Source organism: Noviherbaspirillum sp. L7-7A, assembly GCF_019052805.1.
Classification (GTDB): domain Bacteria; phylum Pseudomonadota; class Gammaproteobacteria; order Burkholderiales; family Burkholderiaceae_D; genus Noviherbaspirillum_A.
This window is the reverse complement of the sequence record NZ_JAHQRJ010000001.1, coordinates 1717617-1831525: the sequence shown is the minus strand read 5'-3', so window position 1 is coordinate 1831525 and position 113909 is coordinate 1717617. Positions and strand designations below refer to the sequence as shown.

Here is a 113909-nt window from a genome sequence, read left to right as displayed (position 1 = left end):
GGGCCGGAACCGAGGATCAGGACATGAGCGTGTTTGGGAGTGGACATGGCGATATATGAGATGGAAAGAAAACAGGAGTGGCAAGACTGGCAATGCCAACAAAGGAAAGCTGCGGCGCAGCGGTCCAGTCGTATATCATGCCGGTCGGGCCGAATTCAACCAGTGCGGATTTCGTACAGTGTTGCAGCCTGAAAATGGTTAAGATTATAGACCAAGCCTTCCTCCAGTCCGGCTTGATCCCCAGGAACATTCCAAGAAGCAACGCCACGCCGCTTGTTGCACGCCTCCGATTTATGACAAGAACGAGCCAAACCTATACCCGCGACACCAGTCCGCAGCCGCAGTTGCCCAGCCGTCTGGTGCGCCTGCTGTCGGAAGCGAAGTGGCTGGTGCTGACGGTGCTGACCACTTACCTGGTGCTGATCCTGCTGACCTATGCCAAGGCCGATCCGGGCTGGTCGCATGCCAGCATGGTGCCCCGGCTGCATAACTGGGGCGGTCGCATCGGCGCCTATATCGCCGACCTGGCGCTGTTCATTTTCGGCCTGTCGGCCTGGTGGTTCTGCGTGCTGCTGTTCAAGGCAGTCTGGATCGGCTACCGCCGTCTGGCCGACGGCGGCATCGAGGAGCCGGAAGCCATCTATCGGCAGGAAAAGATCATCCGCGCGATCGGTTTCGTGATGATGCTGGCCGGCAGCGTCGGCCTTGAAAATGTGCGCATGTACAGCCTGAAAGTCGCGTTGCCGCGGGCGCCGGGCGGCGTGCTGGGCGCCCTGATCGGCGGCAGCGCCCAGAATGCGCTCGGCTTCACCGGCGCCACGCTGCTGCTGGTGCTGCTGTTCGGCCTGGGCTTTTCGCTGTTCTTCCAGGTGTCCTGGCTGACGCTGGCCGAGCGTATCGGCGGCTTGCTGGAAAATTCGGTGATGTCGGTGCAGAAACTGTATGCGGCCCATGTCGACCGCAAGCTGGGCCAGGTCGCCGCCGTCAAGCGCGACGTGGCGGTGGTGCAGGAACGCGCCAAGATCGTGGAGGCGCCGCCGGTGCGCATCGAGCCGCAGATCGTTACCGTGCCCAAGGCGGAACGCGTGGTCCACAAGGAACGTCAGGCCAGCCTGTTCGGCGTCGACAATCGCGACACCAACCTGCCGCCGCTGTCGCTGCTGGACGATGCGCCGCCGGCGCAGGAAACGGTGAGCGTCGAAACCCTGGAATTCACCAGCCGCCTGATCGAGAAGAAGCTGTCGGACTTCGGCGTCGATGTGAAGGTGGTGGCGGCCTATCCGGGTCCGGTGATTACCCGCTACGAGATCGAACCCGCCACCGGCGTCAAGGGCAGCCAGATCGTCAACCTGGCGCGCGACCTGGCGCGGGCGCTGTCGCTGACCTCGATCCGCGTGGTGGAAACCATACCCGGCAAGAACTACATGGGCCTGGAGCTGCCGAATCCGAAACGGCAGATCGTGCGCCTGACCGAGATCCTGGGCTCCAAGGTCTATAACGACGGCGTCTCCAGCCTGACGGTGGCGCTGGGCAAGGATATCGCCGGCCATCCGGTCGTCGCCGACCTGGCCAAGATGCCGCACCTGCTGGTGGCCGGCACCACCGGCTCGGGCAAGTCGGTTGGCATCAATGCAACCATCCTGTCGCTGCTCTACAAGGCCGACCCCAAGCAGGTGCGGCTGATCCTGATCGATCCCAAGATGCTGGAACTGTCGATCTATGAAGGCATTCCGCATCTGCTGGCGCCGGTGGTGACCGACATGAAGCAGGCCGGCCATGCGCTGAATTGGGCCGTCAATGAAATGGAGCGCCGCTACAAGCTGATGTCCAAGCTGGGCGTGCGCAACCTGGCCGGCTACAACCAGAAGATCGCCGATGCCGAAAAGAGCGAGCAGAAGATACCGAATCCGTTCTCCCTGACGCCGGATGCGCCGGAGCCGCTGGAGAAGCTGCCCACCATCGTCATCATCATCGACGAACTGGCCGACCTGATGATGGTGGTTGGCAAGAAGATCGAGGAACTGATCGCCCGCATTGCGCAGAAGGCGCGCGCCGCCGGCATCCACCTGATCCTGGCAACCCAGCGGCCATCGGTGGACGTGATCACCGGCCTGATCAAGGCCAATATCCCGACCCGCATCGCGTTCCAGGTCAGCAGCAAGATCGACTCCCGCACCATCCTTGACCAGATGGGCGCGGAGGCCTTGCTGGGCATGGGCGACATGCTCTACATGCCGCCCGGCACCGGCCTGCCAGTGCGTGTGCACGGCGCCTTCGTCTCCGATGAGGAAGTGCATCGGGTGGTCGACCACCTGAAGGAGCAGGGCGAGCCGAACTACATCGAAGGCATCCTGGAAGGCGGCGTTGCCGACGAAGGCGGCGAAGCCGGCGCGGTGGCGGGCGAGGGCGGCGGCGAAAGCGATGCGCTCTACGACCAGGCAGTTCAGGTGGTTCTGAAGAACCGCCGGGCATCGATCTCGCTTGTGCAACGGCACTTACGAATTGGTTACAATCGCGCTGCCCGCCTGCTGGAACAAATGGAACAGAGCGGCGTCGTATCCAGCATGCAATCCAACGGCAACCGCGACATCCTGGTCCCGGCCGGCAATACTGCAGAATAGGACAGCACTTGACCTTCAAAGCCCGAATCAAACCCTTGCTCGCCCTGGCGCTGGCTCTGCCGGCGCTGGCGCAGGCCGCCGCGCTGGACCAGTTCAGGTCCTTTGTGAGCAGCACCAGGACAGCGCGCGGTGAATTCACCCAGCGCCTGGTGAAGAACGATGGCGGCGCCACCAAGGTGTCCAACACCTCCACCGGCACCTTCGAGTTTTCCCGTCCGGGCAAATTCATCTGGATCTACAAGAAGCCGTACGAGCAGCAGTTGCAGGCCGACGGCGAAAAGCTCTTCATCTACGACAAGGACCTGAACCAGGTCACCGTGCGCAAGCTCGGCAATGCGCTCGGCTCGTCGCCGGCGGCCATCCTGTTTGGCAGCAATGACCTGGAAAAGAACTTCACGCTCAAGGATGCCGGCGAACGCGACGGCATGGAATGGCTGCAGGCCATCCCCAAGGCCAAGGACACCACCTTCGACCAGATCGGCATCGGCCTGCGTGACGGCGTGCCGGTAGCGATGGAACTGCGCGACTCCTTCGGCCAGGTGTCGCTGCTGAGCTTCACCCGGTTCGAGAAGAATCCGTCGCTGCCGGACAGCCAGTTCCGCTTCACGCCGCCAAAAGGCGCGGACGTGTTCGAGCAGTGAACCGTTCCGGCATCTCAGGCAGCGCGCCATGACCGACCTGTTCAGCACCGCGCCGCGCCAGCCGCTGGCCGAGGCGCTGCGGCCGCGTAGCCTGGATGAGGTGGTGGGCCAGCGCCATCTGCTGGGCGAGGGCAAGCCGCTGCGGCTGGCCTTCGAGTCCGGCAAGGTGCATTCGATGATCCTGTGGGGGCCGCCGGGCGTGGGCAAGACCACGCTGGCGCGGCTGATGGCCGATGCCTTCAACAGCGAGTTCATCGCCCTGTCGGCGGTGTTTTCCGGCGTCAAGGACATCCGCGCGGCGATGGAGCAGGCGCAGCAGAACCTTGACCAGCATGGCCGCCATACCATCCTGTTCGTCGATGAAATCCATCGCTTCAACAAGTCGCAGCAGGACGCGCTGCTGCCTTTCGTCGAATCCGGCCTGGTGACCTTCATCGGTGCCACGACGGAAAACCCCAGCTTCGAAGTCAACTCGGCGCTGCTGTCGCGCGCCCAGGTCTATGTGCTCAAGTCCCTGACCGACGAGGAGATGCAGCAGTTGCTGCAGCGGGCGCAGGCCAGCGGCCTGGTCGACCTGGCGTTCGAGGAAGTCGCCGTCGACGCACTGGCCGGTTATGCGGATGGCGACGCCCGCCGCTTCCTCAACCTGCTGGAGCAGGCCGAGGTGGCCGCGCATACGCAAGGCGTGCGCAAGATCGATGCCGCCTTCGTCGAGAATGCGATGACGCTCAATGCGCGTCGCTTCGACAAGGGCGGCGACAATTTCTACGATCAGATTTCGGCGCTGCACAAGTCGGTACGCGGCTCGCATCCCGATGCGGCGCTGTACTGGTTCTGCCGCATGCTCGATGGCGGCGCCGACCCGCGCTATCTGGCGCGCCGCATCGTGCGCATGGCCTGGGAAGACATCGGCCTGGCCGACCCGCGTGCCATGCAGGTGGCCAACGACGCCGCAGCAACCTATGAACGGCTGGGCTCGCCGGAAGGCGAGCTGGCGCTGGGCCAGGCCGTGATCTATCTCGCCATCGCCGCCAAGAGCAATGCCGGCTACAACGCCTTCAACCAGGCCATGGCCTTCGTGAAGAAGGACAAGTCGAGGGAAGTGCCGGTGCACCTGCGCAATGCGCCGACCAAGCTGATGAAGGAACTCGGCTACGGCCATGCCTACCGCTATGCGCATGACGAGCCGAATGCCTACGCCGCCGGCGAGACCTATCTGCCGGAAGGCATGGAGGAGCCCGGCTGGTATAAGCCGGTGCCGCGCGGTATGGAAGCCAGGATCGCCGACAAGCTGGCCTGGCTGCGCCAGCTGGACAAGGACGCGGGCAAGACGGAGTGACGCATGGCCTGGGTCGACCCGTTCCACGCAGAGCGTCGTTCCCGGCATCCCAATGCGGTTCACTGAGGCGCAGGCCTGCCTGCCGGGACAGCCTCGTTGCTACCCTTGCTACAATGACGCCTTTCGAAACAGCCAGCCGTCCGTCATGATAGACATCCAACTCCTACGCAAAGATATCGCCGCCGTCGCCGAGCGCCTGGCAGCGCGCAAGTTCCAGCTTGATGTAGCCGCCTTCAACGCGCTGGAATCCGAGCGCAAGCAGATCCAGACCCGCACCGAGGAACTGCAGGGCCGTCGCAACAGCCTGTCCAAGCAGATCGGCATATTGAAAGGCAAGGGCGAGGATGCGTCCGTGGTCATGGCCGAAGTGTCCGGCATAGGCGACGAACTGAAGGCATCCGCCACCCGGCTCGATGAAGTACAGGCTGCGCTGAGCCAGTTCCTGGAAGCCGTGCCCAATTTGCCGCATCCGTCCGTTCCGCTGGGGGCTGACGAATCGGGCAATGTCGAAGTAAGAAAAGTGGGTCAGCCTCCTGTCTTCGAATTCGAAGTCAAGGATCATGTGGACATCGGTGCCCGCTTGGGCCTGGACTTCGATACCGCGGCCAAGCTGAGCGGCTCGCGTTTTGCCGTGATGAAGGGCGGCATCGCCCGTCTGCACCGTGCCCTGGCCCAGTTCATGCTGGACACCCATGTGGAGGAGCACGGCTATACCGAGTGCTACACACCCTACATCGTCAATGCCGATTCCTTGCGCGGCACCGGTCAGTTGCCCAAGTTCGAAGCCGACCTGTTCGCGGCCAGGAAGGGCGGCCAGGAAGGCGAGGGCGAGGCCCTGTATCTGATACCGACTGCAGAGGTGCCGCTGACCAATATGGTCAGGGACGAGATAGTGGCGCGCGACAGCCTGCCGATCCGCCTTACCGCGCATAGCCCATGCTTCCGCTCGGAAGCCGGCGCCTATGGCCGGGATACCCGGGGCCTGATCCGTCAGCATCAGTTCGACAAGGTGGAAATGGTGCAGATCGTCGAGCCTGAGCGTTCCTACGACGCTCTGGAAGAGATGCTGGGCCATGCCGAGAACATCCTGAAGAAGCTGGATTTGCCGTATCGCGTCATTACGCTTTGCACCGGCGACATGGGCTTCGGGGCCGCGAAAACCTATGACATCGAAGTCTGGGTGCCGGCGCAGGGAACGTACAGGGAAATTTCCTCGGTATCCAACTGCGAGGCATTCCAGGCGCGTCGCATGCAGGCAAGATTCAGGAATGCCCAAGGCAAGCCCGAATTGCTGCACACCCTGAACGGTTCCGGTCTGGCAGTGGGACGCACTCTGGTTGCATTGCTGGAGAATAGGCAGCAGGCCGACGGCAGCGTGCTGATCCCGGCGGTGCTGCAATCCTATATGGGCGGTCTGGAAAGACTGGTGCCGGCAGCCTGAACCGTTTTGAAATAAAGCGCATTTTCCCTATTCCAATTCTCGAAAACCCTCTGCTATAATTCAGCGCCTTGCGGGACTGCGGTGCCGCAAGGAATCAGACCAGGAAAGGTGGCAGAGTGGTCGAATGCGCTGGACTCGAAATCCAGTGTACAGTTATGCTGTACCGTGGGTTCGAATCCCACCCTTTCCGCCAAGATACAAATGTCGTTAAGAATCAATGACCTAGCCAATAGGAAATGGTTCTTAACCACACACATTTACCACACACATTCCACCCTCACATCTGAGGCAGTCTTTCAAAAATCCTTGAGAGCCTGGATGTTCTTGCATTCTTCGGAATAAGCTCCTGGAGCAGCAAAAGAGTCTCTATGTTCGCGGCAGAATTAAACTCTGCAGCATCAGTTAGAAACTGTCTCCCATCACTTAGATGCTGTTTCAGATTGCCGAACCGCATAGATTCTGCAGCGAGTTGTTTAGTGGTTAGTGCATCAAGGTTTTGTGCTGTCATTCCAGCTAGCGGTTCGACCAGGAAGCGCGACAGCCGATAATGAATTATTGAAGACTGTCTAAGAGCATTTCCGCCCCGAATTACTGCAATCGTTCTCAAGTCGGCTTTGCCGGCAGGCAATCCCAGCTCTTCCCTGAGTCGCTTACTTGCATCATCCTCGACCTGAATCCGACCATCCACCTTCATGCATGATTGGAACGCACGGTCTAGTACTGCGTCCTTCTTGATCTCTGCACGAATGCGCTCAATCTTTGAGCTAGCAATTCTTACATCTGCAGTTACTCTTTCCGCTTCGGCTAAGAGACTCTCTCGGTCTGCCAATATCTGAGTGAGGCGGTCTTTCTTCGAGGCGGCATCCTCAGCGCGTCGATACACCGCGATTATCTCTTTAAAAGAGACTTTGAAGTCACGGCTTCCGCAGTCTTTCCCGCAGTTTGTCTCTTGACCGTCCTTGGTTCTGATGACGAAGCCGTGCCAGTGCCAGTTATTACAACCGTTCAGTCCACACTGTAGTTTTTCCTTCTCTGATAATTCGTACTTACCAACGATCCGATCTAACTCTTCCGTATTACAGCGCAGCGCAGCTTGGTAATTGGGACGCGTCTGAAACTGTTCAGCCGATTTAAACGCGATGGGGGTAATGTCTTTCGAGAAGGATGTATTCATTAAGTGATAAGTGAGTTGTGACATTCACATTATATTTCCTCATCGCATCAAACTGTGTTTCCATACAGTAAACACAAGTCATTTTTCTGTATTTGTTGGTTATTTTGTCTCTTCATAACAACGAATTGCGGTTATTACAAATAATTTCATTGCAAAAATGTGAAAGCCCACCTCGCATATAAGGCGCAGGCTTTTCCCCGTGCCACCCGCAGTACCTCCCAAGATCCACTCCAGGCCCTACCGTCTTTCCTGTAACATTAGCAATAATTCTTTATAGAAAGACGAGCAATGGTACGGTTTATACTTCGGTTCTATGCTTTGGTAGGACTTGCATTGCTTTTAGCGGGCTGTGGGGGTAGTTCTCAAAATGATCCGCTATCCCTCTATGACAGCACGACTTTGATAGTCAAGGGTGTCCGTTACGAGCGTCCTTCTGGAATCTACGAATGCGGCTCTTTGCCGGTAGAAGCGATATGCACTCCCGCCGACCCAAGGCCGAGCTATGAGGCCAGAGTGATCCTAGTGGGGCTGAACAGTGCTGATGAAAAAGAAGTAACTAATGCGTTGTTAGCGTACGGCCTTTCGGTCAGGGATCGTCTTGATCTGCGTGCTGTAGGTGACTTACCTGCGCTCACATATCTGACGGTTGCAGTACCTGTGTTTTTTGAAGAACAGTGGGCAGAAGCCTTTCGTAAGGAGTCACTAACTTTCGGAGCATGGACCAATAATTTTGGCTACCTCACCTAAAGGGGACTACCGGCCCTGTTGTGTTTGTTAGAGTCCAGATGCAAAGCTGTGATTTGACTATGTTAAAATACAGTTAAAAGTCAATTTTAAAATCATTTAACTTTCTCTAATTGTAATGAAAAAACAAATGCTTTGGTCGGCAGTGGCTATATTTTGCTTGGTCGTTCTTATTCCCTTAGTTGTGCTGTTTGCCTATGCCACTTTAAGTTTGGCTATATAGTTTTTTTTGTAAGCGCATTGACACGCTCCCAATAGAAATTATTACAGCAACTACAGCGCAGAAGTACATGTAATACAAGTACCTGTAGTCAGAAGCTGGTGTAATAATGAAATGCGGGATAACGAAAGCCCAAGCGCTTATTTGTAACGTCAAATAAAATGCTTTGAGCGAAGGCAATAGAAATCTCCAGAAAATTAGAGTGAGCAATAAGGTCAGGCAATAGATCCAAGGGTAGTAAAATTGGGGAAGGCTACTTTCCGTGAATTTTAATGCATCAGAAAAAGCGTTAGCCTTGAAAACGAATGGAATGCTCGTATCTACAATCTTAGCTTGTGCGACCCAAGCAGGGGTTTTTTCTCCAATTCTAAGAAGTGACGCAAATACCTTTGTCCTATGCTTAATATAGGTAAGAGGGTGTGCTTTAATTGCGGCTATCCATTTTTCTTTAAGGTCATCAGCGTCCTGCGCATTAGTCGTTCGCAAATCTCCCGCCGCTGTATTGTAGAAAAGTAGATTATTCGATCCTATATAATAGTAATCAGCTAGCGGTTTGTTGAGTGGCTTAATTTTATTGTTGATATAGTCTGGCAGAAGGTTGGTCTTAGTCGCAACCGAAATGGCTAGTAAATCATAGCTTTGCGTGTATTGCATACCATAAGCGCGTGTAATATTCTTTTGGGGCACTGCTACACTTGCAAGACTTACTACTCCAATTGTCACGCATAACGTAACTCCGAGCTTTTTTAATTTGCTCCAAATAGGCTGTTCTGCATGTATCCAATAAAGGATAACAAAAGGAATGGCTGTGATGCCGTTGGTCTTGACGCCATAAGCTAAGGTTAATGCGAGAAAAAAGAATGCGCGCTCAAGCCAAGATGGTGTTTTTTTCAAACTATCAATGCGAAGTGCATTGGAAAAGCAAAGTACTAACAGCACTGCAAATACAACATCTTTCCAGATTTGCCCTAAAGGGAAAAGAAGTCCTGGAATAAATCCTGCAAGTAAAAAAAGAACGGCAGTGCGGCCTATTATCCGCCTAGTCGCGAAATATAGAATTAATAGGGACGTCCAGTATGTCGCGACATTTTGGATCAAAAATAACGCTGGTCCCTCATATATCTTGTTTAATAAAGACCACCACCATGCCATCAGAACAGGCTGCCAATCACTATAGTGATTATGTCTAGCCTCGTAGTACTGGACAGCAGAGTCAACGCTCATCCACCCAGGGTAAAATGCATATATTGAAGCTGTGAAGCCCAGGATGAAAATCCCAACTGCAATCGCTGTAAAATATTTTTGAGTATCGTTGTTATACGGAAATCGCAATGTTGATGTCTTAAACATAAATGTGGTACTTAATTAAAAAGCAGTAATGGCAATAGCAGCAGTAGATCTCAGAACTAGTGGGCCGTAACGATATTTATTTTATGATACTCAGCTAGCTATGGCCGGGAATTGCCTTGAATCACGACAAGTGGTTGGTCGGGGCGATAGATTGTTGCCTGTAAAAATGAAGGGATATTTGGATAAAGACGTCTCTGCTCTAACCATATTCCTGCACAAGCATTAAGTTCAATCATTTTGGTTCTTAGCTTTTCTGGGGAGGAATATTCGTAAATGCCTCTACCAAATAGCAAATTAGAGTAACCTCGCACATCAAAGTTAGTGGCAAGAATGCTGCAAGACAAATCAACAGTAGCAGCAACTTTATCTTTTAAGATCCGATTCACATTATCATGTTCACGCCAGTCGGCATAAAACAAATTATGTGCATAATAAGTTTTAAAATTTTGACTGAAAGCGATGATTATCAGTCCGACAAATATTGTTGCTAGCAGCCTATTGCCTTGCATAGTCATACGAGCAAGAAGCGAAGAAACAACAATTGCAAGTGGAACGGCGAACTTGAGACGATCAAATGAGAACTCTATTGAATGTTGCAGCAATAAGATGTTTTCTAGGAGTGGGGCACACGCCGCGAGGATGATAAAAGAACTCGTAGTACGATGTTGTTCGTCTACTTTTTGCTGAATAGGGTAAAAGTATGAGCTCCATACAAGCATTGCGAGAACAACTGGAATGAGGGCCCCATAGGAAACATTGTAGCCTTGTATCAAATAACTAAAGCTTGCTCCCGCCGTTCTGACGTTTCGGTCACCAAACCTTGCAAGAAGAGAAGTGAACGCTTCATTGATGCCCAAAGCCAAAAAAAGGTGAGTCATAATCAATATTATTGCAGCCGCAGTCGAACCTGCAATTGCAATGATTAAGATTCGGCGTGCTCTGGATGGCAAAGATAACCATCTTGAAGCTATAAGTAGGCAAATAATTGCGTTTCCAATTAAGCCACTCCACTCTGTGTACGCAGTTAGAAAAGAAATAAAAGATAAAAATCCTATGCGTACACCTAGGGGCGTCTTGTCTATTGACTTTCCTAAAACATTAAGTAATGCAATAAGTTGGGCAATCAGAAATAACTGCTGTAGAGAGTGGCTCCAATAAACGATGCCAAAGGAGGCAAGTCCCTCTCGAGAAAAAATTAAACATCCAACTCCTATAGCAGAACAGAAGATTGCTTGAGCCTGCTTAGCCCCGTTTATCAACAACAATCTAACGATCAAGTGGTAAAGTAAAAAAGCGCTTGCCAGTCCTAATAAGCAGTTAAATGCAATTAGCCCCTTAATTGTTGGCTCCAAATGCAAAATCTTAAAAAAGACAAACGGAGCAATAAAGCCTAAGGGTGGAAATGAAGTGTAGACAAAGTTTCCATTCGACATGGGGAGTGCGGCACCCCATGGAATAAATTTATCGTACTTATTTGCCTGTGTGACGATAGGAAGAAGCTTGCTATCGCTAAGCGGTTGTGTACTAAGTGCATGAACCGTCAATAATGCGTGGTAGGTAGCTTCAAGGTTTTGCAACCCAGTCGTATGTTTGAAGTCAGGTAGGCGAATAAATACCGAAAGCGCGAATGCTGTAAGAATTATCAAATAGCCAAAGGTGTTGTTGCTGATTCGATATTTTCGGGAATGTTTGGAGCCGCTCTTGTGGACTACTGATGTCGCGCGATTTTGTGTCATGAAGAACGCTAAAGATTGTCTTCCGAGATTTTACCGCCCAGAGACGCAAACCGTAGTTTTTATCTAGTTTGGTGAGGGCATTTACCTTGCGACCACAGCGGCAAGGTCTAGGGGAAGACGAGCATTTGATAGGCAAAGAAACATTAAAAAGATTTTTCGGAAACATCCCAGAGGGCACCTCGTGTATAGGGCGTGGGACTTCTCTATGGGCCGCCAGGCTACTTCGAAAAGATCTGGGAGCATACTCAGCGTATTCGGCTGGCTTCCATTGCATAACGTAGTCGCAGGAGCTTCAAGCTGTCCTCTAGCATCTCTATTTGTACACGGAATAGCCCATGTCTAGTCCTAGCGGTATCTATGGGAATACTCGCTAGTATTTCTGACATGACCCGGATACGTTCTTCCAAGATAGCTATGTCGCGTGCAAGCCTATAGACGTTTAGTTGATAAACCAATGTCCCAGCCATATCCCTCTCCGCATAACCTAGGTATTGGGAATGCAACGTGCTGGTATGGTTCCGGCTGCGCAGCTACGGATCGACAAGAGCACCGCTGAAGGGCCAATAGATCATCGAATACTGGTTTTTCGTACAGTATTTCGTCTACAATCCCGCTGCGGTGTGCTTGCTAAGGCACTGAAAGGGTTGGGATCACGGTACGACGCACCTCTGCCGCCAACCGTAATAAGACCGGGATTAGCTCCGGTCTCCGCGCTTTTAGATGATAAAAAGAAAATACTTTTAAGTTTGATGGTCAGCATCATGTATGCAACACCAGCAACAACTTTCTTTAAGTTTCCTTGGTGACACACTTGTGCTAATGTTTCAACTTCGAAACTTTTGGTCCTTTGAGGATCTATATGTATTTTCTTAATAGCCACAATAGAGACCATAAAAAACTTTACGGTCCAGATGCCTTCTACGATTTAGATAGCCACGGACACCAAGCGAAATTGGCGACAGACCTTCTGGCGGGCGACACCTGTGCGGTCATTAGCTATAACGGCAAAAATCGAAATGTTGTGCAGATATCTTGGTACAAGTTCTTACAAGAGCGATCTGCTTACGACGAAAAGGGCATGATTTGCAGAGTATTTGATGGAGTTCTACAGAGAAGTGAATCACTTCTCAAAACCGATGCTGCAAAAGATCCCAAGTTTGCACGGTTCTTCAATGTCAAAGGGCACTTCAAGCAATTTTCGGTAATGGCCTAGCAACGCTAGCGAAACTCAAGAACATCAATAAGTGGGAAATGATTTTTCTCCAAAATCTGAGACCTCACCCCGAGGTAAGGGGCTTGGCATTCCCCCCGGTAGGGTCCTCTGGCCTACCTGGGGACGATTCGGAGGACCTCTAATGTACCGTCACCTCTAACGCATACACCCGGCGAACCTCCAGAAGGTGCAAGGTGTCTTCCAAAGTAGTGAGTTGCTGACGTATTACTCTGCGCTGTTCTACAGGCCCATCGTTTATCCTTAGCGAAGCAAGCTCTTTCTTTAGCCAACGGATGTGCCTTGCTGTTACCTCAATGTTTGATTCAATCCCATCAAGCATATCTTCTTGAATTGTTCGTTTAGCCATAACTCCTCCGATAAGAGGTGGCTCCCTGCCGTTTGGAAGACACTAAATGAGAATCGTTCCCACCCTTATCAAGGCAGTCTAAATCAATTTCTTCAATGCTTTTTGGGTATACCTCAAGGGAACTAGTGAACTCATCAATAGAACTGGTTCTATATAGTTCTTTACACGACCCAAAACGAACTGATACATTGCGAACTATCCAAAACGAACTGGAAGTTCCCAATGTTAGTCCGTGCATACCTCAGAGCATCAACCAAGGAACAAGACGCAAGCAGAGCCAAGGAGGATCTCCAAGCATTCGCTGGTGACCGTGGATTGAGGATTGCAGGCTTCTACCCTGAGAATGAATCTGGAGCCTCCCTAAAGCGTCCAGAGCTGTTCCGTCTGCTCTCAGATAGCCAACCTGGGGACATCCTCCTAATAGAGCAGGTAGACCGCCTATCCCGTTTAAATGCTGAGGACTGGCTCAAGCTCAAGACTGAACTCCAGGCCCGTAGAGTCCGCGTGGTGGCTCTGGATCTCCCTACCTCATGGATGCTGGCTACTAACAGCGATGAGACCACAGCGAGGATGCTGGAGGCTCTCAACGGGATGATGCTGGACATGCTTGCAGCAATAGCCCGTAAGGACTACACCGACCGTCGCAGGAGGCAACAGCAGGGTATTGAGAAGCTCAAGGCTGAAGGAGGCTACAAGGGGCGGAAAGAGGACGTTGAGCGTAATGAAGCAATCATGAGGATGCTCTCTAACGGAGATAGCTGGAGCCATATTGTCTCTGCGACTGGATGCAGCCGCTCAACTCTGTCAAGGCTGGCTCTAAGACTCAAGAACAACAGCAAGTGAAAATATATTTTTCCATACGGGAATCGAAAGTTCCTCATGGAAATCAAATAGTTAAAGTTTTCTCTACTGGAACAGTTGAAAACATGAAACAGTCATGCCTTTTCAGCAAGTAAAGCTTCTGTTAACTTGTTTCCTGTCTTCAACGACAACAACAATAAACTTTCCAGGAGCAGTTAGCGTGAACATCAAGTTTGGCAAGACCTTTGAATTCGATACCTCCCACGGCACCTTCCTGAAGCTGGGAAAATTCCATATCCACCTAACCCAGTCACACCTCTTCGACTGGAAGCCCGTGGTTCAGCGAGACCCCAAGAGAAGCTCTTGGGATGTCTGGTTTCTGAACCGACAGGCAGTGGTGGACTGGGCCTGAGGTTCTATCCACGCACTATAGAAGAACACAGCCGACTGATTGCTCATGGCAGCCGCTGGTTTCTATAGACGTACTATAGAAAGAGCAGCGATTGACTCCTGCACTATAGAAGATAGCAGCCAACAGTTTGAAAGTCGCACTATAGAAGAAAGAGCCGCAACTGACCGCTACTGGCAGTTGTGGTTTTATCCCTGCACTATAGAAGAAGGCACCGAGTTTTGACCTACGCACTATAGATGAGATAAGCAAAGGCCCGAGCTTGACCCATGCACTATAGAAAAAACTGCCGCTTTCCCATCATGCCACTATAGAAGAGATGGCCGAAATTTGAACCAGACACTATAGAAGAACAGCAGCCAAGACATGTTGTTGCACTATAGAAGAAGACAGCCAAAGTTTATTCCACCCACTATAGAAGAACAGCGTCGATGGCATGTAGACGCACTATAGGAGAACAGCAGCCACACCATGTTCCCATACTATAAAAGAACACCGCCGACTGACCGCTTCTGGCAGTCTGCAAGATCAGAAGACGTACTATAGAAGAAGGCCAATTTTTGACCTACGTATTATAGAAGGACATGAGCCGACACAGACCGCCACTGGCTGATGTGGACCATGTTCCTGCACTATAGAAGACAAGAGCCGAACCCGGACGATCCCCGACATCCCACTGTGGATGCTCCTAGCGGATCTGAAGGCTAGGCTCTGAGAGATGCCTTGCTTGAATACCGCTAATGGATTCAATGCCAAGCTTCTCTCCAAGATTCAAGACGCACCATCCCCCGACTTGCCAGATCACTGGCCGGGAGATGAATGCAGGTTCAACCGGGGACTGTGTTTGAGGGTCACAGTCAGTTAGTCCCGGACCACTCATTGATGCCGACAAAGCTCCAATGACTGGAGGGTTTTACTCAAAGATTTCTACAGATTTCTAGAGGAATCCTTGGACTTACTCTGAGTGTTAGTAATCATTGAATAATAACCAATGAGAGTAATACTCAGAGATAAACCTTAAGACATCTTGTAGACCTCCCACTAATCCCCCTAGTGTTGTCTACAACAATCCTAAGGTTCTCTCTTGAGAGACACTCATTCCTATCTACCTGGGTGAGTGTCTCCCATCTCATTGTCGGTCCCTGAGTCATCTATAGATAGCCCTCACTTCCCCGCATACGAAGAAGCCAATCACTTGGCCCATATCGCTAGCAGCTAGGGAGAGTCTGAGGGGGTTTAGGTCTTCCGTATCTTCAATATCGAGCCTACCTAGAGATGTCCTCAGGGATGCGACAAAGTTTGTCTATGAGCCTTTGATGCTCTGTCGTTTTACTTTCATTAACCACAATCCCCAGGAATCCCCATGAGCCGACTCATAGTAGCTGCGGAAGAATTTCCCCAGCTCGTCCCCCGGACTGTCATTCGTCGTCGTCGAGGCCAAACCTTTCAAGTCAAGGTATCGGAAAGCATCCTCCGTCAGTACGAATCCACCAAGCAGCGCCTCTGCATGGTCACAGCGACGAATCCCAGTCAGTCCATAGTCGTCCGCAGGGCCTTGGATCTGTACCTGAGGCAGGTCTCTAGGCTCAGTGATGAGCAAGTCAAGGAAGAGGTACAGCACCTCATGAAGCACCGAGAGTGAACCCTAGAGGTTCTCTTTTTTTATCCAACATTCACCACATACCAACATGAACGATGAAACTCCCTTTGCATCCCTGCTGATTCCTCCGCTGGGCCAAGTGCAGGTCCCTCCCACAATCCGTACTGAGGATGCTCCCCAAGTCATCTTCTTGTCGGAGGAAGCAAAGAACGTGAAATTCAAGCTAGATCCGACTGCTCTCCGCATGGTGGTCTATCCCTGCGGACGTATCGACAGTGAGTATTGAGAATGGAGGCCCTCAAGCTCTCCTGGCTGGACTCTAGCCTGTGGTCGGACCTGTTCCGGGATGCTGGCATACGGTCTCCCGCTCACTCCCTCCCATGCACTCCGAGAGACATGCGCAAGTACCTCCACAAGGTAGACATCACAGCAGCTCAAGCCTGTGAGTATCTGGGATTCAGGAGCCTCAGTGAGTACCAGGAAGCCAATCCGCGAGTCCCTCTCTTTGCTTTCCTGGGGATGATGCTGGAGGCAAAGCGTGGAGGCATGCTTCAGGAATCCACAGAAAGTCATTACGCCCCTGCGTGGAATTGCACAGGAACTGCGATCAGCATGCAGTCCATGCCAGCGTAGCTCCTCGCTATTTCTAACGCTTTTGAGCACAAGAATTACCGACTTAGATACTCAAGTATTGTAACCATGAATAACAAAGAGATAGCCACGTTGAGGGACATGGCAAGGGAATATCACACCCTGCCTTACTCCTTCAGAGATGTCTTCGCAGGTCGCGTGGACAGCCGCATAGACCGCCATGAGTACTTGATGCGGTCCCTTCCTCCTCTCCCTGGGGAGCCATGTACTGAAATAATGGATGAATGAATAATGTGTGAACCAGCGAGTATTACCTTAGCGATCACCGCAGCGAGTGCAGCGGCAGGAGTCGCCCAGCAGAGTGCTCAAGCCTCAGCTCAGAACAAGTACAACGCCAAACAGCGTGAGAACTCGATCATTGCGAGGAATCAGAACCTTAGCCAGATTGAAGTACAGAAGCAGCAGGTATCCCAGCAGGCAGGAGAGAAGACCTTTCAGAACGATCTAGCGGCACAGAAGGCACTCTCCACAGCCAAGGTATCGGCTGGTGAGAATGGTGTCTCAGGGTTGTCTGTGGACTCCCTGCTAGGCGAGATTGAAGCCTCCCAGATGCGCTACAACACCTCTGTGGGAGCGAACCTGACTGATAACGTCAATGCGCTCAATATGCAGCGAGAGAACGTCCAGACCTCCGCAGTGAATCAGGTGAGCCAGCTTAAGACTCCTCAGGCTCCTGACTACCTTGGAGCTGCTCTGAAGATCGGCGGGGCCTACAGCACCTACCAGAAGGCCAAGCAATGAGACCCAAGCTCTCCAGAGGTGAGAAGGAACTGACCGCAGCATTCCGCCGATGGATGGGTAACCCAACCAATCCTTATGCGCTCAGGGATCTTGTCGAACAGATGGTGGAGCTTGAGCTACAGGCTCGTCTAAAGAACCTCTCCAGGCAATCCCCAGATGCTCCCGCTACCTGACTCCACGACCTTGGAGTCTGTGCTGACCATCGGACAGGTAACCATGAGTGTCCAAGGCTTTTGTCGGTATGGGATGGTGCAGCAAGTAGGCTCCCGGTTCTTCCAAGTCTCCACCAGGCCGACCCTCATCAATGATCCTGTCCCCATCAAGCCTAATCCCTTCTCTTTGAGAGAACTGGAGAGGCGAGGCTACAAAGTACTTCCCGGCAGGACAGCAGCCCAAGACCTCGTGATGGTCGCTCCTGGCGCTTACTGCTCAATTTCCAATGCGATCCACCATGGATTGCTCACCAAGTAGAAAGAACAACAATGTCCAATTACCACAGCTATTCCACCTATGTGGCTCCTGAAGAGTCCCAGGAGACCTCCCAAACCGGCCCTCTGATCCGTGATACCGGCTCCACCTCCTCTGTCTCCTTCCGGGATGGCGCGATGCGCTATGAAGATTCCCAGAAGGTCCATAGCATCAACAGCACCGATCTGAGTCCCTACGTCGAAGGCGACTGGAGGGCAGGCGCTAAGAAGCCTAATGGATTCCCCGCTCAGACCATCACCGAGGACACCATAGTTTCCCTGGCTGGCGCTGAGGGCCAAGTAAAGAGCTTTGTGATCGCTGGTCTGCTCAAGGAGACGGCTAACGGCTATGAACTGGCTGATGCTATCGAGGATGCACCTCAGGTCCAAGAGGATCTCTCAGACACTCCGGGCATGCCCCAGGAAATTGTGACGGGCATGGATGCAGCTATGGAAGTCTTTGACGACAAGACCCTAGAAGCTGGAGTCTCCCTAGGTATTTCCCACCTCACTGGCGATGTTGACTTCGGTGCAGTAGTCCGAAAGCTGGCTATGGGTTCCGGTAAAGACCCCAGCGATGTTCAGCAGCGTGCTCAGTTTATCTTGGGAGCCTATCAAGCTCAGGCCGACAGCTACCTAGCAAAGCTGGGTATCGGCAAAGAGGATCTCAGCGATTTCTATGAGTACAGCCGGAATCGCAAGAGTGACATGAGAGCAGCTCTGGAGCAGCAGATCCGCCAAAACAACCTGTCAGGCTGGAAGCCACTGGTAAGTAAGTTTATGAACAGCACCGCACCGAGTCTCCAGACCCTCCAGGCTAATGGCTTTGAAACCAAGACCGTAGACAAGGTAGATCAGGTCCGTATCCATGGAATGTGGATGACCCTCAAGGCAGCAGCTAAGGCTGGCTACGTCTAACAATCAAGGAAAAATCATGGCAACCGTCGCACCAAATACCGAAGTAGTAGCAGCAAGCATTGATACCATTGTGGTCATCAACGGAGTACGAAACACCATCAAGCAATTTGTCATAGCTGGCGCTATACGGATGATCGGGAACAAGTTCATCTTCGTAGGCCCAGCGGATCTCATTGGCTCCATGCCTGGCCCAAATTCCACCCAGCAGATCCTCGCCAAGGGCTTCCCTATGCGGTCGAATACCAGCGTAGAGAATCACACGGGCTACAACGAAGTTCAGGTAAATGGGGGATGGATGCTGATGTCGGAAGCCTTCCGGCGAGGCTTGATCTAGAGACCAAAAGAAAGCCCGCAGACCCTCGGAGGGGGGAGCGGGCTAATACTTCTTGGGAGTTGCGCTTGTTGGACGGAGGCGCGCCGAGAAAGTTCAGATGCTAAGCGGGATTCCCCAGAGATCCCCCATAGGTTACCTGAGAGAGGGCCTCAGCTTTTTGCTTGAGGCTGGCTCCTGAAGAATAAAGCCCGTAGGTAATTCGTGGTTTGTCGTGGCCTACGATGTCTGCCGTGGTGTTCTCGTTGACTCCTGCTTGCTCTAGCTGGCTGACTACGGTCTTCCTGATGGAGTGGAAGACATGCTGCTCTCCGAAGCCCATCTTGGTCTTTAGATGCCCAAAGCGTTTTCCCAGGGCAGCACTGCGTTTCCCAAACGAACCCTCATCTGTGCCGGGGATAATGAATCCATCCTTGCTAGAGGCCCTCAGACGGTCCATGAGAGGCTTTAGGGCAGGGTGGAGAGGAACCTCCCGGATACCGGCAGCAGTCTTGCTATCAACGATCCTGAGGCCTTGCTCTGAGACATGCTCAGTCTTAACCTGTCCCAGTTCCTCAATCCGACAGCCAGTATAGGCAGCACAGGCAATGAGATCAGCGAGAGGCTGGTCTTTCTTGTCGAGTGCCGCCTGATGCAGCCTCGATACTTCCTCAGCAGCAAAGGGAATCCAAGCTCTCTGTTTGACAGTCTTAGCCGTGGATGTCCTAGCGAGATTCTTGACTGTGAACAGAGGCAGCAGGGTAGTACCGTACTTGTCATCCATATAGCTGATAAAGCTACGGATGAATGTTAGACGCAGGGAAATAGTCTTGTCTGAGAGATCCTTCTCCGTTCTCAGCATAGAGAGGTAATTCTTTACGCTGTTCTTGTCGATGTCCGCAGTAGTCTTGAAGTTCTCACAGAGATCTTTCACTGCGTTCTTCTGCAAAGCCTGGGTCTTGGGATTCAGGTGCTTGATTGTTTCTGTCCAGTCATCGAAGTTAGCTGTGAGAGGCTGCACGTTATGAAAAATAACTCCGACAGCCTCCTGAGCTGCTGGGACGCCTTCTTTGTCCGCTAGCTTCTCTACCCAGTCATAGGCAAGACTCTCAGCCATTTCCTTGCTGGTATCGTCCGGTGCAGTTTCGATTGCTTTACGCCACTCCATAACCTCCCAGAGAATCCCCTTGGCTGGATCATAGGTCCCCTTGGCTTGCTCTAACTGATCTTTCCAACGTGCAATGACAATAGGAAGGCGCTTCTCAGCAACTCGCTGTTCTCTGGTCTCCAGAGACTGGATGAACCGTGCCTTGTTATCAAAGATTTGGCGTAGTGCTTTGGGGATCTCAAGGACTGCATAGAATCCTTGGCGACGTTTCTGAAGGTACTTAGGGAGTGTCATGTGGCAATCGGGGAAAGGGAGTAACCACACACATTTACCACACACGCTATCTTTTGAAAAGCTCAATTTCTAGAGGGAGGCTAGTGGAATATGGTCGAAATCTTTCCTTCGTGCAAAGTCCCACCCTTTCCGCCAAGGATCAAGAAGGTCGTACCGAACAAGCCCCGCGAAGCGGGGTTTTTGTTTTTCTGCGTTCGGTTTCCTTTCAGCACGTCGTCCGGTACTGCCAAGCCTTTCCGAATAAACTCCCCGCCAGCGCCTTCCTACATGCGTAGGAGTGTTTTTCTGACTGAACCTTCCGTTCCTATTCTTTACTATGTAGTTGTCTCCTCCTCCGTCCCCTTGGATGGATTTGGCCCGCACAGGATGCGGGCCTTTTTCGTTGTCTAAAGCGCCAATTGTTCAAAGTCAGGTTCTGTTTTTTAAAACCCGGGTAAATTTCGAACACCATGACTAGTCGTAATGCCTCTTTCAAAGAACGCGTGCGGAACAGGCTTCAGTACCTGTGGCGTCTGGCTATCCCGTTGTGGCAGTTCCGGGATGCTAACCGGGGCACCATTGAACAGCGCATTGCAAATTACCGATTCAACCGGGAAATGCGCAACATTCTTCCTTTCTTCATGCTCAAGTGGGCAGGCATCGCTACGTGCCTGATGAAGATGACCGAGCTCCTGTCCGGACTCATGCTCACAAATGCCACCCAGGGCACGGACCACCTGTGTGCCACGTTGCTATGCATGGGTGCCGGTATTGCTTTTGCATTCGCCTGCATTGTGCTGCTTGTGCTTACCACCAGCTATCTCTACCTCAGTTGCGTCGAACGATGATGGGCGCATCCAGTCGGCAGGGCGATTTATTATGTTGCCACATGAATGTGATAAAGGCCCCACGGACATAGCCCGAATCGCTGATTAAGCGGCTTGGCGGCCATGTCCGGAAAACGGTCGGCGTCGTATACAGCCCATAGCGGGCCCAAGCCACCCAGTGCCATTGGTCGTTCATCAAGCCGCAAGGCGATGATGAAGCGGTACTTGCGTAGATCGCCTGCCTCGACTCTGACTGCATAGCCATCAATTGCCCGCAACAGCACGCTCGCATTTGCGCCCGCTCCAACAGTCTTCAGTACATCCTCTAGCGTTGGGCCCGAGAGTCGGTGAGCTTTTTCATCGTATTCGATGACCGGAAAAATAGTTTGCCGGGGCAAGTTGTCGAGCGCTGCGAAGTCAAAGGTGAAGGCGCGGTCGAAGTTCAGCTTCTGCTTTACCATTAACTGGTCAAGTGCCGGATTGATGGCACCTCGATTCGTCCTGGAAATTGCGCCTGTCACGGTTAGGAGCACAGGGCCGTCAGACTGGCTCCTGCCGCCCTGTCCATGCACAGAATTGGAAAGTAGCGTGACCGCCCCAGCGGCTGTTACATGCAAAAACGCGCGTTTTCTCATTTCGGAAGGATAGGAGGCAGGTTCATTTGTCATCCTCAAAATACAGTGCACTGCACAGTGTGGCAACATCATGATACAGCGTGCCCTGAAGACGCTTTTGAATCATGGCCAAGTCAGCGCTGTAGCTTTCCTCGTCGCTTTCCAGCCACATCATGCGCCGAAAAATATCGCGTGACATATTGGCGGTTCTTGTATTGGCTAATTGAATCTGGGTTTTTGTCGAGTGCTTAGACAAGGTCGTGACAAAAGGGAAGAGAACGGCCGCTTTTAATTCGCCTGTTGCAATTCCCTTGTTCAAATAAACGTCGTATTCCGTATCCACCGGGACGCCTTTTGTCAGATAGGTGAGAAGCTTGTGCTTGGACGCTCCATTGACCATATAGGCGGAGGCCCCTATAAAGGAAATCCTGGCCAGATCGAGGGGAAGCACCATGCGTTTCTCCATCAATTGCGTTCGACCCAGCGCAGGCAGCATCATCGTTTCCATCTGGTAAACGCCGATGTCAGCAAAGAGGAGATCCCACTGCGCCTCGTGATCCTCAGCCAGAATGCCTTCCATGATCTCCAGGCTGGCCGAGCCTATCTGGGCATCGTCTTCCATGACCATAAATGTTCGGCCATCATCCGGCTGCTGTGCGATCACGTTGGTGTGACTCAGGAAACAGGCTTTCTCTCGCCAACTGCGTTTTCCCGCTATTTGATCTTTCTCGACGGTTGCTTCGTCAAGCGCTGTAAACCTCCTTAGGTTCCAGCCTGGACGCCCATACTTTGCAAAGTTAGCTTCCAGCGCAGTCCGACGTTCAATGGCAGTGTCGAGGTTGATGTAATGGCATTCCATAGTCAATATCACTTTATTCGAAGTTATCCAACGTTCGGTAATCCGGGAAGAACTTGCCATACTTCAATGTTACTGAATTCGTAACGTGCTGCAGAATGTTGTTCATCGTCAATGGTATTGCCTACCTGCAGTATTTTTGTGCTTCTTATTCACTGCATTACTCCGGGAAAGTAAATGAACCCAGGCATACCGCTCGACAATTTATCTGCAGAAACACCGGAATACACTGTCAATTGGTTCGCTTCCGCCCGCCCGGTGTGGGATACCTTGTTGCCTCATCTCGATGCGCGGCTCGTGTTAGAAATCGGTTCCTATGAAGGTACGAGTGCGTGTTACATGATCGATGTACTGGGCCGGAAGGCGCCACTCGAAATTCATTGCATTGATCACTGGAATGGCGGAGCCGAACATCGCGTTGCTGACGTCGACATGAACCAGGTAGAGCAGCGTTTCCGCCGCAATACCGCTATCTCGGTAAGTAACAGCCCCTTCCCGGTACAACTGCATATCCACAAGGGCAATTCGGAAAGCTGCCTCGGCGCTTTGCTGAGCCATCAGCCCAAGCCGCAGTTTGATTTCATTTACGTGGACGGTTCCCACCAGGCAGCCGATGTGCTGCTTGACGCCAGCATGGCATTCCGGCTGCTGCGGGTAGGCGGCATCATGGTCCTGGACGACTACCTATGGCATGAGACGCCGGCAGGGATTAGAGATCCGCTAGCAGTGCCAAAGATGGCGATCGATGCCATTATCAACTGCCATTTCAACCGGCTGCGTATTATTTCTGCCCCGCTCTATCAAATATTTTTGCAAAAGCTGGCCGATTGATGGGCGGCCGCGCTGGCGGGCTCTGCATGCAGAAGCAACTGGTCTGGCATCCAGCGGCTAAAATGTGCCACGCATTGCAGCCCGGCGTCGCGCTGCGGCATGAACAGGGGAGAGCAAGCAGATGGCAGGACCGCTGGCAGGATTGAAAGTGATTGAGATGGCCGGCCTCGGCCCTGCGCCTTTTTGCGCAATGATGCTGGCTGACATGGGGGCCGAAGTGGTGCGCATCGAGCGGCCAGACACTACCAGCGTCACCGGCACGGCCGGGGCATTCGATGTCCTGTCGCGCAACCGCCGCGTGCTGAAGCTGAATTTGAAGGATGGCGCCGCTGTGGACAGCGTGCTTGCGCTGGTTGAAAGGGCAGATATCCTCATTGAAGGATTCCGCCCGGGCGTAATGGAACGCCTGGGTCTCGGACCAGAGCCCTGCCTGTCGCGCCGACCCCCTCTGGTCTATGGCCGCATGACGGGGTGGGGACAGACTGGGCCGTTGTCCCATGCTGCCGGGCATGACATCAATTACATTGCCCTGAGCGGCGCGCTCAATGCAATAGGCCGGCCCGGTGAGCCGCCGGTTGTACCGCTGAACTATATTGGCGATTTTGGCGGTGGCGCCATGATGCTGGCTTTCGGTATCCTCTGTGCGCTGCATCATGCCCGGCTGACCGGTCAGGGCCAGGTGGTCGACGCTGCCATGACGGACGGTGCTGCGTTGCTGTCAGCCATGATGTACGGCATGCATGCGGCCGGTGTCTGGAGTAACCGGCGCGGCGAAAACATGCTCGACGGTGGCGCCCATTTTTATGGCACCTATGCCTGCGCCGACGGGAAGTTCGTATCGGTCGGCGCGATAGAACCGCAGTTCTATGCGCTGCTGCTGGAAAAGGCGGGTATAACCGATGCCGCTTTTTCCGATCAGAACACCATGCAGCACTGGCCGCAGCTCAAGGGCCGCCTCGCACAACTATTCCTGACCAAAACCCGGGCCGAGTGGTGCGCGCTGCTGGAAGGCAGCGATGCCTGCTTCGCCCCTGTACTGGACTGGGACGAAGCGCCGCTGCATTCCCATAACCAGGCACGCCAAACTTTTGTGACCGTGGATGGCGTGTTGCAGCCGGCGCCGGCGCCGCGCTTCAGCCATACGCCCGCGGCAACGCCAGCCTATGCCAAAGGCTCTGATGATGACTGCGCCCGGATCCTCGCTGAATGGAGCAGAACGGACCGGGACACAGGCGCGACTGGAGGCTGAGCGGGCGGTCTGGCACCGGCACTGCGCAAGGCAGGCTCGCCTCGATGCCGTGCCTTGGACTCAACACAAGCAGACAATGCGGGGGCTGGCGTAGCATGGCCGGTAACGATCTCCGACGGAGCACCCATGAAACTACGCACACTGATGCTGTTACTGGTATTGCTGGCCATTACCCTGTTCGTTGCATTGAACTGGCCAGTCATCCTGGCCCCGACTACCCTGTCACTGTTGGTCACGACCGTGGAGGCGCCGCTGGGCTTGATCATGTTGGGGATGCTGATATTGCTGACCGGGGTATTCATGGTGTTCGCCGGTTTTCACCAGACATCGATCCTGCTGGAAGCGCGACAGCAGGCCAAGGAACTGCAGGCGCAACGCAAGCTGGCTGACCAGGCCGAGGCCTCACGCATTACTGAACTGCATCAGCTTCTGACTGCCACGCTGCAGAAACTGGATCAGCAGGCACAGGAAAACCGCCTGGCGACCCACGCCCGCATCGACGCGCTCGAGCAGAGCCTGCGGGCTGCTCTCAGCCAGGAAACGACTACGCTGTCTGCCTATATCGGTGAACTGGAGGATAGGCTGGAACGCGGTGCGGTGGGTAATCATCCGCTGCGCTGAGGCTGAAGTCATTGCATCGGTGCGGCAGCTAACAGACATTGCCAGCGCAGGTCAGTATGTTGAACGGTTGCTGGTTTCTCCGAAGGGAAGACAGCGTCCCATACGTCGTGGAGGATGAAAATGCAAAACCCTACTGAAAACATCCCACTGATCCAGATGCAGCAGGCTGAAAGCGGGCAATGGCATGTCAACCAGGTTGGTCTGGCCGAACCATTGGCGTCTTTCGCCGATATGGAGGCAGCAGTCGACTATGCGAGCGATTTTGAGAAGACCAGTGGTGGCCGCATCGTCCAGCATCTTGAGTAAACCCGTCGCGCAAGGCCGTCCCGGCCTGCGCGCCATGCTCGAACTGATAAGGGATGCGGTATCGGCCTGGAGCCGCGACTATGCGCCGAGCATGGGTGCTGCGCTGTCGTACTACACAATCTTTTCGATCGCTCCGCTGCTGCTGATCGTTATTTCCATCGCCGGAATGGTCTATGGCGAGGATGCGGCGCGCGGCGCCGTGTTTTATCAGGTCAGAGACCTGATGGGGGACGGCGCGGCAGTGGCGCTGCAGGGGCTCCTGGCAAGCGCGCGCAAGCCGGCCGAAGGCATTGTTGCCGCTTTGATTGGTTTGGTACTGCTCATTGTCGGCGCAAGCTCGGTGTTTGGTGAGCTGCAAAGCGCGCTGGACAGGATCTGGCGCGTTCCTGAGCAGCAAAAATCCGGCGGTTTATGGAAGCTGCTGCGCACCCGCCTGGTGTCGTTTGCCATGATCATAGGTATTGGCCTGCTGCTGATTGCCGCGTTGCTTGCAAGTGCCTTGCTGGCGGTGCTTGAAAAGTGGTGGGGTACCCTGTTCGGCGCCCGTGCGCTGCTGGCCAGCGCCCTCAACATCGGCTTGAGTTATCTGATGGTAACGGTCATGTTTGCCATGATCTACAAGATCATGCCGCGGGTCCGCATCGCCTGGCGCGACGTCTGGACCGGGGCAGCTATCACGTCGCTGCTCTTCACCGCAGGAAAATACGCAATCGGCCTGTATATCGGTACCAGCGGCGTCAGTTCCACCTTTGGCGCTGCCGGCTCGCTGGTGGTGATCCTGGTCTGGGTTTATTACTCGGCGCAGATTTTCCTGCTGGGCGCCGAATTCACCTGGGTGTACGCCCACCGCTACGGCTCGCGCCGCGCCGTCTAGCTTCCATCTTTCGAACAAAAGGCCTGTTGCCGGCTTGATTGGGGAACAGGGCCTGTTTTCGCGTTACTTAACGCACTGCTCAAGCAAAAATTTCCTCAAAAGTCCGGTTCGTAACGTCCGGTCCTTCCCGAATGCAATTAGCTGGCTCAACGATAAAAAATAATCCATTGCGCGTCTTGCGGAGCATTGCACTTCGTTTCAGCGGCGTTCGCCTCTGCGCCATGCTTTTCAGCGCATTGGTCATGTTCGCCACGTGCGGTTCTGCAGCAGGCCAGCAATTCACTGGCAGGCTGATGGATGCGGTCAGGCTGACCCTATTGCACGAGCCGCAAATAGGCGCCGCCAATCGTCAGCTAATGCTCAGTGAAGGCCAGCTCCGGGCCGCCCGCAGTGAATTCGACACAGCGTTTACTACCGGAGTGGAACTGGCGCAGTCGCGCTCTCCCTTGCCGCAGGCGTTGCAAAGCCCATCGGCAAGCCAGATTGACACGAATAGTGCCTCCTATGCGCTGGGAGCAACAAGCCGCCTGCGCTCCGGTGTAACAGTAGCGCCCACTATCAGAATCAATCGGGTGCGTGACAATATCCAGTCGCTGACTGCGCCGGCCACCAGTACCGTGGCGCTCAACTTTACTGTTCCCCTCCAAAAGGGCAGCGGCACCCGTTTCAATACTGCCGCGGAACGGGCAGCGGAGCAGGTGCTGGCCTCGACGGACATGACTTTGCGGCACACCATCGCGTCCCGGATCAATCGGAGCGTCAATGCCTATTGGGATTACCTGGCGGTACTGCAGGCGCTTGAAATTCGCCGGCTCTCTGAGAACCGCTCTCTGCTGTTGCTCGATGACGCGCGCCGGCTGGCCAAGGGTGATGAAATTCCCCAGGCTGATGTGCTGCAATACGAAGCACAAGTAGCGCGTGACCGTGGCCTGCGGATCGCCGCCGAGCAGTCGCTGGTGGAAGCGCGCACAACACTGATGCTGGCCATGGGAATGGCTGGGCGGCTTGACGCGTCGATGCCGGCGCCAAGCGATGACTTTCCCGAACTGCCTGCTGCCGTCATGGAGTCTCTGTCCAGGCCGTGGCCCCACTCGGCGCTGGCGGCGCGCTTCGATGTCAGGGCGCAGCAGCGCCGCGTCGATGCTGCCGAGATTCTGTATGAGGCAACGCGGCGTGACCCGGTCTCGCAACTGGACCTGACCTTATCTGTTGGCTATAGCGGTCTGCGTGAAAATCGTTCTGCGGTGGCTGCCTGGCAGGCACTGAACGCGCCAGCGGCTGGCCTGAACGCCTCGGTCGGCCTGACCTACGTGCTGCCGGTGCAAGGCAATGCGCAGGCTGGCCTGGTGAGACAGCGCGCGGCGCTTGCCGAGCAGGCGCGGCTTGAGCTCGATGGCCTGCTCCAGGCGGCACATGCCACTGTCAGCGTGCAGCGCGCCGGCGTCGCGAGCGCGGCGCTGCAACTGGAGCAGGCGCGGCAGCAGGTAAGGCTGCAGACACAAGTGTTTGTCGACGAGCGCAAGAAGTACCGGCTTGGCTTGGCCACAGTGCTGGACTTGCTCACCGCCGAGGCGCGGCTTACCGCCGACGAACTTGGCGTGATCGATGCCCGCCGTCGCCTTGCCCAGGCGCTGGCGAGCTACCGTTTCGAGACCGCCACGTTGCTGGGGGAGGAAGGCGAGGAACAGCGCGTCACCATGGAATCATTGACGACCCTTCCGGAGCTGCCATGAAGCAGGAAATGTTTCGCAAGTCGGCACTGGAAAGCCTCGCTACGCCTGACCGGCTCGATGAGGCCATGCGGATCACCCGCCCACGCGCCTGGGTGGCCCTGTGCGCCATTTTATTGGTGCTTGTCTCCAGCCTGATCTGGAGCATTTTCGGCACGCTGCCAGCCAGTGTGGAAGGGCAGGGCATCATTATTCGTGGGGGCGGCACCTTCAATGTCGTCTCCTTTGGTACCGGCGTGGTGACAGACCTTGCCAGTCTCAAGCTCGGCGACCCGGTTCACAGGGGGCAGGTACTGGGACGGATCGCCCAGCCTGAAATGGAGCAGCAGGTCGCAGCGCAGCGCAAGGCAGTCCAGCAACTGGTTGACGAGCAAAACGACCTGATCAGCCGCACGGAGGCCTTGCGGCCGGTGCAGGAAAAGGCGGTGAAGCTTCAGCAGGCGGTGCTCATCCATACCATTGCCACCCGGGAGGAACAACTCCAATCCCTGCGTACTATCCTTGAGGGGCAACGGGAATTGCTGGGCGACGGCCTGATAACCCGCCAGCGCTACGAGCAGACTCGGCAACAGGCCCTCGGTGCAGAAAGCGATATAGACAATGCGCGCACCATGCTGCAGAAGCTTTCCGTCGAACAGATTGAAGTGGCGGCCGCGCGCGAGAACCGTCTTCGCGAGCTTGCCAATCGCCTGTTGCAGGCACAAAGCCGGCTTGCCGACCTGCTTTTGCAACATGATCTTGCCTCGCGCATTGTCAGTCCGCACGACGGCGTTGTGGTCGAAACCATGGCAATGCAGGGTGACGTCATAAAGAACGGGCAACCTGTACTCAGCGTTGAGATCAACGAAGGCTTGCTGGAAGCGGTGGTCTATCTCCCGCCAAATTCCAATGCCAAGTTGCTGAAGGCAGGCATGCCAGCCCAGATTTCCCCGGCAACCGCCAAGAAAGAGCGTTTCGGCTATCTGGTCGGCACCGTCACAGCGGTGGCGCAGTATCCGGCCACCGAGTTGGGCATGCTGTCGCTGTTTAACAATTCTGCGCTGGTGCGCGAGCTGACACGAAACGGACCGCCCATTTCGGTTCAGGTCCAGTTGACCAAGGACGCCGCCACTCGCAGCGGCTATCGTTGGTCTTCCACCGCAGGCGCCAAGGTCGAACTGTCCAGCGGAACCCTGGCAACAGGCACCTTCGTCGTGGAAAAAAAGCGTCCGATCAGCTTGCTTATTCCTTTGTTGCGTGAACTGACCGGGACCTGAACATGGGCATGTTGAAAACATTGCAGCGTCGCCTTCACGGCTGCAGGGTAAAGACGCCGACGGTTCTACAGATGGAAGCGGTGGAATGTGGCGCGGCTGCCCTGAGCATTGTGCTGCAGCATTATGGGCGCTATGTCTCGCTGGAGGAATTGCGCATTGCCTGCGGCGTATCGCGCGATGGCAGCAAGGCCAGCAGCGTGGTGCGTGCCGCGCGCGCGCATGGCCTCAAGGCCCAGGGTATGCGGCTTGAGATCGACGCACTGCATCACTATGACTGCCCGATGATCCTGTTCTGGAACTTCAACCACTTCCTGGTTCTGGAAGGCCTGAACGACAAGAAGGCCTGGATCAACGATCCGGCCACTGGCCCGCGCACCGTCGGCATGGATGAATTCAATCGGTCCTATACCGGCGTGGTGCTGCTGTTTGAACCAGAATCCCATTTTGAGCGCTCGCCTGATCCCAACGGCATTATCGGTGCACTGGGCCGTCGTCTGCGCAATGTGCAGGGCCCTGCGGCTTACGTGCTGCTAGCCAGCCTGGGTATGGTCATTCCCGGCCTTGCGATTCCGGTCTTTTCCCAAGTGTTTGTCGACAGCTACTTGATAGGCCGTCTGCAGGGCTGGGTCAAGCCGCTGCTGTTTGGTATGGCCCTGACAGCCTTGCTGAGGGCTTTGCTGACGTGGCTTCAACTTTCCTATCTGCTCAGGCTTGAAACCCGTCTCTCGCTTACGACATCGGCTAACTACTTCTGGCATCTGTTGCGTTTGCCAATCGAGTTCTTCAGTCAGCGGCACGCCGCCGGCATTGGCCAGCGGGTTGGCATCAACGACAGCATCGCGCGCCTGGTTTCCGGGGAGCTTGCGGTCAATGTCGTGAGCCTGGTCACGCTGGTGTTCTATTTGACCATCATGCTTTCCTACGATGTGCTGCTTACTATGATTGGTGTTGCACTAACCATGGTGAATGTGCTTTTCCTTGCTGTGATTTCACGCAAGCGACGCGACCACACCATGCGCCTGCAGCAGCAGCGCGCCAAGCTGGGTGCCACGCTGGTCGGTGGCCTTCAGACCATTGAAACGATCAAGGCAGGAGGCGGCGAGGCCGATTTCTTTAACCGCTGGTCAGGCCTGAAGGCAGGCGCCAACAATACCGAGCAAGACCTGATGTTCTACACCCAGCTCCTGGGCCTCCTGCCCATGCTGGTTTCGCTAGCTGTTACCACCTGTATCCTCGGCCTGGGCGGGTTGCGCGTCATGTCAGGCGAAATCACCATCGGGATGCTGATTGCATTCCAGAGTCTGATGGCGTCCTTTTCCAGCCCCGTCAACAATCTACTGGGCTTGACTGGCAGATTGCAGGAAGCCGACGCTGACCTCAAGCGCCTGGATGACACGCTGCGTTATCCGGTTGATCCACGTTTCGCAGCGTCGGATGCGCCGACGGGTACATCGGAACAGGGGGCGCATGCGCTGGAGGAAAAACTGCAGGGCGCATTGGAGTTGCGTCATGTCAGTTTCGGCTACAGCCGGCTGGAGCCGCCCTTGCTGGAGGACTTCAGCCTCCGCCTTGCCTCTGGCCAGCGCGTTGCGCTGGTCGGCTCATCAGGAAGCGGCAAGAGCACGGTGGCAAAACTGGTGATGGGTTTGCATCAGCCGTGGTCTGGCGAAATCCTGTTTGACGGGCGTCGTCGAGGCGACATTAGCCCACGTGTGCTCAGTGCCAGTCTGGCTGGCGTGGATCAGGATATTTATCTGTTCTCGGGTACGGTTCGCGACAACTTCACGCTATGGGATGGAAGCATGTCAGAGCCGGATCTCGTGCGTGCCGGGCATGATGCGGCAATTCATGACACCATCGCCAGCCGCACTGGCGGCTACGATACCCAGGTAACGGAAGGCGCCAGCAATTTTTCCGGCGGCCAGCGGCAGCGTCTTGAGATCGGCCGCGCGCTGACTGGCAATCCGCGCATTCTCGTGCTTGACGAAGCGACCGCGGCCCTTGACACGGCCACCGAAAAAGAAATTGACGACAACTTGCGCCGTCGCGGCTGTACTTGCCTGATCGTTGCGCACCGCCTCTCCACCATCCGCGACTGTGATGAAATCATCGTGCTGGACCACGGGCGTATCGTCGAACGGGGCACCCATGACGCACTTCTGCGCCGTGCAGGCGCCTACGCAGCACTGGTTGGCGAGATTGCAGCATGATGGCCATGGAAAACGCCGGAGTGACGGCAAATGCGGTGCAGTTGCTCGCACCTTATGGGAAAAAGGAGTTTCCGCTCGCTTTGGAACCGGTCGTGCTAGGCATCAGCGATACGGTATGGCTGGTGGAGGAGGGTGGAGTCGACCTGTTTCATGTAGCCATTGTGGATGGCGTACCGGCTGGGTTGCGGCGTCATGTATGTCGTATCAAGCCGGGCGAACTTATCCTTGACAGGCCCGGGTCGCCTGATTCGGCATTGCTGGCCGTCGCCCTCTCGCGCACCGCATGGATACGCCTTGAAAACGCAGGCGAAGGCGTGGCAGGCAACAAGGATGCAGAACAGGCCCTGCGACAACTGAAGGAGGGCTGGTTTCGGACGCTCTTGCGCGCGGTACCCGGTTTGCCTGAGGAAGCAATTCAGGAAAAGGCAAATCATCTTGCGCTGTTGAGTGCGCTGGACAAACAGGCCAGCCATTTGCAGTCCCGCGAACATGCGCAACTCCAGCACGGTGCGCTGGCGGAGCTGCAGCAGATGCAGCATGCGCTGTCAAAGGTGGCGCAGGTACTGTCGACCTCTGAAACCGCACTGCCTGCGGTGGCTGGCAATCCGCTGCAGGCAGCCTGCGCGCTCGTGCTGCGTGCTTCAGGAATTGCCGCCGCCAATCTGAAATCAGTAGCCTTGACAGCATCGGGTAGCGAGCGCTGGATGGAAAACTTTTGCCGTGAACATCAGTTAATTCAGCGGCGTGTCAAGTTGAACGGCCCGCACTGGTGGCGCCAGGATCACGGCGTGCTGCTCGCCTTTCGTGAGGTGGATCAAAGGCCGGTCGCATTGATCCCGGATGCGAGCGGCTATGTATTAAACGACCCGGAGGCCGGAACAACATGCAATGTGGATGCCGGCGCGGCCAGTACCCTGATGACGCATGCGATCCAGTTGTATCCCTCCTTGCCAGGCACGGCGCTTCGGTTCAAGGACCTGGTCTGGTTCGGGCTGACCGGCAGCAGTCATGATCGCTTGAGGCTTCTCACCTTTGGATTGGCAGGTGGTGCCGCTGGCATGGTTACTCCGATGATCATGCAGGTTCTGACCGATTCCGTACTGCCCTCCGCGGAACGCGACGAGCTTGGACAAGTGATTGCGCTGCTGTTCATCACCGGCATCTGCATGACTGCATTTACCTTCTGTCGTGTCCTTGCCACGATGCGCATCCGTACCCGTCTAGGCAACAGCGTGCAATGCGGCGTCATCCAACGGCTGCTGGGGCTGCCTGTGGCTTTCTTCCGGGATCACGAGGCAGGTGACCTGGCGCAGCGGGCCATGGGTATCGATGCTGCACTCCAAACCATCGGTAATACCGTCGAAAGTGCAATCTTTGGCTGGGTGTTCGGCTTGTTCAGCCTGTTCTATCTGTTTTTTCTGGACCTGCGACTTGCGGTAATGGCCATCTTGCTGGTTGGCGTGCAACTGTCCTGGACCTTGGTGATGAACTATCGGGCGCTACTCATCGAGCGTCAGAGCGCCGCCCTGTCCGGGCGTATCGCCAGCCAGGTATACCAGATACTCACGGGCATCGCGAAGCTGCGAGCCAATGGCGCGGAACGACGCGCCTTTTCCATCTGGGCCGGATTGTTTGCACAACAAAAGGCGCTGGATATGCGCATCCATCGGATAGGCAACACAAATGCCACTTTCGATGCCGGTTTCGGTCTCCTATGCAGCATTCTGCTGTTCGGTGCGGTCGCGTTTCTGTTGCCCGACATGCGTGCGGGCGAATTTCTTGCCTTCAGCGCCGCTTTCGGCCAGTTTCTTGGCGCTTCCATGGCCTTGGGCAGCGCCCTGACCAGCAGCCTTAGCGTGATCCCGCTTTACGAGAGGGCGCGGCCGATACTTCAGGCCATTCCCGAAGCCGTCGCGAGCGCGCATTTTCCTGGCAAGTTGACTGGCGCAATCGACATCAGCGCACTGTCATTCGGTTACGGGGCTGATGGGCCCGATGTGCTCAGCAATATCAACATCACCATCCGCCCCGGAGAGTTCATCGCTCTGGTTGGCGCATCAGGCTGTGGCAAGTCCACTTTGCTGCGTTTGTTGCTGGGTTTCGAAACTCCGCGCTCAGGAGCGATTTACTACGATGGCCAGGATTTGTCGGGGCTGGACAAGGTTGCGATACGGCGGCAGATCGGTACCGTGCTCCAGAGTGGAAAACTGATTGCAGGCGACATGTTTACGAATATTGTCGGCACGGCGCCCCTGGCCATGGAAGACGCCTGGGAAGCCGCTCGGATGGCCGGCCTGGATGAGGATATCAAGGCCATGCCTATGGGCATGCATACGATGATCAACGATGGCGCGACCACAATTTCTGGAGGGCAACGCCAACGCATGATGATCGCGCGTGCCATTGTCAACAAACCAGCCATTCTTTTACTGGACGAGGCAACCAGTGCCCTCGATAACCGCACACAAGCAACTGTGACAAACAGTATTGCCACCTTGAAAGCCACCAGAATCGTCGTAGCGCATCGTCTTACAACGATTGCCGGAGCGGACCGTATTTTCTTTATTGAGCGAGGACGGATTGTGGAGAGCGGGACTTACCAGGAATTGATGGCATTGAACGGTCGTTTCAAAACACTGGCTGAAAGGCAACTTTTATGAGCAAGCTGCTGCTGGGTGAAGGTGATAAATGGGTCGAACAGGCCCGTAACGGCAATCAGGACGCATTTAACAAGCTGATGGAAGCCTATTACAGCAGGGTATGGCGCTTCCTGCTCAAATGGGTAAAGAACCGGGATGACGCCGAGGAATTGACACAGGAGACCTTCCTCGCGGCATGGCGCGCCTTGCCTGGATATCGGGCAGGGTCACAGTTTTCCACCTGGCTGCTTGGGATTGCGCTTAACCTGGCACGCAATCATCACAACCGGGTGGTCAAGAAACGCCTGAATGATGTGGAACTGGACGAGTCGCTTTACCTGGAACGTCCAGGTGGGCATGATATCGAACCGGAATCGCAATATCAGCGCAAGCAGGCCATGATCGCGTTGCAGCAATCCATAGACCGATTGCCAGATGACATGCGGGAAGTCATGGTCATGGTCAAGCTGGAAGGCATGCTGCTTGAAGATGTTGCCAGCATGCTGGGTATTCCTTCAGGAACGGTGAAAAGCCGGCTTTCGCGCGCCAAGACCAAGCTGATGGAAGACATGGGGCGTCATTTGTAGTCCTGCGCGGTTGCCGCAGGCGGAACGAAACGCCAAAGGCAGTTGCTCAACATGTCTGCTACACCGCTTTCATCGACTTTTACCGAGGACACCAACATGAACGACAAGGAATCCAAACTAGACCACCTGCTGGCAGACCTGGCGGCCTCCTATGCCCGCACCCCGCCGCCGCGGGACGGACTGGACAAGCTGAAGCGCCGCATGCAGGCGGAGACGAACACGCTGTCGGACGCCGACCTGGAATGGCTTGCCGCCGCCGGCAAGGCTTTAAATGTGGAGCGGAAGGGCGGTAAGGACGAATGATCATTCTGTTAGCCGGTTCCCGCAAGTTGCAAAAGCCCGGGCCGGCGATACGGGCTTGACCGCCAAGCGCATGGCCCGCTGGCCAATACAGCGATCGAGCCCCACGCCAACCCTAGCCGCCCCACGCCGTTCATGCCGCACCCGCTCCATTTCTCCTTCTGAATGTCTCGCACCTGCCTGCGGTGCCACTGTTGGTCCCTTTTCCTTGAACGCAGTACACTGTCGCGACACTCGGCGCAATGGTTGCGCTGCTTAATGACATCGCGTTGGTGGCATGGCGCTTGCACTGTTTCGTCCTTAAGGCCCGGCCTTGCGTTGCCATAACCGGCGTCATCAATAAAAAAACCAGGAGACCCAATGATTCAGCGCCCCATGAAGTTTTCCATCGTGCTGCGAATGCTGGGAAGCGCATTGCTTTTGCCCGGCCTTGCACTGGCCAGCCCGTTCGCCTACGTGCCCAACGAGAAGTCGGGCACCGTGTCGGTGATCGATATTGCCAACGACAGCGTAGTCACCGACATCAAGGCCGGCAGCAAGCCACGCGGACTGGCTATTGCCGGAAACCGGCTCTATGTCAGCGACCAGCCAGCCAATGCCCTGGTGGTGATCGACCTGGCCAGCCGCAAGCCAAGTGGAACGGTGGCGCTCGGCGAGTCGCCGGAGGGCGTGTCGGCTTCCGCGGCCGGCGACTGGATCGTCGCGGCAAGCGAGGTCAGCAATGCGGTCAGCTTCATCGATGTCGCCACAGGACAAAAGGTGTTTTCCGTCACGACGGAAGGCAAGAATCCGGAGCATGCCGTATTCAGTCCCGACGGCAAGCTGCTGCTGGTCAGCGCCGAGGAAGCCGACAGCGTGGATATGGTGGATGTAGGGCAGCGCAAGCAGGTGGCGTCGATCAAGGTCGGCATGCGCCCTCGCGGCATCGCCTTCCGGCCTGACGGCGCGGTTGCCTATGTCGCCTGCGAACTGGCAAGCACGGTGTATGCGATCGATGTGCCCGGCCGCAAGGTGATCAAGGAAATCAAGGCGGGCAATTTTTCTAATGGCGTCACCATGGCGCCCGATGGCAAGCGCGTCTACGTGTCCAACGGCAAGGATGGCAGCGTGTCGGTGATTGACACCGCCAGCAATGCGGTCGTAGCCACCATTCCAGTCGGAAAGCGGCCGTGGAACATGGCGATCACGCCGGACGGCAGCAAGCTTTATGTGGCCAATGGCCGGTCCAATTCGGTGTCGGTGATCGACACTGCCAGCAATACGGTCAGCAAGGAAATCAGCGTCGGCGAAATGCCATGGGGAGTCGTGATCCAATGAATGCCATTGTCGAAGAAAAGGCGCTGCAGCCGCAGGCCAGGCCTGTTGCACGCTATACCTGGCAGGCCATGGCCCTGCACTGGCTGCTGGCAGTGCTGATCATTGGCATGCTGGTGCTGGGCTATTCGCTGGAAGACATCCCGCGCAATACACCTGCGCGCGGCTTCTACGTGAACCTGCACAAGTCCTTCGGCGTGCTGGCACTGGTGCTGGTGCTGGTGCGGCTGGGCTGGCGTTTGACCCACAAGCCGCCACCGCTCGAAGTGGCCATGCCGCGCTGGCAGGCGGTGGCTGCCGCCTGGAGCCACAGGCTGCTGTACCTGTGCATCCTGCTGCAGCCGCTGTCGGGCTACCTCGGCTCCTCGTTCGGCAAGTACGGCGTGAAGTTCTTCGGCATCGAACTGCCCAACTGGGGCTGGGAAGACAAGGCGCTGCGCGGCTTCTTTGGTGGCGTGCATGAAGCGGTTGGATTCGTGCTGGCCGTGCTCATTGCCATCCATGTGCTTGCGGCACTGAAGCACCTGCTGATCGACCGCGACGGAGTGTTCCAGCGCATGCTGCCGGGCGGGCGCAAGACCTGACCGGACCCGCACTCTTCCTGCATTCCCAAAACCGGCCGCGTGCCGGTTTTTTCTTGGCCGTGCCGCAGCCGTCATCCCGCGGGCATGCGCCGTCCACTGTGTCATCACCGCTGTTATCACAACTTGGGACAGTGTTGTTGCAAAAGGGAGCAGCCGTTCAGGCAGGTGCCTCGCCAGCCTGGGTACACCGCCGGCAATAGCGCCGATGCAAGGTCTCCATCTGGGGAAAACCGTGGGTTTGGCCGACCGGCGGTATGTCCGCCGGGCTGGCACACGGATTGCGTTAATAGCCAGGGCAGCAGGCGAATGATCGCTCCAACCATCCCATTACACGATAAAGAGGAAGACACCATGAATCTCGCAGACATCAGCAAGCTCGGCATCAAGAATCCGTTCAAGGAGCGCTATGACAACTTCATCGGCGGCAAATTCGTTCCGCCCGTGAACGGCCAGTACTTCGAGAACATCAGCCCTGTCATTGGCAAGACCTTCTGCGAAGTGGCGCGCTCCACCGCCGAGGACGTGGAACTGGCGCTGGACGCCGCCCATGCCGCAAAGAAGGCCTGGGGCAAGACCTCGCTGGCCGAGCGTTCGCTGATCCTGAACCGCATCGCCGACCGCATGGAAGCCAACCTGCAGTTGCTGGCCACCGCCGAAACCATCGACAACGGCAAGCCCATCCGCGAAACCATGGCGGCCGACATTCCGCTGGCGATCGACCACTTCCGCTATTTCGGCGGCGTGATCCGCGCACAGGAAGGCTCGATTGCGCAGATCGATTCCGAAACCTATGCCTATCATTTCCATGAGCCGCTGGGCGTGGTCGGCCAGATCATTCCGTGGAATTTCCCGATCCTGATGGCGGTGTGGAAGCTGGCGCCGGCGCTGGCCGCGGGCAACTGCGTGGTGTTGAAGCCGGCCGAGCAGACGCCTGCTTCCATCATGGTGCTGATCGAGCTGATCGGCGACCTGCTGCCGCCGGGCGTGATCAACATCGTCAACGGCTTTGGCCTGGAATGCGGCAAGCCGCTGGCATCAAGCAAGCGCATCGCCAAGATCGCCTTCACCGGCGAGACCGGCACCGGCCGCCTGATCATGCAATACGCCTCGCAGAACATCATCCCGGTGACGCTGGAACTGGGCGGCAAGTCGCCCAACATCTTCTTCGAAGACGTGATGGACAAGGACGACGCGTTCTTCGACAAGTGCCTGGAAGGCTTTGCGATGTTCGCATTGAACCAGGGCGAGGTCTGCACCTGCCCGTCGCGGGTGCTGGTGCAGGAATCGATCTATGACCGCTTCATGGAGCGCGCGGTCAAGCGGGTCGAGGCGATCAAGCAGGGCAACCCGCTCGATTCGTCGACCATGATCGGCGCCCAGGCTTCGCAGGAGCAGCTGGAAAAGATCCTGTCCTATCTGGACATCGGCCGCCAGGAAGGCGCCAAGGTGCTGACCGGCGGCGCGCAGAACATGCTCGACGGCGACTTCGCCAGCGGCTACTACGTCAAGCCCACCATCTTCGAAGGCCACAACAAGATGCGCATCTTCCAGGAAGAGATTTTCGGGCCGGTGGTGTCGGTGACCAAGTTCAAGGATGAAGCCGAGGCGCTGGAAATCGCCAACGACACGCTGTATGGCCTGGGCGCCGGCCTCTGGACCCGCGACAATGCGCGCGCCTTCCGCGTCGGCCGCGAGATCCAGGCTGGCCGCGTCTGGACCAACTGCTATCACCTGTACCCGGCCCATGCCGCATTCGGCGGCTACAAGCAGTCCGGCATCGGCCGCGAAAACCACAAGATGATGCTGGAGCACTATCAGCAGACCAAGAACCTGCTGGTCAGCTACAGCCCGAACGCGCTCGGCTTCTTCTAAGCCAGCGCGCAGGCAGGCGCATGCCACCGCATGCGCCTGGCATCGATGTGATACCGAGATGGGATGGAGTCATGGAAGCACTGGTACCCCGCGTCACCGCCACGCCGGCTGCGCTGGCACTGATTGCGCAGTTGCGGGAAAAGCATGGCCCGCTGATGTTTTTCCAGTCGGGCGGCTGCTGCGACGGCAGCTCGCCGATGTGCTACGCCGCCGGCGAATTCAATGTCGGCGACGAGGATGTCTATCTCGGCAACCTGGATGGCGTGCCGTTCTACATGGGCGCCGAACAGTTCGAGTACTGGCAGCACACCCAGCTGATCATCGACGTGGTCAATGGCATGGGCGGCATGTTTTCGCTGGATAACGGGACAGGCAAGCGCTTCCTGACCCGTTCACGCATCTATACCGACGAGGAGTCGGCGCAGTTGGAAGGCAAGCGCACCCATGGCGACAGCCTGCGTAGCGGGCAGTCGGGACATCCATCGCATCAGGTAGAACAACCGCAGTAATTTCCGAGGAGACTGTAATGCAAAAGAAGAGCTTAGCCATTTTCGTTGCCCTGGCCCTGTCCGCGTCGTTCGGCGCGCAGGCGGCAGGTGTGACCAACGCCATGCTGGAGAGTACCGGCAAGGACAATGCGAGCGTGCTGAACTGGGGCATCAGCCAGGACGGCCAGCGCTTTTCGCCGCTGACCCAGGTCAACACCAAGAACGTATCCAAGCTGGTGCCGGCATGGTCGTTCTCCTTTGGCGGCGAAAAGCAGCGCGGCCAGGAGTCGCAGCCGCTGATCTATAACGGCAAGATGTTCGTCACTGCCTCTTACTCGCGCATCTTCGCGCTCGATGCCAAGACCGGCAACAAGCTGTGGAAATACGAGCACCGCCTGCCGGACGGCATCATGCCCTGCTGCGACGTGGTCAACCGTGGCGCCGCGCTATACGACAACCTGGTGATCTTCAGCACCCTGGATGCGCAGCTGGTGGCATTGAACCAGGACACCGGCGAGGTGGTGTGGAAAGAGAAGGTTGACGACTACGCTGCCGGCTACTCCAATACCGCTGCGCCGCTGATTGCCAAGGGCCTGTTGCTGACCGGCGTATCGGGTGGCGAGTTTGGCGTGGTGGGGCGCGTCGAGGCGCGCGATCCGAAGACAGGCCAGATGGTCTGGTCGCGTCCGATGGTCGAAGGCCACATGGGCTACAAGTATGACGCCGACGGCAAGGCCATCGAGAACGGCATCTCCGGCACCACCAACAAGACCTGGCCGGGCGACCTATGGAAGACCGGCGGCGCCGCTACCTGGCTGGGTGGCACATACGACCCCAAGACCGGCCTTGCTTACTTCGGCACCGGCAATCCCTCGCCATGGAACAGCCATCTGCGTCCCGGCGACAATCTGTATTCCTCGTCCACGGTTGCCATCGACGTGACCACGGGCCAGATCAAGTGGCACTACCAGACCACGCCGCATGACGGCTGGGACTTCGACGGCGTGAACGAGTTCGTGACCTTCGACCAGGGCGGCAAGCGCCTGGGCGGCAAGGCCGACCGCAACGGCTTCTTCTATGTGGTCGACGCCAACAATGGCAAGCTGGAAAACGCCTTCCCCTTCGTCAAGAAGATCACCTGGGCCACCGGCATCGACCTGAAGACCGGCCGGCCGAACTACACGCCCGAGGGCCGTCCTGGCGACCCGACCAAGGGTGCGGATGGCAAGAAGGGCCAGTCGGTGTTTGCCGCGCCGTCCTTCCTGGGTGGCAAGAACCAGATGCCGATGGCCTACAGTCCGAAGACCAACCTGTTCTACGTGCCCGCCAACGAGTGGGGCATGGAGATCTGGAACGAGCCCATCACCTACAAGAAGGGCGCGGCCTTCCTTGGCGCGGGCTTCACCATCAAGCCATTGAACGACGACTATATCGGCGCCCTGCGGGCGATCGATCCCAAGACCGGCAGGATCGCCTGGGAAGTCAAGAACAATGCGCCGCTGTGGGGCGGCGTTCTGGCCACCGCCGGCGACCTGGTGTTCTATGGCACGCCTGAAGGTTACCTGAAGGCGCTGGATGCGAAGTCAGGCAAGGAAGTATGGAAGTTCCAGACCGGCTCCGGCGTCGTGGCGCCACCGATCACCTGGCAGGAAGGCGGCACGCAATATGTGGCCGTGGTGTCGGGCTGGGGCGGCGCAGTGCCGCTGTGGGGCGGCGAAGTGGCCAAGAAGGTGAACTTCCTGGAGCAGGGCGGTTCGGTCTGGGTGTTCAAGCTGTCGTCGCTGTAAGGACGTTTCGTTGTAGGCTCTCCCGCTGCCTTCAGGCAGACTTGCCGGTGACCATAATGTGGTTGCCGGTTTTTTTTTGCCTGCGGCATGGGGCGAGGCGGGGCTGCTGCAGTTGCAGTTGCCGTTGCAGTTGTCGTTGCCGTTGCCGTTGCCGTTGCCGTAGCTATTGAATTGGCCGTTGCAGTGAAATCCCGTTGAGCGCGCCGTGACGGCGATGCCTGAAGCGGATAAGGTGCGGCGTCTGTCTGAGCGTAGCGTAGCGAGTTTAGCCGCGCCCCGCTTCAGGCGTCGACGGCACGGGGACCCCGCGCAGCGGGGCGCGATCACCGGGTCGCCTGCCGGGGCGAACACCCGGCCTGGTCATGACGGCAGTGCAGTGGGCTTGTTTCACCCGGCGTAAAGGCGTCACGGCGAAGCAGCAGTTGCTTTTGACGTTCGCAGTTCGCATCGTAACGATGAACGTCAAAGTCAACGACGACAGTGCTGCCTGTGCCTTGCCGGGTGACGCAAGACGGATGCACTGCCGTGGGGACAAGCCGGGAGTCCGTCCCGGCGGCCGGGTCACTTTTTTTGCTTCGCCAAAAAAAGTAACCAAAAAAAGGCGACCCGGTGATCGCGCCCTGCTGACGCAGGGTTCCCGTGTCAGCGGTGCCCGGAGCGGGGCGCGGCTAAACTCGCTCCGCTGCGCTTCGCTCAGACAGACGCCGCACCTTATCCGCTCCGGGTACCGCTGACACGGCGCGCTCAACGGGATTTCACTGCAACGGCAACGGCAACGGCAACGGCAACGGCAACTGCACCGGCACCGGCACCGGCACCGGCACCGGCACCGGCAACGGCAACGGCAACGGCAACTGTCGCTGCGCGTAACTGCAACTGCAACGGCTTCCCCCTCGTAAGGTGCAATACCCAAAGGGCATTGCACCGCGTTTGCAAACCGGGATGGTCTTCTTGGCCAACTTCCTTCATCGACCAAAGGGGCAATGCCCCTGCGGCGTATTGCGCCTTCCGGAGAGCCTTGTCCGATCAAGGCATCGCTGCCACTTTGCGTCAATCGGCAACGGCATTTGCAGTTTGCCCCTGGCCTGTGTACAATGCGACCTCTCAGACGCGGGGTGGAGCAGTCTGGCAGCTCGTCGGGCTCATAACCCGAAGGTCGTAGGTTCAAATCCTGCCCCCGCAACCAAGGTTTCAAAGCAAAAGGCCCGCACCAGCGGGCCTTTTGCTTTTCACTGTTCCTGCTTGCCTTCAGCGCGGCTTGTACTCCACCAGCTCCATCGCCACACGGCCGCCACTGTAGAAGGTGGTGCCAAGGCGTTCGACCCGCTCCAGCTTCACCAGGCCGACGCCACGGCAATACCATTCGGTGGTGATCACCGGCACCTTGTTGAAGCCACGTACCGGGTCGGTGAACAGCGTCATCTCGGCATGGCCGGCGACCCGGGCGCAATGTTCGAAGCTGCCGGCGGCAACCGTCAGCTTTTCGTCCAGCGCCTCGACCGTGTAGGTCATCTGCAAAGGGCGGCCGTATTTGATCTCGCGCGGATATTCATTCTTGCGCAGCACGGTGTAGGCCACGGTCGGCGTGCGCCAGCTGTCGCCGATCTTCAGCGGCAGCTTCAGCACCATGCGCGGCGCTTCATCCAGGCTGGCCTGTTCCTGCAGGTCCAGGCGCTGGGCAATGCGTACGATGCCGTCCGGCCGTTCCCGCAGCCAGTATTCGACGCCGATGTTGTCGGGCGTCTCGCTGCGCCGGATGAACAGCGGCTTGCCGTCGTAGACGCGTTCGTCGAGCACGCGTATGGTCTGCTGGCCGCGGCTGGTGGCGCCGTCGCTTTCGGTCTCTACCGCATAGGTCCAGTGGGCGCCGGGCTGCAGCGGGAAGTAGGAGGTGCTGTCCCTGGGGCCGCAGCCGGCCAGCAACAGACAGGCGAGCAGTGTGATTGCGCGCATGCTCATTTCTCCGGCAGTTGAGGGGAGGGCGCGTCGCTGATGCGGATCTTGATCTTCGGGTCGGCCGCGTTGCGCAGCCACGAATTGCTGGCGCCCAGCGCCGGCGGCTCGGTCGAGCCGATCTGGCTCACGCCCTGGCGGTTCTTCTTCATCGCCTCGCCCAGCAGCGCATGCAGGTCGCGCGCATAGGGCAGCTTGTAGGCCCGCGGCTCCGGCGCCGGCTTGTTGTCGCGCAGCGCATTGACCCAGATGTAGAGCGCGCCCTGCTGCTTTCTTTCCTTGTCGGGCTCTTCCACCACCACCGCCAGCAGCACGAATTTCTCCGGCGGCGTGTTCGGCGCCGGCCAGCCCAGCATGCCCTGGAATGCGGCCTGCGCGACGAAGTAGGAAGCGGTCACCAGCAACACCATGCCGGCCTTGACCCACAGCGGCCAGCGCGTTGCCAGGCATAGCAGCAAAAGCAGGAAGGCCAGGGCGACATAAAGCAGGGTCAGCAGCAGGGAATGATCGGTCATGGTGATTGGACGATGGTTTTGGGCAGGGTGTTGATGTCGGCGACGCCGCCGTCGGCGGTGACGGTGAAGCGGACCGCAGTGCGCTCCGCGCCTTTGGCGGGCAGCCTGACGCTGCCGTAATAGACGACGTCGGCGCGCGGATTGACCTTGACCACGGATACGGTCACGTCCACCGGCGACTGGTTGCGGCTTTCGTAGTACTGCACGTTGACGGTGTATTCGCCGGGCGCAAAGCCGCGCAATGTGACCACTTCCTGGTTCAGCGGATTGATCACTTCGCGGCCATTGACCAGCAGGGTGTCGCCGACGGTGCCGCGGTCGTCGCGGTCCAGGTGCATCAGGCCGCCTTCGCGCTGGCGGAACCAGGCCAGGTTGCCGGCCGGGTCCTGCACCCAGGTGTCGATGTCGTTGGGATCGTTGTCGGGCCAGCTGACCGTGATGATGAATTCCGCCTTGGCCGGCACGTCGCCTGCCTTCTTCGCCTTCGGGTTCATTGCCAGCACCGCGATGATGAAGCAGAACACGAAGGCGATCAGGATGTTGAACAGCATGTCGTAGAACGGGTCGACATCGCTGTCGCGCCGGCTGCGCCGCCTTGGCATCAGGTAGCCTGTCCGAGCGTGGTCTCGGCATACTGCATCGCGTCCGCCAGCAGTTCATCGGCGCAGCGGTCGAGCCGGGTCAGCTGCAGGCCCAGCAGCATGTTGGCCACCAGGCCCACCGCGGTGGTCAGGAGCGCGATGCCGAGGCCGCCGGTCAGGGTCTTGAGCAGGTCCTGCGTCTGGCTCGGGTCGAAGCTCTCCAGCCGCGAGATCTGGATCGCCAGGATGGAAAAGCCGATCACCTTGCCCAAAAGGCCCAGCTTGATCTGGATGCCATTGACCCACCAGGCGCCATCGTTGGGACCATGCAGCCGTTCGGCCAGCACCTCGGCCAGGCGGCCGCGCGCGCCTGCGTCGGCCGGTTGTTGCGCCAGCAGGTTGCGGAAGTAATCGTCGATGTGGCCGTGCAGCCTGCCGTGCGTGCCGCGCCGCCAGCCGTCCATGCTGGCGCGCTCGGCGCACAGCCGCTGGCTGCGGCGGCCGCACCACAGGGTGGCTGCGGCGAAGATGACGACGATGGTCATGGTGATGCCGGTCGGGTCGGCATCGAGCAGCATGCGCCAGACGCCGTACTGCCATAGCAGCGCCGCGGCAAACAGCAGCACGCCGGCAAAGGCCAGCCAGGTCAGGAAAAGCGTGTCGGCGGAAGCGGCGTCGCGCTGCATGGTGTCTCCATCGTTTTTATGATGGGAGACAGACGCAATTTCCATGCCCCGCGGCACGGACACCGTAGAAAGCCGGCCCGGCGTCCGCGCTGCTCCAGCGGGAAACAATGCTGTTGCAAATTGGGACAGCCGGGCAGCGAGTGGCGTGCCCTAGTGATGCAGCTTGCGGTAGATGGTATTGCGCGACACGCCCAGCGCGCGCGCCGTGGCGGACACGTTGCCGCCATGCGCTTCCAGCGACTTGCGGATCACCGAGGCTTCCACGTCTTCCAGCGTGCTCATGTCGCTCACCACGCGGGTCACGGTGTCGGCCACTTCCTGGCGACGTGCATGGCTGATGTCTTCCAGGAAGTCGTCAGGCAGATGGTCGACGCCGATCTCGTTATCGTCGCCCAGCATCACGATGGCGGTGCGCAGCAGGTTGGTCAGCTGGCGGAAGTTGCCCGGCCAGTTGTGCTGCTTGAACATGCGCATGACTTCCGCCGACACCTTGCATGGCTGGCCGTCGGACTCGCTTGCCAGCAGCCGGTTGATCACCACTTCAAGGTCGGTGCGCTCCCGCAGCGGCGGCAGCTTCACCACCAGGCCGTTGAGCCGGTAATACAGGTCTTCGCGGAAAGTGCCCTGGGCGATCATGTCGCGCAGGTTGCGGTTGGTGGCGCAGATCAGCGCGACATTGACCGGAATCGACTTGGTGCTGCCCAGCGGCGTGACCATCCTGTCCTGCAGCACCCGCAGCAGCCGCACCTGCAGGCTGACCGGCATGTCGCCGATCTCGTCGAGGAACAGGGTGCCGCCATTGGCCTGCAGGATCTTGCCGATGCTGCCTTTCTTGCGCGCGCCGGTGAAGGCGCCGTCCTCATAGCCGAACAGTTCCGACTCGATCAGGGTTTCCGGTATCGATGCGCAGTTCACCGCGACGAAAGGCCCGCCGCTGCGCGGCGAATCGTTGTGGATGGCCTGCGCCAGCAAGTCCTTGCCGGTGCCGGTCTCGCCGGTAACAAGGATCGAAATGTCCCGGCCCAGCACCTTGCCAACCTTGTCGATGAGCCGCTGCACCTGGGCGTCGCCGGTATTGAGGTAGCGCAGGCTGGACAGCCGGCGCCCGGCATTGTCGAACGATTCGGACCGCGTCGGCACGACCGGCCTGGATTGCTGGATTGGCGCTTCCTGGCCCGACGCGGACGCTGTCATGTTATGGAACACCATGTTCGTGCGGCGCATCTCGGCACGGGCATAGACCCGCACGCCGTTATGCAGGCACAGGTTCAGCAGCGATGGCGCGGCGGTACGGTAATGGTCGAACAGCGACGACACCGGCAGGCCGAACAGGGAGCTGAAGGTATGCGTCTGCAGCGCCGACAGCGGCAGGCCAAGCTGGAACAGGCCGCTGCGGCTGGCCGACAGGAAGCGACCGCTCGGCGAGAATGATGCAATGCCTTCCATCAGCGTGCCGATGAATTCCGGGCGGCTGTGGAAGTGCAGGGTGATGGCTTCGTCGAAGGCGGCGGCGAACAGGTTGTTCTCTATCATCTGCGCCGACATGCGCACCAGCGCCATGGTGTGCTGATGGTAGCTGCGCTGGTCGCCGGTCACGTCGAGCACGCCGATCACATTGCCCTGGTGATTGAAGATGGGCGAGGCCGAACAGGTCAGGAAATGATTGGCCACCAGGTAGTGCTGGTTCGCATGCACCAGGGTCGGCTTCTTCTCGACGATGGCGGTGCCGATCGCATTCGTGCCCTTGCCCTCCTCGGACCAGGAAACGCCCGGCTGCAGCGCCACGCGGTTGGCCTTTTCCAGGAAGTCGGCGTCGCCCAGCGCATGCACGATGACGCCGTTGGCATCGGTCAGCACCACCATGTTGTGGGTATTGACGATCTGCTCGTACAGGGTTTCCATCACCGGCAGGGCATGGGTATGCAGCACGCGGTTCTGTTCCACCAGGAGGCTCAGGTCGCTGCGGCCGATGGGACTGAAGTCGGGGCGCTCGGTCTCGGACAGGCCGTAGGACGCGCAACGCTGATGGGATTCATTAAGCATGATGTTCGAACAGATTGCAGAAAGCATGCCATCTGTTCCCGCGCCTGCCCGAACGCCGTTACCGGCTCCGCCGGTGTTGTCTCCTGCCATAACCGCTCCTTCTTGGTTTTTGGTCTTGATGCACTTTAAGTTGCTGTTTTTTTTCGCAATGGTACACCTGTTGAGAAATGGCGCAACCGTTTACCGAACAACCCGCCCGACAAGGTTGAATGGCGGCTGGCACGGCAATTGCGGTAGGGATGGCATTCGCTTTTTATACCCAGGAGACATTCCATGCGCAACACATCCTTCCTCTGCACTCTGGTCCTGGCGGCTTCCGCCTTCCTCTCGCCGGTGGCGCATGCCCATGGCGATGTGACGCCCCAGGTGGTCGACACCAAGTCGCTGCCGCCGCTGGGCGACAAGTGGGCCGCCGAGAATCCTTATCGCGACAACAAGGAGGCGCAAAAAGTTGGCGCCTCGGCTTATGGTGCCAACTGCGCACGCTGCCACGGGATCGATGCGGTTTCGGGCGGCATCGCGCCGGACCTGCGCCTGCTCGACCGCGACTGCATGACGCAGAAGGTCGAAGCAAAGCGCAAGGCCTGCATCAAGGACAACGATGATTACTTCAGCACCAGCGTGCGCAAGGGCAAGGTGCGCAACGGCGCGGTCTACATGCCGCCGTTCGATGGCGTGCTGAACCAGGAAGCGGTATGGGCCATCAAGGCCTACCTGGAAACCCGGCGCGAGGTGAAGTAACGTCGCAGCAACCAGGCCGCCCCGCAACGAGGGCGGCCGCATAAGAACACTGGAGACCCTCATGTTTTTTTCCCTCATCCGCTGCGCGGCCGCACTGATCCTGGCCTGCGTTGCGCTGACGATGTCCGCGCCGGCCAGCGCCGACATGGACAAGATCCGCCAGTCCGGCTCCCTCAAGGTGGCGGTCTACAAGGACATGGCGCCGTTTTCCTCTGAAGCTGGCGGCATCGATGTCGATATCGCCGACGCGCTGGCGAAAAAGCTGGGCCTGAAGATGGCGCTCCTGCCCTTTCCGGCTGGCGAGGAAGTGGGCGACGACCTGCGCAACATGGTGTGGAAGGGCCATTACCTCGGCTACGGACCGGCCGACGTGATGCTGCATGTGCCGGTGGACCGCTTCCTGGTCGCCCGCAATGACAAGGTGGAGATCTTCGCGCCGTACTACCGCGAGACCGTGCGCCTGGCCTACAGCAAGGAAGCGGTGCCGCGCTTCGACGGCCTTGACTCGCTGCAGGGGCGCGAGATCGGCGTGGAAAAGGTGTCGATCGCCGCCGTGCTGCTGCTGGGCGAGGGCGATGGCAAGTTCCGCGACAAGGTGCGCATCTATCCGACCGCGGTCGAAGCGCTGCAGGACCTGAAGGCCGGCAAGCTGGCCGGCGTGCTGGCGCACCGCTCGGAGATCGAGTCGGTGCTGCGCGACGATTCCCGCTTCGGCATCCAGCAGGTGGCGTTCCAGCGGCTGCCCTCGCAAGGCTGGGCGATCGGCATGGCGGTGAAGAAGGAGGCGCGCGACCTGGCGCAGGCGCTGCAGCAGGCGCTGGCCGAACTGACCGCCTCGGGTGAAATGGGCCGCATCTTCGCCAGGCATGGCGTCCAGCCCGTCACGCCCTAGGGCAATCCAGCGCACCGTGCTGCGCGCGGCATTGGCCTGGCTGCTGCTGGCATGGATCGTTGCCGCGCCGGCGGCGGCCGGCGCGCTCACGCGCGACGCGATGGCCCGCTATTTCCCGTCGCCGCTGATGGTGGGCGAGCGCGACGCCACGCTGCCGGTCTGGCCGCTGCTGCGCCAGAATGCCACCGCCACCGAGCTGGTGGGCTATGCCTTCGAGTCGATCGACTTCGCGCCGGTGCCCGGCTTTTCCGGCGTGCCGATCAATCTGCTGGTGGCAATCGATCCGAAGGGCCAGTTCCTTGACGTGCGGGTGGTGTCGCACCATGAGCCGGTATTCCTGGAAGGCCTGGGCGAGGCGCCAATGGCGCGCTTTGCCAGCCAGTATCGCGGCCTGGCGCTGAACCAGAGCATTGCCATCGACACCGCGCCGCGGGCCGGCCCGAAGCAGGACGGCAATGTGGTCCATATCGACGGCGTGGCCAAGGCCACCGCCTCGGTGCGCATCATCAACCAGAGCGTGCTGTCGTCGGCGCTGAAGGTGGCGCGGGCCAGGCTGGGCTTTGCCGGCGCGGCCGACCCGGACCAGATCGCGCGCCTGAAGCCGGATGTGTTCGAGAGTCTCTCCTTCGAGGCATTGCAAAGGGAAGGGCTGGTACAGCATGTGACGCTGACCAACCGCCAGGTCGAGGAAGCATTTGCCGACACCGCCGCGGCCGGCATCGATGCCGAGGCGCTGGCCCGGCCTGACGCCGTGATGAGCGACTTCCATGTCGCGCTGGCGTCGGTGCCCAGCGTCGGCCGCAACCTGCTCACGCCGGCATCGTGGAACAAGCTGTCAGGCCGGCTCGATCCCGGCGACCATGCCTTGCTGGTGCTGTATGAAGGGCGCTACGGCATCATCGGCGACGACTTCGTGGCCGGCACCGCGCCGGATCGCCTGCTGCTGAAGCAGAACGGCCTGGCCATCGAGATGCGCGACCTGGACCTTGACCTGAAGACCACGGAGCCTGCCCTGCGCGGCAAGTCGCTGCGGGTATTCCGCATCATTGCCCAGTCCGGGCTGGACCTGGCGCACCCGCTGGAACTGGCGCTGGTGGTCAGGCGCGCCAAGGGCATGATCTATCCGGAACGCTTCCATCGGGAGTTTTTCAGCCGGCTGGCGCTGCCGGCGCGCTTCTACGATGCGCCTGCCGCCAACGACAGGACCTGGGTTGCGGTATGGCGGCAGCGCTGGCCCGACCTGGCGCTGCTGGCAGCCGGGCTGCTGGTGCTGACGGTCGCGCTGGCGCGGCAGGGAGCGCTGACGGCCAACCGGCGCCGCTTCGCCTGGTTCCGCCAGGCGTACCTGCTGTTCACCGCGCTGTTCATCGGCTGGTATGCCCAGGGCCAGCTTTCCATCGTCAACCTGACCGGCCTGCTGCAGGCCATGCGCGATGGCCGCGACCTGTCCTTCTTCCTGTACGACCCGATGTCGGTGTCGCTGTGGGCCTTCGTGCTGGTGTCGCTGCTGGTCTGGGGCCGTGGCACCTTCTGCGGCTGGCTGTGCCCGTTCGGCGCGCTGCAGGAATTCGTCGGCAAGGCGGCGCGCCTGCTGCGGGTACCCCAGATCAGGCTGCGGCGTGCCACCGATGCCCGGCTCAAGCTGCTGAAGTACCTGGCGCTGGCGGCGATTCTGGCCAGCGTGTTCCTGGCGCCGGCCTGGACCGACGCGCTGGTGGAAGCCGAGCCATTCAAGACCGCGATCACCCTCAACTTCGTGCGTTCCTGGCCTTTCGTGCTGTATGCCGGCGGCCTGCTGCTGGGCAGCGCGGTGGTCTACAAGTTCTTCTGCCGCTACCTGTGCCCGTTCGGCGCCGGGCTGGCCGTGCTGGGTCGCTTTCGGCTGCTGGACTGGCTGCCGCGCCGCAAGGAATGCGGCAAGCCATGCCAGACCTGCCGCCACCGCTGCGAGTACGAGGCGATCCGCCCGGACGGTGGAATACGCTATGAAGACTGCTTTCAATGCATGGACTGCGTGGTGATCCACCAGAGCGACGCCCTGTGCGCGCCGCTGATTATGGAGAAGAAGCGCGCCCGCGTCATTCCCGTGCATTCCCTGTCTGCCTGATCTGAAAGGAGCCGCGATGCAACGCCGTACCTTCCTCTCCGCCGCAATGGGTCTGGGCACGGCCGGCGCGCTGGGCTGGGGCCTGCTGCGGCCGGCCGCCGGCGATCTGGCCCGCGGGCCGCAGGCAAGGCTGCGCATGTATGCCGGCGCCGACCTCGCCTTCGGCACCGAGATCAGCGTCAAGGTGCTGCATGACGATCAGCGCATGGCCGAACTGGCGATTGCGGATGCGCTGTCCCAGGCGCGCACGGTCGACGCGCTGATGAGCATTTACCGGCCAGGCAGCCAGGTGCATACCCTGAACCGCGATGGGTACCTGGCGCAGCCCAATGCTAATCTGCTGGCGGTGCTGCGGGAAGCGGCCCGGCTGTCGGCCCTGAGCGACGGCGCTTTTGACATCACCGTCCAGCCGCTGTGGGACCTGGCGCGTCAGGGCCTGGACCGGGCGCCGGCGCTGCCACTGATCGGCTGGCGGCGCATGAGCGCGGATGCCGGCGGCGTCATCCTGCGCCCCGGCATGGCAATTACGCTGAACGGCATCGCCCAGGGCCATGCGCTGGACCTGGCGCGGGCGGCGCTGGCGGCGCGCGGCATCCGCCATGCGCTGATCGACACTGGCGAATTCGGCGCGCTCGGCCAGGCCGGGCAGGGCAGGGCCTGGACGCTGGGCGTACGCGACCCGCGCCGGGCAGACGCCTATGCCGGCGCGCTCGAACTCGACGGCCGCTGCGTCGCCACCTCCGGCGACTATGCCAGCGCCTTCAGCGCCGACTTCAGCCGCCACCATATCTTCGACCCGGCCACCGGCGCCTCGCCGGCGGAACTGGCCGCAGTGACGGTGGTCGCGCCCACCGGCATCCTGGCCGACGGGCTGTCGACCGCCTGCATGGTGATGGGCGCAAAGCGCTCGCTTGCCCTGGCTGCCGGCATCGAGGGCGTCGACCTGCTGGCCATCGACAAGGCTGGCCGGCGCTGGCACAGCGCCGGGCTGCGCTTGCTGCCGGTGGCGGGATAGTGGCCTGCCTGTGGAGTCGTGTTGCCGGCGGCAGGTTCGGGTTTGCCTCGTTGCAAGTCAGGCGCGCCGGCATTTGCTGTTACCATGCCCTCGTTTTCGTCGTCGTTCATCCTCTCGTCATCCCACCATCCCGCCATGTCTTCAATCTCCGTGCTGAACCGTTTTTCCCTTTTGTTAGCCATGCTCTTTCTTGCCGTCTGTGGACTGGCGCGGGCCCAGGAAGCGCCTGACGCGCTGATCCGCCGGGTCAGCCAGGAAGTGATGGATCTTGCTCGCAACGATCCGGCGATCCAGGCCGGCGACCGCAAGCGCATCTATGCGGTAGTGGAGTCGCGCATCCTGCCGCATCTGGATTTCCAGCGCGGCACCGCGCTGACCCTGGGCCGCAACTGGCGCCAGGCCACGCCCGAGCAGCGCCAGAAGCTGTCCGAGGAGTTCCGCAATCTCCTGCTGCATACCTATGCCGGCGCGATGTCGCAGATCAAGGACCAGACCATGACCTTCAAGCCGCTGCGCATGGACCCGACCGACACCGACGTCGAAGTGCGCTCGGAGGTGAGGCTGCCGCGCCGGCCGGAGCCGGTGGAAGTAAGCTACCGGCTGCACAAGTCCACGACCGGCTGGAAGATCTATGACGTCAACGTGATGGGCGCCTGGCTCAGCGAAACCTACCGCACTACCTTTGCGTCGGAAGTGAACAACGGCGGCATCGATGGGCTGATCCATACGCTGGAAGAGAAAAACCGGCAGCTGGCGTCGCGCGATGCGCAGGAGAGCACCAAGCCCTGACGCAAGCCCCTTGCAGGGTGCAATACCCCGCAGGGGCATTGCACCGTTGGCCGGGCAGGGAAGCCGGCCGACAATACGGTCCCGGTTTGCGAACGGCGGTGCAATGCCCTTCGGGTATTGCACCCTACGAAGTGGATAACGTCGCTGTTGCATTTGATGTACGCGTAGCGACAGTTGCAGTTGCCGTTGTCGTTGCCGTTGCAGTGAAATCCCGTTGAGCGCGCCGTGTCAGCGGTGCCCGGAGCGGAAAAGGTGCGGCGTCTGTCTGAGCGAAGCGCAGCGTAGCGAGTTTAGCCGCGCCCCGCTCCGGGCACCGCTGACACGGGAACCCTGCGTCAGCAGGGCGCGATCACCGGGTCGCCTTTTTTGGTTACTTTTTTTGGCGAAGCAAAAAAAGTGACCCGGCCGCCGGGACGGACTCCCGGCTTGTCTCCACGACAGTGCGATCGCCTTGCGTCACCCGGCAAGGCACGGGCAGCACTGTCGGTGTTGTCTTTGACGTTTCCAAGCAAACTGCGAACTGCAAAGTCAAAAGCAGCTGCTGCTTCGCAGTGACGTCCTTACGCCGGGTGAAACAAGCCCACTGCACTGTCGTCATGACCAGGCCGGGTGTTCGCCCCGGCAGGCGACCTACTTCTTTTGCTTCGCCAAAAGAAGTAGGCAAGAAAAGGCGACCCGGTGATCGCGCCCCGCTGCGCGGGGTCCCCGTGACGGCGATGCCTGAAGAGGGGCGCGGCTAAACTCGCTGCGCTGCGCTTCGCTCAGACAGACGCCGCACCTTATCCGCTTCAGGCATCGCCGCCACGGCGCGCTCAACGGGACTTGAACTGCCACGTCAAAAGCAACGGCAACGGCAACGGCAACGGCAACGGCAACGGCAACGGCAACGGCAACGGCGAAAGCCACAGCCGCTCCAAAAGGAATGTCAACCGCCTCCGTGCCAGAAATACGGCGCATGACAATCGCTCAGCATTTCACCTTGCGAACGCCGTAGCGCCCGGTCCGCCCCTACCAGCCCGCGGCCGCGCCGTCGCTGCGCGGGTCGGAGCCGCCTTCCAGCAAGCCATTGGCATGGCGCACGATCACCCCCGCATGGCCCATGGTTTCATCCCAGGCGCCCAGCATATCCACCTCGTGCCCCATGGCCCGCAGCGCCGCGACCGCCTCGTCGGAAAAGCGCGCTTCCAGCTTCAGGCTGTCGCTGGTCTGGCCCCAGGTGCGGCCAAGCAGCCAGCGCGGCGCGCTGATGGCGGCCTGCGGGTTCATGCCAAACAGGGCAATGCGGGAAAACACTGCGCTCTGCGATTGCGGCTGGCCGTCGCCGCCCATGTTGCCGTAGACCAGGGTGCGGCCGTCGTCGAAGCGGGCCAGCGCCGGGTTCAGGGTGTGGAAGGGCTTGCGGCCCGGCGTCAGCGGGTTGCGCGCCGCCGGGTCGAGGCTGAAGCTGCAGCCGCGGTTCTGCCAGTTCACGCCCGAGGCCGGCAGCACGATGCCGCTGCCGAACTCATGGTAGATGCTCTGGATGAAGCTCACCGCCACGCCGTCGCGGTCGATCACGCCCATCCAGATCGTGTCGGCCGGGCCCAGGCCCTTGCCCCAGGACGCTGCCTGCCGCGGGTCGATGGCGGCGGCCATGCGGTCCAGCGCTGCGGGCGCCAGCAGGCTCTGCGGGTCGACCGTCATGTAGGCCGGGTCGGTGATGTCGCGGTCGCGGATGGCGAAGGCGCGCTTGGTTGCCTCGACGCAGGCATGCACGAAGGGCGCGCCGGCCGGGTCCATGCCGGCCTGCAGCAGCCGGTCGATCTGGCCCAGGATCAGCAGCGATACCAGGCCCTGCGTTGGCGGCGGCATGTTGTAGACCGTGCCCAGGCTGTGCCGCAGCGCCAGCGGGGTTTTCCATTCGGCATGGTGGCGGCGCAGGTCGTCCCGCGTCAGCGGGCTGTCCAGCCGCGCCAGGTCGGCTGCCATGGAGTGGGCCAGGTCTCCCCGATAGAAGTCGTCCAGCCCGGCGCGGGCCAGCTGTTCGAGCGTGGCTGCCAGCCGCGGCTGCAGGAACAGGCTGCCGGTTTCGGGCGCGGCGCCGTCGGGCAGGAAGGTATCGGCAAAGCCGGCAATGGAGGCCAGTTCGTCGCGCTTGCCGGCCGTGCAGCGCGCCTGGCTCAGGGTCACCGGGATGCCATCGCGGGCATAGTCGATGGCATCCTGCAGCAGCCGTTCCAGCGGCAGCCGTCCGCCCAACGCCTCGCGCGAATAGCCAAGCGCTGCATCCCAGCCGGAAATGGTGCCGGCGACCGTGTTGGCCGCGACGCCGCCGCGAAACGGAATCGCGGACAGGCCACGTTCCCGGTAGGACGCGATGCTGGCCGCGGCCGCCGCGGCGCCGCAGGCCTCCAGCCCGCGCGGCGCCTCGCCCGGCCGGGCAATCAGCCAGAAGCCATCGCCGCCGATGCTGTTCATGTGCGGATAGACCACCGCGATCGTGGCTGCGGCGGCAATCATCGCCTCTACCGCATTGCCGCCTTCGCGCAGCACTGCCATTGCGCTTTGCGCGGCAAGTGCGTTAGGGGCGGTTGCCATGCCATGCCGGCCGCGCGCCGGGTTGGGAGAGGGATTCATCATTGGACGGTCCGGAATGTCAGCGTTTCAGGGGAATCAGAACCTGCTTCCTGCGCGCATAGCGCTGCGCCAGCATGGCGCACAGCATCAGCTGGATCTGGTGGAACAGCATCAGCGGCAGCACGATCATGCCCACCGCATGGCTGGCGAACAGCACCTTGGCCATCGGCACGCCGCTGGCCAGGCTCTTCTTGGAGCCGCAGAACACCAGCGTGATTTCATCCTCGCGCGACAGGCCCATGCGGCGGCTGATCAGGGTCGACACCGCCAGCGCGGCGCCGAGCAGCAGCAGATTGATCATCACCAGGCCGGCCAGCGCCGAAGGCGGCAGTTGCTGCCACAAGCCCTGGATCACCGCTTCGCTGAAGGCGGTGTAGACCACCAGCAGGATCGAGCCCTGGTCGATCAGGCGCAGCGAGGGCTTGTGGCGGTCGACGAAGCCGCCGATGCGCGGCCGCAGCATCTGGCCGGCCGCAAAGGGCAGGAGCAGCTGCACGATGATCTTGAGGATGGAATCAAAAGAGGCGCTGGCCGAGATGCCATGCACCACGAACAGGCCAACCAGCACGGGCGTGGCGAACATGCCGATCAGATTCGAGGCGGACGCGCTGCAGATGGCGGCAGGCACATTGCCGCGGGCCACGGCCACCAGGGCAATCGACGACTGCACCGTCGAGGGCAGCATGCACAGGAACAGCAGGCCGGTGTAGAGCTGCGGCGTGATCAGCGTCAGGGCCAGCGGCTTCATCAGCCAGCCCAGCAGCGGAAACACGATGAAGGTGCTGGCCAGAATGACGAGATGCAGCCGCCAATGGGTGGCGCCGGCGACGATGGCCTCGCGCGGCAGCTTGGCGCCGTGCAGAAAGAACAGCAGCGCAATCGAGACGCTGGTCACGTCATGCGCGACATCGGCCACGCGGCCGGAGCAGGGCAGCACGCTGGCCAGAATCACCGTCAGCGCAATGGCCAGCGTGAAGTTGTCCGGAAAGTAACTAGGGCGTGTCATGAGGCAGGCAATCCGTTGATGAAAAACAGCCGCGTATGATACGCGCCCGGAAAAATCTTTGCTTCCTTATAAGCAAGTGGCATGCCGGCCCGCAAACCCGCTCGGCGGGCGGGCAGCCACCTTTCCTCGGTTTCGAAGAGCAAATCATTACCACGCTCCCATCGGCAGCTTGACCCACATACGGCACATGCAGGGAAACAGGGATTGCCTGCGAAGGCATCCCTTCAAGAATGCTGCAAAAATGTAAATATAAATTTGTCGGCTTAATTTACACATTCATGCCGGCGCGTTTTTCAATTCGGACTAAAGCACTGAATCGATACGCCTTTGTCTGGCTGGCCCGTTTTATGCAATTAGCTTTTTAGCTTCGCTTTCGGGAATTGCGCAGCGCCTTTGTTGTTGCCATTTGCGGCATACGCGCTATTGCCCGTTGCAATACCTCATCGGGGTGGAGCGATGTTACTGCATCAATGGAGAATGCCATTTCGCTATCGCCGGCAGTTTGGCGGAAACGATTGGCGCCGATTGTTCGCATCAAGGAAATCTTATGGAAACCATACTGTTAAAAGGCAAGGCGGTTCCGAAATTCGACCATGCATTGATTGCATTTCTGGGTGTGCCCGAAGTGGAGGCGATTACTGCCGGAAGCGTTCGCCAGTTCGGCATAGAAAATGGCGACGGCGAGGTCTATCGAATTATTGGCGCCGAGAGCGAACAGGTTTACAACGCGCTCATTGCAAGGTTGCGCAATTTGCACTACCGGATCGAGCCGCTGCGTGAAAGTGGCTTTGACAAATTCAGGGCGGTAGCGCGAATTCCGCCCGAACTCTGATTGCAGAGTTGGATCGCCGGCTTATCCGTCGGCCATCAGCTTGATTGCAATCGCCAGGTCTTATCGGCCTTTCGTGAAAGCCGGTATGCATCATCGATCATGGTGCATACCGGCTTTTTCTCTTTGATCATGAATGTCATGGAAATGGGTTTCCAGCGAAATGTAATAATCGCAAAGCCGTCAAGAACGCCCTCACAGGGGAGCCGCCGGCAGGTGCGCGAGGCGTCTGGTTACGGCAATGTACTTTGTTTCCGATCTGATATTGTTTCAAGGCGTGCGATGTTGCATGGTCAGCACCGAGCTTGCATTTTTCTTGTTCAATTTCGACCTGTCCCCTTATGGCATCCTCAGATCAGCAGGATCAACCCGGTTTCGATCATCCGCCCACATTCCGTGCCGCCGTGGCACTCGCCGCGCACAAGCGAGACCAGAGCGCGGAAGTGCTGGCCGAACGTTTTGGCGTAACGGCGCAGCAGGTGCTGGCCTGGCACAGCGAATTGCTTGAGAACGCCGGGTTGGCATTCCAGACCGGGGGCGATGCGGCATCAAGAGATCTGTTTGACCATGCCGAACTGGCGCTGACCATCGCCGAGAATTCGACGCAGGGCTTTGCCATGATGGACCAGCGCGGCTACTGCCTCTACGCAAACCGTGCCTGGCTGGAGATGACAGGTTATACCGTAGGGGAAATCCGCTCCAGGCCCTTGCACGAGCTGGTGCATCATCACTACCCCGATGGCCGGCCTTATCCGATGGAAGCCTGCCCGATCGACCGCGCACTGCCGGAACGCTTCGATGTCCGAGCCCATGAAGACCTGTTCTTCCGCAAGGATGGCAGCACCTTTCACGTGCTGTGCGCCGCCAGCCCGGTATTCCGCAGGGGCGTGCCGGTCGCCACGGTGATCGAGATCCGCGACATCACCGAGCAAAAGCGGATCGAGCTGAAGGAGCGCCTGGCAATCCGCTCTGCCATTGCAGCAGCCGAAGCCAACGCAAAGTACCGCACGTTTTTCGAGCAGGACAATTACTTCGCCTGCGTGATGCTGCCCGACGGCACCCTGATCGAGGCGAACCGGCTTTCCATCGAGGCCTGCGGCTTCCGGCGCGAGGACATGATAGGCAGGAAGTTCTGGGAATGCGGCTGGTGGAGCCCGTCCGATGCGCTGATGAAGCTGGTGCGCGCCGGCGCGCTGGAAGCGGCCGAGGGACGCCCGGTCCGGGTCGAGACCCGGTATTTTGTCGCCGATGGCAGCGAACGCATGGCCGACCTGGTGCTCTCGCCGGTAACGGATGATGCCGGGCAGGTGCTCTTCGTTGCGCCGACCGCGGTGGACATCACCGAAAGCAAGCGCGTCGAACAACGGCTCAGTTTGCTCGATGCGATCAGCCAGGCCACCCGCAATGCCGTTGACGCAAAGGCCATCATGGCCGATGTGACCCGGCTGGTCGGCGAAAGCCTGGAGGTGACCCGCTGCGCCTATGCCGACGTCGAAATGGACAATGACCAGTTCACGATACGCCACGACTGGACCGCAGCAGGCGTGGCCAGCACGGTCGGCATCTACTCGCTGAACCTGTTCGGCCAGCGCGCGGCGCATGACATGCGCTCGGGCCGGACACTGGTGATCCGGGATGTGGATGAGGAACTTGCCATCGGCGGCGGCGCGGCCATGTTCAACGCGATTGGCATCAAGGCCATCATCTGCTGTCCGTTGGTCAAGGCCGGGAAGCTGGTGGCGATGATGGCTGTGCATCATGCGGTGGCGCGCAACTGGTCGAATGACGAGGTCGCGCTGGTCGAAGCGCTGGTGGACCGCTCCTGGGCCCACATCGAGCGGGTGCGCACCAACGAAGCGCTGCGCCGCAACGAGGCCCATCTGCTGTCGCTGTTCGAGCAGACTGCAGCCGGCATTGCCGAATCGGACCTGACAGGCCGGATCGTCAGCGCCAATCAACGCTATTGCCAGATGCTGGGGCGCAGCCGTGCCGAAATGGTTGGACTGTCGATTGAGGATCTCACCCATCCGGACGATCAGGGCCAGACCGCGCTGCTGTTCCAGAGGCTTGTGCGGGACGGCAAGCCATTCGAAATCGAGAAACGCTATCTGCGCGCGGACGGCTCGGCGGTGTGGGCCAACACCGCCGTGAGCCTGATCCGCGACACCGGCAATGCCTCGGGCGATATCGCGCTGGCGGTAGTGCTGGATATCACCGAGCGCAAGCGGGCCGAGGAAAAGCTGAAGGAAGCCGACCGCCGCAAGGATGAATTCCTCGCCATGCTGGCGCATGAACTGCGCAATCCGCTGGCGCCGATTGGCGCGGCGGCCGACCTCCTGCGCCTGACGCAGCTCGACCAGGCCCGCCTGGCCCAGACCAGCGCCATCATTTCCAGGCAGGTCAGGCACATGACCGGCCTGATCGACGACCTGCTGGATGTGTCGCGCGTGACCCGCGGCCTGGTCAAGCTCAGTCCGGTCAGCCTGGATGTCAGGACCATCGTGTCGGACGCGGTGGAGCAGGTGCGCGCTGCCATCGAGGCGCGGCGGCATCACCTGACGGTGCACATCGCGCCCGAATCCGCACTGGTTTGGGCCGACCGCAAGCGCATGGTGCAGGTGCTGGTGAATCTGTTGCACAACGCCGTGAAGTACACGCCGGAGGAAGGCAGCATTGCGGTGGCCATCGACGTGCAGCCTGAGCGGGTGCTGTTTGCCGTGCAGGACAATGGCATTGGCATGTCGGCCGAACTGATTTCCAGCGCGTTCGACCTGTTCACCCAGGCCGAACGCAGCCTGGACCGGTCGCAGGGCGGCCTGGGCATTGGCCTGGCGCTGGTGCGCAGCCTGGTGGAGCTGCACCGGGGCACGGTCGGCGCCGAGAGCGCGGGCAGGGGGCTGGGCAGTCGTTTCACGGTATCGCTGCCACGGCTGGTCGAGCCGGTCCGGCCTGCTGGCGCCGCGCAGGATGATGCCATTCCCGCTGCGCCGCCCCGGCCGCTGAAGATCCTGATCGTCGATGACAATGCCGACGCTGCCGCCATGCTGGCGCTGTTCCTCGAAAGCTGCGGACACAGGGTGATCGTCGAGCACGATTCCCATGCCGCTCTCGAACGAGCCGCCCGTGAAGCGCCCGATGCATGCCTGCTCGATATCGGCTTGCCAGGCATGGATGGCAATGCGCTGGCACGCGCGTTGCGTGCACAAGCGCAAACGGCATCTACCCTGCTCATTGCCGTAACCGGTTACGGGCAGGAGCGCGACCGGAAGGAAGCGATGGAAGCGGGGTTTGACCATCACTTCGTCAAGCCGGTAGACACTGCCGGGATTCTTGCCTTGCTGGAAACCATTAATCAAAAGAAATTGTAAATTCGTGTCGATTTTCGTGTCGAAATTTATTACACCATTTAACAAGTGGCGTGAAAAATATTTTACTAACTGTCTGATGCGAAAGTAATTTGTGCGTTTGGCCTGAAAATTGCATTGTTAAATGAAAAGTGCTCATTTAACAAATTATGGCAAACCGCGATTTCCGTCTCGACACGCTGCGTGGCATCTTTCTGGCAATCATGATGACCGACCATCTGGGTACGCGGATGGCCGAGTTCACGTACCAGCCCCTGGGCTTTGTGTCGGCAGCGGCTGCGTTTGTGATGCTGTCCGGCTATATGAATGCCTATACCTCGCCAGCCATCAACCCCGGCCCGCCTGCGCTGCTTCGTCAGGCGTGGAAGCGGGCGGCGCGGGTCTACCGATACCACTTCGTGCTGCTGCTGGCGCTGCTTGCCCTTGCCATGGTCATGACCTCGTATCTGCACCGTCCCACGCCGCTCTATCCCGACCATGGCGGCGCGCTGGCCATGCTGCTGTACGGCGCGCTGCTGCTGCACCAGCCGTCGTATATGGACATCCTGCCGATGTATTTCCTCTTCCTGCTGCTCAGCCCGCCGCTGCTGGCGGCGCTGCACCGGGGGCATGACCGGATCGTGATCGGAGCCAGCATCGCATGCTGGCTGCTCGGCCAGTATTTCGATCCGCAGGAATGGCTGGAACAGCGCCTCGGTACCGGCGTCAGCACCGGTTCCTTCAACCTGCTTTCCTGGCAGCTGCTCTGGGTAAGCGGCATCTATGCCGGTTTCCTGCACAAAGTGCGACGCCAGACGGCATTCTTCCGGCATCCTGCCTGTCTGGCGATCGCGGTGGTTCTTGCCGCCGGCTTTTTTCTGGCACGGCATCAGCTCCTGCCGGTCAGTAACGCGCTACTGGCCTATGTGGAAAAGGAAGACCTGCGCATTCTTCGCGTGGCCAATATCGCAAGCCAGGCGGTGCTGTTCTGCTGGCTCATCAGGCTGGTGCCGGCCAGCCGCGGCCTGCCGTGGTTTAGCCTGCTGGGCAGGTATTCGCTGCCGGTGTTTTCCTTTCACATCCTTCTCGTCTATCTGCTCGAGCCACTGTCCTGGCGTGTCGCCTACTGGTCTGGCTACAGCGTCAATTTCCTGTACACGGCGGCGGTGCTGGCTACCCTGACCTTGCCGGCATTGTTCTACCGGGCTTATGAGCGGGCGTTGACGGCAGGCGGTGCGCGTACATGGGCAGGGCGGATGCGAGCGATGGCGCTGGCGGGAAGGCATCCATTCTCGGGCGGGAAGCCGGTGCGCGCGCTTGACGCCAAATAGAGCAGGGCCTGCAACGCCACGCTGAAAGGCCGGTGACCATGATTGACGCCAACCGTGCAAGTCCACCGCGTCGCCAAGCCCGGCGCTGGCAATCCCGCTCTCACCGCTGCACAACGACGCCGGTAATCAATCCAGCGTCAGCAGATAAGCCACCATATCCTTCGCATCTTCCTCGCTAACACCGAGCGCAGGCATTGCGGTATGCGGATCAATCTTTTGCGGCTCGCGTATCCAGCGCGCCAGGTTTGCCGGCGTATTGGGCAGGTTGCGGGCGATGACGCGCCGCTTGGCAAAGCCTTCCAGAGGCGGACCGACATGCACTGCCGAGCCGGTGATGCCGGGAATCTGGTGGCAGGCATGACAGGCATACTGGGTCAGGGCCAGCCTGCCGCGCACCGGGTTTCCTGTCACGCCTTGCGGCGCCGGTTTCTGGCCGCAGCCAGCGAGCAGGCCCGCAAGCCCGAGCGCGCACCATGCGCGCCAGCTCATCGCGCAGCCTCCGCCATCGCGGCATAGTCGCGTGGCGACAGGGCCGGCAGCTGAGCCATGAAGGCCACCACCGCCCAGATGTCCTCCTCCGCAAGCCGGAATTCCCAGGCCGGCATGCCGCTCATCTTGATGCCGTGCCGGGTGATCCAGTACAGCTCGCCCGGCTTCCAGCGCCTTGCGGCGTCGACCAGCGGGCCCGGAATCGGCTGCATGCTCATGCCGATGTCGTGCTGCGCCACGCCCGGCGCGCCGTGGCACTGCACGCAGCGCCCGGCATAGAGTGACGCGCCACGGCGCACCATCTGCGTTGCCGACAGGTCGGGCGGCGTGATGGCGCGCGCATGATGGCGAACCGAGTAATGCATGCCCTTTTCGAGCAGGGTGTGGACCGGCTGCCAGTGCTGCCTGGTGGCGCCGATGTTGTACCAGCCGGAAAACAGCAGCAGCGAGCCGGCAAGCGCAGCCAGAACGATGCCAGCCGCCAGCGTGGCGGCCACTGTCAGCAGGACCAGGCGCTTGTTGGAAGTCATGAGAGCGTTGATGTGATGGAAGCGGGAAGTTGCCTGAAGCCGGATGCGGGTCATTCTGCACGGCCTGCAACGCATGTCGCCGCGTCCGCGCAAGCGCTGGCGTTTTGAGCGCGGCAATTTTCCTCTTTCTTGTGCGGACCGTAGCGGCGGCAGGGGAAAACTCGGCAGAATTTGCCATCGCGTCCCGCGCACCATTCTTTCCCCACGCTTCCTGAACCAGCCGTCATGAATCTGCACCGTTCCTCCTTCCTTCACCATGCCTTGCGGCTGACAACGGCATGGAGCAGGGCCTGAGCATGGCGCGGTGCGGCCATGCAGGCGCTCTCAGTGCGGCACTGTGCCTGCTGTTGCTGGCCGCCTGCGGCCGCGATGACGAGGCGGCGCCGCGGGTTGCCGGTGGCGATGCGGCGCGCGGCATCGGGCTGATGGCGCAATACCAGTGCGGCGCCTGCCATGCCATTCCCGGCGTGCAGGCCGCGGGCGGCGACAGCGGCCCGTCGCTGGACAGGTTCGGGCGCCGCAGCTATATCGCCGGCCGCCTGCCCAACATGCCCGACAGGCTGGTGGCATGGATCGTCGATCCGCCGGCGCTGGTCCCCGGCACCCGCATGCCCGTGATGGGCGTGTCGGAAAACGATGCGCGCCACATCGCAGCCGCGCTCTACACACTGCGATGATGCGCAAGGCCTGTCATCGTCATCGACATCGCCCGCGGGCATGCCTGGCCATGCTGCCGGCCGCGCTGCTGCCAGGCTGCGGCGCGCGGCTCTCGCAGTCGGTGCTGCATCCCGCCGGCCCGGATGCGGCCATCATCACCCAGCTCAGCTGGCTGCTGTTCGGCGGCGGCCTGGTCGTCTTTCTGGGCGTGATGCTGCTGCTTGCGCTGTCGCTGCGCAGCGGCCGGCCGGCCGGCACGCTGTTGTGGATCGCCGGCGGCGGCATCGTGCTGCCGGTGGCGGTGCTGTCGGCGCTGCTGCTGTTTTCCACCTGGCGCAGCGGCCAGCTCAGCACCCGCACCTCGCAGGACGCGCTGCATGTATCGGTCACGGCGCGCATGTGGTGGTGGGAGGTGCGCTACCGCGACGCCGCCAGCGGCCGCGACATCGTGCTGGCCAATGAACTGCATCTGCCGGTCGGACGCAAGGTGTATGTGGGCCTGTCCGCAAGCGACGTGATCCACAGTTTCTGGGTGCCGGCGCTGGGCGGCAAGTTGGATGCGATACCCGGCCGCGTCAACGGCCTGGTGCTGCATGCGGACCGGCCCGGCGTGCATCGCGGCCAGTGCGCGGAATACTGCGGCGAGCAGCACGCGAAAATGGCATTGCATGTGGTGGCCGAAAGCCAGCAGGATTTCGACGCCTGGCTGGCCGCCCAGGCGCGGCCAGCCGCATCGCCGGCCGGCGATGCGCTGGTCGAGCGTGGCCGCGCCGTCTTCCTGGCGCAGCGCTGCAATGCCTGCCACGCGATACGCGGCGTGACCGACAACACCGACGACGCCGGCGACGGCACGCTGGGGCCGGACCTGACCCATGTCGGCAGCCGGCGCTACCTGGGCGCGGGCACGCTGCCCAACCATGCCGGCGCGCTGGCAGGATGGATCGCCGGCGCGCAGGCGCTCAAGCCGGGTGCGCGCATGCCGTCGTTCGAGCGCATCGACGGCGCCAGCCTGTCGGCGCTGGCAGCCTATCTGGAGCATCTGAAATGAACCAGCGCGCTCCCGCATGCGCCGATGGCCTGCCCAGTTCGCTGCCGCGTCCCGACGGCGAACTGGCGCGGCTGGAGGCGGTATGGAAAACCCCGCGCGGCTGGCGCTTCTTCAAGAGCGTCAACAACACCAGTATCGGCCTGCTCTATATCGGCACCGCGCTCTTGTTCTTCCTGCTGGCCGGCATCCTGGGCCTGCTGATGCGGCTGCAACTGGCCGTGCCCGACAACACCCTGCTGGGGCCGGCCGCCTACAACCAGGTCTTCACCATGCATGGCACCGTGATGATGTTCCTGTTCGCCATTCCGGTGGTGGAGGCAATCGCGGTGTACCTGCTGCCCGGCATGCTGGGCGCACGCGACCTGCCGTTCCCGCGGCTGTCGGCCTACGCCTACTGGGCCTATGCCTTTGGCGGCCTGGCCTTCTTCTGCACGCTCTTCTTCGGCCTGGCGCCGGACGGCGGCTGGTTCATGTATCCGCCGCTGACGGGCACCAGGTATTCGCCTGGGATGAATGCCGACTTCTGGCTGCTGGGCATCGGCTTCATCGAGATTTCCGCCATTGCCGGCGCGATCGAGCTGATCGTCGGTATCCTCTTCACCCGCGCGCCGGGCATGACGCTCTCGCGCATGCCGGTCTATGCCTGGGCCATGCTGGTGGTGGGCGTGATGATCGTCTTTGCCTTTCCCGCCATCATCGCCGGCACCGCGCTGCTGGAAATGGAGCGCGCCTTCGACTGGCCCTTCTTCATTGCCGAGCGTGGCGGAGACCCCTTGCTGTGGCAGCACCTGTTCTGGTTCTTCGGCCATCCGGAGGTCTATATCATCTTCCTGCCGGCGGCCGGCATGGTGTCGACCATGATTCCCACCATCGCCGGCCAGCCGCTGGTCGGGCGCGGCATGGTGATCGTGGCGCTGGTGGCGGTGGGCTTCTTCAGCTTCGGACTGTGGGCGCATCACATGTTCACCGCCGGCCTGGGCCTGATGTCGATGAGCTTCGTGTCGGTGGCCAGCATGGCCGTGGCGGTGCCGACCTCTATCCAGGTGTTCGCATGGATTGGCACGCTGTGGCGCGGCACCATACGCATCAGCGGTCCGGCGCTGTTCCTGCTCGGTTTCATGTTCATCTTCGTGCTGGGCGGCCTGACCGGCGTGATGGTGGCGGTGCTGCCCTTCGACTGGCAGGTGCATGACACCTACTTCATCGTCGCGCACTTTCACTACGTGCTGATCGGCGGCATGGTCTTCCCGGTGTTCGCGGCGATGTATTACTGGCTGCCGCTGGTCAACGGCAATCTGCTCTCGGAGCGGCTGGCGCGCTGGATCTTCGCGCTGATGTTCGGCGGCTTCAACATCGCCTTCTTTCCCATGCACCTGACCGGCCTGCTGGGCATGCCGCGCCGGGTCTATACCTATGGCGCCGGGCAGGGCTGGGACTGGCTCAACATGGTTTCCACCGTAGGCGCCTTCCTGTTTGCCGGCGGCGTGCTGCTGTTCATCGTGGATGCGGTGCGCGCGCTGCGCCGGCCGGCGCGCGAGGCCGGCAATCCCTGGCGCGCCTCCACGCTGGAATGGCTGCCCTCGGAAGACCATGCAACCCGCAGCATTGCGCAGGTCGACAGCGCCGACCCGCTGTGGCACAGGCCCGCGCTGATGGAGGAAGTGCAGGCCGGCCGCCACTGGCTGCCGGGCACGGCTACCGGGCTGCGCGAGACCATTGCCACTTCGCCCATTGCCGCGCATCCCCGTTACCTGATGGTGCTGCCTGGCGACAGCTGGTGGCCGCTGGTCGCTGCCGCCGGCACCGCCGGCTTTTTCCTGCTGCTGACGCTCAAGCTCCATGTCGTCGCATGGCTGTTCGGCCTGGCCGCCATTGTCGGCGTACTGGCCTGGCTATGGCAGTCCGACCAGCCGCCGCCGCAACCGGCAGCCAGGGTGTCGGACCAGCTCTGGCTGCCGGTCAATGCGACTGGTCCGGCGTCGCAGTCCTGGTGGGCGACGATGATCATGCTGGTGGTCGACGCCACCGTGTTTGCATCCTTCCTGTTTGCCTTCATCCATCTGTCGATGCGCCTGGAGATCTGTCCGCCAGCGGGTGCCGCGCTGCCGCCCGCGCCATGGCCGCTGCTGTCCTGCGCATTGCTGGCGGCGGGTTCGCTGCTGATTGCATGGGCCCGGCGGACATTGACGGCGCAATCTTCGCAGCGCTGGCTGCGTGTTGCGGTGGCGGCGGCAGCGCTGTGCGCCGCCGCTGCCTTCGCCGTCGAATGGCATGGCCAGCTGAAGGCGGGCCTGGCGCCGTCCTCGCAAGCCTGGAGCGCGACGGTGGCGGCAATGCTGAGCTACCAGGGCCTGCATGTGCTGGTGCTGCTGCTTGTCGCGCCTTATCTGCTGGCCCGGTCATGGAGCGGCCGCCTGGGCGCTGCCAGCCGCGCCACGTTGGACAACAGCGCCCTGATCTGGCATTACACGACGCTGCAGGGCCTTGTGTATGCGGCTGCGGCCAATTTGCTGCCGAGACTGATGGGCTGATCATGATGCGCGGCGATGATCACCTGATGCCCGTTCTGTTGCGCGCCAGCGCGCCGCTGCTGGCCTGGGGGGCGCATTTCTTTCTTTGCTATGCCTTCATTGCGATCGGCTGCACGGCTGGCATGGGCGAGACCATGTTGAAAGCGGTGTTGCTGGCCGCAACCGCGCTGGCGCTGGCGACCGTTGCGGCTATGGGATTGCGGTCATGGCGGCGCGTTAACGGCCCGGCGCCAAGTCGGCTGCGCGATCTGGCGGGCCTGTGCGGCGCCGGACTGGCTGCGATGGGGGTGGGCTGGACGATGATTCCCTTGTGGCTGCTGGGCGTTTGTGGTCGCTAGGTTCTGCGGAAGGCGGATGCCGTGGAATGCCCCTTCGGGGTATTCCACCCTGCCAATGCGGTGGTGGCTGTTATTTGTGAGCTTCGTTGAACGGACCGGCACCACAATGGCTGTTCAAGCCAAACCGTCGAGATACTCGTCGGGTGGCATACCCCGAAGGGGCATGCCACGATGGTCGAGGAAGCCAAGCCACCGAAGCAGCCTGTCGTTTTGCCGACAAAGTAAAGACCCAGCAACGCCCAGCTCCTTGCCGGATGACACAAGGTGGGCGGGTCAAACAAACACCGCATCGTTCAATGCGCGGGACACCGCCGGCACGGCGCGCTCGACGGATGTCAAAAGTGTAGGCTACGCCACCACACATCCCGATCCTTCGCCATCACCGCTTAAACAATCGCCCCGATCGTGTTATATTCCCGCGTCCTTTGGGGAGTAGCCTGCTTCCGTCCCCCGGAAGCGCCCGCGTCAACATACTCGGCGATGTTCCATCCCGTGGCGCCGGCAGCCTTGCAGTTCGGGTTGGCGAGACTAATGGCATGACGCCGCGCCCAGGTCGGGCCGCGCCGCATGCCTTTTTTCGTGCCCGACCCGGAATATCCAGATGAATTTTCCCGCTACATTCCTGCTTGCCCTTGCCATGTCCACCGATGCCTTCGCCGCCGCGGTCGGCAAGGGCGCCGCACTGCATCGTCCCCATCTGCGCGAAGCGCTGCGTACCGGCCTCATTTTCGGCGTGATCGAAGGCCTGACCCCGGTGATCGGCTGGCTGCTGGGAACGGTGGCGGCGCCCTATGTGTCCGCCTTCGACCACTGGATCGCCTTTGTCCTGCTGGGCGGCCTGGGGCTGCGCATGATACGGGAAGGCGCATCGGGCGACGAGGAAGAGGAAGAGGCGGAAAAGCCGGGCCGGCATTCCTTCTGGCTGCTGGCCATCACCGGCTTTGCCACCAGCATCGATGCCATGGTGGTCGGCGTGGGCCTCGCCATCATGGAAGCCAACATCGTCGTCACCGCCGCGGCCATTGGTTTTTCCACCTTCGTGATGGTGACCCTGGGCGTGATGCTGGGACGCGTGCTGGGCCGCATCGCCGGCAAGCGCGCCGAGATCATGGGCGGCATCATCCTGATCGGCATCGGCTCGCTGATCCTGTACGAGCACCTGGGTGCGCCGGCCTGAGGCGCACTAGAAGATCTCCACGCTGCCGCTGGGCGACTGCACCTGCAGCAGCCGGGCGGCAACCAGCTGGTCATACAGCTGGATCTGGTTGCGGCCATGCTGCTTGGCATAGTAGAGGGCCTGGTCGGCATGGCCCAGGATCACTACCGGCGTGTCGCTGCTGATGCTGGCATAGCCCAGGCTGACGGTGACCCGGCCCACCTGCGGAAAGTCATGCTCCTCCACCGTCTTGCGAAAGCGCTCGAAGGCCAGCGACGCATTCTTCAGCGTGACCGCGCGCAGCAGCACCACGAATTCCTCGCCGCCAAAGCGGAAGATGCGCTCGTTGGAGCGGAACGAAGCCTTCAGCATATTGGCCACCAGGATCAGCACCTCGTCGCCGTACACATGGCCGAAGCGGTCGTTGATGTTCTTGAAGTGGTCGATGTCGACCACGGCCAGCCAGTTTTCCCTTGCCTGCGCGCTGTGGCGACGTTCGGCGCGGCCGGGCAGCTGAGCCTGCCGGGCATGGCCGCTCTGCGCGGTCATGCGGGCGAAGCGGGTATCGAAGGTGCGGCGGTTGAGCAGGCCGGTCAGGGCATCGCGCTCGCTGTAGTCGATGAGATTCTTGTGGTTGGCGTAGACCTTGACGATGCCCCTGATCAGCGTCCTGGTGTCGGCGTCGCAAGGCGCTGCATATTCCAGCCTGACGCAGCAGCAAACCCGGTCCCCCAGGCATACCGGCAGCCAGAGCAGGCAATGGCCGTTGCCGTCCCTCTGTTCCAGTTCACCCGCCTTGCGCCGGATGGCGTCGGCCAGCGCAGCATCGCAGGGCGTCACGCGCACCGATTTCTCCGGGTCGGCCGGCGCTTCGAACTCGGAGCGTACGCGCCCATTGCCCTGCATCGTCACCCTGGTCTGCAGGTAGAAGTCATCCGCCGCCTGGATCACGGCCAGCGTTGCCGCCGACAGCGCGCCGGTAAGCTGGTGCAGCGCGGAAGCCAGCGCGATGTCCAGCGTCTCGTGCTCCCGGCAACGGGTGATCTCGGCAAAATGGAAAAGGAGCAAGTCCAAGCGCAGTCCTCAAGAGGGGCAATGCAGGGGCGGCCTTGCAAATTGGAAATGGCCTGCGTGTATCAAACGGGTGACATGCTACCGCATTCGGCGTGCGTGCAATTGATTGCGACGGCCTCCGGCGCCGGACTTCATGCCGTGGTCGCGGTGGCGTCCTTCGCCCGCAGCAGCGCCGGCACCGCATCGGCTTCGATCGGGAGGCTGAACAGGTAACCCTGGTAGGCATGGCAGCCGAGCTCGCGCAACAGGTCGAGCTGCCGCGGCGTTTCGACGCCTTCGGCCACCACTGTCATCTTCAAACCCTGGCACAGGCTGATGATGGTGCGCACGATGGCCAGGCTGTCTTCGTCGTGGCCCAGGTCGCGGATGAAGGCGCGGTCGATCTTCAGGCACTGGGCCGGGAAGCGCTTGAGGTAGGCCAGGCTGGAATAGCCGGTGCCGAAGTCATCGATGGCGATGTCCACGTCCAGCGAGCGGATGTCGTGCAGCAGCACATCGACATCCTCGTGGCTGGCCATGACCGTGCCTTCGGTAATCTCCAGTTCCAGGCTGCCCGGCGCGATGCCGCTGGCGGCGAGGCACTGGCGCAGCATCGGGATCAGGGCGTCGCGGTGGAACTGGCGCGGCGACAGGTTCACCGCTACCTTCACCTGCCGCCCCAGGCTGTCCTGCCAGGCGCGCATCTGGCGGCAGGCTTCCGCCACCACCCAGGCGCCTATGCTGACGATCACGCCGCTGGCCTCGGCGATGGGGATGAAGCGCGTCGGCGGCACATCGCCCAGTACCGGGCTGGTCCAGCGCAGCAGGGCCTCGAAGCCAGTGATGCGCCCGCTCGGGATGTCGACCTTGGGCTGATAGACCAGCCGCAGTTCGCCGCGCTGCAGTGCCTGGCGCAACTGGCTTTCCATCGCCAGCCGCTCGTCCAGCACCAGGTGGCTGCTTTCGGAAAAGAACTGGACGGCATCCTGTCCTTCGCCGGCGGCCCGGTGGCGCGCCACATCGGCGCGGCGCAACAGCTCTTCGGCCGCGCTGCCGTCGTCGGGGAAGGACGCAATGCCGATTGCCGGGCCGAGATAGAAGTCGCGCTGGCCCACCGCAAGCGCCTCCGACAGCGCGCCGTGCAGCGTGGAGGCGAAGGAGGCGAGCTTGTCACGCCCGCCGTCGCAGCGGATCAGCAGCGCGAACTGATTGCTCATGGTGCGCGCCACCGAGGCATCCGGCGCGGATTGGCGCAGCAGCTGCGCTACCTGCCGCAGCACGGTGTCGCCGGCGGCATGGCCCATCAGGTCGATGATTTCCTGCAGCCGTTCCAGCGACAGCGCCAGCACGCCCACGCACTCGCCGCCGGCGGCAGCGGCATGGATCTCCGTGTCCAGGATGCGCAGGAAGCGCGCCTGGTTGGGCAGCTCGGTCAGCAGGTCGAAGTCGGCCAGATAGGCCAGCCGCACTTCCGCCATCTTGCGTTCGGAAATGTCGGTGCGCACGCAGACAAGCTGGGCTTCGCCGGTGTCGCTGATCAGCCGTGAGGTGGTGCTGATGAAGGTGCGCAGTTGCCCGGCGCTGTCCACGACTTCGGTTTCGTCGGCCATGTCGCCGGCGCCTGCCAGGACCTGGGCATAGGTCTGTTCGCGCTCGCCGGCGCCATGCGCATCCGGCGTTTCCTGTTCCAGCCGGCCCAGCAGTTCCTCGCGCCGCTTGCCGGCGAAGCGGCAATAGGCATCATTGACCAGCACGAAGCGGCGCTGGCTGTTGAGCACGTACACCGGGCTGGCGATGGCGCCCAGGATGCTGCCCAGATAATCGGCGCTCCTGGCCAGGCGCGCCTCGCTGGCGCCGAGGCGCTCGATCAGCGCGGAACGGCGCGCTGCATCGCGCGAAATGCGCCATGCCATGACCGATAGCGAGAGGGTCGCCAGGCTGAGCAAACCAACCGCGATCGCCACCCGCTCATGCCAGAATGCCAGCGCGTCCTCCTTGTCCATGCCGGCAATCATCACCAGCGGATAGCTGCGCACCTTGCTGTAGCCATAGATGCGGCGCACGCCATGGGTCGGGCTGGTGGCTTCGAATGCGCCGACGGCGGATGCCGGCAGCTGGGTCTGGAACAGCGGCGTATCGGCAAATGACCGGCCGATCACGCCTGCCGCCGCCGGCCCGCGCGCCAGCATGGTGCCATCGGCGTGCATCAGCGTGATCGAGCCGCCATCGCCCAATGCCACCTGCGCATAGAGGTCAATGAAATAGGCCGAGTCGATGCGCGCAACCATGGCGCCAATGCGCTTGCCACTGTCGTCGAGCAGCGGCCGGCCCAGTGTCAGGATGCCGCGTCCGGTGGCGGCATCGATGGCGCTGATGGTGATGGCCAGTGCGCTGTCCGGCCCCGGAACCGCATTGGCAGGCATGCCGGGCTGCAGCGGGCTGCCTGCGAGCAGGCGGCCGTCCTGATCCAGCAGCGAAATGCCCAGCACATCGCGTGGCAACGGCGGCCGGCGCATCGCCGGGCGCTGGACGCTCGCGTCTGGCGCTGTCCGTGCCTCGCTTTCCAGGTAGTCCTCGCGGGCATTGTCGAGCAGGCGGTCCAGTGCGTAAGCGGCGCTTGCCGTCTGCGCGGAGAAGGCGGTGGCCAGGTTGCGCAGGTTGTTCTGTTCCTGCCGCAGGGTGTCGTGATAGCTGGCCGTCAGGGCCAGCGCAGTGCACAGCACCATCACCAGCAGGAGGGCGATGGCGGCGATGCAAAGCAGCGGCCGCAGCGGCGGCGCTGGCGCATGCTGGGCATTGAGCGGTTTGTTGAAAGAAAACATGCGGCGGCTGGTGATTCGATCGGCAGGCAGTCTTGCCCCTTAACAACTGGGCCGCCGCTACTCTACTGGAAACTCGGCAGGAATGAGTGCGATTATTAAACATTTTATTCAAATGTGTTCACATTCTGTGTAAAACGCCAACCTCGTTCGGCTTTACTTGACCGTTCACGGCTGCTACCATTGGTCGATAATGAAACAATGTTTTGCTATGCAGAACAAATTGGGCGCCCTGCAGGTTTCGGGCTGATAAGCGATCCGACGCATGGCGCTTGAGGAGACAAGACAATGAGTGTGAAGAAGCTATTCGACCTGAACGGCAGGGTCGCCCTAATCACCGGCGGCTCCCGCGGCCTGGGCCTGCAGATGGCCGAGGCGCTGGCCGAGATGGGCTGCCGCCTCGCCATCACCGCGCGCAAGGCCGATGAGCTGCAGGAAGCGAAACAGCATCTCGAAGCGCAGGGCGCGGAAGTGCTGGCCATCGCCAGCGACCTGTCCGACACCGCCGGCATTCCTGCCATGGTGGAGCAGGTGGTGCAGCGCTACGGCACCATCGACATCCTGGTCAACAATGCCGGCGCCACCTGGAACGCGCCGGCCGAAGACTATCCGGATCATGCCTGGCACAAGGTGATGAACCTGAACGTGGATGCGCTGTTCTTCGTCGCCCGCGAAGTGGCGCGGCGCTGCATGATTCCGCGGCAGTCGGGCAAGATCATCAACATCGCCTCGGTGGCCGGCCTGCGCGGCAGCGCCACCAATGTCACCACGGTGGCCTATCACACCTCCAAGGCGGCGGCGGTGAACATGACCCGCGCGCTGGCGTCCGAATGGGGCAAGTACAACATCAACGTCAATGCGATCTGCCCCGGCTTCTTCCCGTCGAAGATGTCGGCCGGCCTGCTGGAAAAGGTAGGCGAGGGCATCATTGCCCGGGCGCCGCTGCACCGCATCGGCGGCGACGAGGACCTGAAGGGCTCGGTGGTCTTCCTGGCCAGCGAAGCCTCGCGCCACATCACCGGCCAGGCGCTGGCGGTGGATGGCGGCGTCAGCGCCGTCTGATTTTTCATCTCACGCTACAAAGGGACGGCGCGCGCGTCGTTGCATTCCATGAGTTCAGATCCGCAAGACCGTTTTACAGGCACCCGGCCGGTGGCGCCGCAGCATGCCTTCGATACCGCGAAGCTGGCCGCCTTCATGCGCGACCATGTCGAGGGATACAGCGGCGAGCTGCAGGTCGAGCAGTTCAAGGGCGGCCAGTCCAACCCGACCTTCCTGCTCTCGGCCGGCGGCAGGAAATATGTGCTGCGCCGCAAGCCGCCCGGCACGCTGCTGCCCTCGGCCCATGCGGTGGACCGCGAATACCGCGTCATCAGCGCGCTGGCCGATACCGACGTGCCGGTCGCGAAGGCCTATGCGCTGTGCGAGGACGAAAGCATCATCGGCACCGCCTTCTACATCATGGATTACGTGCAGGGCCGCATCCTTTGGAATTCGGCGCTGCCCGACCATGCGCCGGCCGAGCGGGCTGCGCTGTTCGACGAGATGAACCGGGTGATCGCCGCGCTGCACAGCGTGGACTACCAGGCCGTCGGCCTGGAAGGCTATGGCAAGCCCGGCAACTACCTGGAGCGGCAGGTGGCGCGCTGGACCAAGCAATACCGCGCTTCCGAAACCGAGCGCATCGAGGCGGTGGAAAACCTGATCGCCTGGCTGCCGGCCAACATCCCGGCCGGCGACGAAACCCGCATCGTGCATGGCGACTACCGCATCGACAACGTGATCTTCCATCCGACCGAGCCGAAGATCCTGGCGGTGCTGGACTGGGAGCTGTCGACGCTGGGCCATCCGCTGGCCGACTTCGCCTACCACTGCATGACCTGGCGCATGCCGCCCGGACCCTCGCGCGGCATGGCCGGGCTGGATTTGCCGGCGCTCGGCATCCCGACCGAGGGGCAGTACCTGGAAGCCTACTGCCGCCGCACCGGCCGCGCCGACATTTCCAGGAGCGACTGGGAGTACTACATGGTGTTCAATATGTTCCGCCTGACCGGCATCCTGCAGGGCATCATGGCGCGGGCGCTGCAGGGCAATGCCTCCAGCGCCGAGGCGATGGTCGCCGGCAAGCGCGCCCGTCCGCTGGCCGAGCTGGCCTGGCAACTGGTGGAACGCAATCAGCAACGCGCACGTTAATCGAGACAACAGGAGACAACAATGCAATTCAGCTATTCCGACAAGGTCATCGACCTGCAGAAGCGGGTCACCGCCTTCATGGACGAGCATGTGTATCCGGCCGAGGAAGCCTTCGAAGCCGAGATGGACGCCGCCCGCAAGAACGGCAATCCCTGGGTGCCGACCAGGACCGTGGAAGCGCTGAAGGAAAAGGCGCGCGCCGCCGGCCTGTGGAACCTGTTCCTGCCCGAGTCCGACATGGGCGCTGGCCTGACCAACCTGGAATACGCGCCGCTGTGCGAGATCATGGGCCGCTCCCATATCGGCCCGGAAGCCTTCAACTGCTCCGCGCCCGACACCGGCAACATGGAAACCCTGGCGCGCTATGGCACGAAGGAGCAGCAGGACCAGTGGATGAAGCCGCTCCTGGCCGGCGAGATCCGCTCCGCCTTCGCCATGACCGAGCCCGACGTGGCATCGTCGGACGCGACCAACATCGAGGCCCGCATCGAGCGCGACGGCGACGAATATGTGATCAACGGCCAGAAATGGTGGACCTCGGGCGCCAACGATCCGCGCTGCAAGATCCTGATCTTCATGGGCAAGACCGACCCCGACAATCCGAACCGGCACAAGCAGCAGTCGATGATCCTGGTGCCCATGGACGCGCCGGGCGTGACCGTGCTGCGCCACCTGCCGGTATTTGGCTATGACGACGCGCCGCATGGCCATGCCGAAGTGCGCTTCGAGAATGTGCGGGTGCCTGCTTCCAACATCCTGCTGGGCGAGGGCCGCGGCTTCGAGATCGCCCAGGGCCGCCTGGGACCGGGCCGCATCCATCACTGCATGCGCCTGATCGGCCGCGCCGAGCGCGCGCTGGAGAAGATGTGCCGGCGCTCGCTGAAGCGGGTGGCCTTCGGCCGCCCGGTGGCCGACCAGGGCGTGACCCGCGAGCGCATCGCCAACTCGCGCATCCTGATCGACCAGGCCCGTTTCCTGGTGCTCAACGCCGCCTACATGATGGACACGGTGGGCAACAAGGCTGCCGCCAAGGAGATCGCGATGATCAAGGTGGCTGCGCCCAACATGGCCTGCCAGGTCATCGACTGGGCCATCCAGGCGCACGGCGGCGGCGGCGTCAGCGAGGACTTCGGCCTGGCGCGCGCCTATGCCAGCTCGCGCACCCTGCGCCTGGCCGACGGCCCGGACGAAGTGCACCGCAACGCCATCGCCAAGCTGGAACTGGCGCGCTACAAAGAACGCTGATCGCAGCAAGTTTTAGAGGAAGCCGTATCCATGTCGGACCGTCACCTGGCCTTCTGGCCCAAGAATCAGCCGCGGCACCTGACGCTGCCGCGGACCAATCTGTTCTTCAACGCCGAAGTGTCGGCGGCGCGTTACCCGGACAAGCCTTTCCTGGTGTACTACGACACGCCGGTGACCTTCCTGCAGTTCAAGGAGGAGGCTGAGCGCATCGCCGGCTTCCTGCAGCGGGAATGCGGCGTGAAGAAGGGCGACAGGGTCCTGCTGTACATGCAGAACAGCCCGCAGTTCGTGCTGGCCTACTACGGCATCCTGCGCGCCGACGCGGTGGTGGTGCCGGTCAACCCGATGAACATGACCGAGGAACTGCGTCATTACGTCAGCGACACCAGCGCCGCGGTGGCCTTCGCGCCGCAGGACCTGCTGGGCAACATCGCGCCGCTGCTGGGCGAAGGCCTGAAGCACATCGTGGTGGCGGCCTATTCGGACTACATCCGCACCGGGCATGACTATGCGGCGCCAGCCTTCATCACCGCGCCGCGCGAGCCGGTGGCCGGCGCCGGCCTGACCGCCTGGAGCGAGATGCTCTCGCGCGGCCTGCAGCCCGGCCCGATGACGGCCGGCCCGGACGACCTGGCCGTGATGCCTTACACCTCGGGCACCACCGGCCATCCGAAAGGCTGCATGCATACCCACCGCAGCGTGATGTACAACGCGGTGGCCGGCATGACCTGGGTGGGCACCTTGCCGGACTCGGTGCTGCTGTCGGTGCTGCCGTTCTTCCATGTGACCGGCATGCAGGGCAGCATGAACACGCCGCTGTATGCAGGCGCCACGCTGGTGATGCTGCCGCGCTGGGACCGCGACGTGGCTGCCCGCCTGATACAGCGCTACCGCGTCAACGGCGTGCAGCTGATCTCGGCGATGGTGGTCGATTTGCTGTCGCATCCCGGCATCGGCGAGTACGACCTGTCGTCGATCAACCGCATCAGCGGCGGCGGCGCGGCGATGCCGGAAGCCATTGCGCAAAAGCTCAACGACATGCTGGGCATACCCTATGTGGAAGGCTACGGCATGTCCGAAACCATGGCCGCCACCCATCTGAACCCGATGCAGCGGCCCAAGAAGCAATGCCTGGGCATGCCGCTGTACGACGTCGATTCCCGGGTGATCGACGCCCACACCTTGCTCGAAGTGCCGCAGGGCGAGTCGGGCGAGATCATCGTCAGCGGGCCGCAGGTGATGCAGGGCTACTGGAACAATCCGGGCGCCACGCAGGACGCCTTCATCGAACGCGACGGCAAGCGCTTCCTGCGCACCGGCGACATCGGCATGGTGGACGAGGACGGCTACTTCTTCATGGTCGACCGCTTGAAGCGCATGATCAACGCCTCCGGCTTCAAGGTCTGGCCGGCCGAGGTGGAAGCGCTGATGTACCACCATCCGGCCATACGGGAAGCCTGCATCATCGCCGCGCCCGACGCCAAGCGCGGCGAGACGGTGAAGGCGGTGGTGGTGCTCAAGGAGGAATATCGCGGCAAGCTCAGCGAGCAGGACATCATCGACTGGGCGCACGAAAACATGGCGGCCTACAAGAGCCCGCGCATCGTCGAGTTCCGGGACACGCTGCCCAAGTCAGGCTCGGGCAAGGTGATGTGGCGCGAGATGCAGGAACAGGCCATGGCAGACGCCCGGACCGCCGGCTGACAAAACGAACACAAGGAGGAGACAGGCATGCGATTTCAGGACAAGGTAGCCATCGTCACCGGCGCGGCCAGCGGCATCGGACGCGCCACGGCGCAGCGGCTGTACGAAGAGGGCGCCGCGCTGGCGCTGGTGGACCGCAACGAGGAGGCGCTGGCCGCGCTGGCGGCGTCGATGCCGGACCCGCAGCGCGTGCTGTGGCGCGCATTCGATATCGGCAGCGAGGCCGAGGTGGAGCGCTTCGTGGCCGACGTGCATGCGCGTTACGGCCATGTCGACGTGCTGTGCAATAACGCCGGCATTGCCGGCGGCGATTACTCGCCCATCAGCGAGACCGACACCGAAGTCTGGCAGCGCATCCTGCAGGTCAATGTGATGGGCGCGGTGAACTTCACCAAGTATGTGTCGCGCATCATGCGCGAGCAGAAGGGCGGCGCCATCGTCAACACCGCCTCGGTGGCCGGCGTGCGCTCGGGCGCCGGCGGCAATGCCTACAGCGCCTCCAAGGCCGCCGTGATCAACCTGACCATGACCTCGGCCTGCGACCTCGGCCAGTATGCGGTGCGCGTCAATGCCGTCTGCCCCGGCCTGATCGAAACCGGCATGACCGCCCCGGTCTTCGAGCGCGCCCGCGCCGCCGACAAGGAAGGCAAGCTCGGCTCGCGCTGCGAGCTGCGGCGCTACGGCCGTCCGCAGGAAGTGGCCGCGGTGATTGCCTTCCTTGCCAGCGGCGATGCGAGTTATGTGACGGGGCAGGCGTTGCCGGTGGACGGGGGGAATACGGCTTCGCTGAATTTGCCGGGGATGAAGGTGTAGGGCGGAGCGACCCGCCCCGCAGGGCATTGCACATTTGGCCGATCAAGAAGCCGTAGCCTGGGTGGAGCGCAGCGCAACCCGGGATTGCCCGGTTTGCACAAGACACGCATCCCGCGCTTCCCCGGCCAATTCCCGACGCTTGCCTTGTCCATGTGGCTGGCACGATCGCTGGATTCAGCGATGAATGGCCCGGGTTGCGCTGCGCTCCACCCAGGCTACGAGTTCCACCAATGCCGTCGGCGCAACATGCCAAATGGACATGGCGCCGGTCGTCGATCTGGCGCAAAAGAGATAGTAGATGCAATACCCGAAGGGGGATTGCACGGATCGTCGATCAGTAAGAACACCATTTGCGGCCCAGGCGGCCGCACAGTGGAATGCCTTTCAAACAGCGCACCCGGCGGAAGGTTCTGCACCTGATGTTCGGTGCAATGCTCGAATCCCTGGGAACCTGTCTGTCCTGCGGGCACAATGATCTTCCAGGCTTCCCGATTCCCCTTCTTCGCGGCATTCCGTCCGGGTCTTACCAAACTAGTCGTCCAGAAACCCACCCTTGTAAAAACTCCATGCCGTGCCATCGTGCAGGTAAAAGAAGCCATCGGCACAGGCGTCCTTGCCCGGAAAGTAGTCCCGGTATTGCCGTGGCACCAGTCGCGCCAGTTCCTCTTCCCCCAGTTCCTCGAATTCCTCAGGCGTGATCGCCTGTCCGACCCGTAGTCTCCTGCCTGTCATACCAGCTCCTTGCGATGAGAGTAGGCATTATATAGAGGGCAGGGAGGGGATTTGCGCGCCAAAACCGCTGTTGGCCGGACAGCAGCAGGCCGCAAATGTTTCAGGAGTAAATACAAATGTAAATAATTGTTATCTTGTCTTCCAAATGCGGGGGTCGGCCGTTATGTGTCCTAAATCAACAATGTGTACGGAGATTTTCTTCATGACGACCCAAAACCGATTCGACGCCGATCTGACCGTCCGCTCTTTTGCCTACGTGGCAAAACAGCTCGCCCAGGGCGCCGCTGCCCCTTCGGCGCTGTATGAGCAGATCCTGGCGGAGGCGGAAAAGCATCGCGCCGCACTGCGCCTGATGCGCCGCGACATGGTCGAAAAGGTCGAAACCGCGCTGCGCAGCCGCACGCTGACTCGGGGCGAGTTCCAGCGCCTGTGCGATGCTGCAGTGCAAAAGATCGAACTGGCACAGCAATCCATTACCCGTATTGCCATGCAATATGCGCCGCAAAGGCTGGCTGCCTGACCAGCTTCGGCGTCAGGCGGCTAACAATGGTTGACGCCTGAAAGCATGATGGTCTGACAAGGTTGGACGGTTGAATGCGATCGGGCATGTGCCAGCATCCCAATAATTTCGCCAGCCGGGCCTGCATTTTTATCGCGCTCTGCGATTGTTCTTGTCTGTGGTCATTGTCGGTCTGACAGTTTTTTCTACAATGACGCATGTCCGAACTCGTCATTGCCGGTTTCACCGCCATCATTGTCCTGATGACCGTGGCGCCACTGTCGCGTTCCTCGCTCTGGTGGATACGCGGCCTGGATTTTCCGCGACTGCAGATTGCCGCAGCCGGCCTGCTGCTGCTCGCCGCGCAACTGGCCTTTCTCGACCTGAGCGAGTTTCCCGAGCAGCTCATGCCGGTCGCCACCGCCGCCTGCCTGCTCTACCAGGCCTGGTGGATCCTGCCTTACTTGCGTCCCTATCCCAATGAAGTGAGACTGACGCCGGCACCCGCCGACAACGACCGGGTGCGCATCCTGTCGTCCAATGTGCTGATGACCAACCGCAACGCCGACGCGCTGATTGCGCTGGTGCGCCAGCATCAGCCTGACATCCTGGTCACGCTGGAAACCGACGCCTGGTGGCAGAGCCGGCTTGACGTGCTGGAAAGCGAGTATCCCCACACCATCAAGTGCCCGCTGGAGAATACTTATGGGATGCATGTCTATTCCAGGCTGCCTCTGAAGGATGCCGAGACCCAGTTCCTGGTGCAGCCGGACGTGCCATCGATGCATGCGATGGCCATCCTGCGGTCGGGCCAGCCGGTGCGCATGCATTTTATGCATCCAGCGCCGCCCAGTCCGACCGAGAACGATGAATCGACCGAGCGCGATGCCGAATTGCTGGTGGTGGCGAAGAGCGTGGTGAAGGTGCCGGGCCCGGTGATCGTCGCCGGCGACCTGAACGATGTCGGCTGGTCGGCCACCACCCGGCTGTTCCGCAAGATCAGCGGCCTGCTCGATCCGCGGGTCGGACGCGGCATGTTCAATACCTTCCATGCGGGGCACTGGTTCATCCGCTGGCCGCTGGACCACCTGTTCCACAGCCGTCATTTCACGCTGTCGTTCATGCGGCGGCTGCCCAATGTCGGCTCCGACCATTTCCCGGTGCTGGTGGAACTGGTGCACGATGCCGCCGCCGGCGCCAGCCAGCAAGGGCTCACGGCCGATGATGAAGACAAGCAGGCTGCCAACGAAAAGATCGAAAAGGAGCCGGTGCGTCCTTCCGATGTGCACGAGCCGGAGGCATGAGCCGGCCTGCCTGCAGGTTCAGGCCAGCCAGTCGGCCACTATTCTTGCCGCCTGCGCCACGATCTCGTTGCGCGGTCTGGCGTCGAGCGCCGTGCCGGTCAGATAGATCGCCAGCGTGACCGGCGCCCGCTGCGGCGGCCATAGCACCGCAATGTCGTTGGTGCTGCCGTAGTCGCCGGTGCCGGTCTTGTCGCCGACCCGCCAGCCCGCAGGCATGCCGGCCCGGATGCGGCTGCCGCCTGTGGTGTTCCCCAACAGCCAGTCCTGCAGTTGCGCGCGCTGCGGCGCGGTCAGTTCAGCATCCAGCGCCAGCCGCTTCAGGGTCGCGCTCATCGCGGCCGGCGTGGTGGTGTCGCGCTCGTCGCCCGGCAGTGCCGAGTTCAGCGCGGTTTCCCAGCGGTCCAGGCGAAATGCCATGTCACCCACCGAGCGGGCATAGGCGGTCAGCGCCGATGGGCCGCCGACCAGCTGCAGCAGCAGGTTGCCGGCAGTGTTGTCGCTATGCTGGATGGCGGCCGCGCACAGTTCCCCGACCGTCATGCCGTCGCCGACATGTGCCCCGGTGACGGGAGAGTAGGTGACCAGGTCCTGCCGGGTATAGCGCATGCGCCGCTGCAGCAGGCCCGGGCTGCGGCTGCTTTGCGCCAGCACGGCGGCGGCAAGCACTGCCTTGAAGGTGCTGCACAGGGGAAAGCGTTCGTCGGCCCGCCAGGCCAGCGTCCTGCCGCTGCCGGTTTCGATGGCGCAGAGGCCAAGCCGGCCGTCGAAGCCTTGTTCCAGTGCCTGCAATTGCGCCAGCGCGGCTGAGTCGCGCGACGTGGGTGCACTGGTTTGGCAACCGGCGAGCAGGGGGAGGGCGGCGGCCCGCAGAAGCAGGCGGCGGCGGGGCAGTGGAAGCAAACGGGTGTCAGGCATGGACGGCTTCGAAGCGGCAGGGGAAAGAGGCCGCATTCTAGAGCGTTTCCAGCGTGACTGGCATCAGCCGGCCACGCGAGACTGCCATTGGAAGAGCCGCACCGGGGTAGGGTGCAATACCCGAAGGGCATTGCACCGCAGGCCGCATACCGGAAAGATCATTTCAAGGACCTTTCCTGGTCGACGAGTGGCGGAATGCCCCTTCGGGGTATTCCGCCCTACGACCTTAATGGCATGGCAACGAAGCCCAATGCCGTGTGCGCCACACCGGGGCCTGCAGCACGAGGCTGGTTCGGCCGAAAGCGCTTTAGAAGGATTTCAACCTTGCCGGCTTGCGCAGGCCGGTACGGCCGGTGCAGCTTAAGTCAGCCGCCGATTGCCGCAGCCGTGGCCGCCCCTCGGCCCTGGTCATGCCGTCAGGCGAAGGTGTCGACCGCGCCGTCGCGCGCAATCCGCACCACGCCCTGGCGCAGTTGCGGCGCTTCGGCGCCGCCATGGTCGGCATTGCCCCGCCCGCCGGACTTGCTACCGCCGTCGAAGCCGGCAAACTGCTGCTGGCCGCCGGCGCTCACATTGGCCTGGCCGAGCTGGATGCCGGATTCGCCCATCATTTCGCGCAGCCGCGGCAGCGCCGCTTCCAGCGCCTGCCTTACCTCGGGCTGCGCCGCCATGAAGTCCACCGTGGCCTGGTTGTTGCTGACGCTGAGCACGACCTGCATCGGTCCTAGCTCGGGCGGATTCATGGTCAGCGAGGCGCTCTGCTCGCCACCCTGGGCCATCCAGACGATCTTCTGTCCCAGGGCCTGGTCCCAGGCCGGCGTGCCGACTGCGGGTGTGAGCCTGTCGACATGGGCGGTGGGCGTGTGCACGGCCTGGGTCGCTGCCTGCAGCGTGGCCAGTACGGTGGCCGGGGCGGCATCGGCCTGCGTGGCGGCCTGCACGGCCACCGGGCGCTGGCTGGCGGCTTCGGCCACCGCCTTGCCGAAGGCGGCCTGCAGGTCGGGCGCGGGCTGGCCTTCACCCTTGCCGGCCAGCGCAGTGTCGCCTTCCTGCATCGTGGCTGCGGGTGCGCGCAGGTCCGGCGGACCCTGTGTTTCGGCATCCTTGCCGCCCTTGCCGATGGCGACTGCCGGCGGGGCGTCCGCTGCGGTGCCGGTTTCCTGCGCCGGCGTTGTGGTGGCAGCCGCGGTGGCGCTGGCCATGAGCTGCATCATCAGCGCCGCCTGGGGTGCGCCGGGAATATCGGCCAGGCTGGCTGCGCTGTCCTCCGCGGCGGGCTGTTCCGACTGCGCGGCTTCGGTGGTTGGCGCGGCTGCCGGCCCGGCGGCGCCTGGCTGCGCCGGGGGCTGCTCCGCTGCCTCGGTGCGGCCGGTCTGCTGACCGGACTCGGCCTTGTGCGCCTGCGGCCGTGCCGCCTCGGGCGCGCGGGCCTGCTGCTGCGGCGCGGCATTGGCCTGCGACGGCGGCCGCTGTGCCACCTCCCGCGAGAGCAACTGGTTGAACGGGGTGGATGGCTGCTGCGCTCCGGCCTTGGCGGCGGCCGCGTTTCCGGCACCCAGGCCAGCCAGCGTATTGACGATCGAAGGGAGATTCATATGCGGCCCATCCGTGGTTAGCGTTTGTAGAGCAGCTTGCGGGCTGCCTGTTCATCGGTTTGCTTCTGTTCCCGCTTGGCGACCTTGGCGTCCTCGGCCTTTTGGGCGCGGCTGCACAGCGCGTCGTAGGAAATGCGCTTGCGCTCCGATTCGCGCCAGGCATTGCGTTCCTGTTCCACCCGCCATTCGGCATCGCGCACCACCTGCTGCTGGCCCGAGATGGCCTGGTCCAGCTTGTCCATGAAGCCCTGGAAATTGCGATAGGCCATGGGCGTGAAGCCGGTCGTCATCGTGACCTGGAAGCGGCTGGCATAGTCGTCGCGGTAGCCGGAGAGCAGGGCCAGCTTCTGCTGCGCCTCCTCGGCCGCGCGCACCGCACGGCCGAGCCGCTTGGCGGCTTCGTCGACATCCTTGGTCGCCAGCTCGATCAGTGTGGTCAGTGCGGAAATATCAGCCATGCGCCATTATCGATGCGGCCCGCCTCTGCCCATCAGCCGAACAAAGCGGAAAGTTGGCCGCAACTCTCGGGCATGGTCGACTGCTCATGGATGCCTTGCTGCAGGAAGCTGGATATGCGCGGCTGCAGCGCAATGGCTTCATCCAGCATCGGGTCGCTGCCGGCACTGTAGGCGCCGACCGCGATCAGGTCGCGGCTGCGCTGGTAGCGCGAGGTCAGCTGCTTCAAGCGCCGCGCCAGGGCCTGCTGTTCCGGCGTGGTGATGCTGTGCATCACGCGCGAGATGGACTGCTCGATGTCGATGGCGGGATAGTGGCCGGCTTCGGCCAGGGTGCGGTTGAGCACGATGTGGCCGTCGAGGATGGCGCGGGCCGAGTCGGCGATCGGGTCCTGCTGGTCGTCGCCTTCGGTCAGCACGGTATAGAAGGCGGTGATGGAGCCGCCGCCCTCGCGGCCATTGCCGGTGCGCTCCACCAGCGCCGGCAGCTTGGCGAACACCGAGGGCGGATAGCCCTTGGTGGCCGGCGGCTCGCCGATGGCCAGCGCGATCTCGCGCTGCGCCATTGCATAGCGGGTCAGCGAGTCCATGATCAGCAGCACGTTCTGGTTCTGGTCGCGGAAATGCTCGGCGATCGCGGTGGTGTAGGCGGCCGCCTGCAGCCGCATCAGCGGCGGATTGTCCGCCGGCGCGGCCACCACCACCGAGCGCTTCAGGCCTTCCTCGCCCAGGATCTGCTCGATGAATTCCTTGACCTCGCGGCCGCGTTCGCCGATCAGGCCGACCACGATCACATCGGCGCTGGTATAGCGCGCCATCATGCCCAGCAACATGCTCTTGCCCACGCCGGAGCCGGCAAAGAGCCCCATGCGCTGGCCGCGTCCCACCGTCAGCAGGCTGTTGATGGCGCGCACGCCGGTATCGAGCACTTCGGAAATCGGCGCGCGGCCCAGCGGATTGGCGGCGCGCACCGACAGCGGCGCGGCATGGCTGGCATTGAGCGGGCCGAGGTTGTCGAGCGGGCGGCCGGCGCCATCGACCACCCGGCCCAGCAGCTCGATGCCGACCGGCAGGTGGCGGGTGCGGTCGCTCGGCCGGCGGCGCGGATGATTCACCGCGCCGGGGCGGGGCAGGGACTGCACCACTTCCACCGGGAACACCCGGCTGCCCGGCACCACGCCTTCCACATCGCTTTGCGGCATCAGGAACAGGCGGTCATTCTCGAAGCCCACCACCTCGGCTTCGATGCGGGTGCCGTTGGGCAGCGGTATCGTGCAGGCGCTGCCGACGGCCAGCTTCAGGCCCACGGCTTCCATCACCAGGCCGGCCACGCGGGTGACCCGGCCCGACACCTGCAGCGGTTCGGCGATGGTCAGCAGTTCGCGGCAGTCGCGCAGGTAGGCGCGCCAGCGTTCGCCCGCCTGGCCGAGTTCCTGGTTCATGCCAGCCATAGGCCATCCTTGCCCAGCGATGCGGCGATGCGCTGCCAGCGGCTGCCGGTGGCGGCGTCGATCTGGTTGCTGGCGGTTTCGATGCGGCAGCCGCCGCGCTCCATCGCCGCTTCATCCAGCACCCGCCAGCCGGCGCTTGCCAGCTCGGTGCCCATGCGCTCGCGCACCAGCAGCGCATCGTCCGGATGCAGGAACAGCAATGCCGGCTGCTGCAGCGTGGGCAGATAGCCGATCGCATCATTGACGATGGGCAGCACCCGTTCCGGCTGGATTGCCAGCGTGGTCTTGAGCATGGCCTTGGCCAGGTCCAGCGCCAGGTCGAGCAGGTCCTGCGCCACCAGTTCCTTGGCATGCGCGATCTCGGCGCCGAAGGCCTGGCTCAGCTGCTGCAGCAGGGTGTTTTCTTCCAGCGCCTGGGCGCGGCCCTGTTCCATGCCGGTCTGGTAGCCCTGGGCCAGCCCTTCGGCCAGGCCTTCGCGCCTGGCCTGCTCGCGCGCCGCGGCAATCTGCTCGCGCGCCTCGGCCAGGAGGGCCTCGGTATCGATCTGCGGCTGCTGCGGCTCGGCCGGCGGCGGTGGCGGCGCTTCCGGCTCGCCGAAGGAGGCCATCTCCCAGCGCTGGTAAGCGGTCTGCCGCTCTTTCGGCAAGGCTTCAGACATACGCGTCCTCGCCCTTCGCGCCCAGCTGGATCTGGCCTTCGTCGGCCAGGCGGCGCACCACCTGCAGGATTTCCTTCTGCTGCGCCTCGACTTCCGACAGCCGCACCGGACCCTTCGATTCCAGGTCCTCGCGCATCATCTCGGCGGCGCGCTGCGACATGTTCTTGAAGATCTTTTCCCGCATCTCGTCCGACGTGCCCTTCAATGCGATGATCAGCGACTCGGACTGCACTTCGCGCAGGATTACCTGGATGCCGCGGTCGTCGATGTCCATGATGTTGTCGAAGACGAACATCTCATCCATGATCTTCTGGGCCATCGACTCGTCATAGGTGCGCAGGTTGGCCATCACCGAGGTCTCGCCTTCGCCCGACATGAAGTTCAGGATCTCGGCCGCGGTGCGTATGCCACCCATGGGCTTCTTCTTCACGCTCTCGTTGCCCGACAACAGCTTGGTCAGCACTTCGTTCAGTTCGCGCAGCGCGGCCGGCTGCACGCCGTCCAGCGTGGCGATGCGCAGCACCACGTCATTGCGCAGCCGCTCGGTGAAGCGGTCCAGCACCTCGCAGGCGTGGTAGCGCTCCAGGTGGACCAGGATGGTGGCGATGATCTGCGGATGCTCGAAGCGGATCAGGTCCGCCACCGATTCCGAGTCCATCCACTTCAGGCTTTCGATGCCGCTGGCGTCGCGCTGGCCCAGGATGCGGTTCAGCAGCGACGAGGCCTTGTCGTCGCCGAGCGCCTTGGTCAGCACGGTGCGGATGTATTCATCCGAGTCCAGGCCGATGGAGGTGTTCTCCTCGGTCTTCTCGATGAAGTTCGACAGCACCTTTTCCAGGTCGTCGTTCTGCACCGCCTTCATCGACGACATCGCCGCGCCCAGCTTCTGCACCTCGCGCGGCCCCAGATACTTCATCACTTCGGCGGCTTCATCCTCGCCCAGCGCGAGCATCAGGATCGCGCCTTTCTGTACGCCTGCGTCACTCATTTCCGTCCACCCAGTTCTTCACGATATTGGCCACCATGCGCGGGTCCTGCCGCGCCAGCGCCTTGGCCGCTTCCAGGTTTTCCTGGTAGCTGCGCTGCTTGGGCGCCGGCAGCGCGCCCGCGCTGAGCTCGACCACGGCGCCATCCTCGTCGACCCCGTTCTCCAGAGCGGCCTGCCCCTCGCTGTTGTCCGGCAATGCCGGCGGCGGCGGCGGCGGCGACACGGTGCGCAGCAGCGGCCGCAGCATCTTGAGGTAGAGGAACAGCAGCGCCAGGCCGATCAGCAGGTAGCGTCCGCCTTCCTTGGCCATGGCGATGTATTCCGGATTCTTCCAGTACACCGGCTCGACCGGCACTTCCTTCTCGGGCGTGACGAACGGGCTGTTGAGCACATTCAGGGAGTCGCCGCGCTCCTTGTTGAAGCCCATCGTTTCCTTGATCAGGTCGGTGATCTGGGCCTTCTCGGCATCGGTCAGGGCGCGGGTGGCGGGCTTGCCGTTCTTGCCCATCTCGGTACGGTAGTTCAGCACCACCGCCACCGACAGCCGGCGCAGTCCGCCCATGGGCTGCTGGGTGTAGCGGATGGTCTTGTCGACTTCGTAATTGATGGTGCTGTCGCGCCGGGTATTGCCGGCCTGGGCCGGCGCCGCGCCCGGCTGGCCGGGCTGGGCCGGCTGGCCATTGATGGGCGCGGTGGCATTGGCCTGCGGCTGGTTCGACAGCGCGCCCGGCACGCCCCCGGCGCCGGCGCCGGCCGGGCCGCTGGCTTCGCTGCTTTGCTGGCTGCGGATCGATGCGCTGTCCGGCGTGCCGTTGGGCTTGTAGGTTTCGGCGGCCTGCTCGATGCGCGAGAAATCGACGTCGGCGGTTGCTTCGGCCCGGACATTGTTGGCGCCGACGATGGGCGTGATGATGGACTCGATGCGGCGCGCAATGCCCTGCTGCAGTTCCTGCACGTATTTCAGCTGGGTGGCATCCAGCGTGTTGGCATTGGCCGGCTTGTCGTTGTTGGACAGCAGGTTGCCGTCCTGGTCGACCACGGTGACGTTCCTGGCCGGCAGGTCGGGCACGCTGGACGCCACCAGGTGCACGACGGCGCTGACCTGCTGCGCGTCCAGGCTGCGGCCGGGATGCAGGTTCAGCAGCACGGAAGCGGTGGGCTTCTGCTGCTCGCGCACGAACACCGTGTTCTTGGGCATGGCCAGGTGCACGCGGGCCGTCTGCACCGCGGCGATGGACTGGATCGAGCGCGCCATCTCGCCTTCCAGCGCGCGCTGGAAGTTGACCTGCTCATGGAACTGCGATACGCCCAGCTTCTGGTTTTCCATCAGCTCGAAGCCGACGCCGCCGCCCTTGGGCAGTCCCTGCGCCGCCAGCTTCAGGCGCACGTCATGCACCTGCTCGGCCGGCACCAGGATGGCCACGCCGCCGTCGGCATATTTGTAAGGCACGTTGAGCTGCTGCAGCGAAGCGACGATGGCGCCGCCATCCTTGTCGGTAAAGTTGGAGAACAGGACCTTGTACTCGGTCTTCTGGCTCCACATCCAGATGCCGGCCATGATGGCCAGCACCGCCGCCGCGCCGATGGCCGCCAGCACCTTCTTGCCGGTGGGGCTCTGGACAAAGCCCATCACGCCCGCTGGCTGGGGCAGGGCGATCGGGCTTGCTTCTATCGCTTCCATGTGTGCTTTCGCATGAATCTATCCGCCTTGTGCTGATCAGTGAATATTGCACTGAATCAATTTTTTTCGCATGGGTGATTGTCGTCTGGCCGGACAAAATCAATCGGGGGAAAAGAGCCTGGTTTCGGCCGCTGATTCAAGGGCTGGCCAGAGGCGGCGCTGTTAAGGTAGCGGCGTGAAATAGCGGCATGGAGCGCGACATGAGCATCAATGCAATAGACAGCGGCAGGATAGAAGCCATGGTGGCGCAGCTGCGCAACGCCGCCGCGCGCGCCGCCGGCCCGGCGACGGCGCCGTCGGAAGTGGAGCAGGCGACCCAGGCGGGCGCGCCCGGCAGGGTTGATTTCGGCGAAGCGCTGCGCAGCTCGCTCGACCAGGTCAATGGCGCCCAGCGCAAGGCCGAGGACATGGGGCAGCGCTTTGCGCTGGGCGACGACAGCGTGAACCTGTCCGACGTGATGATCGCCAGCCAGAAGGCCAGCATCAGCTTCCAGGCCACCGTGCAGGTGCGCAACAAGCTGGTGTCGGCTTACCACGACATCATGAACATGCAGGTGTAAAGGTGGATGGGCATGCCGATGCCTGGCCTGGCTCGGCTGGCGCTGCGATAGCATCCGGCGCCGTGGCAGGCGGATAAAGCGGATAAGGCGGATAAGGCGGATGCAGCATGGACTGCGTCGCATAAGCCATAGCCATATTCGTAATATGGCGCGTCGGCGCCTGCATGCCTGCCCATGCCCATGCCGCCGTCACTGTTCTTTTCCGCTGCCATGAGGGTCATCGACACCCTTGCATGACCTGTTTTGTGCCGCATTAAATCCGCGCTGAAAAATTCATATCGTTTCGTCATAAACGCCGCGCACGCCGTGCCGCCGGGGGTTTGCTTCCGCACTCATGGGCATACACTGTTTTGCATGAGGCAGGCTTGCCTCGCAAGCCTGCACTCAGGCAGGACCTGACGGACCCGACTTCCTCCCGCCCGCCAAGCCCAAAGTCATCTTGCTTTGGAGACCATCATGAAGATCAGACATCTCGTCCTGTTCGCTGCGCTGGCGACGGCAGCGGCAGGCATGCAGGCGCAACAAACCGAATTCCGCGCGCCGGACAGCGGCTTCCATTCCGCGCTGACGCGGGCGGAAGTGCGCGCCGATCAGCGCGACGCATTTGTTTCCGGTGTGACGCCGCAGAAAATGCATGACGGCCAGGACATGCATTATGCGGCTGGCAAACAGACCCGGCGAGACGTGCGGGCCGAGGCAATCCAATCGGCACAACTGCATCGCCGTGACGGCACGCGCGGCATGTATTTCGGCGATTGATCCCTTCCGGCGATGCCGGCGCCAGGCCTGCCGTCGCATAGCGCGACAGCGTCCCGCCAGGCTGGTCGCGGCATCGCCGGCGCCATGCACAGGAGGCCAGTCATGAACACTTTCATCAACACCATTGCGCTGGGGACAGCGGCGCTGGCATGCACGGCGGCATTGGCCGCCGATGCGCCTGCCGGCAAGGCCCAGACCGACCACCAACTGATCAGGAGCGCGATGGCGGCGGCGCCCCGCAAGGTGGGGGCGGGCGCCACCATCATCGTTGCCGGCAAGGATGGCGGCATGCGCACCCTGCGCGAAGGCAGCAATGGCTACACCTGCATGCCGGATAACCCGGCCACGCCCGGCCCCGACCCGATGTGCATGGACCGCGCCGCGCTGGACTGGGCCGGCGCATGGATGGCCCACAAGGAGCCGGCAGCGGGCAAGGTCGGCTTCATGTACATGCTGTCCGGAGGCACCGATGCCAGCAACACCGACCCGTATGCAACCAGGCCGGGCCCGGACAAGCACTGGGTCAAGACCGGACCGCATGTAATGCTGGTCGGCGCCGAACAGGCTTTTTACGACATGTATCCGAAGAATCCTGACCCGGATACCTCAATGCCTTATGTGATGTGGCCGGGTACGCCTTACCAGCATCTGATGATTCCGGTGAAGTAGGGCGCTGACAGTGGCGACTGTCAGCGGCTGATCACATGGAACGACCGCGTGTGCTTTCTCACTTACTGCGCTTGCTCTCCAATCCCTGCATAAGGCAGCGCTTCCCGAGGGCAAGCTTTACTTTTCATTCAGGAGAAATGATGGGAGAAAGAACTTCAGCGCTTGTGTCTTCCCGCACGGCGGTACCGGAGAATCGCGCAATAGACTATCCGGCAGCCCTGGAAGAACGGCACGCGGATAGTTACTCGACCAGGCTTCCCAACGCGCCAGGACTGTTACATCGGCCTTTATTCACGGTTAAGCCACCAGACATTGCGGAACTTCTTGCGAAACACCAGCATGGGGAAGAGATGGACAAGCTGGCCGCACAGCTTGTGAGTCAACCCGTCTACGTCGTGCCAACCATGAAGGACATCGAATTCAGGATGCCAGTGCGACAGGAGAAAGGAAATGACGCCTTAGTGGCGCAACTGGTAGCGACACAGGCACCGGCTACAGCGGTCACGGACCAGCAATCCGCTGCCAACTGCTGTGTCTGCCCGCCCTGCAATCTTCTGTAGGCCTTGCCGTTGAAGGAGATCGCCACGCTTTCCATGCGTGGTGGCGCAGTAAAGCTGGCGCTGGCGTCGCGCCTCTTATAGCCGGTCTGGTTTGGCCTGGTCAGCCGGGCTGCGCCGCTGGCCAGTTGCAAGAGCGACCCTGTCATAGATCATCCCCAGACCATTTGGCCCCGCATCGGTTTCCCGATCAGCGGCGATAGTTCGCCTGCTGGCCTCCGGTAGCCTGGTAGCCCGGTTGCCCGGCCTTCAATATTTTCCACTCCGCCTCTCGGTGTGATCTTCCTCGCCATCGGGTTGCGCCTGAATCCACGCGAGATGCCGCCATCGCTTCGTCGGCGAACTGGCGTCGCAACCCGGTGAAGTCATGCGGTGAGAGTACGGCTGTTGGTCGCTAATCGCTCGGAACGATTGGCCGTGCTTGCTTACTCCAATGGCTCGTTCTCGATTTCACGGCAACGCAGTGTTTCGCGGACCAACTTTAACTTTTTAATCAGGAAAAATGATGGGAGATAGAAATGCAGTCGTGCCGTTCTCAACGGCAAACGCTCGTACAGTGACGCCTGCTGGTGACATTCGAACCAACGCTTGCGTCGTAACACGGCAGGCAAGCAGTGACATGCACGCAACGAACGTTGGGCCGCGAATGTCGGAACGTAAAAACCTGCAGGATCAATCGGGGGCCCTGCAAAGCACATCACGAAATACCTGGCGAATCAGACGTACGGAGAATAATTGACGGGCATAAAAAATCTTTTGCAAGGCGAAACCAAGTGCACCGGAATAACGCTGACGAAGAACCCGCACGCCAACTCAATGCCGTGGCAACAGCTCGTCGACAAGGCAAACGTCAATATTCATCATGCACTGTCGCCTGCCAAGGAGGATGCATTTGCCGGCGGGCTTCCACCTGAGACGATAACGCTCTTTCTCGGAGCGAACGGGTCTGCGGAATTCTGTGCATCTGCAGTAGCGCCTACGCAAGAACAGTCCATTGCCAATAGCTCTGCTCCTCCCCCCTGCAATCTCCTGTAAGCCCTGCTGCCCAATAGGAATAGTCCGCTGGCAAGCCGCAACGGCGGCCATGCCATTCATCACCAGGATTGGCAATCGCTCAACCCTGCCTTCCGCAAGATGTACGCAAGGCAGGGCCGGCGCGCCGGCTATTCCTCCAGCCTGAATCCGGCTTTCAGCGTTACCTGAAAATGGGCGATGGCGCCATTGACGAGGTGGCCGCGGGTTTCCACCACTTCGAACCAGTCCAGGTTCTTCACGGTCTTCGACGCGCGTTCAATCGCGTTGCGGATCGCGGCGTCTGAACCGTCGGGGGAAGAGCCCACCAGTTCAATGATCTTGTAAGTATGTTCGGACATATCGTCACCTTTCTTTTCGTCGTGAATGAGAGCGTTCCAACCGGCGCCAATAGCCAATAGCCAATAGCCAATAGCCAATAGCCAATAGCCAATAGCGCGCCAGGGTGCTCAGGCTAGACCAGTGCCACCAGCGCTGGTTCAGGCAGACCCGGAAAAGATTGCGGGTGCTCAACAGTAAGCCGTGTCATGTCTGTGATGAAGGCGTTCGCTGGCGGATGGAGATGAAAGGATGGGAAGCAATGCTGGCACTGCGAAGCGTGTGCCATAGCAGGAAGGTACCGAGGGGGAAATCCGGCAGGCCGGATTGCTGGGAGATGCGAGCCGATGCAGTGCACGGCCTTTGAAGCGAGACTGCGGCTCTCCATGCCAGCCTGTACGACCGGCATCAGACCGCGCTATACCGCTTGCGCAGCCTGGCCTGACTTCATGCCGCCATCAGTGCCGGCGACGCTGTTGTCCGCCGCCCACCGGGCCGCGTTTTTCAATGTGACGGAAGGTGATGCGGCCCTTGCTCAGATCGTAGGGCGACAGTTCCAGCGTGACCTTGTCACCAGCCAGGATGCGGATGTGATGCTGGCGCATCTTGCCCGAGGTATAGGCGATCAGCTGATGGCCGTTATCCAGGTCAACCCGGAAACGCGAGTCGGGCAGGACTTCGGCAACCATGCCATTCATTTCAAGCAGTTCTTCTTTAGCCATGTTGTTTTCCCTTGTAATCATTCGCGCCCACGCAAAAGGCGGGGGCACGGCGAGGCGTCGGCGCGAAAGCGCGCGCATCGCGAAGTCATAGGCAGCCTGGATCTCGGGCTGCCGGCAAGTGTGTGTTGCCAGTGCCGCCGGGAGGCTGGCGGCAAGGCCGATACTTGCTTGCGCCAGTCGGGCAGCGTGGCCGGCGCGGTGAAAGTTGCGTTGGAACAGTCAGCAGGCTGGAGAGGCGTTCGCTTGCGACTGGGCGGTGTGGATGGAAGGCGGTGCTGCGTTCGGGCCAGAATCCTGGCTGGCAAGCCGACATTATAACCGATTCGCCTGCTCCGCGCCTGACATTGCCTGTGGCGGCCTTCACCGCGATGGCTGATCCGTGTCAAGCAGCGTGGCCGAACGGCCGTCGCGTTGGGCGGACTAAGCCATGCCCATTCATGACGGGCCGGGAGAGGGCGCATGTTACGTCTGGCAGCGCGATGGATGGGATTGGCATCAGCCAGTAGCCGCTACCGGCACTGGTCAACGCATCGACAAGGAGAACCATGGTTCCTGTTCCTCAAGCCTCATCCAGACCGCTTGCCGCGCCCTCATCGGGCGTTGATGATCCGCCGTCCCCCGCGCCGACGATCCAGGAAGCGCCGGTGCTGTCGCAGCCGCAGGCTGACGACGGTGTCCGGCGCTTCTTCAGTGCGGCTGGCGGTGGAGCGGCCGCCCAGCCTGCAGATGCGCAGCCGGGCCGCATGCCGGCAGTGCTGTCCCGGGCCTGGTCCGCGCTGCCGCCGCCGAACACCGAGGATTGACCCAAGGCGCCGTATGGGTCGTGCAAGCGGTCGGCCAGCTTGCAATTTCATCAGCCGTCCTGCGCAGCCGCATCACGGATTGCGCAGGCTTGACGTATGCTGGGCATTTTTCAGCGGAATCCAGCACCATGTCGATATTCTCCTCTGCCGCCGTGCGCGCCCTGGCGCCTCATCTGGTTGATCTGGTCAAGGGCGTGCTGCCGCTCTTTACGCCCGAGCGTGAAGCGGCCGAAGCGCCGCCCGAACAGGTCGACGATGTGCAGCAGCGGCAGATCAGCGAGCTGCAGCAAGCCGCAACGCTGCAGGCCACGGCCATCCGCGAGCTGGCCGAGCGCAGCGAAGCCTCGATGCGCGCGCTGGAAGCGGAGCTGGCCAGGCAAAAGCGGCTGACGCAGGCGGCCCTTGCCGTTGCCGTGGTGGCGGCGCTGCTGGCCGTGTGGGCCTTGTTGCGCTAGCCGCCGCTAACTAACCGCCTTGTGCCGCGCAGGCGCCCGGCCGGCCGGCGCTTCAGGCAATGCCGTTGATCCGGGCGTTCTGGTCGCGCTCGAGCTTGCTGACATAGCGCTGCACCAGCGCCAGCGTCGCCGCATTCGGGTTGATGAAGGCGCAGCCCAGCCGCCGCGCAACCCGGCCGTTATAGAGGGTCAGCTCGCAGCAATTCATCACGCACAGGTGGACCACGATATTCTGCGCGCCAGGCAGCTGCAGTTCGCAGTGGGTGTATTCCGCACCCGGGCTGGCTTCCAGCAGCTGGTGATCGTCGATCAGCGCAAGGCCGCCGGCGCTGACGTTCTGCACCGCGAACGACACCGGTGGCGGGCCATCTTCCTTGGCGATCTGGATCGAGCAGCGCGGCGACAGCACGCGGTAGTGCTCGCGCCGCTGCAGCCGGATCATGGTGTCGGGCAGCGCAATGCGCAGCGCCGGCCGCGCGTCATGCAGGCATGCCGTCGCCTGCTTGGCGAAGAAGGCGATGCGTATCCTGTCCAGCGCGGTATCGAAGGAAATGCTGTCGCTGGCCAGGATGCGCTCCACCTGCTCCGCATCGCGCGCGGTGTCGATGATCACGCTGTCATCATTGACTTCCAGCACCGCGGTGGCAAGCGCGTCCTCGCCGTCGGCGAAGATCATGCGCACCAGTTCGTGCCTGTCGGCCAGGCGCCGCAGCAGTGCGATGATTTCACGGCGCGAGTGGATCAGGTAGGGGCCGACGTCATCGACGCCGATATTCATTTGCAGGTTCATTCCGGTCCATCAGAGGGTTGATCGGTATAGGGCGGTTGGCCTTTTTCAAGCCGGTAGAGCCAGGCCAGCAGTTCCGCCACGGCGCGGTACAGGGCCGGCGGAATGTCGCGGTCGAGGTCGACCTGCATCAGCAATGCCACCATTTCCCTGGATTCATGCAGGAACACGCCATGCTCGCGCGCGCGCGCGATGATCTGGTCGGCCACCAGGCCATAGCCCTTGGCGACGACGCGCGGCGCCGTGTCGCCCTGGCCATAGGACAGCGCCGCGGCGCTGCGGCGCGGGTCAGACGGGTTCATGGCGCACGGTCATCAGGTCCAGCGGCAGGCCGGCCGCTTCCAGCGCCAGCGCCAGTTCGCCGCCGCTGGCGCGCAGCAGGTCGGCGCTGCCGGCATCCTGTGCGCGCAGCGCCAGTTGCAGGCGGCCTCCCTGCAGTTGCAGGCTGCCGGCAACGGCGCCCAGCGCCGGCAATTCCAGCCTGACCGTGCTCTGCCAGGCGCGCTCGGCAGGCGGCTGCGCCGGGGCGGCGGGATCGCGCGGCTCTTCACGCACTTCCCATTGCATCGCCTGGCCCGGCAGCAGTTCGCCCTGCCAGCTCACGCTGCGCTGTTCCAGGGTGTCGAGCTGCAGGCGGATCAGGGGCGCGGCGTCCAGCATTGGCGGCGCGGCGTCCGCAGGGGAAGCCGCGGCCAGGCCGGGCGTGCCCTGCACCACCCGCAGTTCGGAAACACTGTCGGCAGGAATGATCTGCAGGAACTGCATCTGCGGCTCGCGCTGCAGCTGGGGCAGGGAGCGGGCGCCGTGCGCCCACTGACTGACGTGGGATTCATAGAACAGGCCGCTGTACTCGAGGCTGTTCTGCAGCGCCTGCGCCAGCGGCGCGGCCTGCAATGGCGTGCCTGGCGCGGCCAGCGGCGCGGCGCCGGCCAGCGCTGCGGGCGTCGCTGAAGCCGGCCGGTCCTTCATGAGGCTGCTGACCAGCCGGGCGGCGGGGCTGACGAATGCCTGGTCCTGGGCCGCAGGCCGCTCCAGCAGGAACAGCGGGCGCGGCTCGCGTCCCACCATGGTCAGCGACAGCTGTTCGCCGACCCGGGTGCCTTCCGGCAAAGCCATGCGGGCGGCGGTGTCGGCAATGCCCACGACGAAGTCGCCATTGGACAGGCGCGACAGCACCTGCGCCTGAAAGGCCTTGCCGGTTTCCAGCGCGGTGAGGCGGCGCAGGCTTTCCTGGCCGGGGTCGCCGAGCGCGGCGACCGGCACCGCGGCGCCGACGGGCGCAGCCGCGGCGGTGCCGCTGATGCCAGGAGTAACCGCCATGGGAGGGTCTAGCCCTTGTGGCCGCTATGGCCGTTGTGGCCGCCATGACCATTGTGGCCATCGCGCTGGGACGGCCGCTGCGCGACGCCCTGCAGCAGCCGCGACAGCTGGTGCAATGAAGGTTCGGTAATGTTGCGTATCTCGCGGTCGTCCGCCAGGATGGATTGCAGGAGGCGTACCTTGCGCGCCCGCAGTTCAGCCGGCAGCGCCGGTGCCGGCTGGCCATGCCGGAGCACTTCCACCTGATCGGCGCAGGCCTGTTCCAGCCGGTGCAGCGCGTCCCAGTCATTCGAGCGGGCTGCGGTGAGCATCTGGCGCGTCAGCGTCGATACATTCTCATACAGCCGGATGACTTCCTCGCTGCTCATAGCCATGCGCCCGCCATCGTCAGGCCGGACCAGGCCGCGTCGTCGGCGCGCCGCGAGGCGGGCAGGGCACAGGCGCTGATGGCGCCATGCATACTTCCAAACATACTTCTGTCTCCAGATCCGATTGAGGCCGCGCTGCCGACTTGCGTCGTAAAAGCGCCCGAGGCGCGAAAATCACACTCTAACGGTATAACGGCAGCTTCAATCAGGACTTTAGAGGGGCAAAGCTGCCCTTATTCGGGCATCAACATGGCGCGTCATGGCAGGCCTGGGCCTGGGCCCGGTATCAGTCCACCAGCTTGTGCTTGATTGCGTAATGGGTCAGTTCGGCATTGTGCCGCAGCCGCATCTTGGCCAGCAGGCGCGAGCGGTACATGCTCACGGTCTTGACCGACAGCGCCAGCTCGGCGGCGATGTCGCTGACCGCCATGCCCGAGGCGATCATGGTCAGGGTCTGGAATTCCCGGTCCGACAGGCTTTCATGCAGCACCTCGTCGCGGTCGTCGCTGACCTGGTTGGCCAGCTGCTGCGCCAGTTCCGGGCTGATGTACTTGCGCCCGGACGCCACCTGGCGGATCGCATTGACCAGCTCGGCCGGGGCGCTCTGCTTGTTCAGGTAGCCGGACGCGCCGGCCTTCAGCGCCCGCACCGCGTACTGGTCTTCCCGGTGCATCGACAGCATCAGCACCGCCAGCGCCGGCTTTTCCTTGCGGATCTGCTTCAGCACCTCGATGCCGCTGCGGTCGGGCATGGAAATGTCCAGCAGCAGCACATTGCTGTCGCAGCCGCGCACCAGCTGCACCGCCGACAGGCCGTTCTCGGCTTCGCCCTCGACCACGATATTGGCCGTGTCGGCCAGGATCTGCTTCAGGCCTTCGCGTACGATCGCATGGTCGTCGGCGATCAGCACCCGGATGGTTTTCCCGCTGTTCCTGTTCATGACGCAGCCGTTTCCCGATGATGTTCACGCGCCGCCGGCGGCAGCGGCAGCCGCACCGCCACCCGGCAGCCCGGCCCGGCGTCGTTCGGGCCGACGTCCAGCATGCCGCCCAGCGCATGCACGCGTTCGACCATGCCGCGTATGCCGAAGGACTTGGGCTTCATCCGGTCAGACGGCGACAGGCCGCGCCCGTTGTCGCGCACTTCCAGCGCGATTGCATCATCCAGCACGTCCAGCCGCACGTCGACCCGCGACGCCTCTGCATGCTTGCCGATGTTGGTCAGGGTTTCCTGGAAGATGCGGAACAGGCCGGTCGCCTGGTCCGGCGGCAGGTCGATATCCTCGCCGCTGGCGCCCGGCCCATGCAGCTCGCACGGTATGCCTAGCTGCTTCTCGAATTCCTGCGCCTGCCATGCAATCGCCGCGACGATGCCCAGGTCCAGCGTGCTGGGGCGCAGGTCGCGGGAAATGCGGTGCGCCGCCTCGATGGTGCGGTCCACCAGCGCATCCACATAGTCGGCCTTCTCGCGCAGCAGGGTGTCGCCCTGGGGCAGGCGCCGGGTGAGCTGGGACAGGGCCATCTTGATGGCGGTCAGGTTGCCGCCCAGGTCGTCGTGGATCTCGCGGGCGATCCGGGTGCGTTCCTCTTCCTTGACCCGCTCCACGTGGGCCGACAGTTCTTCCAGCTGGCGGCGCGAACGCAGGATGTCCTGCGCCGCCTTCTTGCCCTGGGTGATGTTCGTCATCAGCCCGTCCCACTGGATGCCGACGCCATCGACGCGGCGCGGCGTGGCGCGCAGGTTGATCCATTTGATGTCGTGCCAGGTCTCTATCCAGATCCGGCCTTCCCAGTTCCAGCTGGCCAGGCGGCTGGCCGAAGCCTGCATCGTCTCCAGGTAGGAGGCGCGGTCTTCGGGTTCGATCAGCTGCAGCAGCAGTCCGGGGTCGTTGCGCAGCCGGCTGGCGGAAATGCCCAGCAGGCTGGCGCAGCCGCGGCTCAGATAGGGAAAGGCCTGCGTGCCGTCATCGCGCAACAGGAACTGGTACACCAGGCCCGGGGTATTGGAAGCAACGGCCAGCAGGTGGGATGTGCCCGCCTGGTTGGCCGCCTCCTGGCTATCTTGCTGAATGCTTGCCGCCATGCTGTTCTCGTGCCGCCATGCGCCGCGTTCGGCTTGAACGGCAATTGTTATTTCTTGTTCGTAAATTTGTTGCATGGCTCTTATCGAACGTTGCAACGATTGCCGCACAATAGCATTTTTGCGTGGAAAGCTGAAGCCAGGCCGGGCTCAGTGTGGCGGCGTGTGACCGGAAGCGCACACTCCTTATTGTTTCTTATAGGAAATTAAGATATAACTCCGCTTCTGTCGGGCCAGCGGAGACCTTGCTAAAGACTCAGCGCCGGCTGCCGATAATCAAAGGCAGAAGCAGAAAGTGAAATTGCAGCGGGCGGTACGACTGGCAGCAGCCCGCTGAACCTGCATTGCCCCCATTTTGAAAAACGCAACACCAAACCCCGCGAGCAAACGATGGTCGTCAGCATGAAAACAAGCCGGGTGCAGCAACGTGCCGAAGGCTTGAAGGAATTCGAATTCACCGCTCGGGATTTCGAACGGGTTCGTTCGCTGATCTACAAGCAGGCCGGCATCGCGCTCGCGCCGGGCAAGCAGGAAATGGTCTACAGCCGCCTGGCACGCCGGCTGCGCTCGATCGGCATGCATTCCTTCGAACATTATCTGGACATGCTGGAGCACGACCGCGCCAGCGCCGAGTGGGAGTCGTTTACCAATGCGCTGACCACCAACCTGACCTCGTTTTTCCGGGAAGAGCATCATTTCCCTATCCTGGCCGAGCATGTGCGCAACCGGCGCGACGTCAAGGTCTGGTGCTCGGCCGCGTCCACCGGCGAGGAGCCGTACTCCATTGCAATGACGCTGTGCGAAGCCTACGGCACGCTGACGCCGCCTGCGGAGATCCTGGCCACCGACATCGATACCAATGTGCTGGCCACGGCTGAAGCCGGCGTCTATCCGATAGAGCGGGTGGAGCGGCTCTCGCCGGAGCGGCTGCGCCGCTTCTTCCAGCGCGGCACCGGCGCCCAGGCCGGCCTGGTGCGGGTGCGGCCCGAACTGCGCAAGCTGATCACCTTCCGCCAGATCAACCTGCTGGACGACAGCTATCCGATCAAGTCGGCCTTCGACGTGGTCTTCTGCCGCAATGTGATGATCTATTTCGACAAACCGACCCAGGGCCGCATCCTGTCGCGCTTTGCGCCGCTGATGAAGCCCGACGGCCTGCTGTTTGCCGGCCACTCGGAAAATTTCCTGTATGTCAGCGACGCATTCAAGCTGCGCGCCAAGACGGTTTATCAGCTGGCTTCGGCTCGCACACTCTGAGAGCATCCATGCCTATCGCCACGCCCGAGCATTTCGCCAGCAACCTGTACTACGACCGCACCTTCGATAGCGATGCCGCCAAGATCCTGCCTGGCGAGTTCTATTGCACCATCAAGGACATGCTGATCGTGACGGTGCTGGGTTCCTGCGTGGCGGCCTGCATACGCGACCGGGTTTCCGGCATCGGCGGCATGAACCACTTCATGCTGCCGGACGGCGGCGACAGCGACAATCCGCTGATTTCGGCTTCGGCCCGGTACGGCACCTTTGCGATGGAAGTGCTGATCAACGAACTGCTGAAAAGCGGCGCGCGCCGGGAAAACCTGGAAGCCAAGGTATTCGGCGGCGGCAATGTGCTGCGCGGCCTGACGGCGCTGAATGTCGGCGAGCGCAATGCCGCCTTCGTGCGGGCCTATCTCAAGGCTGAAGGCATCAGGGTGGTGGCGGAAGACCTCAACGACATCTTTCCGCGCAAGGTCTATTTCTTCCCGCGCACCGGCCGGGTGCTGGTGAAGAAGCTGCGGGAACTCAACAACAATACCCTGGTCAACCGTGAACAGGACTATGCCAGCCGCCTGCAGGGCGGCAAGGTCGGCGGCGCGGTCGAGCTGTTCTGAGGCGTCGCGCCATCCGGCGATTTTTTTCCGCCGCCGGCCCGGCGCCAGCCGGCCGACGGCGGCCGGCGTGCTATGCTCCCGCCATTTCAAAACAACCCCGCAAGCTGTCCATGACTACACCGACTCCCGTTCCCAGCCCGGCGCAGGCCGCACGCGTCCTGCTGAAACAGCTGCAGGCTGATTTCGAGGTGTTCCGCCAAGCCAAGCCGCTGGCCATCGGCATCGACAAGCAGCTCATCGCCAAGCTGCCCGATGTCAACCGCAAGGTACTGCGCATTGCCCTGGGCATGCACACCAATTCACTGCGTTACCTGAAGGCCATGGAAAAGGCCACCGAGCGCTTCAACCTGGAAGGGCAGGTCGATGGCGAAGTCACCGAAACCCATCGCAGCCATGCCGCGCAGACGGTGCGCGAGCGGCTGAAGAAGGAAGCCGACCAGCGCCGCGCCGAGCGCGCTGCCCAGCAAGCCGAAGAGGCGCGCCGCCAGAGCGAGGAAAAGCTGCACCAGCTGGCGGCGAAGTTCTCCCGCGGCCGCTGATCATCAGGAGCATGCTGCGCCGGCAGGCCAGACTTTAAAGGGCAGTGCCGGAGGAAGATTGCATTGTGCCGGCGCAGCCGGCGCGACCAGTCGAAAGCAAGAGAACCGCAACCGTCGTCCCGTAGGGTGCAATACCCCGCAGGGGCATTGCACGATTGGTCAATCCAGGAAGACCGTCGACCAGGCCGTGCAATTTCCAACGGCAGACGAGCGCCATGCGAAACCAGTCCAACGCCAGCTCACAATCGATTGCCTTTCCACCTGTCGATTTGTAAATGAGAATGATTCCCATTAAAATGGCGGTCGTGTTTCAAAAAGATAAGAGACCCCGTGACCGGCGCGGCTAGCGCCCGGCCACGTTCATCGCCATTTCCGCCAGCCAGACCGGCCTTCCTGCCGGCAGTCAGCCAGAAATCCCTCTGTTCCGTCCCGACCCGGCCGCGGCGTTGCCGCACGCCGCGCATGCCTTGCGGCCGGGGAGGGCATTCACCAGACCAAGGAAAATTCCATGCCATTGCGCCGTACTGCGCTTGCCTTCTCGCTGGCCGCCATCCATTTCCCTTCCGTCCATGCCCAGACCGCCCCCGCCGAACTGGCGCCGGTCGACGTAACCGGCGAGCGTGCCGGCAGCTACAAGTCAAGCAGCGTGCAGGTCGGTACCTTTCGCGACCTCGCGCCGCTGGACGTGCCGCAGACCAGCAATGTGGTAACCCGCGAGGTGCTGGATGCCCAGGCCGCCTCGGGCCTGTTCGATGCGCTGCGCAATACCGCCGGCGTAACCCGCTCGCAACTGACCGGCTCGACCTACGACAACATCGCCATCCGCGGCATTCTGGTGGAAAACCGCGGCAATTACCGGCTCAACGGCTCGCTGCCCATCATCAACCTGATCGACGTGCCGCTGGAGAACAAGGAGCGGGCCGAGGTGCTGAAGGGCGCATCGTCGCTGTATTACGGCTTCGTGCCGCCGTCGGGCATCGTCAACCTGGTTACCAGGCGGGCCGGCAGGCAGGACGTGTCCAACTTCGCCGTGACCGCCAACCAGTACGGCGGCGCAAGCGTGCATGCCGACATCGGCCGGCGCTTCGGCGACGCCCAGCAGTTCGGCGCCCGCGTCAACCTGGTCGAGGGCAGGGAAGAGACCGGCATCGCCAACTATGGCGGCAGCCGTCGGCTGGCCAGCGCCGCGCTCGACTTCCGCGCCAGCCGCGACCTGGGCTTCAGGCTGGACCTGGAGCACTACCGCAAGGAAGTGTCGGAGCAGGCGGCGATCCGCCTGCCTGCCGCCAGCAGTGGCCGCATCGTCCTGCCTGCCGTGCCGGACAACCGCCAGAACCTGGCTTCCGAATGGCAGAAATACGATGCCCAGGCGACCAACCTGCTGTTTCGCACCGATTATTCGATCAACGACAATTGGTCGCTGCTGCTGGAAGCCGGCAAGGCGCGCACCGAGCGCGACCGCCATTTTTCCGAATTCCGCAACGACAGCCTGGCCAGCGGCAACGGCACCCTGCTCAATTACTTCGCCCGCGGCCAGGCCTATGAGAATGAGAATTATCGCGCCGAGATCACCGGACGGCTTGCCACCGGGCCGCTTGCCCATGAAGTCAGCCTCGGCTACAACCTGAACCGCCGTAGTTCCGAGTCGGGCACGTCAGCCACCCCGATCGGCGTGGCGCAAAACCTGTACGACCCGGTATCGATTGCGCGCCTGTCGCCGGCCTATACCGTGCCCTCAACCGGCTCGGAGATCCGCGACGCCGGCTGGTATTTGTCTGACCGCATCCAGATCAGCGAACGCTGGCAGGCCATGGCGGGCCTGCGCAGCAGCAGCTACCGCAGCACATCGACCAGCGCCCGCTATCAGGCCGACGACCTGACGCCGTCGCTGTCGCTGATGTTCAAGCCCAACCCCAGGACCTCGGTCTATGCCAGTTACATCGAGGGCCTGGAAGAAAGCGGCCAGGCGCCGCTGAACCGGGCCAATGCCGGCGAATGGCTGGCGCCGGCGGTGGCGAAGCAAAAGGAAATCGGCGCCAAGGCGGAAGTGGCGCAGGGCGTGCTGCTGCAGGCCGCCTGGTTCGACATCCGTCGCCCGTCGACCGCAGTGGATGCGGCCAACCGCTTCGTGCTCAACGGCCTGGCCGAATACAAGGGCGTCGAACTGGCCGCATCCGGCGAGATTGGCCGCGACCTGTCGGTGATCGCGTCGGCGCTGCTGCTCGACGCCAGCCAGCGCAATGAGCAGAACCCGGCCACCTATGGCAAGACCCCGGAAAACACGCCGCGCCGCACTGCCAGCCTGTTTGCCGAATACCGTCTGCGGCAGGTACCCGGCCTGGCCGTCAGCGGCGGCCTGTTTTATGTCGGCAGCCGCCCGGTGAACAATGAAAACCAGGCCAGCATCGGCGGCTATGCCACGCTGTCGCTGGGCGCGCGCTACAGCACGCGCATCGCCGGCAAGCCGACCACGTTCCAGGCCGTGCTCGATAACGCCACCGACAGGAACTACTGGAGCACCGCCGGCAATGGCTATATCGGCGTCGGCGCGCCGCGCACCCTCAAGCTCCTGGCCAGGGTGTCGTTCTGATGCGCGCCACGGCTGTCTGGCTGCACCGCTACCTGGGCCTGGCGCTGGGCGCACTGTTGCTGGTGAGCGGCCTGAGCGGGGCCTGGATCGTCTTCGGCAAGCAGGTCGATGCATCGCTCAACGACGGCCTGTTGCGGGTGCAGCCGCAAGCCGCGCGGGCGCCGCTGGAGCAGGTGCTGGCCGCGGCGCGGCAGGGCGCGCCGGGGCTGGATGTAAAGACGGTCTTCATTCCGGAGCAGCCCGACCTGGCGCTGGAAATCTGGTTCCGCGGCACCGACCTGCGCGCCTATGTCAACCCCTACAGCGGCGCGCTGAAGGGCACCCGCCGCGCCGGGGACAGCCTGAACGGCTTCCTGCTGGACCTGCACATGCATCTGCTGTCGGGCAAGACCGGCGAACAGGTGATGGGCTGGGTCGGACTGGGCGCCCTGGCGCTCTGCCTGGCTGGCCTGTGGCTGTGGTGGCCGCGACGCGGCGACTACAGAAAAGCGCTGGGCGTGAAGTGGGGCGCGTCGCCTTACCGTGTCTGGCGCGACCTGCACAAGCTCACAGGCGTGGTGCTGTGCCTGTTCATGGTGATGGGCGCCGGCACCGGCGCGGCGCTGGCGCTGCATGATGTGCTGACCGAGCCGCTGCTCAAGGCCCTGACCGGCGAGGGCACGCGCCGCAAGCCACCGCTTTCCCGTCCGCCGGCACCGGCAGCGATGGCGGCCAGCCTGTCGGCCATGCTGCAGGAGGCCAGCCGCCTGTATCCGGACGGCCGCGTTACCCGCGTGGGGCTGCCGTCCAGGCCCGATGAGGCGGTGATGGTGCGCATGCGGCTGCCCGGCGAGATACACCAGTACGGCCGCACATTCATCTGGTTCGACCGCTACGATGGCGCGCTGCTGCGCCACGACAATGCGCTCAAGGCCGATCTCGCCACGCGGGTGCAGAACTGGTTCTATCCGCTGCATACCGGCAGCTATGGCGGACTGGCCACCCGCTGGCTGCAACTCTTCGCCGGGCTGGCGATGGCGCTGCTGTCGCTGTCTGGCGCCTGGCTGTTCTACCGGGGCTGGCGGGCGCGCGCGGCGGCGCGGCCTGGTGCGATCCGCGCCGTGTCGTAGTGCGCAGGCCCGGCCTTGCCTGCTCCTGGAAGGCAAGGCCCTCCCGTGCCGCAATATCGGCTGGAAGCGCACCGGGAAAGGAGTCGCTCTTCAGGCCCCGCACAGGCCGACGGCTCACTTCTCCGCAACGATCACATGGTAGTGGCCGCGGCCGGCGCGCTTGACCTCGTAGAGCGCTTCATCGGCTTTACGCGACAGCGCCTGCATGCCGATGCCAGCCGCGCTGGTAAAGGCGACGCCGATGCTGGTGGATACGTCCTGGTCCCGTCCTTCGACGTTGAAGGGATGGGCAATGGCCTCCAGGATCTTCTGCGCCACGCCGGCTGCTTCCTTTTCGTTGCCGACGCCATCAAGGATGACGGTGAACTCGTCGCCGCCCAGGCGGGCAACGGTATCGGTCGAGCGTATCGCCAGACGCAGCCGCTGGCCGAATTCCTTCAGCACGATATCGCCGGCGGCATGGCCGAAGGTGTCGTTGATCTGCTTGAAATGGTCTACATCGAGATACAGCAGCGCAAGACTTGCACCGGTGCGGCTCATGCGGCCGAGCGCATCGCCGAGACGTTCCTCGAAGGCGCGGCGGTTCAGCAGGCCGGTCAGGGAATCCACCCGGGCCTGCACCTGCAATTGCCGCTCCTGCTGCCTGAGCGTGGTGATGTCGGTGGACAGGATGTAGATGCCCGACACCCTGCCGTCATCTACCTGGGGGATGTAGACGGACTGCAGCGAGCGTGTGGCGCCGTTGACTTCCATGTCGATCTCGAACCGTACCTCCTTCCCCTCCAGGCATTCCAGGAAGTGGCTCTTGCGTTCCTCGAAGGCATCGGTGCCGATGACCTGCACCACCGGCTTGCCTATCATGTCGGCCGGCGACATGCCGAGCCAGTCATGGTAGGTGGCATTGGCAAAGCGGTACACCAGATCGCTGTCGACATAGGCGATATAGACCGGCAGGTTGTCGGTAATGGTCCGCAGCCTGGCCTCGCTTTTCGCCTGCGACAGTTCGCTGTTCTTGCGCGCTGTGATGTCCATGCCGATCGCATAGAAGCCGTCGGCGCGTCCCGCTGCGTCGTGCCTGGGCAGATAGGTGGCATGGTAATGCGCTTTCTTGCCCCATAGCTGCATTTCCAGCTCGAAGCTGACCCGTTCGCCCGCCAATACCCGTTCCAGGTAAGGCCGGACCATCTCGAACTCCTCGGGCCGCTTCTCGTGCGCCTGCCTCACATGCCTGCCAGTCAGATGGCCGCTGGTGCTGCCGTAGTAGCGTGCCCCGCGCTCGTTGATATACAGGAATCTGCCGTCGCGGTCGACCTGCGCGATCATCACCGGCAGGTTTTCGGTAATGGCCCGCAGGCGCAGCTCGCTCTCGGCGCTGCAGCGTTCAGACTGCTTGATGGCGCTGATGTCCTTCATGGCCACCACCGCGCCCAGCTTCTTGCCTTTCGAATCGATCATTGCCTTCCCGCTGGCCAGCAACACCCGCGCGGCATGGTTGTCTGACGCGATTACCATTTCCTGGTCGTGGACGGTTTCGCCATTGAATGCGCGCACCAGCGGGATGTCGCCGGTCCGCAGGCGTGTCCTGCCGTCGGGCTGGTACAGCCTGTACTCCCGCGCCCATTTGTCCGGCGTCAGGTCTTGAGGACCCAGGCCATGGAACGCCCGCGCAGCCCGGTTGAACAGGGTCAGCCTCCCATCCGCATCGCATGCCACGACGCCCACGTCGATCGTGTCGAGCACCGCGTCGAGCAGGCGCTCCTTTTCCTCTATTCTCCTGGCTGCCTGCCTGCGCTCGGTAATGTCACGCAGAAAGGCGCCGAACAGCACGGCGCCGTCGATCCGGTACGCTGTCAGCATCATCTCGACCGGCACCTCGCTGCCGGACTTGGTTCTGGCCCGCATTTCCAGCTGCCGGTTCAGGTAGGGGCTGTCGCCGGTGGTGAGGATCTCGCTCATCCCTTTCTCGAACTCGGCTTGCAGCTTAAGGGGAACCAGGGTATTGGTCAGCCGCTTGCCGATGGCCTCGTCGCGGCGCCAGCCAAACAGGCGTTCAGCGGTACTGTTCCAATCAGTGATGCTGCCGTTGGCATCCGTGGCGATGAACGCGTCGTTCGCGCTTTCGATGATGGTCCGGAAATGCTCTTCGCTGGCCTTGAGACGGACCTGCGCGCGCACCCGTTGCTCGACTTCGACCTGCAGCGACCGGTTGCTTTCCTCGAGGGCCTGGGTGCGTTCCGCGATGCGCTCCTCCAGATCGGCGTTGAGCCGCTGCAGGGCGAATTCGGCAAGCTTTTTTTCCTGGATATTCTCGATGACGGACACGAAATAGCGTGGCGTTCCATCGTCGTGGCGCAGCAGGGAAGTCGTCAGGTTGATCCAGATGACTGCCCCGTGGCTGGTGACGTAACGCTTTTCCAGCGAAAACGTTCTCTGCTGGCCGCTCAACAGCCCTTCGGTCCGGGCGAGGTCTTTTTCCAGGTCCGGCGGAAAGGTAATGTGCTGGAAAGTGGTTGCCATCAGCTCGTCCGCCGAGTAGCCCAGCAGCTCGCACAGCGCCTGGTTCACGCGCAGGAAGGTGCCATCCAGTGCAACGTGGGCAATGCCGACTGCTGCCTGCTCGAAGGTGGCGCGAAATGCATCATGGGCCTGCCTGAGCGCCTGCTTGTTCCTGATCGCGGCATGGGCCAGCGCGGTCTGTGCGATCTCCGCCTCAACAAGATGGGCAAGATCCTTCAGGCAGGCCAGATCCCCGACCGTGATTTCACGAGGCCTTGTATCGATGATGCACAGCGTGCCGATCGCATGCCCGTCTGGCGACTTGATCGCCTGGCCGGCATAGAAGCGGATGCCCGGCTCGCCGGTCACCAGCGGGTTCCTCGAAAAGCGGGAATCGTCGCAGGCATCCGGCACGACCAGCGCAGCCTCCTGCCGAATGGCGTGGTCGCAAAATGCGATCGTGCGGGGCGTTTCCGTCTCCGACAGGCCACAGCGGGACTTGAACCACTGCCGGTCCCGGTCCACCAGGCTCACCAGGGCAATGGGCACACCGAACATCCGCTGCGCCAGACGGGTGATGCGGTCAAACCGCTCTTCTGGCGGAGTGTCCAGAATGCCGATGGCATGCAGGCTTGCCAGGCGGAGGTCTTCGTCCTGCGCCTGAGTAAATGAGTTCATTTTGAAATAGGGAAAAATTATTGCCTTGAAGTATTATTTACTTGTGCCTGGCCGTCCACTCATGAATGAAACTTACTGTCGCAATCAGGCCTCAGAATGACTTAAATACAAGGACCCAACTGCTGTTGCATGACGCGCGAAGCGCAGCGAATGCTTCAGCGGCCACGAGGACATGGAGTGATGATCTGCAGCGGCGATGGCAGTAGTCGCGGCGCCTTGTCAAAGGCGCAGCACGAATAATGGGCATGAAAATTCGCTGTCGCCTTTAAGGCTAGCCTCGCGCTCCCATTGCGGCAAGCGCGTTGAGAGCGCGAGATGCATCTGCTTCACTTCGGCTTCAGATGATATTGCGGCGGTCGCTCATGATGATTTCATAGGTGAAGTTCTGGAGCATCAGTTCGTCCGTCTGAGACAAGCCCTTGAACTCCAGGCCATAGGTGTGGACGATCGGGCCGTTTTCGTCCGCTGACCTGGCCTGCGCGCTGCGCACGATAACTCTTGTCTCGATCGGAATCTCGGTCTCGCTGAACCGGTTATTAATCGTGAAGCTGAGCTGCACCTCATCGCCTTCCGCACCGATCTCCGCTGCCGACTCGACCAGAGCGCCGACCATGCTCACGTCAGCCAGTCGCGCCTGCAGTTCCACCGGTGGGTCGTTGGCACAAACCACCTTGCAGGGGACATCGACCTTCACCCGCATTGCCGAGCGCAGCCGCGAGCCCTGGATAAGGTCGGGAAAGGAGACATGCAGGTAGTACACCGGATGCAGGAATACCCGCATGACCGTCACATTGAACACGCCCACGCTCAGCCCCGAAAATACCCGGACCATGAGCCTGTCGCCTTCGCGCATGGACACCATGTTCTTGCCAAGCTGTGGAATCTTCACGATCAGGTATTCATCGCGAACAAAGCCGATCAGCGTCGAGAAATAGGCGATAGGCTTGACGTCCCTGACGATCAAGATCTGCAACCGCGTTCCGGCATGTAAATGCAATGAGTCAAACGTGAGGATTTCATCCATGGTTAATGCTTACCTTTTTGCAATTTCTTTCTATCCAGTTACCAATGGGAAACATTAAATAGTGACCTAAAAGCAACATAGGTTACACAACTTGTAGAAAAATTGCCAATGTAAAACTCGTTGGCGAGGCAGCTTTTGCGTGATGGCATGCGCCCTGGTCAGACATGCTTATCCTGCCGACGCTACTTCTTTCCTGAAACCGGGCAGTAGTCAATCTTCCGCATCACGAGTGGCGCTATTTTCCTGCTCCTGCCGGACGGCTTGACTGACCGGCGTGTCTGGCGGCTCAGCCTGCAAATTGGCCAGTCGTTATAAAATAAGGCCTTTTGCTCTCGCGGCAGCTTGCGCAATGTGTCCACGGCCCCGCCTGCAACCGCGCGCCAGGTATCTGTGCAGGACCCGGATTCATGATCGAGCCTTGTTACCTTGCAGGCGAGAGACAAGGACCCAAGCAGGCTCGTTCGCCGCCGGACGGCATCGACATTTTTCCGTATGTCTCCCGCAGTCCCGGTAATTACATGTGTTTGCCCAGAGGCTGTGGGCAGACGGGTATCTGATAGTCAAATGAATTCAAACACGTACAAGAAAAGGACAGTTTCAGTCGCGCCGATGATGGACTGGACGGACCGCCACTGCCGCATGTTCCACCGCCAGATCAGCCGCCACACCTGGCTCTACACCGAAATGGTGACCACCGGCGCGCTGCTGCATGGCGACGTGCCGCGCCACCTGGACTTCGATGGCGCCGAGCATCCGGTCGCCCTGCAGCTGGGCGGCAGCGATCCGTCTGACTTGGCGCACAGTGCGCGCCTGGGACAGCAGTGGGGCTATGACGAAATCAACCTCAATTGCGGCTGCCCGTCAGAACGGGTGCAGAAGGGCGCCTTTGGCGCCTGCCTGATGGCCGAGCCGCAACTGGTGGCCGACTGCGTCAAGGCGATGCGGGATGCGGTCGATATCGATGTCACCGTCAAGCATCGCATTGGCCTCGACCAGCACGAGTCCTATGATTTCGTGCGCGACTTCGTGGGCACCATCGCCGAGGCTGGCTGCGCCACCTTCATCGTGCATGCCCGCAATGCGATCCTGAAGGGCCTGAGCCCGAAGGAAAACCGTGAGATCCCGCCGCTGCGCTATGAGTGTGCCTACCGCCTCAAGCGCGATTTCCCTGCGCTGGAAATCATCCTCAACGGCGGCGTGCGCACGCTGGCCGAGATCGACACCCATCTGCAGCATGTCGATGGCGTGATGCTGGGTCGCGAGGCTTACCATAATCCATGGATCATGGCCGAATTCGACGCCCGCTACTACGGGGACACCGCCGCGCCGAGGTCGCGCGCCGACGTGCTGGCGGCCATGCTTCCCTATATCCGCGAGCAACTCGACCTGCATGGTCCGGATGCACCGGGGGGCGGACTTCGGCTCAACAGCATCACCCGCCACATGCTGGGTCTCACCATGGGCCTGCCCGGCGCCCGCCGCTTCAGGCAAATGCTGTCGGACCCGAAGCAACTGGCCAAGGGCGACCCGGCACTACTGCTGGACGCCCTGGCCAGCTTGCCTGCCGCTGCCTGACTTTCTCCTCCCGGCGCTGCCCGCTGGCAGCGCCGCGCCTGCTTATGTGGCGTAGCTGCACGCCCCATCTCCTATCCGTAATGAATGTAACGATTGCCTTTGTTGCATGTAAGTTTTACCCCTGGCTTCGAGCAGTTTCCTTGAATTAAGCCCAACCGACTGTTTCTTATGGCTTTCGCCGGATTTAAACCTTGGCACGGAAACTGCAATAACACAATCCACAAAGCGGGTTTGCAATCTGGCAATGCAGGAAACGCACGCTCCACGCTTGCCGGGCGCGCCCGGCAAGCACGTGAACAAAGCGACTTGCATTGCGAAGGCAATCCAACCCAAACCAGGATCAAGGAGTGAACATGCAATCACTATCCAGACTGTCCCAGGCCATGCTGGCCACAGCCGTGATCAGCGCAGCGCTGGTTGGCTGCGAACGCCGGGCTGCCGACACCACGTCGCCCGGCGCCTCGACCAGCAGCGCCACCACGCCAAGCACCACCGCCTCGCCGTCGACTGGCAGCACCGGCAGCGGCAGCACGGGCGGCACCATGTCCGGCGGCTCGACCGCCGGTTCCACCACCTCCGGCGGCACGGCGGCCGGCACGACTTCCGATGGCAGCACCGCGGGCACGGCCGGCGGCACCGGCGCGACGGGATCATCCGGCTCCACCAGCGGCTCGGCCGGCGGCGGCATGTCGGGCAGCGCCGGCAGCAGCGGCGCAGGCAGCACCGCTTCGGGCAGCACCGGCTCGGCCGGCGCCGGCATGTCCGGCAGCACCACCGGCGACGGCACTTCCGGCAGCACTGGCGCCACCGGCGCCGGGCCTTCGGGCACTACCGGCACTGGTGCCGGCACGTCGGGCACTACCGCCAGCGGCGCGGCGCGCTGAACCGCCAGGTATTGATTCACAAGACGACGCATCGCGGGCTACGCGGCCCGCAGCGTCCTGAACCAGGTTCTAACAACCTTTTTGGGGGGATTTACCATGAAAAACACCACACGCACTTCCGCACTGATGATGGCCCTGCTGCTGTCGACCGCCATGCTCGGCGCCTGCAAGAAGGCCGATGACACGGCCACCACGCCGGCGGCCAGCGGCACCACCGCAACCACAACCACCACCACGACCACGCCGGCCGCGCCTGCCGCAACCACTGGCACCACCACCGCGCCGGCCGCTGACAATGCCGCCGCCGCCGCCAATAATGCCGCCGCCGCCGCCAACAATGCCGCCGCCGCTGCGGGCACCGCCGCCAACAATGCCACCGACAAGGCCGGCGATGCGCTGAGCGATTCCGCCATCACCGGCAAGGTCAAGGCAGCGCTGCTGGCCGACGCCGAGGTGAAGGGTACGGACATCAATGTCGAGACCAACAAGGGCGATGTGATGCTGAGCGGTTTCGTCGAAAGCCAGGCGCAGATCGACAAGGCGGCCACGCTGGCCAAGAACATCGACGGCGTCAAGCAGGTCAGCAACAAGCTCGAAATCAAGAAGTGATGCGCGCGGCGGATGACCTTGCCGTCATCCGCCTGACCGCCGTCCCGGCGGCGCAGGCATGACCGGCATCTTCGACGTCGATTGGGCCGAAGTGTTCGCCTTCGGCGTGTCGCCGCTTGAAGTCGTCGTACGCGGCACGGCAATGTACTGGTTCCTGTTCGTGATCTTCCGCTTTGTCGTGCGACGGGATGTCGGCTCGGTTGGCGTGGCAGACATCCTTATCCTGGTCATCGTCGCCGATGCGGCCCAGAACGGCATGTCCGGCGAATACACCTCGGTTGCCGACGGCATGGTGCTGGTTGGCACCCTGATCTTCTGGAACGCGCTCCTCGACCGCCTCAGCTTTCACTTTCCCGCCTTTGCCCGTTTCACCGAAGCGCCTCCGCTGCTGCTCGTCAAGGACGGCCGCATGTTGCGCGCCAATATGCGGCGCGAGTACATCACCGAGGATGAACTCTGGACGCAGCTGCGCCAGCAGGGCGTGGACGACCTGGCGCAGGTGAAGAAGGCGTTTCTGGAGCCGGATGGCGAGTTCAGCGTGATCCGCAAGGACGGATAGCGCCTGTGAAGGTCAGTGATGGCGGTAATGCGGGCGGCGCACCACGTGATAGCGATAACTGTCGTCCTCGTTATCGGCATCGGGCATGCCGAATTCGCTGCGCAGTTCATGCCGCCGCGTGCGGATGTCGCAGGTCAGTGCATCGAATGACAGGTCAAGGCCGTCGAGTTGCGGGAACAGCCGGGTTTGCTCATCTTCGATATGGTGTCCAATGCAGCTTGCCAGCGTCGTGAACTTGGCGTTATAGAGCCGGTCGCCGGCCTGCATGGTTTCGAGTTCGCCGACCAGCCGGCGGATGATGGCGTGTTCGACTTCCGCCTGTTCGAGCATGAAGGTATCGTCCATCACTTCTGCCAGTGCCGGATACAAATGCTCTTCCTTGACCTGGGCATGGATCACGATCTCGGTGCAGGCCAACTCCACCAGTGTCTGGCGCGCATCGTCGGCAGCGCTCTCGCGCAGCCTTTCAAAGGCGGCAAACAGCACTAGCAGGCGGTCGTGATCCTCGGTCAACATGTCGATGATGTCGGCTGCCTTGCGGCCCATGGCGTTCTCCCCGAAAGCGTCCAGTAATTGCGCGAGCAATCTTCATGCCCATGACTTGTGTAACCGTTTGTCACACGCCGCGCCAGACGCCGGGCCGGGAACGTTCATTGTCCATCTTGCATTCTTTACCGCGACTGCCTGCAAAATTTACTGAGGCTCGCGCACGTTCCCGCAGCCCTTGCCGGCATGGGTGACGCCGCGGCTTGGGCATGCTTGTTGCCTACCTTTGTACATGATCGTACCAACGCATGACAGAGGACATCCATGGAAAGCCGCTTAAAACGATACCCGAACGGTGCACGCGGCACATTGCGAGTGCTGAAAGGAGGCGCCGCGACGCGTCCGGGCCGAGCGCGCGCGCCGCGCCTTTCCAGCATGTTCGCGCGAGATGCCAGCGCAACCGAAATGCTGCAGGGTTGTCCGGTAGTGACTGCCGCCGGCGACTGGGTCGGCGCGGTGCGATCGATCCTGATCGATGTGCGCAGCCGGCAGTTGCGCTATGTGATGCTGCTGTCGCGTCCTGGAAACGCACTGGTGGCCATTCCGTGGCATGCGCTGTACTTCGATTCCTCGCTGTCGCGTCTGGTCTATTTCACCTGCACCTGATGCCGATACACCCGCTGCA

The 113909-nt window shown here is 61.5% G+C and carries 103 protein-coding genes and 2 tRNA genes (1 of these 105 only partly in view); 66 read left to right on the top strand and 39 right to left on the bottom strand.

All coding sequences use genetic code 11. From position 1 onward, the window contains the following. Nucleotides 1–47, bottom strand: partial view of a thioredoxin-disulfide reductase gene (trxB, locus tag KTQ42_RS08325; RefSeq protein WP_217345086.1) — the 5' portion only. 910 nt of this gene lie to the left of the window's left edge; the window shows 47 of its 957 coding nt (coding positions 1–47); it begins with the start codon at nt 45–47; its stop codon lies beyond the left edge, outside the window. A 246-nt stretch (nt 48–293) separates the two neighbouring features. Between trxB and KTQ42_RS08320 the strand changes: the two genes are divergently transcribed. The 5 genes from KTQ42_RS08320 (at nt 294) to KTQ42_RS08300 (ending at nt 6235) form a co-directional block, all read left to right on the top strand. After that, on the top strand, nt 294–2621 hold the full coding sequence (locus tag KTQ42_RS08320) for a DNA translocase FtsK (RefSeq protein ID WP_217345085.1): 2328 nt from the start codon (nt 294–296) through the stop codon (nt 2619–2621). Between the two features lie 8 nt (nt 2622–2629). Beyond that, nucleotides 2630–3262 (top strand): outer membrane lipoprotein chaperone LolA, encoded by a 633-nt coding sequence (gene lolA, locus KTQ42_RS08315; RefSeq protein ID WP_249222687.1) that lies wholly within the window; start codon nt 2630–2632, stop codon nt 3260–3262. A gap of 28 nt (nt 3263–3290) precedes the next feature. After that, a complete protein-coding gene (locus KTQ42_RS08310) occupies nt 3291–4601 on the top strand; it encodes a replication-associated recombination protein A (RefSeq protein ID WP_217345084.1) in 1311 nt (436 codons plus the stop codon). A gap of 145 nt (nt 4602–4746) precedes the next feature. Further along, nucleotides 4747–6042 carry a serine--tRNA ligase gene (gene serS, locus KTQ42_RS08305; RefSeq protein WP_217345083.1) on the top strand — a complete coding sequence of 432 codons (1296 nt, stop codon included), beginning with the start codon at nt 4747–4749 and terminating at the stop codon, nt 6040–6042. Between the two features lie 102 nt (nt 6043–6144). Continuing rightward, nucleotides 6145–6235, top strand: a tRNA-Ser gene (locus KTQ42_RS08300). Between the two features lie 84 nt (nt 6236–6319). On the opposite strand, the gene KTQ42_RS08295 is transcribed toward KTQ42_RS08300, so the two are convergent. Then, a complete protein-coding gene (locus KTQ42_RS08295) occupies nt 6320–7240 on the bottom strand; it encodes a hypothetical protein (protein ID WP_217345082.1) in 921 nt (306 codons plus the stop codon). Nucleotides 7241–7504: 264 nt separating this feature from the next. Here KTQ42_RS08295 and KTQ42_RS08290 point away from each other — a divergent pair, with 264 nt between their 5' ends. Further along, a complete protein-coding gene (locus tag KTQ42_RS08290; RefSeq protein ID WP_217345081.1) occupies nt 7505–7963 on the top strand; it encodes a hypothetical protein in 459 nt (152 codons plus the stop codon). A gap of 202 nt (nt 7964–8165) precedes the next feature. Here the strand turns inward: KTQ42_RS08290 and KTQ42_RS08285 are convergent, their stop codons facing one another. Further along, nucleotides 8166–9530, bottom strand: a complete 1365-nt coding sequence (locus KTQ42_RS08285) for a hypothetical protein (protein ID WP_217345080.1) — start codon at nt 9528–9530, stop codon at nt 8166–8168. Between the two features lie 98 nt (nt 9531–9628). Next, nucleotides 9629–11266 carry a hypothetical protein gene (locus KTQ42_RS08280; RefSeq protein ID WP_217345079.1) on the bottom strand — a complete coding sequence of 546 codons (1638 nt, stop codon included), beginning with the start codon at nt 11264–11266 and terminating at the stop codon, nt 9629–9631. A 497-nt stretch (nt 11267–11763) separates the two neighbouring features. Here KTQ42_RS08280 and KTQ42_RS08275 point away from each other — a divergent pair, with 497 nt between their 5' ends. Further along, nucleotides 11764–12072 (top strand): hypothetical protein, encoded by a 309-nt coding sequence (locus tag KTQ42_RS08275; RefSeq protein WP_217345078.1) that lies wholly within the window; start codon nt 11764–11766, stop codon nt 12070–12072. 53 nt (nt 12073–12125) lie between these two features. After that, the gene (locus KTQ42_RS08270) at nt 12126–12479 is read left to right on the top strand and encodes a hypothetical protein (RefSeq protein WP_217345077.1); all 354 of its coding nucleotides are present in this window, start codon (nt 12126–12128) and stop codon (nt 12477–12479) included. Between the two features lie 139 nt (nt 12480–12618). Here KTQ42_RS08270 and KTQ42_RS08265 read toward each other — a convergent pair whose 3' ends face one another. After that, a complete protein-coding gene (locus KTQ42_RS08265) occupies nt 12619–12846 on the bottom strand; it encodes a hypothetical protein (RefSeq protein WP_217345076.1) in 228 nt (75 codons plus the stop codon). A 222-nt stretch (nt 12847–13068) separates the two neighbouring features. On the opposite strand from KTQ42_RS08265, the gene KTQ42_RS08260 reads away from it, so the two are divergent. The 5 genes from KTQ42_RS08260 (at nt 13069) to KTQ42_RS08240 (ending at nt 18767) form a co-directional block, all read left to right on the top strand. Further along, complete coding sequence (locus tag KTQ42_RS08260) at nt 13069–13689, top strand: recombinase family protein (protein ID WP_217345075.1); 621 nt, start codon at nt 13069–13071, stop codon at nt 13687–13689. Nucleotides 13690–13867: 178 nt separating this feature from the next. Next, nucleotides 13868–14059 carry a hypothetical protein gene (locus tag KTQ42_RS08255; protein WP_217345074.1) on the top strand — a complete coding sequence of 64 codons (192 nt, stop codon included), beginning with the start codon at nt 13868–13870 and terminating at the stop codon, nt 14057–14059. Between the two features lie 2479 nt (nt 14060–16538). Beyond that, nucleotides 16539–17048, top strand: a complete 510-nt coding sequence (locus KTQ42_RS08250; RefSeq protein WP_217345073.1) for a hypothetical protein — start codon at nt 16539–16541, stop codon at nt 17046–17048. Nucleotides 17049–17530: 482 nt separating this feature from the next. Then, entirely contained in the window at nt 17531–18433 is a 903-nt protein-coding gene (locus tag KTQ42_RS08245; RefSeq protein WP_217345072.1) for a hypothetical protein, read from the top strand. A 16-nt stretch (nt 18434–18449) separates the two neighbouring features. Further along, nucleotides 18450–18767, top strand: coding sequence for a hypothetical protein (locus KTQ42_RS08240; RefSeq protein ID WP_217345071.1), 318 nt, complete (start codon nt 18450–18452; stop codon nt 18765–18767). A gap of 100 nt (nt 18768–18867) precedes the next feature. On the opposite strand, the gene KTQ42_RS08235 is transcribed toward KTQ42_RS08240, so the two are convergent. Next, complete coding sequence (locus KTQ42_RS08235) at nt 18868–20145, bottom strand: tyrosine-type recombinase/integrase (RefSeq protein WP_217345070.1); 1278 nt, start codon at nt 20143–20145, stop codon at nt 18868–18870. A gap of 449 nt (nt 20146–20594) precedes the next feature. Between KTQ42_RS08235 and KTQ42_RS08230 the strand changes: the two genes are divergently transcribed. Continuing rightward, a complete protein-coding gene (locus tag KTQ42_RS08230) occupies nt 20595–20972 on the top strand; it encodes a hypothetical protein (RefSeq protein ID WP_217345069.1) in 378 nt (125 codons plus the stop codon). A gap of 29 nt (nt 20973–21001) precedes the next feature. Here the strand turns inward: KTQ42_RS08230 and KTQ42_RS08225 are convergent, their stop codons facing one another. Together KTQ42_RS08225 and KTQ42_RS08220 are read right to left on the bottom strand one after the other, a co-directional pair. Next, entirely contained in the window at nt 21002–21412 is a 411-nt protein-coding gene (locus KTQ42_RS08225; protein WP_349292131.1) for a molybdopterin-dependent oxidoreductase, read from the bottom strand. Between the two features lie 196 nt (nt 21413–21608). Further along, nucleotides 21609–22484 (bottom strand): glycosyltransferase family 25 protein, encoded by an 876-nt coding sequence (locus KTQ42_RS08220; protein ID WP_217345067.1) that lies wholly within the window; start codon nt 22482–22484, stop codon nt 21609–21611. Nucleotides 22485–22598: 114 nt separating this feature from the next. Between KTQ42_RS08220 and KTQ42_RS08215 the strand changes: the two genes are divergently transcribed. The 17 genes from KTQ42_RS08215 (at nt 22599) to KTQ42_RS08135 (ending at nt 42255) form a co-directional block, all read left to right on the top strand. Then, nucleotides 22599–23252: a class I SAM-dependent methyltransferase gene (locus tag KTQ42_RS08215; RefSeq protein WP_217345066.1), complete on the top strand. Its 654-nt coding sequence runs from the start codon at nt 22599–22601 to the stop codon at nt 23250–23252. A 121-nt stretch (nt 23253–23373) separates the two neighbouring features. Further along, nucleotides 23374–24501 carry a CaiB/BaiF CoA-transferase family protein gene (locus KTQ42_RS08210; protein ID WP_217345065.1) on the top strand — a complete coding sequence of 376 codons (1128 nt, stop codon included), beginning with the start codon at nt 23374–23376 and terminating at the stop codon, nt 24499–24501. Between the two features lie 126 nt (nt 24502–24627). Further along, entirely contained in the window at nt 24628–25122 is a 495-nt protein-coding gene (locus tag KTQ42_RS08205; RefSeq protein WP_217345064.1) for a LapA family protein, read from the top strand. 120 nt (nt 25123–25242) lie between these two features. Continuing rightward, nucleotides 25243–25428 carry a hypothetical protein gene (locus tag KTQ42_RS08200; protein ID WP_217347049.1) on the top strand — a complete coding sequence of 62 codons (186 nt, stop codon included), beginning with the start codon at nt 25243–25245 and terminating at the stop codon, nt 25426–25428. Nucleotides 25429–25462: 34 nt separating this feature from the next. Beyond that, nucleotides 25463–26302, top strand: a complete 840-nt coding sequence (locus KTQ42_RS08195) for a YihY/virulence factor BrkB family protein (RefSeq protein WP_249222894.1) — start codon at nt 25463–25465, stop codon at nt 26300–26302. A 221-nt stretch (nt 26303–26523) separates the two neighbouring features. Further along, entirely contained in the window at nt 26524–28035 is a 1512-nt protein-coding gene (locus tag KTQ42_RS08190) for a TolC family protein (protein ID WP_217345063.1), read from the top strand. Further along, nucleotides 28032–29288 carry an NHLP bacteriocin system secretion protein gene (locus tag KTQ42_RS08185; RefSeq protein WP_217345062.1) on the top strand — a complete coding sequence of 419 codons (1257 nt, stop codon included), beginning with the start codon at nt 28032–28034 and terminating at the stop codon, nt 29286–29288. The genes KTQ42_RS08190 and KTQ42_RS08185 overlap by 4 nt, the downstream gene beginning before the upstream one ends. Before the next feature lie 2 nt (nt 29289–29290). Further along, nucleotides 29291–31498 (top strand): NHLP family bacteriocin export ABC transporter peptidase/permease/ATPase subunit, encoded by a 2208-nt coding sequence (locus tag KTQ42_RS08180; RefSeq protein ID WP_217345061.1) that lies wholly within the window; start codon nt 29291–29293, stop codon nt 31496–31498. Then, nucleotides 31495–34158: an NHLP bacteriocin export ABC transporter permease/ATPase subunit gene (locus tag KTQ42_RS08175; RefSeq protein ID WP_217345060.1), complete on the top strand. Its 2664-nt coding sequence runs from the start codon at nt 31495–31497 to the stop codon at nt 34156–34158. The genes KTQ42_RS08180 and KTQ42_RS08175 overlap by 4 nt, the downstream gene beginning before the upstream one ends. Continuing rightward, nucleotides 34155–34724: a sigma-70 family RNA polymerase sigma factor gene (locus KTQ42_RS08170; RefSeq protein ID WP_217345059.1), complete on the top strand. Its 570-nt coding sequence runs from the start codon at nt 34155–34157 to the stop codon at nt 34722–34724. The genes KTQ42_RS08175 and KTQ42_RS08170 overlap by 4 nt, the downstream gene beginning before the upstream one ends. 96 nt (nt 34725–34820) lie before the next feature. Beyond that, nucleotides 34821–35027 (top strand): hypothetical protein, encoded by a 207-nt coding sequence (locus KTQ42_RS08165; RefSeq protein WP_217345058.1) that lies wholly within the window; start codon nt 34821–34823, stop codon nt 35025–35027. A gap of 357 nt (nt 35028–35384) precedes the next feature. Beyond that, on the top strand, nt 35385–36341 hold the full coding sequence (locus KTQ42_RS08160) for a beta-propeller fold lactonase family protein (RefSeq protein ID WP_249222686.1): 957 nt from the start codon (nt 35385–35387) through the stop codon (nt 36339–36341). Continuing rightward, nucleotides 36338–36922 (top strand): cytochrome b, encoded by a 585-nt coding sequence (locus KTQ42_RS08155; protein ID WP_217345057.1) that lies wholly within the window; start codon nt 36338–36340, stop codon nt 36920–36922. The genes KTQ42_RS08160 and KTQ42_RS08155 overlap by 4 nt, the downstream gene beginning before the upstream one ends. 351 nt (nt 36923–37273) lie before the next feature. After that, nucleotides 37274–38794: an aldehyde dehydrogenase gene (gene adh, locus KTQ42_RS08150; RefSeq protein ID WP_217345056.1), complete on the top strand. Its 1521-nt coding sequence runs from the start codon at nt 37274–37276 to the stop codon at nt 38792–38794. 71 nt (nt 38795–38865) lie between these two features. Then, on the top strand, nt 38866–39303 hold the full coding sequence (locus tag KTQ42_RS08145) for a DUF779 domain-containing protein (protein ID WP_217345055.1): 438 nt from the start codon (nt 38866–38868) through the stop codon (nt 39301–39303). 17 nt (nt 39304–39320) lie between these two features. Continuing rightward, nucleotides 39321–41069, top strand: a complete 1749-nt coding sequence (locus KTQ42_RS08140) for a PQQ-dependent methanol/ethanol family dehydrogenase (protein ID WP_217345054.1) — start codon at nt 39321–39323, stop codon at nt 41067–41069. A 1109-nt stretch (nt 41070–42178) separates the two neighbouring features. Further along, nucleotides 42179–42255, top strand: a tRNA-Met gene (locus KTQ42_RS08135). Nucleotides 42256–42317: 62 nt separating this feature from the next. Here the strand turns inward: KTQ42_RS08135 and KTQ42_RS08130 are convergent. The 5 genes from KTQ42_RS08130 to KTQ42_RS08110 all read right to left on the bottom strand — a co-directional run bounded on the left by KTQ42_RS08130 (nt 42318) and on the right by KTQ42_RS08110 (nt 46847). Continuing rightward, nucleotides 42318–43022: a hypothetical protein gene (locus KTQ42_RS08130; RefSeq protein WP_217345053.1), complete on the bottom strand. Its 705-nt coding sequence runs from the start codon at nt 43020–43022 to the stop codon at nt 42318–42320. A gap of 2 nt (nt 43023–43024) precedes the next feature. Continuing rightward, nucleotides 43025–43537 (bottom strand): hypothetical protein, encoded by a 513-nt coding sequence (locus KTQ42_RS08125; protein WP_249222685.1) that lies wholly within the window; start codon nt 43535–43537, stop codon nt 43025–43027. Continuing rightward, entirely contained in the window at nt 43534–44139 is a 606-nt protein-coding gene (locus KTQ42_RS08120; protein WP_217345052.1) for a hypothetical protein, read from the bottom strand. The genes KTQ42_RS08125 and KTQ42_RS08120 overlap by 4 nt, the downstream gene beginning before the upstream one ends. Then, nucleotides 44139–44804 (bottom strand): hypothetical protein, encoded by a 666-nt coding sequence (locus KTQ42_RS08115; RefSeq protein WP_217345051.1) that lies wholly within the window; start codon nt 44802–44804, stop codon nt 44139–44141. The genes KTQ42_RS08120 and KTQ42_RS08115 overlap by 1 nt, the downstream gene beginning before the upstream one ends. A gap of 150 nt (nt 44805–44954) precedes the next feature. After that, entirely contained in the window at nt 44955–46847 is a 1893-nt protein-coding gene (locus KTQ42_RS08110; RefSeq protein WP_217345050.1) for a sigma-54-dependent Fis family transcriptional regulator, read from the bottom strand. A gap of 273 nt (nt 46848–47120) precedes the next feature. Between KTQ42_RS08110 and pedF the strand changes: the two genes are divergently transcribed. The 5 genes from pedF (at nt 47121) to KTQ42_RS08085 (ending at nt 52391) form a co-directional block, all read left to right on the top strand. Then, entirely contained in the window at nt 47121–47588 is a 468-nt protein-coding gene (gene pedF / locus KTQ42_RS08105) for a cytochrome c-550 PedF (RefSeq protein ID WP_217345049.1), read from the top strand. A gap of 61 nt (nt 47589–47649) precedes the next feature. Further along, entirely contained in the window at nt 47650–48480 is an 831-nt protein-coding gene (locus KTQ42_RS08100) for a transporter substrate-binding domain-containing protein (RefSeq protein ID WP_217345048.1), read from the top strand. Continuing rightward, nucleotides 48455–50587, top strand: a complete 2133-nt coding sequence (locus tag KTQ42_RS08095; RefSeq protein WP_217345047.1) for a 4Fe-4S binding protein — start codon at nt 48455–48457, stop codon at nt 50585–50587. The genes KTQ42_RS08100 and KTQ42_RS08095 overlap by 26 nt, the downstream gene beginning before the upstream one ends. Before the next feature lie 16 nt (nt 50588–50603). Next, complete coding sequence (locus KTQ42_RS08090; protein ID WP_217345046.1) at nt 50604–51602, top strand: FAD:protein FMN transferase; 999 nt, start codon at nt 50604–50606, stop codon at nt 51600–51602. Nucleotides 51603–51737: 135 nt separating this feature from the next. After that, a complete protein-coding gene (locus KTQ42_RS08085; RefSeq protein ID WP_249222684.1) occupies nt 51738–52391 on the top strand; it encodes an ABC transporter substrate-binding protein in 654 nt (217 codons plus the stop codon). A 1008-nt stretch (nt 52392–53399) separates the two neighbouring features. Here the strand turns inward: KTQ42_RS08085 and KTQ42_RS08080 are convergent. Together KTQ42_RS08080 and KTQ42_RS08075 are read right to left on the bottom strand one after the other, a co-directional pair. After that, entirely contained in the window at nt 53400–55010 is a 1611-nt protein-coding gene (locus KTQ42_RS08080) for a gamma-glutamyltransferase family protein (protein WP_283093264.1), read from the bottom strand. 16 nt (nt 55011–55026) lie between these two features. Next, the gene (locus tag KTQ42_RS08075; RefSeq protein ID WP_217345045.1) at nt 55027–56013 is read right to left on the bottom strand and encodes a bile acid:sodium symporter family protein; all 987 of its coding nucleotides are present in this window, start codon (nt 56011–56013) and stop codon (nt 55027–55029) included. A 547-nt stretch (nt 56014–56560) separates the two neighbouring features. Between KTQ42_RS08075 and KTQ42_RS08070 the strand changes: the two genes are divergently transcribed. From KTQ42_RS08070 to opgC, 3 genes are all read left to right on the top strand, one after another. After that, the gene (locus KTQ42_RS08070; RefSeq protein ID WP_217345044.1) at nt 56561–56845 is read left to right on the top strand and encodes a hypothetical protein; all 285 of its coding nucleotides are present in this window, start codon (nt 56561–56563) and stop codon (nt 56843–56845) included. A 338-nt stretch (nt 56846–57183) separates the two neighbouring features. Next, nucleotides 57184–60210, top strand: coding sequence for a PAS domain S-box protein (locus KTQ42_RS08065; RefSeq protein ID WP_217345043.1), 3027 nt, complete (start codon nt 57184–57186; stop codon nt 60208–60210). A gap of 146 nt (nt 60211–60356) precedes the next feature. Further along, a complete protein-coding gene (opgC, locus tag KTQ42_RS08060; RefSeq protein WP_217345042.1) occupies nt 60357–61517 on the top strand; it encodes an OpgC domain-containing protein in 1161 nt (386 codons plus the stop codon). Between the two features lie 126 nt (nt 61518–61643). On the opposite strand, the gene KTQ42_RS23915 is transcribed toward opgC, so the two are convergent. Both KTQ42_RS23915 and KTQ42_RS23910 read right to left on the bottom strand, forming a co-directional pair. Beyond that, nucleotides 61644–62006 carry a cytochrome c gene (locus KTQ42_RS23915; RefSeq protein ID WP_249222683.1) on the bottom strand — a complete coding sequence of 121 codons (363 nt, stop codon included), beginning with the start codon at nt 62004–62006 and terminating at the stop codon, nt 61644–61646. Next, entirely contained in the window at nt 62003–62536 is a 534-nt protein-coding gene (locus KTQ42_RS23910; protein ID WP_249222682.1) for a cytochrome c, read from the bottom strand. Before KTQ42_RS23910 ends, KTQ42_RS23915 begins: the two co-directional genes overlap by 4 nt. A 278-nt stretch (nt 62537–62814) precedes the next feature. Here KTQ42_RS23910 and KTQ42_RS08050 point away from each other — a divergent pair, with 278 nt between their 5' ends. The 5 genes from KTQ42_RS08050 (at nt 62815) to mntP (ending at nt 68287) form a co-directional block, all read left to right on the top strand. Further along, a complete protein-coding gene (locus KTQ42_RS08050; RefSeq protein WP_249222681.1) occupies nt 62815–63213 on the top strand; it encodes a cytochrome c in 399 nt (132 codons plus the stop codon). A 50-nt stretch (nt 63214–63263) separates the two neighbouring features. Beyond that, nucleotides 63264–64241 (top strand): cytochrome c oxidase subunit II, encoded by a 978-nt coding sequence (locus tag KTQ42_RS08045; protein ID WP_217345041.1) that lies wholly within the window; start codon nt 63264–63266, stop codon nt 64239–64241. Continuing rightward, nucleotides 64238–66772 (top strand): cytochrome c oxidase subunit I, encoded by a 2535-nt coding sequence (ctaD, locus tag KTQ42_RS08040; RefSeq protein ID WP_217345040.1) that lies wholly within the window; start codon nt 64238–64240, stop codon nt 66770–66772. The genes KTQ42_RS08045 and ctaD overlap by 4 nt, the downstream gene beginning before the upstream one ends. A 26-nt stretch (nt 66773–66798) precedes the next feature. Beyond that, nucleotides 66799–67110 carry a hypothetical protein gene (locus tag KTQ42_RS08035; protein WP_217345039.1) on the top strand — a complete coding sequence of 104 codons (312 nt, stop codon included), beginning with the start codon at nt 66799–66801 and terminating at the stop codon, nt 67108–67110. A 601-nt stretch (nt 67111–67711) separates the two neighbouring features. Then, entirely contained in the window at nt 67712–68287 is a 576-nt protein-coding gene (gene mntP / locus KTQ42_RS08030) for a manganese efflux pump MntP (RefSeq protein ID WP_217345038.1), read from the top strand. Between the two features lie 6 nt (nt 68288–68293). Here mntP and KTQ42_RS08025 read toward each other — a convergent pair whose 3' ends face one another. Both KTQ42_RS08025 and KTQ42_RS08020 read right to left on the bottom strand, forming a co-directional pair. Next, nucleotides 68294–69340, bottom strand: a complete 1047-nt coding sequence (locus tag KTQ42_RS08025) for a GGDEF domain-containing protein (RefSeq protein WP_217345037.1) — start codon at nt 69338–69340, stop codon at nt 68294–68296. A 131-nt stretch (nt 69341–69471) separates the two neighbouring features. After that, the gene (locus tag KTQ42_RS08020) at nt 69472–72141 is read right to left on the bottom strand and encodes an EAL domain-containing protein (protein ID WP_217345036.1); all 2670 of its coding nucleotides are present in this window, start codon (nt 72139–72141) and stop codon (nt 69472–69474) included. Between the two features lie 285 nt (nt 72142–72426). Between KTQ42_RS08020 and KTQ42_RS08015 the strand changes: the two genes are divergently transcribed. From KTQ42_RS08015 to KTQ42_RS07995, 5 genes are read left to right on the top strand one after another with little or no spacing between them, the layout of a single operon-like run. Continuing rightward, nucleotides 72427–73200, top strand: coding sequence for an SDR family oxidoreductase (locus tag KTQ42_RS08015; RefSeq protein ID WP_217345035.1), 774 nt, complete (start codon nt 72427–72429; stop codon nt 73198–73200). A 48-nt stretch (nt 73201–73248) separates the two neighbouring features. After that, nucleotides 73249–74331, top strand: a complete 1083-nt coding sequence (locus KTQ42_RS08010) for a phosphotransferase (protein ID WP_217345034.1) — start codon at nt 73249–73251, stop codon at nt 74329–74331. 21 nt (nt 74332–74352) lie between these two features. Next, the gene (locus KTQ42_RS08005) at nt 74353–75576 is read left to right on the top strand and encodes an acyl-CoA dehydrogenase family protein (RefSeq protein WP_217345033.1); all 1224 of its coding nucleotides are present in this window, start codon (nt 74353–74355) and stop codon (nt 75574–75576) included. Nucleotides 75577–75606: 30 nt separating this feature from the next. Beyond that, complete coding sequence (locus KTQ42_RS08000) at nt 75607–77280, top strand: long-chain fatty acid--CoA ligase (protein ID WP_217345032.1); 1674 nt, start codon at nt 75607–75609, stop codon at nt 77278–77280. A gap of 27 nt (nt 77281–77307) precedes the next feature. Next, on the top strand, nt 77308–78093 hold the full coding sequence (locus KTQ42_RS07995) for an SDR family oxidoreductase (RefSeq protein ID WP_217345031.1): 786 nt from the start codon (nt 77308–77310) through the stop codon (nt 78091–78093). Between the two features lie 531 nt (nt 78094–78624). Here KTQ42_RS07995 and KTQ42_RS07990 read toward each other — a convergent pair. Then, entirely contained in the window at nt 78625–78825 is a 201-nt protein-coding gene (locus KTQ42_RS07990) for a hypothetical protein (RefSeq protein WP_217345030.1), read from the bottom strand. A 202-nt stretch (nt 78826–79027) separates the two neighbouring features. On the opposite strand from KTQ42_RS07990, the gene KTQ42_RS07985 reads away from it, so the two are divergent. Both KTQ42_RS07985 and KTQ42_RS07980 read left to right on the top strand, forming a co-directional pair. Continuing rightward, nucleotides 79028–79345 (top strand): hypothetical protein, encoded by a 318-nt coding sequence (locus tag KTQ42_RS07985; RefSeq protein WP_217345029.1) that lies wholly within the window; start codon nt 79028–79030, stop codon nt 79343–79345. Between the two features lie 197 nt (nt 79346–79542). Continuing rightward, complete coding sequence (locus tag KTQ42_RS07980; RefSeq protein WP_217345028.1) at nt 79543–80628, top strand: endonuclease/exonuclease/phosphatase family protein; 1086 nt, start codon at nt 79543–79545, stop codon at nt 80626–80628. Between the two features lie 18 nt (nt 80629–80646). Here KTQ42_RS07980 and bla read toward each other — a convergent pair whose 3' ends face one another. The 7 genes from bla to fliF all read right to left on the bottom strand — a co-directional run bounded on the left by bla (nt 80647) and on the right by fliF (nt 88372). Then, nucleotides 80647–81543, bottom strand: coding sequence for a class A beta-lactamase (bla, locus tag KTQ42_RS07975; protein ID WP_217345027.1), 897 nt, complete (start codon nt 81541–81543; stop codon nt 80647–80649). A gap of 416 nt (nt 81544–81959) precedes the next feature. Beyond that, nucleotides 81960–83138 (bottom strand): flagellar hook-length control protein FliK, encoded by a 1179-nt coding sequence (locus tag KTQ42_RS07970; RefSeq protein WP_217345026.1) that lies wholly within the window; start codon nt 83136–83138, stop codon nt 81960–81962. 17 nt (nt 83139–83155) lie between these two features. Beyond that, the gene (gene fliJ, locus KTQ42_RS07965; RefSeq protein WP_217345025.1) at nt 83156–83596 is read right to left on the bottom strand and encodes a flagellar export protein FliJ; all 441 of its coding nucleotides are present in this window, start codon (nt 83594–83596) and stop codon (nt 83156–83158) included. A 32-nt stretch (nt 83597–83628) separates the two neighbouring features. Continuing rightward, nucleotides 83629–85035, bottom strand: coding sequence for a flagellar protein export ATPase FliI (fliI, locus tag KTQ42_RS07960; RefSeq protein WP_217346863.1), 1407 nt, complete (start codon nt 85033–85035; stop codon nt 83629–83631). After that, nucleotides 85032–85703, bottom strand: coding sequence for a FliH/SctL family protein (locus tag KTQ42_RS07955; RefSeq protein ID WP_217345024.1), 672 nt, complete (start codon nt 85701–85703; stop codon nt 85032–85034). Before KTQ42_RS07955 ends, fliI begins: the two co-directional genes overlap by 4 nt. Next, entirely contained in the window at nt 85696–86691 is a 996-nt protein-coding gene (fliG, locus tag KTQ42_RS07950) for a flagellar motor switch protein FliG (protein ID WP_217345023.1), read from the bottom strand. The genes KTQ42_RS07955 and fliG overlap by 8 nt, the downstream gene beginning before the upstream one ends. Beyond that, nucleotides 86684–88372 carry a flagellar basal-body MS-ring/collar protein FliF gene (fliF, locus tag KTQ42_RS07945; protein WP_217345022.1) on the bottom strand — a complete coding sequence of 563 codons (1689 nt, stop codon included), beginning with the start codon at nt 88370–88372 and terminating at the stop codon, nt 86684–86686. Before fliF ends, fliG begins: the two co-directional genes overlap by 8 nt. A 200-nt stretch (nt 88373–88572) precedes the next feature. Here fliF and fliE point away from each other — a divergent pair, with 200 nt between their 5' ends. The 4 genes from fliE (at nt 88573) to KTQ42_RS07925 (ending at nt 91952) form a co-directional block, all read left to right on the top strand. Further along, complete coding sequence (gene fliE, locus KTQ42_RS07940) at nt 88573–88932, top strand: flagellar hook-basal body complex protein FliE (protein ID WP_217345021.1); 360 nt, start codon at nt 88573–88575, stop codon at nt 88930–88932. 444 nt (nt 88933–89376) lie between these two features. Further along, complete coding sequence (locus tag KTQ42_RS07935; RefSeq protein ID WP_217345020.1) at nt 89377–89691, top strand: DUF4148 domain-containing protein; 315 nt, start codon at nt 89377–89379, stop codon at nt 89689–89691. Nucleotides 89692–89793: 102 nt separating this feature from the next. Next, complete coding sequence (locus tag KTQ42_RS07930; protein WP_217345019.1) at nt 89794–90360, top strand: hypothetical protein; 567 nt, start codon at nt 89794–89796, stop codon at nt 90358–90360. 1292 nt (nt 90361–91652) lie between these two features. Beyond that, nucleotides 91653–91952, top strand: coding sequence for a hypothetical protein (locus KTQ42_RS07925; RefSeq protein WP_217345018.1), 300 nt, complete (start codon nt 91653–91655; stop codon nt 91950–91952). 128 nt (nt 91953–92080) lie between these two features. Here KTQ42_RS07925 and KTQ42_RS07920 read toward each other — a convergent pair whose 3' ends face one another. After that, a complete protein-coding gene (locus tag KTQ42_RS07920) occupies nt 92081–92290 on the bottom strand; it encodes a dodecin (RefSeq protein WP_217345017.1) in 210 nt (69 codons plus the stop codon). 435 nt (nt 92291–92725) lie between these two features. Continuing rightward, on the bottom strand, nt 92726–92989 hold the full coding sequence (gene infA, locus KTQ42_RS07915) for a translation initiation factor IF-1 (RefSeq protein ID WP_217345016.1): 264 nt from the start codon (nt 92987–92989) through the stop codon (nt 92726–92728). A 545-nt stretch (nt 92990–93534) separates the two neighbouring features. On the opposite strand from infA, the gene KTQ42_RS07910 reads away from it, so the two are divergent. Both KTQ42_RS07910 and KTQ42_RS07905 read left to right on the top strand, forming a co-directional pair. Next, nucleotides 93535–93792: a hypothetical protein gene (locus KTQ42_RS07910; RefSeq protein WP_217345015.1), complete on the top strand. Its 258-nt coding sequence runs from the start codon at nt 93535–93537 to the stop codon at nt 93790–93792. 128 nt (nt 93793–93920) lie between these two features. Further along, nucleotides 93921–94247 carry a hypothetical protein gene (locus KTQ42_RS07905; RefSeq protein ID WP_217345014.1) on the top strand — a complete coding sequence of 109 codons (327 nt, stop codon included), beginning with the start codon at nt 93921–93923 and terminating at the stop codon, nt 94245–94247. A gap of 52 nt (nt 94248–94299) precedes the next feature. Here KTQ42_RS07905 and KTQ42_RS07900 read toward each other — a convergent pair whose 3' ends face one another. The 6 genes from KTQ42_RS07900 to KTQ42_RS07875 all read right to left on the bottom strand — a co-directional run bounded on the left by KTQ42_RS07900 (nt 94300) and on the right by KTQ42_RS07875 (nt 98804). Continuing rightward, on the bottom strand, nt 94300–95037 hold the full coding sequence (locus tag KTQ42_RS07900) for a flagellar brake protein (RefSeq protein ID WP_217345013.1): 738 nt from the start codon (nt 95035–95037) through the stop codon (nt 94300–94302). Then, nucleotides 95034–95336 carry an EscU/YscU/HrcU family type III secretion system export apparatus switch protein gene (locus KTQ42_RS07895; protein ID WP_217345012.1) on the bottom strand — a complete coding sequence of 101 codons (303 nt, stop codon included), beginning with the start codon at nt 95334–95336 and terminating at the stop codon, nt 95034–95036. Before KTQ42_RS07895 ends, KTQ42_RS07900 begins: the two co-directional genes overlap by 4 nt. Further along, on the bottom strand, nt 95323–96354 hold the full coding sequence (locus KTQ42_RS07890) for a flagellar hook-length control protein FliK (protein WP_217345011.1): 1032 nt from the start codon (nt 96352–96354) through the stop codon (nt 95323–95325). Before KTQ42_RS07890 ends, KTQ42_RS07895 begins: the two co-directional genes overlap by 14 nt. 8 nt (nt 96355–96362) lie before the next feature. After that, nucleotides 96363–96728: a flagellar protein FliT gene (locus KTQ42_RS07885; RefSeq protein WP_249222680.1), complete on the bottom strand. Its 366-nt coding sequence runs from the start codon at nt 96726–96728 to the stop codon at nt 96363–96365. Between the two features lie 280 nt (nt 96729–97008). Further along, the gene (locus KTQ42_RS07880; protein ID WP_217345010.1) at nt 97009–97662 is read right to left on the bottom strand and encodes a response regulator transcription factor; all 654 of its coding nucleotides are present in this window, start codon (nt 97660–97662) and stop codon (nt 97009–97011) included. Then, entirely contained in the window at nt 97659–98804 is a 1146-nt protein-coding gene (locus KTQ42_RS07875; protein WP_249222679.1) for a sensor histidine kinase, read from the bottom strand. The genes KTQ42_RS07880 and KTQ42_RS07875 overlap by 4 nt, the downstream gene beginning before the upstream one ends. A gap of 399 nt (nt 98805–99203) precedes the next feature. On the opposite strand from KTQ42_RS07875, the gene KTQ42_RS07870 reads away from it, so the two are divergent. The 5 genes from KTQ42_RS07870 to KTQ42_RS07850 all read left to right on the top strand — a co-directional run bounded on the left by KTQ42_RS07870 (nt 99204) and on the right by KTQ42_RS07850 (nt 104913). Beyond that, entirely contained in the window at nt 99204–100058 is an 855-nt protein-coding gene (locus tag KTQ42_RS07870) for a CheR family methyltransferase (RefSeq protein ID WP_217345008.1), read from the top strand. Nucleotides 100059–100066: 8 nt separating this feature from the next. Continuing rightward, the gene (cheD, locus tag KTQ42_RS07865; protein WP_217345007.1) at nt 100067–100675 is read left to right on the top strand and encodes a chemoreceptor glutamine deamidase CheD; all 609 of its coding nucleotides are present in this window, start codon (nt 100067–100069) and stop codon (nt 100673–100675) included. A gap of 110 nt (nt 100676–100785) precedes the next feature. Beyond that, complete coding sequence (locus KTQ42_RS07860; RefSeq protein WP_217345006.1) at nt 100786–101214, top strand: ProQ/FinO family protein; 429 nt, start codon at nt 100786–100788, stop codon at nt 101212–101214. A 508-nt stretch (nt 101215–101722) separates the two neighbouring features. Next, entirely contained in the window at nt 101723–103804 is a 2082-nt protein-coding gene (locus KTQ42_RS07855) for a TonB-dependent siderophore receptor (RefSeq protein ID WP_217345005.1), read from the top strand. Next, nucleotides 103804–104913, top strand: coding sequence for a PepSY-associated TM helix domain-containing protein (locus tag KTQ42_RS07850; RefSeq protein WP_217345004.1), 1110 nt, complete (start codon nt 103804–103806; stop codon nt 104911–104913). The genes KTQ42_RS07855 and KTQ42_RS07850 overlap by 1 nt, the downstream gene beginning before the upstream one ends. Nucleotides 104914–105027: 114 nt before the next feature. On the opposite strand, the gene KTQ42_RS07845 is transcribed toward KTQ42_RS07850, so the two are convergent. Further along, nucleotides 105028–108087, bottom strand: a complete 3060-nt coding sequence (locus tag KTQ42_RS07845) for a PAS domain S-box protein (protein ID WP_217345003.1) — start codon at nt 108085–108087, stop codon at nt 105028–105030. Nucleotides 108088–108424: 337 nt separating this feature from the next. Further along, complete coding sequence (locus KTQ42_RS07840; protein WP_217345002.1) at nt 108425–109111, bottom strand: flagellar brake protein; 687 nt, start codon at nt 109109–109111, stop codon at nt 108425–108427. A gap of 564 nt (nt 109112–109675) precedes the next feature. Here KTQ42_RS07840 and dusA point away from each other — a divergent pair. Next, complete coding sequence (gene dusA, locus KTQ42_RS07835; protein WP_217345001.1) at nt 109676–110686, top strand: tRNA dihydrouridine(20/20a) synthase DusA; 1011 nt, start codon at nt 109676–109678, stop codon at nt 110684–110686. Between the two features lie 340 nt (nt 110687–111026). On the opposite strand, the gene KTQ42_RS07830 is transcribed toward dusA, so the two are convergent. Further along, on the bottom strand, nt 111027–111590 hold the full coding sequence (locus KTQ42_RS07830; protein ID WP_217345000.1) for a hypothetical protein: 564 nt from the start codon (nt 111588–111590) through the stop codon (nt 111027–111029). Nucleotides 111591–111666: 76 nt separating this feature from the next. Here KTQ42_RS07830 and KTQ42_RS07825 point away from each other — a divergent pair, with 76 nt between their 5' ends. Both KTQ42_RS07825 and KTQ42_RS07820 read left to right on the top strand, forming a co-directional pair. Then, on the top strand, nt 111667–112179 hold the full coding sequence (locus tag KTQ42_RS07825) for a BON domain-containing protein (RefSeq protein ID WP_217344999.1): 513 nt from the start codon (nt 111667–111669) through the stop codon (nt 112177–112179). Between the two features lie 58 nt (nt 112180–112237). Next, on the top strand, nt 112238–112738 hold the full coding sequence (locus KTQ42_RS07820) for a YetF domain-containing protein (protein WP_217344998.1): 501 nt from the start codon (nt 112238–112240) through the stop codon (nt 112736–112738). 12 nt (nt 112739–112750) lie between these two features. Here the strand turns inward: KTQ42_RS07820 and KTQ42_RS07815 are convergent, their stop codons facing one another. Then, nucleotides 112751–113284, bottom strand: coding sequence for a hemerythrin domain-containing protein (locus KTQ42_RS07815; RefSeq protein WP_217344997.1), 534 nt, complete (start codon nt 113282–113284; stop codon nt 112751–112753). 375 nt (nt 113285–113659) lie between these two features. Here KTQ42_RS07815 and KTQ42_RS07810 point away from each other — a divergent pair, with 375 nt between their 5' ends. Further along, nucleotides 113660–113890, top strand: coding sequence for a PRC-barrel domain-containing protein (locus tag KTQ42_RS07810; RefSeq protein WP_217344996.1), 231 nt, complete (start codon nt 113660–113662; stop codon nt 113888–113890). Nucleotides 113891–113909 lie beyond the last annotated feature (19 nt).

What these genes read in the sequence shown, in the direction of transcription:
- KTQ42_RS08290 (WP_217345081.1), top strand. Translation starts at nt 7,505, where the DNA reads ATGGTACGGTTTATACTTCGGTTCTATGCTTTGGTAGGACTTGCATTG.
- fliG (WP_217345023.1), bottom strand. Translation starts at nt 86,691, where the DNA reads ATGAGTGACGCAGGCGTACAGAAAGGCGCGATCCTGATGCTCGCGCTG.
- KTQ42_RS08165 (WP_217345058.1), top strand. Translation starts at nt 34,821, where the DNA reads ATGAACGACAAGGAATCCAAACTAGACCACCTGCTGGCAGACCTGGCG.
- ctaD (WP_217345040.1), top strand. Translation starts at nt 64,238, where the DNA reads ATGAACCAGCGCGCTCCCGCATGCGCCGATGGCCTGCCCAGTTCGCTG.
- KTQ42_RS08225 (WP_349292131.1), bottom strand. Translation starts at nt 21,412, where the DNA reads ATGGTAAAGCAGAAGCTGAACTTCGACCGCGCCTTCACCTTTGACTTC.
- KTQ42_RS07840 (WP_217345002.1), bottom strand. Translation starts at nt 109,111, where the DNA reads ATGGATGAAATCCTCACGTTTGACTCATTGCATTTACATGCCGGAACG.
- KTQ42_RS07930 (WP_217345019.1), top strand. Translation starts at nt 89,794, where the DNA reads ATGAACACTTTCATCAACACCATTGCGCTGGGGACAGCGGCGCTGGCA.
- infA (WP_217345016.1), bottom strand. Translation starts at nt 92,989, where the DNA reads ATGGCTAAAGAAGAACTGCTTGAAATGAATGGCATGGTTGCCGAAGTC.
- mntP (WP_217345038.1), top strand. Translation starts at nt 67,712, where the DNA reads ATGAATTTTCCCGCTACATTCCTGCTTGCCCTTGCCATGTCCACCGAT.
- KTQ42_RS08140 (WP_217345054.1), top strand. Translation starts at nt 39,321, where the DNA reads ATGCAAAAGAAGAGCTTAGCCATTTTCGTTGCCCTGGCCCTGTCCGCG.
- dusA (WP_217345001.1), top strand. Translation starts at nt 109,676, where the DNA reads ATGAATTCAAACACGTACAAGAAAAGGACAGTTTCAGTCGCGCCGATG.
- KTQ42_RS08085 (WP_249222684.1), top strand. Translation starts at nt 51,738, where the DNA reads ATGTCTTCAATCTCCGTGCTGAACCGTTTTTCCCTTTTGTTAGCCATG.
- KTQ42_RS07855 (WP_217345005.1), top strand. Translation starts at nt 101,723, where the DNA reads ATGCCATTGCGCCGTACTGCGCTTGCCTTCTCGCTGGCCGCCATCCAT.
- opgC (WP_217345042.1), top strand. Translation starts at nt 60,357, where the DNA reads ATGGCAAACCGCGATTTCCGTCTCGACACGCTGCGTGGCATCTTTCTG.
- KTQ42_RS08080 (WP_283093264.1), bottom strand. Translation starts at nt 55,010, where the DNA reads ATGATGAATCCCTCTCCCAACCCGGCGCGCGGCCGGCATGGCATGGCA.
- KTQ42_RS08215 (WP_217345066.1), top strand. Translation starts at nt 22,599, where the DNA reads ATGAACCCAGGCATACCGCTCGACAATTTATCTGCAGAAACACCGGAA.
- KTQ42_RS07985 (WP_217345029.1), top strand. Translation starts at nt 79,028, where the DNA reads ATGACGACCCAAAACCGATTCGACGCCGATCTGACCGTCCGCTCTTTT.
- KTQ42_RS08035 (WP_217345039.1), top strand. Translation starts at nt 66,799, where the DNA reads ATGCCCGTTCTGTTGCGCGCCAGCGCGCCGCTGCTGGCCTGGGGGGCG.
- KTQ42_RS08210 (WP_217345065.1), top strand. Translation starts at nt 23,374, where the DNA reads ATGGCAGGACCGCTGGCAGGATTGAAAGTGATTGAGATGGCCGGCCTC.
- KTQ42_RS08200 (WP_217347049.1), top strand. Translation starts at nt 25,243, where the DNA reads ATGCAAAACCCTACTGAAAACATCCCACTGATCCAGATGCAGCAGGCT.
- KTQ42_RS08285 (WP_217345080.1), bottom strand. Translation starts at nt 9,530, where the DNA reads ATGTTTAAGACATCAACATTGCGATTTCCGTATAACAACGATACTCAA.
- KTQ42_RS08235 (WP_217345070.1), bottom strand. Translation starts at nt 20,145, where the DNA reads ATGACACTCCCTAAGTACCTTCAGAAACGTCGCCAAGGATTCTATGCA.
- KTQ42_RS07880 (WP_217345010.1), bottom strand. Translation starts at nt 97,662, where the DNA reads ATGAACAGGAACAGCGGGAAAACCATCCGGGTGCTGATCGCCGACGAC.
- KTQ42_RS08090 (WP_217345046.1), top strand. Translation starts at nt 50,604, where the DNA reads ATGCAACGCCGTACCTTCCTCTCCGCCGCAATGGGTCTGGGCACGGCC.
- KTQ42_RS08230 (WP_217345069.1), top strand. Translation starts at nt 20,595, where the DNA reads ATGACTAGTCGTAATGCCTCTTTCAAAGAACGCGTGCGGAACAGGCTT.
- KTQ42_RS07920 (WP_217345017.1), bottom strand. Translation starts at nt 92,290, where the DNA reads ATGTCCGAACATACTTACAAGATCATTGAACTGGTGGGCTCTTCCCCC.
- KTQ42_RS08250 (WP_217345073.1), top strand. Translation starts at nt 16,539, where the DNA reads ATGTGTGAACCAGCGAGTATTACCTTAGCGATCACCGCAGCGAGTGCA.
- KTQ42_RS08280 (WP_217345079.1), bottom strand. Translation starts at nt 11,266, where the DNA reads ATGACACAAAATCGCGCGACATCAGTAGTCCACAAGAGCGGCTCCAAA.
- KTQ42_RS08320 (WP_217345085.1), top strand. Translation starts at nt 294, where the DNA reads ATGACAAGAACGAGCCAAACCTATACCCGCGACACCAGTCCGCAGCCG.
- KTQ42_RS07895 (WP_217345012.1), bottom strand. Translation starts at nt 95,336, where the DNA reads ATGAACCCGTCTGACCCGCGCCGCAGCGCCGCGGCGCTGTCCTATGGC.
- KTQ42_RS08145 (WP_217345055.1), top strand. Translation starts at nt 38,866, where the DNA reads ATGGAAGCACTGGTACCCCGCGTCACCGCCACGCCGGCTGCGCTGGCA.
- KTQ42_RS08015 (WP_217345035.1), top strand. Translation starts at nt 72,427, where the DNA reads ATGAGTGTGAAGAAGCTATTCGACCTGAACGGCAGGGTCGCCCTAATC.
- KTQ42_RS07955 (WP_217345024.1), bottom strand. Translation starts at nt 85,703, where the DNA reads ATGTCTGAAGCCTTGCCGAAAGAGCGGCAGACCGCTTACCAGCGCTGG.
- KTQ42_RS08180 (WP_217345061.1), top strand. Translation starts at nt 29,291, where the DNA reads ATGGGCATGTTGAAAACATTGCAGCGTCGCCTTCACGGCTGCAGGGTA.
- KTQ42_RS08075 (WP_217345045.1), bottom strand. Translation starts at nt 56,013, where the DNA reads ATGACACGCCCTAGTTACTTTCCGGACAACTTCACGCTGGCCATTGCG.
- KTQ42_RS07875 (WP_249222679.1), bottom strand. Translation starts at nt 98,804, where the DNA reads ATGGCGGCAAGCATTCAGCAAGATAGCCAGGAGGCGGCCAACCAGGCG.
- KTQ42_RS07810 (WP_217344996.1), top strand. Translation starts at nt 113,660, where the DNA reads ATGTTCGCGCGAGATGCCAGCGCAACCGAAATGCTGCAGGGTTGTCCG.
- KTQ42_RS08220 (WP_217345067.1), bottom strand. Translation starts at nt 22,484, where the DNA reads ATGGCAAGTTCTTCCCGGATTACCGAACGTTGGATAACTTCGAATAAA.
- KTQ42_RS08270 (WP_217345077.1), top strand. Translation starts at nt 12,126, where the DNA reads ATGTATTTTCTTAATAGCCACAATAGAGACCATAAAAAACTTTACGGT.
- KTQ42_RS08110 (WP_217345050.1), bottom strand. Translation starts at nt 46,847, where the DNA reads ATGCTTAATGAATCCCATCAGCGTTGCGCGTCCTACGGCCTGTCCGAG.
- KTQ42_RS07900 (WP_217345013.1), bottom strand. Translation starts at nt 95,037, where the DNA reads ATGAACCTGCAAATGAATATCGGCGTCGATGACGTCGGCCCCTACCTG.
- KTQ42_RS08130 (WP_217345053.1), bottom strand. Translation starts at nt 43,022, where the DNA reads ATGCGCGCAATCACACTGCTCGCCTGTCTGTTGCTGGCCGGCTGCGGC.
- fliF (WP_217345022.1), bottom strand. Translation starts at nt 88,372, where the DNA reads ATGGAAGCGATAGAAGCAAGCCCGATCGCCCTGCCCCAGCCAGCGGGC.
- adh (WP_217345056.1), top strand. Translation starts at nt 37,274, where the DNA reads ATGAATCTCGCAGACATCAGCAAGCTCGGCATCAAGAATCCGTTCAAG.
- KTQ42_RS08170 (WP_217345059.1), top strand. Translation starts at nt 34,155, where the DNA reads ATGAGCAAGCTGCTGCTGGGTGAAGGTGATAAATGGGTCGAACAGGCC.
- bla (WP_217345027.1), bottom strand. Translation starts at nt 81,543, where the DNA reads ATGCCTGACACCCGTTTGCTTCCACTGCCCCGCCGCCGCCTGCTTCTG.
- KTQ42_RS08260 (WP_217345075.1), top strand. Translation starts at nt 13,069, where the DNA reads ATGTTAGTCCGTGCATACCTCAGAGCATCAACCAAGGAACAAGACGCA.
- KTQ42_RS07815 (WP_217344997.1), bottom strand. Translation starts at nt 113,284, where the DNA reads ATGGGCCGCAAGGCAGCCGACATCATCGACATGTTGACCGAGGATCAC.
- pedF (WP_217345049.1), top strand. Translation starts at nt 47,121, where the DNA reads ATGCGCAACACATCCTTCCTCTGCACTCTGGTCCTGGCGGCTTCCGCC.
- fliI (WP_217346863.1), bottom strand. Translation starts at nt 85,035, where the DNA reads ATGAACCAGGAACTCGGCCAGGCGGGCGAACGCTGGCGCGCCTACCTG.
- KTQ42_RS08070 (WP_217345044.1), top strand. Translation starts at nt 56,561, where the DNA reads ATGGAAACCATACTGTTAAAAGGCAAGGCGGTTCCGAAATTCGACCAT.
- KTQ42_RS08205 (WP_217345064.1), top strand. Translation starts at nt 24,628, where the DNA reads ATGAAACTACGCACACTGATGCTGTTACTGGTATTGCTGGCCATTACC.
- KTQ42_RS08045 (WP_217345041.1), top strand. Translation starts at nt 63,264, where the DNA reads ATGCTGCCGGCCGCGCTGCTGCCAGGCTGCGGCGCGCGGCTCTCGCAG.
- KTQ42_RS08160 (WP_249222686.1), top strand. Translation starts at nt 35,385, where the DNA reads ATGATTCAGCGCCCCATGAAGTTTTCCATCGTGCTGCGAATGCTGGGA.
- KTQ42_RS08065 (WP_217345043.1), top strand. Translation starts at nt 57,184, where the DNA reads ATGGCATCCTCAGATCAGCAGGATCAACCCGGTTTCGATCATCCGCCC.
- KTQ42_RS08115 (WP_217345051.1), bottom strand. Translation starts at nt 44,804, where the DNA reads ATGCAGCGCGACGCCGCTTCCGCCGACACGCTTTTCCTGACCTGGCTG.
- KTQ42_RS08275 (WP_217345078.1), top strand. Translation starts at nt 11,764, where the DNA reads ATGCAACGTGCTGGTATGGTTCCGGCTGCGCAGCTACGGATCGACAAG.
- KTQ42_RS08095 (WP_217345047.1), top strand. Translation starts at nt 48,455, where the DNA reads ATGGCGTCCAGCCCGTCACGCCCTAGGGCAATCCAGCGCACCGTGCTG.
- KTQ42_RS23915 (WP_249222683.1), bottom strand. Translation starts at nt 62,006, where the DNA reads ATGAGCTGGCGCGCATGGTGCGCGCTCGGGCTTGCGGGCCTGCTCGCT.
- KTQ42_RS07885 (WP_249222680.1), bottom strand. Translation starts at nt 96,728, where the DNA reads ATGGCTATGAGCAGCGAGGAAGTCATCCGGCTGTATGAGAATGTATCG.
- KTQ42_RS08310 (WP_217345084.1), top strand. Translation starts at nt 3,291, where the DNA reads ATGACCGACCTGTTCAGCACCGCGCCGCGCCAGCCGCTGGCCGAGGCG.
- KTQ42_RS07870 (WP_217345008.1), top strand. Translation starts at nt 99,204, where the DNA reads ATGAAAACAAGCCGGGTGCAGCAACGTGCCGAAGGCTTGAAGGAATTC.
- KTQ42_RS07825 (WP_217344999.1), top strand. Translation starts at nt 111,667, where the DNA reads ATGAAAAACACCACACGCACTTCCGCACTGATGATGGCCCTGCTGCTG.
- KTQ42_RS08050 (WP_249222681.1), top strand. Translation starts at nt 62,815, where the DNA reads ATGGAGCAGGGCCTGAGCATGGCGCGGTGCGGCCATGCAGGCGCTCTC.
- cheD (WP_217345007.1), top strand. Translation starts at nt 100,067, where the DNA reads ATGCCTATCGCCACGCCCGAGCATTTCGCCAGCAACCTGTACTACGAC.
- KTQ42_RS08240 (WP_217345071.1), top strand. Translation starts at nt 18,450, where the DNA reads ATGGCAACCGTCGCACCAAATACCGAAGTAGTAGCAGCAAGCATTGAT.
- KTQ42_RS08125 (WP_249222685.1), bottom strand. Translation starts at nt 43,537, where the DNA reads ATGACCGATCATTCCCTGCTGCTGACCCTGCTTTATGTCGCCCTGGCC.
- KTQ42_RS08185 (WP_217345062.1), top strand. Translation starts at nt 28,032, where the DNA reads ATGAAGCAGGAAATGTTTCGCAAGTCGGCACTGGAAAGCCTCGCTACG.
- KTQ42_RS08010 (WP_217345034.1), top strand. Translation starts at nt 73,249, where the DNA reads ATGAGTTCAGATCCGCAAGACCGTTTTACAGGCACCCGGCCGGTGGCG.
- KTQ42_RS08195 (WP_249222894.1), top strand. Translation starts at nt 25,463, where the DNA reads ATGCTCGAACTGATAAGGGATGCGGTATCGGCCTGGAGCCGCGACTAT.
- KTQ42_RS08245 (WP_217345072.1), top strand. Translation starts at nt 17,531, where the DNA reads ATGTCCAATTACCACAGCTATTCCACCTATGTGGCTCCTGAAGAGTCC.
- fliE (WP_217345021.1), top strand. Translation starts at nt 88,573, where the DNA reads ATGAGCATCAATGCAATAGACAGCGGCAGGATAGAAGCCATGGTGGCG.
- KTQ42_RS08000 (WP_217345032.1), top strand. Translation starts at nt 75,607, where the DNA reads ATGTCGGACCGTCACCTGGCCTTCTGGCCCAAGAATCAGCCGCGGCAC.
- KTQ42_RS07910 (WP_217345015.1), top strand. Translation starts at nt 93,535, where the DNA reads ATGGTTCCTGTTCCTCAAGCCTCATCCAGACCGCTTGCCGCGCCCTCA.
- KTQ42_RS07845 (WP_217345003.1), bottom strand. Translation starts at nt 108,087, where the DNA reads ATGAACTCATTTACTCAGGCGCAGGACGAAGACCTCCGCCTGGCAAGC.
- KTQ42_RS08005 (WP_217345033.1), top strand. Translation starts at nt 74,353, where the DNA reads ATGCAATTCAGCTATTCCGACAAGGTCATCGACCTGCAGAAGCGGGTC.
- KTQ42_RS07890 (WP_217345011.1), bottom strand. Translation starts at nt 96,354, where the DNA reads ATGGCGGTTACTCCTGGCATCAGCGGCACCGCCGCGGCTGCGCCCGTC.
- KTQ42_RS08190 (WP_217345063.1), top strand. Translation starts at nt 26,524, where the DNA reads ATGCTTTTCAGCGCATTGGTCATGTTCGCCACGTGCGGTTCTGCAGCA.
- serS (WP_217345083.1), top strand. Translation starts at nt 4,747, where the DNA reads ATGATAGACATCCAACTCCTACGCAAAGATATCGCCGCCGTCGCCGAG.
- KTQ42_RS07980 (WP_217345028.1), top strand. Translation starts at nt 79,543, where the DNA reads ATGTCCGAACTCGTCATTGCCGGTTTCACCGCCATCATTGTCCTGATG.
- KTQ42_RS08155 (WP_217345057.1), top strand. Translation starts at nt 36,338, where the DNA reads ATGAATGCCATTGTCGAAGAAAAGGCGCTGCAGCCGCAGGCCAGGCCT.
- KTQ42_RS07995 (WP_217345031.1), top strand. Translation starts at nt 77,308, where the DNA reads ATGCGATTTCAGGACAAGGTAGCCATCGTCACCGGCGCGGCCAGCGGC.
- KTQ42_RS08175 (WP_217345060.1), top strand. Translation starts at nt 31,495, where the DNA reads ATGATGGCCATGGAAAACGCCGGAGTGACGGCAAATGCGGTGCAGTTG.
- KTQ42_RS23910 (WP_249222682.1), bottom strand. Translation starts at nt 62,536, where the DNA reads ATGACTTCCAACAAGCGCCTGGTCCTGCTGACAGTGGCCGCCACGCTG.
- KTQ42_RS07850 (WP_217345004.1), top strand. Translation starts at nt 103,804, where the DNA reads ATGCGCGCCACGGCTGTCTGGCTGCACCGCTACCTGGGCCTGGCGCTG.
- KTQ42_RS07990 (WP_217345030.1), bottom strand. Translation starts at nt 78,825, where the DNA reads ATGACAGGCAGGAGACTACGGGTCGGACAGGCGATCACGCCTGAGGAA.
- KTQ42_RS07860 (WP_217345006.1), top strand. Translation starts at nt 100,786, where the DNA reads ATGACTACACCGACTCCCGTTCCCAGCCCGGCGCAGGCCGCACGCGTC.
- KTQ42_RS08120 (WP_217345052.1), bottom strand. Translation starts at nt 44,139, where the DNA reads ATGCCAAGGCGGCGCAGCCGGCGCGACAGCGATGTCGACCCGTTCTAC.
- KTQ42_RS07820 (WP_217344998.1), top strand. Translation starts at nt 112,238, where the DNA reads ATGACCGGCATCTTCGACGTCGATTGGGCCGAAGTGTTCGCCTTCGGC.
- KTQ42_RS08100 (WP_217345048.1), top strand. Translation starts at nt 47,650, where the DNA reads ATGTTTTTTTCCCTCATCCGCTGCGCGGCCGCACTGATCCTGGCCTGC.
- KTQ42_RS07970 (WP_217345026.1), bottom strand. Translation starts at nt 83,138, where the DNA reads ATGAATCTCCCTTCGATCGTCAATACGCTGGCTGGCCTGGGTGCCGGA.
- KTQ42_RS07905 (WP_217345014.1), top strand. Translation starts at nt 93,921, where the DNA reads ATGTCGATATTCTCCTCTGCCGCCGTGCGCGCCCTGGCGCCTCATCTG.
- fliJ (WP_217345025.1), bottom strand. Translation starts at nt 83,596, where the DNA reads ATGGCTGATATTTCCGCACTGACCACACTGATCGAGCTGGCGACCAAG.
- KTQ42_RS08295 (WP_217345082.1), bottom strand. Translation starts at nt 7,240, where the DNA reads ATGTCACAACTCACTTATCACTTAATGAATACATCCTTCTCGAAAGAC.
- KTQ42_RS08020 (WP_217345036.1), bottom strand. Translation starts at nt 72,141, where the DNA reads ATGTTTTCTTTCAACAAACCGCTCAATGCCCAGCATGCGCCAGCGCCG.
- KTQ42_RS08265 (WP_217345076.1), bottom strand. Translation starts at nt 12,846, where the DNA reads ATGGCTAAACGAACAATTCAAGAAGATATGCTTGATGGGATTGAATCA.